Here is a 110,359-nt window from a genome sequence, read left to right as displayed (position 1 = left end):
TAGGCAGCACTAATAAGCCTAGCTCAAAATGAGTCAATATAGCTTGTGCGCTAATGGTATGCCGGACATATGCCTTGGCGCAAAAGCTTCAACTTCTGGAGTCGTCACCAAGGGCTTTCCATTTGCAGCAGGGCGGCTAACATCCAGAATGAAGGAGTTTTTATGCCAACGACGAGAGAAGCCTTGCGCGAATTAAATCTTGGCAGTTCCGTCGCCGAGTTCGACCAACAGCTAGAAATGTATTTCGTTGAAACTCAGCCGTTCTTAGACCTCATTGACGGTCGACGCGATATCATTGCGGGCGATAAAGGAACGGGAAAGACCGCGATATTTAAAATCCTGCACCGGCGGTACTCATCGATTCCGCAGCTGCGGAACACGATCGTAGTTCCTGCATTTAATCTATCGGGAAACCCTATATTTCAGCAACTCGCTGAAAGAGGTATTCTCGATGAACCAGAATACAACCGATTTTGGAAGGCGTATATTCTTTCAATCGTAGGAAATTGGCTTTTAAGGACAAATAAGTATAAACCCCGTTCAAAGCTTCATGCGCTAGACATATTACTTAGAGGTCTTGAACTGCGTAGTGACGCAGATGGTGTAAAAACAGTATTTGATAAGGTTGTTGCTCGCATCGGATATTTATTCGACTGGAAATCGATGGAGTTCGCCATTAATGTGACGGAAAGCGGTTATTCATTTACCCCTAAGGTCGAACTGGGGAAAAGTGATAATGTTTCTGTCAAAGTTCCGATTGAGCGGTGCCTATCCTTATTAGATGACTGCCTTCGAGAGGTCGGCAAGAAAGTATGGGTTGCACTTGATAGGCTTGATGAGTCCTTTGAGGGCTTTCCTGAAGCCGAGATACCCGCGCTGCGAGCTTTGCTAAGAACATACCTAGACTTAGAAGAATTCGAGAATATTACTGTAAAACTCTTTATCCGAAGAGACTTGTTCTCTAGGGTGGTTAAGGGCGGTTTTGTCAATCTTACGCATATAAATGCCAGGAAGATTGAGCTGAGGTGGGATGAGGACGATCTGAAAACCCTTCTCTGCCGCCGCATCAAACAAAATGAGACATTTTGCCGATTTGTCGGATGTCATCGAGATGACAATGATGGGATTTTTGCGAGGGTATTTCCAACTCAGGTAGACCAAGGCACCAGAAAGCCAGCGACCTGGGCCTGGATGATGAGTCGCATAAGCGATGGAAATGGGGTGAAGCCGCCACGTAACCTAATTGATCTCGTATCCTTTGCGAGGGAGGCGCAATTGCGTCGAGAGGATAGGTCGCCTCGCGAGATAGACGGAAACAATGAGATTATCGAAGCCGACTCGCTTCGTATGGCCTTAACGCAGTTAAGCGAAACAAGGGTGACAGACACGCTCCTCGCGGAAGCCAAGGGAGAAGTTCCTCTTATAGAAAAATTTAGGCGTAGTAAGGCTGAGCACAACCAAAGCTCTCTGGCACGGCTGCTCAGTGTCAAAAAAGATAGCGTGATCGATAAGATTCGACCACTTATACATCTAGGTCTTCTTGGCGAGGTGGGGTCGAATTATAAGGTACCGATCCTTTATCGATCTGGCCTGGAAATAACTCAGGGGAAAGCTGCTGGAGTCACGGCTGTTCAGGAAGCCGATAATGATGATGAGTAATCAACGGCGGTGCAGCTGAGTTATCGGTTGGGAGGGTATATAATAGCGGATGAGCTTCCTAAAATAGCGATACAAGAAGGCTATTGTTCCGCTAATAAGACTTACAAGTAGTAACTGAAACTCTGTCGCCAGTTGCTCCCACTTTGTGTTATTAATGCGCTTCGCGCCCAGCCAAGCCGCGCGCCCTAAGCCGCTTACGTTTAGGCGTGCGTAGTGATCATAATTCGACTCAAAGTCGCCGTATGCAACCAACCGTTCGGTTCCCGATGTGGTTAGCTGCTTACCGTCCACAAACACCGATCGTAAGCCGTCCGACAACGCCAGGAGCTGTAGCTTTCCTGCTGAGCGGTCAGCCAAAGACTCTCGCTCGATGCCGTGAATTTCCGTCCAGCCGTTGATCCTACTCACCGTCAGTGGCTTCGAAATTGGAATGCTAGCGGTAGCGGATTTTGCGTGGGTCGTGAGTGACACATACGCGCCTGCTAAAATAGCGTTAGTGGGAAGCTGGGGGGTTACGGCGTAGCGATTCATCGACCAGCTAATAGGTCGTCCAGCGTCAAACCCCATGCAGGCGCGCGAAGTTCCTTCTTTAACCCTCGGGCCCCTTTTGAACAAAACCTGATAATCACCTTGATCGGTATATACAAATAGCGTGCGACTAGATAATTTACCAACCCCATTTGCTATCGAGATTAATGGTCCGTTCACGAAAAACTCCGCAGTGGAAGTAAAATCCGCAGATAGCGTGCCATTGGAATTAAATGTATTTAGATTTAATCTATCGCCCTCTCCTTGGGCAAGTCGAAACGAAAAAAGGGGTCGATCGATAATTGAAAACTTTGTATTGCCCGGATGAACAAAATCTAATGTGGAAAAACCATTATCCATCCCGATTGCAAATCTAGAAATGCCGTTTATTCTCAGCGCGATTGCTTTCGAGCTAGATGGTTTATATCCGTCGAGCTTAAAGCAATTCGCGACTAGCGAAATGACTATATTTGCAGTTTCATTAGCTGTCTCTGCCGTCCATTCTGTGATTAAAGCTCCGCGGGGATGGTCGATATGCACGGCCTTTGCGCTCGCGCCATCAGCTAGCGCATGAAATTGTTCGTCCTCCGGCTTCATTCTCGACGCAACTTTAGAATTTGCGTCCCGCCCTGCGCCAAACAATCCCGCCGTCGGCGCCTGTGCCAATACGTCAAGCTGCGCCGGTAGCGGTCGATAAAAATAATCAACCGCAATGAAGGCGGTGCCTGACACTGCAAGCCCTATCAACAATGTCAGAAATGCTGATAGTGCCAAGCCGAAACCAAGGCTTGTCTGTGAAAATAGGCCCAAAACACGGCGTCTTACATCAAGAGCAAACAGTAAAAGTAGTCCGCAAAACAAAGCCCCGAAAATGTCGCAAAAAACATTAGTAACAAGGTAAGTAAAGCCCAAAACCCCATCAAGCGCAGCATATAAAAAGTCAAAACCGAGTAGTGAAAAGAAGAGTGTTGTAGAGAAACGAGAAAGAAAACCCCTCGTGTCCGTAGTAGTAATCGCAAAAACAACTGCTAATAAGGAACTCGCAACTGGTCCTATGTCAAGCGACTGGGATATCCATTGGGAAAAGGTGAGTGATGATGCCAGGCTGTTCTGAAAAGATGATGCGTAGATTGATGCGGCGTCGCTGGTGATGAGGGCCGTTGCATATGATTGGAGTGACGCTCCCGCGCCCACAACGATCGTGGTGGTGATGGCTATCGGCAGAAGCGTTAGAAATGTCGTGCGCCACGTGGGCCTAGGAACACTTTTTTTAAGCGCCTTGAGTGCGCGTCCGACCCTCATTGATACCCCCGTTTTGACACACCCTAAGCCTGCCAGTCTTTTCCGACAATTAGGTGAGGCATTGATGGGCGGATTTCGGGAGATCGGTGAAAGGCGATTCAACGCACTTTACTTCGGTAGAGTAGCGCCGAGTTGAAGCGATGAGCCGCTTGTCAGTCATCAATGGCCGGGAGCTTTAGAAGCGGCGCGAATTACACCAAAATCGGCGTCTTATTAAATGTTGGCGATATGTGTGCGGTTGCCCATATTCGGCAACAAAGGCGAGGTATTCGAAGAGCTTGCGCTAGATGTTGGCGCAGCCAGAACGATCGTTTGCGCCGTCTTCCTGGTGGGCTGCCGCAGTTAGTCCGGCAAGGCGGCTAAACGTGGTCGCGTGTAAATCCTGTGTAATCATGCAGGGAAAACACGGGGATTAGGGAACTGCGCGCCGCAAACCATCGCGCCCAGCGGAACTAATTATCGACTTAACAGTGCTTTAGGGCAATTGAGGGTAACGGCGGGAAATGGGCGTGACTTGACTGTAAATCTGCCCGTGCAAGCGTACGCTGGTTCGAATCCAGCCCTGTCCACCAACTTCAAGCTCACATCGCTACCGTGCCGCACCCGCTTCCCAAGCCCGGAACGCGTCGATGACGCCTTGCGGATTTTCCCATGGCACGAAATGGCCGGCGTCCACCTTCACCAGCGTCATCCCGGGCACAAGCGTGTCGAGGCCTTCGAGCTGGCTCGGCAGCAGCGCCTTGTCGCCGAGGCCCCAGATGACGAGCGTGTCCTGGGTAATCGGCGGGAAGGGCGCGTCGAGGAAAGCGGGGCGATCGGGCGTTTCGTCCATCGCGGGCACCTGGACGGCGCTGGCGCGGTACCAGTTCAGCATCGCGGTCAGCGCGCCGGGCTGTCCCCATTGATCGAGATAGACTGGTTTTTCGTCGGCTATCCGATCGAAATCGGTGTGCTTCATGAAACTGCCGTCGAAGAAGGCGGAGAGGCCGATCCGGTCGATATGCGCTTCCAGATCGGTGTTGCGGAACGCGGTGATATACTGGCTCGCCTCGCGCTGGGCCATGTCGTCGAACAGCGATTTCTGGAAGACGAAGGGGTGCGGCGCGTTGACGATGACGAGCCGTGCGATGCGGTCCGGATGTTGCAGCGCCGCCATCCACGCGATCGCGCCGCCCCAGTCATGCCCGACCAGCGTGAAGCGATCGATCCCGAAATGATCGGCGAGGGCGAGGAGGTCCGCCACGATCCGGTCCGGCGTGTAGTTCTCGACGCCCTCCGGTTTCGACGAGCGGGCGTAGCCGCGCTGGTCGGGGGCGATGACGAAATGATCGCGGGCGAGATCGGGAATGATGTGGCGCCACGTGCGGTGCGATTCGGGAAAGCCGTGGAGCAGGATGACGGGCGGGTTCTCGGGCGAGCCTTCAGCCACGACGTCGAGGGTGACACCGGTTGGCAGGTCGATATGGTGTTGTTGAAAGGTTTGCATTCGTCCTCTTCCTCGCCGTCACCCCGGACGCGTTCGGGTTCCACCGTTCCGCGTGCTTACCTGTCTGACACTTGTGCGGCACGGTGGGTGCCGGAACAAGTCCGGCATGACGATGAGGGTCAGGGATAGCTCACCGTCTTCGGCACTTCGGGGATCGGGATCCATTCCTTCTCGTCCCCCGGCACCTTCGGAAACTCGCCGGCCTTCCACGCGCGCTTCGCCTCATTGATGCGGTCGCGCGAGGAGCTGACGAAGTTCCACCAGACGTGACGCGGGGTCGCAAAGGCATCGCCGCCGCACAGCATCACACGTCCGCCCGTCGTCGAGCGCAACGTTCCCACCACGCCCGGCTTCAGCACGTAAAGCACCTGCGGCTCGAGCCGCACGCCTTCCAGCCACGCCTCGCCCATCGCGAGGTAGAGCGCACGCTCGTCGGCCGAAGCATCGATCGGCACCGTCGCGCCGGCGTCGAGCGCGATGTCGGCGTAGATCGTGCCGGCATAGGTAGTCGTCGGCGCGGTCTTGCCCCACATCGAGCCCATGATGACCCGCGCCGTCACGCCGTCGCCCGAAACGATGGGGAGTTCGGTCGCCGCGACATGCTCGAACGCCGGATCGATCTCTTCTTGCGCTTCCGGCAAGGCGAGCCAGGTCTGGATGCCCGAGAGGACCGGCCCGTGCGCGCGCTCGTCGCCGGGCGACCGCTCGGAATGGACGATGCCGTGGCCGGCGGTCATCAGATTCACCGCGCCGGGCTCGATCCGCTGCTGCGTGCCGAGCGAGTCGCGGTGGTCGATTGCGCCGTCGAAGAGATAGGTCACGGTCGCGAGGTTGATGTGCGGATGCGGGCGGACGTCGATGCCGCCGCCGATCGCCAGCTCGGCCGGCCCCATCTGGTCGAAGAACAGGAATGGGCCGACCATCGTGCGCGCCTTTGCGGGCAGCGTGCGGTGGACCTTGAACCCGCCGAGATCGTGAGTGACGGGGGTCAGCGTCACGTCGAAGAGATCAGTCTGCACGCGCGGGCTCCGTTGCGGCGAGCATCGCCGCCAAGTCCTGCGGATAGAGGGTTTCGGGCCAGTCGGCGAGGTCGGCGGGGGAAAACCAGTGATGACGATCGAGCACCCGTTGCTCCAGCGCGGTCAGCGCGCCCGCGCTCACCTCGCAGGTATCGATATCGACGCGGAAATAGCGTTCGTCGGCGGTCACATCGACGCCCTCGAAGGTGCGGAAGTCGACGGTGCGCTGCGCGACCTCGGCGCCGCAATCGATATCGAGCCCGACCTCTTCCCACAGTTCGCGCCGGGCCGCCGCTTCATAGCTTTCGCCCGGATCGACCGCGCCGCCCGGCGTGCACCAGATCGGCGCACGGTCGTCCGGCGTGAAGCGGAACATCAGGACATGGCCGTCGCGATTGACCAGAAGGATGCGCGCAGCGGGTCGCTTCGCCCTCATGCGGCGTCGAGTTCGGGATAGTGCCGGAAGATGCCGTCGGTGTTGAACGCGATCCGGCGGTCGCTCGCGAGGTACGCGGCGATTCCGGGGATCGCCGCGACCCGGTCGTGCAGCGCGGCGAGCCGGGGGTATTCGGGCGAAAGCGCGGCCATCCGCTTGGGAAACATGTAGCGCAGGCCGGCGACGAGCTGGAACAGCGAGAGATCGACATAGGACCAGTCCTTGCCGATCCAGTCGCCTGCCAGCGCGCCTTCGAAATGATCTAGGAATTTGGGGATGCGCTGGTCGCGAAAGGCGTCCGCCGCGCGCTTCGCCTCGGACTTCTGGTCGTCATAATAGGCTGAGGCATCGACGGGGTGGTGCACCGCGTGCACCTCCGCCACGACATCCGCGATCGTCAGTTGCAGGGCATTCAGCGTGTAGCGGTCGCTGCCACCAGCAAGGACCGGATGCCGGTCGGCGAGGTAGAGCAGGATGTTCGCGACCTGCGACACCGCGTGGTCGCCATCGACGAGATAGGGCGGGGCATAGACGGAAGCGCGCTTTGCCATGTCCGCCATCATCGCCTTCACGCCGTCATCGTCGCGCGCGCAATCGACATAGGCGATCCCGCCCGCCTCCAGCGCGAGGCGGACGAACTCGCCGCGCCCCTGAAGGCTTGGCCAGTACCAGAGTTTGCAGGGCATCAGTCCTCTCCCGGTGCGCGCGCGCGGATTGCGAGCGCGTGGATCCGGGTGGACAACAGATCGGCAAGCGCCTGGTTCACCAGCCGCTGTCGCGCGACTCTGTTCAGCCCGTCGAACGCCGCGCTTTCGATCGCGACGGAGAAGTGCGTCTCGCCGGTGCCGTCGTCGCCCATATGCCCGGCATGCTGGTGACTATCATTGGTCACGATCAGCGCGGAGGGGCTCAGCGCGTCGCGAAGGCGGGCGTCGATCAGCGTGGCTAGGGGTGTGGAAGCATCGGTCATCGACCCTATATAAGCCGTTTTTGCGGCGGGAAGGGCAGCGAATTGGCGCGCGGCGCTGAAAAGAAGGACAGGCCGAACGCCCGGTTCCACGGTCGTGTCGAAGGCACGGGGCGGATTTGCGATTCGCCCGATTGCCGCGAGCCGGGCGAGTTTCGCGCGCCGCCGCTGGAAGGGGCGGGTGGCGGCGACCGGCCTCCGCAGTTCCGCTGGTTCTGCCTCGATCATGTCCGCGCCTTCAACGCGCGCTATAATTTCTTCGACGGGATGACCGCGGACGAGATCCACGACGCGCAGCGCCCGATGGCTGGGTGGGAACGCGAGACGCGGGCTTTTGCGCATGCGGGCGGCGATGCCGGGCCGCGCTGGGCCGATTTCAGCGATCCGCTCGATGCCATCGGCGCGCGCTACCGCCGCGAGGTGGCGCCCGAGCGCACCGACGGCAAGCCGCTGTCGGGGCAGGACCGCGCCAGCCTGAAGGTTCTGGGCCTCGCGGCGGACGCCGACCGGACGGCGCTGCGCAAGCGTTATTCGGAGCTGGTGCGAAAACTCCATCCCGATCGCAACGGCGGCGACCGCAGCCAGGAGGGGCAGCTGCAGAAGGTCATCGCGGCGTATCAGCAGTTGCGTCAGGCGCCTGCTTTCGCCTGAGGAGCCTAACCGCGCGTGAGGCGGGCGCGCAGTTCGTCCATGCCGACGGCGGCGACCGCCTTGCCGCGATCCTCCGCTGTCAGGATGCGCGCGATGTGATCGAGCACCTGACAGGACAGGTCGAAGGTCTGGAGCAGCTTGTGATGGCGCTGCACGACGATCGGATCGTCGGTCATCACGTCGCCCATATCCTCCAGCGAGCGGCGGACGAGCGCGATTTCCTCGGCCAGGTGCCGTTCGAGATCGGGGATAGCGGCGACGGCGCCCGGAACGGGTTCGGGATGCGGTGCGACCAGTGGTGCGGTGCCGGTGCGGATCGTCGCCTGGATCGCATCGACGCGGGTCTGGCCGAACAGCGGGCCGCTCGCGGCGCGCTTGCCGGATACCCATTCGGCGACCGTGATCGTGCCCGCGAAATGAATGCCGGCGCGGGGGCCGGCCTGCCAGACGAGGCGTGCATCGACGTCCACCTCCATCCGGTGGAGTTTTAGCGTCGATCCGATCGCGGGGAAGGCCGGCCCTTCGATCATCGCACCGGTTTCGGACAGGTTGCGGATGCGCACCGGCGCGCTGGCGTCATCGGCCTCGATGCTGGCGGAGAGGAAAAGATTGGTGCGCGGCGCGCGCGCCTGCAGCGCCGCAGGGGGCGGCGGGCTGACGGCCTCTTCGATGGAGCGATCGTGGATCAACGCACACACCCGGTGATTCTGTTCTATCCAACGGACATACAGGCGCCAGGTTTAGAAATTATCTAATCTCGATCAGGTGCGCCGAGCGGGAAAAACGCTCGATAGGGGCGTGCTTCCTCGACCGCACGCGCCACGGACGGGCGGGCGAGCACCCGCGCCCGGTAGTCGCGCAGAACGCCGTGTTCCGCCGAAATCGGCCGCACCCAGTCGGCGTAGAACAGCGCCGGCGCCCCCGCGCAGTCGGCTAGGCCAAAGGTATCGCCCGCCGCCCATGCCCGCCCTGCCAGACGCGAATCGAGCCAGGCGTAAATGCCGTCGAGCATGACGCCGGCGTCGGCAACGCCGCTGGGGTCCTTCGCATCCCCGACGCGCATCGCGTCGCTGACATGCTTCATCATCGGGGTCATCACGTAATTGTCGAAAATGCGGTCGAGCATCCGCACCTCGATCGCCGCTGCCGGGTCCGCCGGGATGAGTCGGGCGGGGCCGGGATATGTGCCATCGAGATATTCGATGATGACGCTCGTCTCCAGGATCGTCTGCCCCTCATCGACGAGCACCGGCATCTTGCGCAGCGGCCAGAGCGTCGCCCATTCGGAGCCGTTATCGGGATGATCCGGATCGAGCGGGCGATAGTCGAACGGCGTGCCGTTTTCGTAGAGCGCGATCAGCGCCTTCCAGCAATAGGACGAAAAGGGATGGGCGAAGAGCTGGATCGTCATGCGGCTGCGTCCTCGCGCTGCATCAGCTGCTGACGCGCATCCTCGCGCGCGGAGGAGACGGTCGGCGCGAAGGAGCCGACGCGGCCGGTCCGGTCCTCGCTCGGGCCGGCGGGCGCCAGCACGACCCTCCCGAGCGAGAGGAAGACGGCGCCCGTGGCCTTACGCATCGCGCGCTTCCGCCATGCGCGTGGCCAGCGCCGCCAGCTGGTCGGCGCAGATGCCCCAGCCTTCCGCGAAGCCCATCTCGGCGTGCGCCTTCGTGTCGGCTTCGCTCCAGTGCCGCGCGCTCGCACGGTAGGCCGTGCGGCCGTCGCCCGTATCCGCGATCTCGATCCGCCCGACAATCGCGACCGGCTGCGGCACCTGCGGCGCCCAGTTCTCGCCAAGCGCGTTGGTGAAGACGAGGCGCGTCTCGGGAACGACCTCCAGAAGCATGCCGTCGCCGCCGTGCTCCTCGCCCCCCGGCCCGCGCATCGCGATCGCGAACCGTCCGCCGGATTTCCATTCGAGCGCGACCGGCTCCGCCTTCCATGGCTCCGGGCACCACCATTCGGGCAAGTGCTCGGTCATGACACGCCAGACGACCGCGCGGGGTGCGTCGATCGTGCGCTCGACGACCAGCTCGTCAGCGAACGCGCTCATGCCGGAACCTGCTCGCCGCGTCGCGCGGCCTCGATCCTGGCGATGTCGATCTTCTTCATCGTCATCATCGCGTCCATCGCACGCTTGGCGGCGGCCTTGTCGGTGTCGGTCGTCGCCGCGAGCAGGGCGCGCGGGGTGATCTGCCAGGAAAAGCCCCAGCGATCCTTGCACCAGCCGCACATGCTCTCCGCGCCGCCGCCACCGACAATCGCGTTCCAGTAGCGGTCGGTCTCGTCCTGATCCTCGGTCATCACCATGAAGCTGACCGCTTCGTTGGGCTTGAAGTGCGGGCCGCCGTTCAGCCCGACGAAGGCGCGGCCGAGGACGGTGAATTCCACCGTCAGCTCGTCCCCCGTCTTGGCGGACGGATTGTCGTTCGGGGAAGTATGACGCGGGCCGACATGACTGTCGGGAAAGGTCGCCGCATAGAATTCAGCGGCCTCGCGCGCCTTGCCGTCGAACCACAGGCACGTCACGAATTTGTCCGTCATCGTCTCTCTCCTCAATTGCCGGGGCCGACGACGCCGAACATGACGCCGTGGGGATCGCTCGCCACGATGATCCGGTCGCCGCCGGGGACTTCCATCGGGCCCGCATGGACTGTGCCGCCCTTCGCCTTCACGGTTTCGGCGGCCTTTTCGATGTCGGGCGCGCGAAAGTAGAATCGCCAGCCGGTCGGCTCTCCGGCCCCGGCCTTCATCGTCGCGCCGATCTGCTCGCCGGCGGCTTCGACGAAGACGTAATCGCCCATGTCGCCCGGCATCGTCATCTTGTCGGGATAGGACCAGCCGAACACATCGGCGTAGAAGGCGTTCGCCGCCGCGTGATCGGTGGTGGCGAGTTCGTTCCAGTTGCACTTGCCCATGCCCATCCGCTCCCAGGCGGTGCTGCTCTCCTCGCTCGCGCCGCGCATGACGTAGAAGGGGATGCCCTGCGGATCGGCGACCAGCGCCATCCGGCCGACGTTCGGGATGTCGAAGGCGGGCATCCGCACGCTCCCCCCGGCCGCGGTTATCTTCGCAACGGTCGTATCGACATCATTGACGCCGATGTAGAACAGCCAGGTCGGTTTTGCGCCGCCCGCCGTCATTTCGGGCGAAAGGCGCATCACCCCGCCGACCTGCCCGCCGCCGCTCGTGTCGATCATGCGGTAGTCCATCTCGCCCGAAGGCCGCGGCTCGACCGTCCAGCCGATCACTGCGTCGTAAAAGGTCTTGGACGCATCGGGATCTTCGGTCAGCAGTTCGTACCAGATCGGTGTGCCGTGTGGATTTGGCATCATATCTCTCCTGCAGCTGGCGAGGACTCAGGCGTCGACCACGCCCTGGAAACCGCCGAAGATCAGGCGCTTGCCGTCGAAGGGCATCGGATCGTCCGGCGACATGCGAGGGTCTTCCATCACCTTCTTCATCCCGGCGTCGCGGGTCGCCTTGTCGGGCCATTCGATCCAGGAGAAGACGACGGTCTCGCCTCGGTCGCCTGCACCGAGCGGCGGAAATCGGTGAGCTTGCCATCGGGCACGTCGTCGCCCCAGCCCTCGACCACGCGGATCGCACCATGTTCCTTGAAGATCGGCGCGGCCTTCGCGGCGAATTCGGTATAGGCTTCCTTGCTGGTGCCCGCGGTGACGGGAGCCAGAAATCCGTCGATGTAGATCATCGTCTCTCTCCTCTCTTTTTGATCGGTCAGGCGGCGGCGGGTTCGGCGAAGGTCGCCATGTGATCCGCCATCGCCTTGCGGTGCGCCGGGCGATCCTCGCCGCGTGCGACATAGGCGGCAAGCGCCGGGAACCCGCCAAGCACGGGTGTACCGCGCAGCCCGCCGAGCACCGACACCATCATCAGGTCCCCTACCGTAAAGACCTCGCCATCGAGCCAAGTCCTGTCGCCGAGCGAGGCCTCGAGATCGGCGAGCCGTCCCTCCAGGTCTTCCACCACCTTGTCGTGACGCGCGCGTGACCATTCGCGGTCGGCCTCGAAAATGTCGTTGATTGGCAGCGCCATGACGAAGGGCTCGACCGAGTTGAGCGCGCAGGTGAGCCACTGGATCGCGCGGATGCGCGCGCCGGGGTCGGTCGGGATCAGCTTGCCGGCCCGCTCCGCGATATGAAGCACGATCGCGCCCGATTCGAAGATATCGACCGCATCGTCGCGGTAGGTGGGGACCTGCCCGAAGGGCTGGCGGCGCTTGTAGTCCGGCGTCTTGGCGTCGCGGATCAGATCGACCTCGTAAGGCTGGCTGACCTCCTCGCACGCCCAGCGCGGGCGGATGTCGCGGACGAAGCCGCGGGCGAATTCGGGGACCCAGGCAAAGGTGGTGATGACGGGCAGGGACATCGGGAAATCCTTTCAACCGTTCGAATGGGCGCGATCAGTGGGGCCAGCCGGCAGGCGCCGCGCCGGTGAGGCCGGCAAGCCTTGCATCGAGCGAGCGCCGGAACGCGGGACGCGCCTCGCCGCGCGCGACATAGGCGGCGAGATTGGGAAATTCCTGCAGGATCGGGTTGGTGCCGAGCGGGCGCAGCACCGACACCATCATCAGGTCGCCCGCGCTGAAATCCCCGTCCAGCCAGTCGGCATCGCCAAGCCGGTTGGACAGTTCGCCCAAGCGCGTGCGCAGCCGCGCCTCGACCACCGGGAGCCGCGTCTCGGCCCACGGCTCGCGCGCTTCGATGATCTTGGCGACGACGTAATCCCAAACCGGCGGCTCGACGCTGTTCAACGCGGCGAGGAGCCAGGCTTCCGCCCGTGCCTTGGCATCGGCGCCACCGGGAAAAAGGCCAGAATGCTGCCGCGCGATGTAAAGAATGATCGCGCCGGATTCGAAGAGGACGAGGTCGCCTTTCTCGAAGGTCGGCACCTGTCCGAAGGGGCTCCGCGTTCGGTGCGCCGCCTCCTTTTGCTCGCCCCAGGATAGATAGCGGACGTCATAGGCCTGCCCGACTTCCTCGAGCGCCCAGCGGACGCGAACATCGCGGACCAGCCCGCGCGGGCCGTCGGGGGACCAGTCGTAGGAGGTGATCGTGGGGCGGGTCATCGTCTTGCTCCGGTCACGCGAAGGGATGGGGGGCCTGCGCTGCGATCATCAGCGCGGTCGCAGCAAAGGCCGCGATGCCGACCAGGAAAGGGCGCAGGCCGTTCATCTCAGGCCTCGACCGGCTTGTGGATGTCGTCGCCCATCGCGTTCGCGGCGGCCATGTCCATGTGGAGCGTGCCCCAGCCGTGACCGTCGAGGTCCTCGAAAGCACGGCTATACATGAAGCCCATATCCTCCGGATCGTGGAGCTCGCGGCCGCCCGCGGCGAGCGCAGCCTCGGTGATGGCGTCCACTTCCGCGCGGCTGTCCCGCGACAGCGAGATCAGCGGGCCGGTTTGCGTGCGCGCGTCGATGATCGTCTTGTCGGTGAAGGTCGAAAAGAACGCGCGGTCGAGCAGCATCACCACGATCGCGTCGGACCATTGCATCGACGACGCCTGTTCGTTCGAGAATTGCGGGTTCTTCTCGAATCCGAGCGCCTTGTAGAAGGCGGTCGCGTTTGCGACGTCGGCAACGGGCAGGTTCACGAAGATCATCTTGGTCATTGGAAACTCTCCCTTTCCGAATCGGTATTTGCATTGAATGCTCCGATCGGTTATTAAAAACAACCATGAAGTTAGAAAAAGTGACTGAGCGAGAAAAATCATCGACGAAGCGTTGGTATGACGATGCGTGCGGCACGGCGCTGGCGCTGGAGTTCGTGGGCGAGCGCTGGTCGCTGCTCATCATGCGTGAGCTGATGTTCGGCCCTCGTCGTTTCGGTGAGATCAAGGCGAACCTGCCGGGGGTGAGCGCCAATGTGCTCACCCAGCGACTGGAGGGGCTGGAGGCGAACGGGATCGTTACCCGTTATCGCCTGCCGTCGCCGGCGAACGTGCCGGTCTATGACCTCACCGATTGGGGGCGGGAGAGCGACTCGGTGATCCGCGATCTCGGGCGATGGGCGGCGCGGTCCCCACGGCACGATCCGATGCTGTTCATGTCGCCAGCCTCCGCGATGATGTCGCTGAAGACGCTGATCGATCATGATCGTGCCCGGACCGAGCGTGTCACGGTCGCGTTCCACTTTCCGGCCGACGCCTTCATCGCACGCGTCGCGGACGGCGACGTCACGATCACGCGTGGAGAGGCTGGCGATGCGGAGGCAACCTTTACGGGCGATACGATGGCAATGCGTCACACGGTCTACGGCAAGCACCCGCTGACACGAGATGGCGCTGGCGGGACGCTGGCGGTGACCGGCGACATGGCAGCGGCGCAGGGTTTCGTCGATCTGTTCGCGCTGCCGCCGAAGATCACGGTGGGTTGACCTGCTGACGATCCGTTCGCAGTGAGGCGGGTGGAAGTGCCATTCTGCGTTCTCGGGCGTTGAAGAACGGACTTCGACACGATGAGCCCGAACGGTATAGGCGCCGACATGACCGACATTCCGAACACCCAGCCCGACAGCCGCGAGACGACGATCCTCGACGCGCCCGATCAGATGAAGAGCGTCCGCGATCTGTTCGGGATCGATTCCGACATGCAGGTGCCCGCGTTCAGCGAGGCGGACGAGCGGGTGCCCGATCTCGATCCGGCCTATGTGTTCGACGCGGACACGACGCTCGCGATCTGCGCGGGCTTCGCGCATAACCGCCGCGTGATGGTGCAGGGCTATCACGGCACCGGCAAGTCGACCCATATCGAGCAGGTGGCGGCGCGGCTCAACTGGCCGTGCATCCGCATCAATCTCGACGCGCATATCAGCCGCATCGACCTCGTCGGGCGCGACGCGATCGTGCTGAAGGACGGCCAGCAGGTGACGGAGTTCCGCGAGGGGCTGTTGCCCTGGGCGCTTCAGACGCCGACCGCCTTGGTGTTCGACGAATATGATGCGGGGCGACCTGACGTGATGTTCGTGATCCAGCGGGTGCTGGAGACCGAGGGCAAGCTGACGCTGCTCGACCAGAACCGGGTGATCCGGCCAAACCCCTATTTCCGGCTGTTTGCGACCGCCAACACGGTTGGTCTCGGCGATACGAGCGGGCTGTATCACGGCACGCAGCAGATCAACCAGGGTCAGATGGACCGCTGGAATATCGTCGTCACGCTCAACTATCTGCCCGCCGCGGTCGAGGCGCAGATCGTGCTCGCCAAGTCCGGCGAGTATGACAAGCCGGAGGGCAAGAAGGCGGTCGACGACATGGTCCGCGTGGCCGACCTGACCCGCAAGGGCTTCATCAACGGCGATATCTCGACCGTGATGAGCCCGCGCACCGTCATCACCTGGGCGCAGAACACGCTGATCTTCGGCGATGCGGGCTTCGCGTTCCGGCTGTCGTTCCTCAACAAATGCGATGAGGCCGAACGGCCGCTGGTGGCGGAATATTACCAGCGCGTGTTCGGCAAGGATTTGCCCGAGAGCGTGGTCGGCAAGGCCTAGCGATAGTCTGGGCGAATGCTGATCGCACGGCAGTCGCTGCCGCGCGGTGCGAGCGGACTCGTGCGTGTCCATAGCGTCGCGCCGCCGACGCGATCGGTGAGGCGGTAGTTGGCTAGCAGAGCGCGTGCCGAAGGATCGCCGAGCACGAAGCGCCGGTAATCGAAACCGTTACGCGGCATCGCCGGTGACCGCGCGGGATCGTCGAACAGGATCGCGTCGGGCGGGTGGCACCACAGGTCTTGCGCGATCTCGCGGCGCGTGGTTGCGGCGATTGGCGATGACGGGTCGCGCGCGATGGCCGGCATCGTCCACAGCAGGAAACCGCGCATCGGCCAGATGAGCCGGCGGTCCTCGATCAGCGGAAATGCGTCCCAGCTGTGCGTGGAGATGAGCGCATAGGTCGCGCCCGGCGGCAGCGCCTCGATGCGCGCGGTGATCGGATCGATCCGCGACGGCTTGAAGGGGCCGACAAGCGCCGCCGTGAGGAGCGCGCCGCCAATCGCGGCGATGGCCAGCAGGCGGGGCGCAAGACGGCGCTCCCGCTCGAGCAGCAGCCAGCACGCCCATGCCACCCCGATCGTCACCGGCAGCGCATGATACGGGAAGCCTTTGCCCTGCATCGTATAAACCGCCGCGAACGCCATCGCCGCCACGCCTGCGCTCGCGGTGGCGGCGCTGCGCTGGCGGGCGAGGATCAGCGCCGCCGCGCCGACGATCCAGCACGGCAGATAGATTTGCTGTGTCCACACGCGTGCGAACGGCGGCTTGAACTCGCCGTAAGCGGACAGGACCAGGGGGAGCTGATGCGTGAAATAGGCTGGAGTGAGAATGGCGACCGCCAGCGCGTAAAGGACCAATATTGCCGCGACGGTCGCCGTCTCGGGACGAACGATCCGCCAGCCCTTGCCAAGACGAAGGGCGACCCAAGCCTCGATCGCGATCGGAACGACCAGAAAATGCGGCTTCAGCGCGAAGCCTGCCGCCGCCAATGCGGCGACGACGATGGCGATCCTGCGATCGACGAGACGGCCCTCGACGCGGCGCGCCGCAAGCAGCACATAGGGAAGGGCGCCGATCGCCATCAGATGATCGCGCTCGCCGAAATCGAAGAGCGGCAGCGTCAGCAGGATGAGCGTCGCGCCGGCGCTGCGCCACAACGCCTTGCCCGGTGACAGCGCGCCGACAAGCCCGATCGCGAGCATCGTCTGCGCCATGACCAATGCGACCGCGAGATGGCGCGCAGCGACATGCAGCCGGTCGGCGGCCCAGGTGACCGGCACCGCCTCCCAGAACCACAAGGGCGGGTTCGATTCGGTGATGTCGGTGTAGAAACGCGCGCCGCCTATCAGCTGCCGCGCGACCCAATATTGCCAGCTGACATCGTTGTTGAGCGACAGGTTCCAGCCAACCGCGCTCGCCGCCAGCCATAACAGAAGAAGCGCCGCAACCCGCATCGCGGGCAGGCTCGGAGGGGAGGAGCGCGACACCATTGGATCATGCTTAACGGCCAATGCTTGACCAGCCGTTGATCGACGGGGTTGATCGGAACGACCCATCGGTGTCAGACGCTTGGGCCTTATGGCGAACGAAACCCCACTCGATCGGTTCAAGGCGGTGCTCGGCGGCGCGACGCGGGCGATCGCGGACGAGCCGGAGGTCGAGCTCGCCTTTACCGCCGACGCGCCGGCGCAATCCGGCAAGCACATCAAGGTGCCGATGCCGGCGCGCGCGCTGCCCGCCGATCAGGTCGCCGAGGCGCGCGGTTTCGCGGACGGGTTCGCGCTGCGCCTTCGGCACCACGACGCGGCGATGCACGCCCGCGCCTTGCCGGCCGATGCCGTCGCGCGCGCGGTGTTCGATGCGGCGGAGACGGCGCGGGTGGAGGCGCTTGGCAGCCGCGGCTATCGGGGAATCGCGGACAACCTGGCGACCGCGCTCGATGTGCGGTTGCGCTCCGATCCGATCACGCGCGCCCGGACACGGGCGGAAGTGCCGCTTTCGACTGCGCTCGCGCTGCTGCTGCGCGAGCAACTGACCGGCCAGCCGACCCCCGAGATTGCCGAACCCGGGCTGGCACTCGTGCGCGACTGGATCGATTCGAAGACCGATCTGACGGCGATGGCGCTCGCGCTCGACGATCAGCGGGCGTTTCAGGCGCTCACCATGAAGATGCTGGCCGACCTCGAACTGGTCGAGGGCGATGCGGTGCCCGAGGATAGCGACGAAGGCGGCGATGAGGCCGAGGGCGAAGACCAGTCCGAGCAGGACGAGGGCGAGGACGAGGAGCAGGGCGGCGAAGGCGAAGCGCAGGTGGAGGCGCGGGGCACGCCCAGCGAATCGGACGATGTCGAGGGCCAGTCGCAGGAGATGGGCGACGACCAGCTCGACGATATGGACGGCGAGCCGGGCGACGACGGCGAGGAGGGGATGCAGCCGGTCCGCCCCAACCGGCCGTTCGGCGATTTCTCGCCGCAGTTCGAATACAAGGCCTGGACCGCCCAATTCGACGAAGTGATCGCCGCGACCGAATTGTGCGATCTCGACGAATTGCAGCGGCTGCGCGCCTATCTCGACCAGCAACTCGTCCACCTGCAATCGGCGGTGTCGAAGCTCGCCAACCGGCTCCAGCGGCGGCTGATGGCGCAGCAGGCGCGGTCGTGGGATTTCGACCAGGAAGAGGGGATGCTCGACGCCGCGCGGCTGGCGCGGGTTGTCGTCAACCCGACCCATTCGCTCAGTTACAAGATCGAGCGCGAAACCGATTTTCGCGACACGGTGGTGACGCTGCTGATCGACAATTCCGGCTCGATGCGCGGGCGGCCCATCTCGATCGCGGCGATCAGCGCGGATATCCTCGCGCGGACGCTGGAGCGCTGCGGGGTGAAGACCGAGATATTGGGCTTCACGACGCGCGCGTGGAAGGGCGGACAAAGCCGGGAGACATGGCTCGCCGCCGGTCGCCCGCCGCAACCGGGGCGCCTCAACGACGTGCGCCACATCGTCTACAAGAAGGCGGACGAGCCATGGCGGCGCGCGCGCGCCAATCTCGGGCTGATGATGCGCGAGGGGCTGCTCAAGGAAAATATCGATGGCGAGGCGCTGCTATGGGCGCACGGCCGGCTGATCGCCCGACCCGAGGAGCGGCGCATCCTGATGGTCATATCGGATGGTGCGCCGGTCGACGATTCGACGCTGTCGGTGAATTCGGGTAGCTATCTGGAGCGGCATCTGCGGCAGGTGATCCAGTGGATCGAGACGCGCTCGCCCGTCGAGCTCGTCGCGATCGGCATCGGCCATGACGTGACCCGCTATTACGCGCGGGCCGTGACGATCATGGATGCCGAGCAGCTGGGCGGGACGATCATCGAGCAGCTGGCGGCGCTGTTCGACAGCGAATGACCGGGCCGGGCGTCGCACCGCCCGGCGGCGGCTTTGTCGGCCCGGTCAAGCGATCGATCACCATTGCCGGGCACCAGACGTCAATCAGTCTCGAGCCGTTATTCTGGCAGGCACTGGAAGACGCGGCGGAAGCCGCGGTGTTGCCGCTCTCGGCTCTCGTCGCGCAGATCGACGCGCTGCGCATTTCACAACCTGATCCGCCCAACCTCGCGAGCGCGATCCGCAGCTGGCTCTTCGCCTCCCTCCGCGACAAAAGTGCGAACTATTCTCAATAGCGTTGACAGTGCGAACGACTCTCAATAGCGGCATTCCCAGCAAAGGGGATTACCGTGACCAAGACCGTTTCATTTCTCGCGCTGTCGTGCGTCGGCTTCATCGCAACCGCACCGGCCTTCGCCGAGGATGGGCCGAAGACGCCCGCGGTCGATGCTGATCCGCAGACGCGCGACGACATCGTGGTCGAGGGGGAGCGCCAGCGCCGCGACTCGAACCCGAAATTCGTCGCGTCGATCGTCGATACGCCGCGCTCGATCATCGTGTTGCCGAGCGAGACGATCCAGCAGACCGGTTCCGCGACGCTCGTCGATGCGCTGCGCACCATTCCCGGCATCACCTTCGGCGCGGCGGAGGGTGGCAATCCGATCGGTGACCGGCCGTTCATCCGCGGGTTCGACAGCCAGGGATCGACCTATGTCGACGGCGTGCGCGATTTCGCCGCGCAAAGCCGCGAGGTCTTCGCGATCGACCAGATCCAGGTAATCCGCGGGTCGGATACGACGCTCGGCGGGCGCGGCAACGCCGGCGGCACGATCAACATCATCTCGAAGGTGCCCCAGCCCGAGGATTTCGTGGCCGTTGCCGGCAGCTACGGCACCGACGATTACAAGCGCATCACCGCCGACGTGAACCACCGGCTGACTGATACGATCGCGGTGCGGGTCGAGGGCGTGTGGCACGATCAGGACATCGCGGGGCGCGATGCGATCTGGCAGAAGCGCTGGGGCGTCGCGCCGTCGGTGACGATCGGGCTGGGCACGCCGACGCGGCTGACGGTCGGCTACTATCATCTCGAAAGCCAGGAACTACCCGACAGCGGCATCCCGTATCTCTACACGATCGGCAACGCGCCGCTCGGCACCAGCCTGTCGCAGCCGGCGATCGGCAACGTCACGACGATCGCGGGCACCACCGGCTATGTCGATCGCTCGACCTTCTACGGCGTGAAGAGCCGCGACTTCCGCGATACCTCGGTCGATCAGGCGACCGTGCGCGTCGAGCATGATTTCGGCGGCATTACGCTCCGCAACACGTCGCGCTTCACGCATAATGACCAGTCTTACATCTACACCCAGCCCGACGATCAGCAGGGCAATGTGTTCGGGACAAATGTGGCGAACCCGGCGACCGCGGGCGGCCTCGTCTGGCGGCGGGCGAACACCCGCTATGGCTATGCCGATTCAATCGTCAACCAGACCGATCTGTTCGGAGAGTTCGCGACGGGCGCGATCAAGCACAGTTTTGCGGCGGGCGCGGAGCTGGCCTGGGAGAAGGCGCGGCGGGGCACGTTCGTGACGCGCGGCTTCACCAATGCGGCGGGCAACGAGCTGCTGTCGACCGGATCGACGATCAGCCCACGCTGCACGCCGCCGGCGATCGCGCGCTATTACTGCACCAGTCTCTTCACGCCCGACGCGAACGATCCGTGGGTCAATTACGCGAACGACACATCGACGACCCCCGCGGCGATCTCGCGCAATCTCACCGTCGCCGAGACGCAGAACGACGCGAATACCGTCGGTGTCTATGGCTTCGATTCGATTACCCTCGCCGAGCCGCTGATCCTCAATATCGGCGCGCGTTATGACAGATTTCATTCGCGCGTCCGCCCGGGTCAGCCGATCGCGGCGACCTCGCAAATCCAGTATGAGCGGACCGACGAGTTGTTCAACTGGCAGGCCGGCCTCGTCTTCAAGCCCACGCACGACACTAGCGTCTACGCCAGCTACGCGACCGCCGCGACGCCACCCAACAGTCTGCTCGGGGAAGGGCAGGAGGGCAACGCGCTGCCGACGACGGGCGGCGCGGCGAACGCCGCGCTGGCGGATTCGCTGAAGCCCGAGAAGACGAAATCCTACGAAGTCGGCGCCAAGGCTGCGCTGATGGGCGGGCGGCTGAACCTTGGTGTCGCGGTCTTCCAGACCGACACGCAGAACGCCCGCGTCACCGGTCCGGACAATGTTCCGCAATTTATCGGCAAGCGCCGTATCCGCGGGGTGGAACTGACCGCGACGGGGACGATCCTGCCGGGCTGGACGATCTTCGGCGGTTACACCCATCTCGATCCGGTCATCACCGATGGTGGCTTCACCGCGCTGACTGCCGCAGCGGTAGGGACGCAGCCGGCGAAGACGGTGCAGGTCGTGTCGGTCAATACCGGGCGGCAGGCGCCACAGACCGCGCGCGACAGCGTGTCGATCTGGACCAACGCGACGCTGTTCGATCGCCTCCAGATCGGCGGCGGCGCCTTTTATGTCAGCCGGGTCTATGGCGGCTATTCGGACAATCGCGCGGCGACGCAAAACGCGGCCGGCGTCGTGACCGTCACGCCTGCGACGAAGCTGATCGAGCGCTCGATCCCCGGATACTGGCGCTTCGACGCGCGCGCCGGGTTCGACATCACGAAGCGGGTCAATCTCAGCGTCAACGTCCAGAACCTGACCGACAAGACCTATTTCAGCCAAGCCTATACCGCGCATTATGCGACGATCGCGCCGGGGCGTTCGGCATTTGCCACGCTGGCGGTGCGCTACTAGCGATAGGTCGGTGACGCTCGCCTCGCTCTCGACCGACGACATCGCCGTGCGGCTCTCGGACATGTCCGGGGGCCGTGTCGCGCTGGTGCGCGAGGCGGCGGAGGCCGGCGTTGCCGAGGCGCAGGCGGTTTATGGCCAGATGCTGCTGGACGGCCTGGAGATCGCGAAGGACGACCGCGCCGCGCTCGGCTGGTTCACGAAGGCGGCGGCGCAGCACCACCTCATGGCGCTGAACATGGTCGGGCGTTGCTACGATCTCGGCTGGGGCACCGCGATCGACAAGCGCCGGGCGGCGGAATGCTACCGGATCGCCGCCGAGCGTGGGCTCGACTGGGCGATGTATAATTATGCGACGCTGCTCGCGCTCGGCGAGGGCGTGGCGGAGGACAAGGCCGCGGCACTCGACTGGCTGGAAAAGGCGGCGGCGCTGGGCAACGCTAAGGCGATCAACTTCGCAGGCAGTTTTGCGGAAGATGGCTGGGTGCATCCGCGTGACATGGCGAAGGCGGCCGCCTGCTATGCCCGCGCGGCCGAGGGCGGCGATTTTCGCGGCGCGTTCAATCACGCGCGGATGCTGGCGGCCGCCGGCGAGATCGATGCCGCGGTCGGCTGGCTGCGCAAGGCCGGCGAATGGGGCAATGCGGCGTTCGTCGCCAAGGCGGCGACATGGCTTGCGGCGAGCGACGTCGCTGCGTTCCGGACCGACGGACTTGCGGCACTCAGGGACGGGGCGACGTGCTGATCGCGATCCCCGATGTGCTGACCGCCACCGAGGTGGCGACGGTTCGCGGCATCATCGACGCGGGCGAGTGGGTCGACGGCAACGTCACCTCCGGACCGCAATCGGCGCTCGCCAAACGAAACGAGCAGCTCGCCGAGGATAGCGCAGCGGCGCGCGAAGCGGGCGGCGCGGTGCTGGACGCGCTGGGGCGCAGCCCCTTGTTCGTCGCCGCCGCTCTGCCGCTGAAGGTCTTTCCGCCGCTATTCAATCGCTACGCCGGTGGGCAGGATTTCGGATCGCACGTCGATAATGCGGTGCGGATGAAGCGCGGCACAGACTTCCGTATCCGCTCCGATTTGTCGGCAACGCTCTTCCTCGAAGACCCCGACGCCTATGATGGTGGCGAGCTGGTGATCGAGGGGCAGTTCGGCGAGCAGAAAGTCAAGCTGCCGGCGGGGCATATGGTGCTCTATCCCGCGTCCAGCCTTCACCGCGTCACGCCGGTGACCCGCGGCACGCGCGTCGCCAGTTTCTTCTGGATCCAGTCGATGGTCCGCGACGATGCCGCGCGGCGAATCTTGTTCGACCTCGACCAGGGCGTGCAGGCGGTCGCCGCCGACAAGGGGCACGGCGACGCGGCGGTCATTCGCCTGACGGGGGTCTATCACAATCTGCTGCGGCGCTGGGCCGACGCATGAGGAACATCGACGAATGACGAAGATCGGCGCGCGCAAGGCCTGGTTCCAGGTCCACAAATGGATCGGGCTGATCCTCGCGGTTCTCATCATCCCGATCTCGCTGACCGGGGCGGCGCTCGTCTGGCACGACGCGCTCGACAAGACGCTGAACGCCGGGCGTTTCGCGACGAGCGGGGCCGTACGGCTCGCGCCCGCTGCATATTTGTCCGCGGCGAGGGCGCGTGTGCCGGGGGCGGTGGCGCAACTGACGCTTGGGACGGGGGACGAACCGGTCGCGGTGTCGTTTGCAGGGGACGGCAAGCCGCAGGCGGGTCCGCCTGCGCGCACCACGGTCTATCTCGATCCGCCGACGGCGCACGTGCTCGACGTCGCGAACAGCAATGCGGGGATTGTTCGGGTGATGCACAGGCTGCACGGCAGCCTGATGGTGCCGGGCGTCGGGCGGCAGATCGTCGGGTGGATCGGGGTCGCGATGCTGATTTCGTCCTTTTCCGGGCTGTGGCTGTGGTGGCCGACGATCGGCAGCTGGGTGCGCGGGCTGCGCTGGCGCCGACACCGCAATCTCGACACGAATTTACATCACCTGTTCGGCTTCTGGATCGCGCTGCCGCTGTTCGTCCTGTCGCTGACCGGCGCGTGGATTTCCTTCCCCGCCTTTTTCGGCGCGCTGTCCGTACAGGCGCCGCAGCGCGGCGGCGGTCCCGACCGGGCGGCGATGATGCGCGCGAAGCCGCTCGCAACGCCGGCGCTCGGCGTCGATCAGGTCGTGGCGAAGGCGAGCGCAATGGCGGGCGGTCGCGCGCAGGCGATCACCTGGCCGACGACGCTGAAGCCCGACTGGACGGTGTCGTTCGGGCAGCGCAGTGTGACCGTGGCGGACGATACCGGCATCGCCGCAGAGGTGCCGCGTCGCGAGCAGGCCGGCATCGCGCGGCTGATGCGCCGGATTCACGACGGCACCGGGATGGGGCCGATATGGCAGGTCATCATCTTCCTTGGCGGGCTGCTGCCGGCGATCCTGGCGGTGACGGGGATCATCATGTGGTGGCGCGCGCGCAGCTGGAAGGGCGACCTCAAGCGCCGGCAACAGGCCCGCGCGGCGGCCTGACCGCGGCTCAAACCCGCCTGAATAGTCTGCGCAAAAGGCCCCGCGACGGCTCCTCGAGGCGCTGACCGGTCGACTGGAGCAGATAGCGCGCGAGCAGCAGGGCCTGGTTGTGGGTCAGCGCGAAATGGTCGCGCGCGATTCGGTCGTTCTCGAGGCCGGCCTGCGACGCTGCGCTCTCGATGCATAGGTCGATGCCACGCGGAAGGTCGTTATGCGTCCAGCCGACGACCGCGCGTCGTTCTCCATGACTGACGGTGCGATCGGGGTGCGGCGGTCGGGGAAATCGGCTCATCGCCGGATTATTGCCGGATGTAGCGGAAATACCAGACCTCGTGGCCCTGCCGCCGCGCCTTGCGTTCGTAGCGGGTTTCCGGCCAGTCGTCGGGGCGGGTGAGGAAATCGGACGGGGTGCGCGCCTGCCATGCGAAGTCGCGGCGCTGGTTCATCACCATCATCGCCCATCGGCAATAGGTGGGATCGTCGGTGCCCAGCCGGAACTCGCATCCCGGCTTCAGCTTCGCCGCGATCAGATCGAGCGGGCCGTGATTGACCATCCGGCGCTTGGCATGGCGCGCCTTGCGCCAGGGATCGGGGTGGAGGAGGTAGACCCGCGACAGGCTCGCATCGGGCAGCCGCTCGATCACGGTCAGCGCGTCGCCCATGTGCAGGCGGACATTCTCGAGCTCGCCGTCCCGGATATGGCCGAGCGCGCCGACGACGCCGTTCAGGAACGGCTCGCAGCCGATGAAGCCATGCGAGGGGCGCATCGCCGCCTGCCCGACCAGATGCTCGCCCGCGCCGAAGCCGATTTCGAGCTCCAGCGAGCGGTCGTCGCCGAACAGCCCATGTGAATCGACCGGACCGTCGTCCGGCACCGACACCACCGGCAACAGGTCCTCGACCAGCGCGGCTTGCCCCTGACGCAGCTTGTGGCCCTGGCGACGGCCGTAGAGGCGGCGGATGGTGATCGGATCGTTCATCGCGCGCGCCTTAACCGGCGGCGGCGCTCATGCAAAAGCGAAAAGGCGGTCGCGCGGAGCCAAACCGGCGGGCGCTCGTTTGCGAGGCGTGACGAACAAACGGGATCAGGACGCGACAGAGCCGGAAGGCGAGGGACAGGCCGAAACCGCGGTCGAGGCCAAGGAGCTCCACCGCGCCGTCCGCGCCGAGGGCGAGGCGGAGCTGGACCGCCCGGCAGCGTCGCTCTTCTGGTCCGCCTTTGCCGGCGGACTCGCGATCACCGCCACGCTGCTGGCGCAGGGTGCGATCCACGGCGCTCTTCCGGATGCGCCGTGGCGCGATGTCGTCGTCGCGCTTGGCTATCCGATCGGCTTCGTCATCGTGATCCTCGGGCGGATGCAGTTGTTCACCGAAAGCACGGTCACCGCGATGCTGCCGCTGGTCACCAAGCCGTCGTTATGGGCGCTGCGCCGGACGCTGCGGCTGTGGGGAATCGTCATCGGGGCAAACCTGCTCGGCACCTTTGTGGCGGCAGCGGCGATCGCCTCCGGCTTCCTTGGCGCCGATCCGGGCCTGCGCGACGCGATGACCGCAGTGTCGATGAAGGTCGTCGAGCTGCCGCCGGCCATGGTGTTCGTCAACGCGATCCCCGCCGGCATGCTGATCGCGGTGGTCGCATGGGTGCTGCCGAGCGCACGCGAGCAGTCGGTGCTGGTCATCTTCGTCATCGGCTTCGTCGTGGCGGCCGGGCACTTCAGTCATTCGATCGTCGGTTCGGTCGAGGCGTTCCTGCTGCTGCTGTCGGGCGTAGCAGGCGCGGGGCCGACGCTGCTCGGCTTTCTGCTGCCAGCGCTGCTCGGCAACCTCATCGGCGGCGCGGGCCTCTTCGCGCTGCTGGCGCACGCGCAGGTCAAGGGCGAGATGGCGGAGACGAAGGCGGCTGAATAGCTATTTGGGCGCGTCGATATGAATCTGCGTTTTACCCTCCGAATCAAGGTTTGTGCGGCTGACGGGTGTGGTGCTGTTGATCTCGTCCATGACCTGTTTTGGGGACGGCAGGCGATCGAAACTCTGATAGGTCGCCATCGCCCCGTCGACGCTTCCAAAGGTCACCGTATAGCCGCCTGAACCGTTCATGCCGGGAATCTCGATACCCTTTGCGACATAGGCAACGCGCCCCGCGTCACCGAACGCAATCGTGTAGCCATCGCTGCCCGCCGCGCGGTACATGCCATATTCGAGTGTCGGAGTGCCGTCACGGCACAACTCCCGCGGCGCCTCCGGTTTGGCGTCGGTCGCTGGCTTCACCATCAATCCGGACAGCAGCCCGCCCATCAACCCCATGTTGATGTTCCGCTTCATCATCTTCGCCTTGCCGAACCGGAGCGTGTCGGCGCAGGCGGCGATCGGTCTGGCGGCAGGCGGTGGCACGCCCGTTTCGGCAGGCCAGCGGATCGCGTCGATCACGCCGTTCAACCGCTGCCGCAGGGCGGGAATATCGACGTCGCGCGCGCTGTAGCGGACGGCGACGAGCCATTCGCCAACGGGCACGACAGCAAGCGCGGTCGTCGGGTAATCCTTGCTGCCCGTGCGATATGCCTGTTTGAGTCCCGCAGATACGGCGCTGCCTGGCCGCGCGAAAGCGGTCGGATTCTGATCGGCAGGTGTCGCGCCGTGCCAGTCCGTGCGCAGGGCGATCTGCGCTTCGGAACGGTCGAACCAGATGGCGGCGTTGGCGAGGGCCGGGTGAAACAGAAAGATCGTGACGACAGTCGCGCGATCGGGCGTTTCGAAGTTCAGCGACACGTCGCGCTCGTCGGCGGTGCTGTCCCGGATGCTGGTTCGGGGCAGGCCGGCAAGTCTCGCAGGAAACGTGACGCCGGTTGCCGCATGCCCCCACCCCTTGTCCGCAGGCACGGGAAGATCGCGCTGCTGCGCGGTTGCGGGAACCGCGCACAGCGCAGCGACGACCGCCATGACACGATACAAGAAAGCCTCCCCGGTTAATTACCGGAGAGGCTATCCGAAATCGTCAGTCGTTCAAGCCGTTACGCGGCGACCGCGTCCTTGAGCTTGTCGGCCAGATCGGTCTTTTCCCAGGTGAACAGCGCGCCCTCGGCGTCGCGGCCGAAATGGCCGTAGGCGGCGGTCTTGGAATAGATCGGCGCGTTGAGCTTCAGGTGCTCGCGGATGCCCTTGGGCGTCAGGCGAACGAGCTGCGGCAGCACTGCTTCCAGCTTCGCCTCGTCCACCGTGCCGGTGCCGTGGGTATCGACATAGACGGACAGCGGCTCTGCAATGCCGATCGCGTAGCTGAGCTGGATGGTGCAGCGCCGGGCGAGGCCGGCGGCAACGACGTTCTTCGCCAGATAACGCGCGACATAGGCGGCCGAGCGATCGACCTTGGTCGGATCCTTGCCCGAGAAGGCGCCGCCGCCGTGCGGCGCGGCACCGCCATAAGTGTCGACGATGATCTTGCGACCGGTCAGCCCGGCGTCGCCGTCCGGCCCACCGATCTCGAACGCGCCGGTCGGGTTGATGTAGATCGCGGTCTCGTCGGTGACGAAGCCCTCGGGCAGCGTCGCGCGCAGCACGCCTTCGACATAACCGCGCAGTTCGGCATATTTCGCGGGGTCGGCATTCTCGCCCTTTTCGCAATAGCCCTTGGCGTGCTGGGTCGAGACGACGAGTGCGGTCGCGGCGACGGGCAGCTCGTTCTCGTAGCGCAGCGTGACCTGGCTCTTCGCGTCAGGCTCCAAGAACGGCGCCTTGCCCGAATGGCGATCGGCCGCCATCGTCTCGAGAATCTTGTGGCTGTAATAGAGCGTCGCCGGCATCAGCCCCGGCGTCTCGTCGGTCGCATAGCCGAACATGATGCCCTGATCGCCCGCGCCCTCGTCCTTGTTGCCGCTCTCGTCCACGCCCATCGCGATTTCCGCGGACTGGCCGTGCAGGTTGTTCGAAAAGTCGAAGGTTTCCCAGTGGAATCCCGACTGCTCATAGCCGATCCGCTTCACGGTATCGCGTACGGTCCGCTCGATCTCCGCCTCGACGCCCGGCGCCCACTGGCCGTTCTCGTAGACGCCGCGCCCACGGATTTCGCCGGCGAGCACGACCTTGTTGGTGGTCGTCATCGTCTCGCACGCGACGCGCGCTTCGGGGTCCTTCGACAGGAACAGATCGACGATCGAGTCGCTGATCTGGTCCGCGACCTTGTCGGGATGGCCCTCGGAAACCGATTCAGACGTGAAGAGGAAGGACTTGCGCATGGGATTCCTTGACGTTTTCTAAAGCAGATTGTCTGGGTCCGTGCGGCGCCATGCGCCACATATAAAGACTTCCTTATGTCTTTTAACGATGCCGTCGCCGCAGTGCAATGCCTCCGAGCATCAGTGCCAGCCCGACGAGTGCCGCCATCCAGTTGCCGATCCGCGCAAAGAGCGTCGGCGGCAGGGGGGCCGGGAAGGGCACCTCGATCGCGCCGGCGGTCTGGTGCGGGATTTGCGCGATGAGCCGTCCGTCGGCGGCGATGACGGCGGAGATGCCGGTCGGGGTCGATCGCACGATCGGCAGACCCTCCTCGATCGCGCGCATCCGTGCCTGCGCAAGATGCTGCGGCGGCCCCCATTTGCCGAACCAGGCGTCGTTCGACGGGTTGAAGATCAGGCGCGGGCGGTGCGCGGCATCGACGACCTTACCGGAGAAGATGATCTCGTAGCAGATCTGCACCCCGATCGCGCCGAACCCGCGCAAAGCAAGCGTCTGCGGCCCGGGGCCGGGGAGGAAATCGATATCGCCGGGGACGAGGCGGGACAGACCAAGCGGCTTGAGCAGCCACGGCATCGGCAGATATTCGCCATAGGGGACGAGGTGCGCCTTGTCGTAGCGGCCGATGATGCGTGCGCGGGAATCGATCGCGAAGACCGCGTTGGTCGCGCCGCTCACGTCCTCGGCCTTGTCGAAGCGCAGCGTGCTGCCGCCGACGAGTGCGACGTCGTTCGGCCCGAGCAGCCGCGCGATCTGCCAGCGGGTGTAGAGCGGGCTTGTCCCCATATACGCGTAGGCGGGGTAGCCGCTTTCGATCATGTCGCGTACGACGCCTTCGGGCCACAGCAGCAGCCGCGGCGCGGGGCCGGGCCGACCCGACAGCACGGACAGCTTGGCCATGAGCAGCGCTGCGTCGTCCTGCCCGCGTTCGTCCTGCGCGACGTTGGGCTGGACGATGCGCAATCGGGGCGCGGCGCGATCGACGGGGCGCGGGACGTGCACGTCGATGCTGGCGACGACCGCGATGACCGCCACGATCGTCAGTTCCAGCGCAAACCGCCAGTTCCACCGCGCGTAGAGCGCAAGAACGCCGGCGGCGACGATCGTCATCCCGGAGAGCGCATAGGTTCCGATGAAGGCGGCGATGCGCGCGACGTTGATGACGGGCAGCCAGATCACCCCCAGCGGGTCCCACGCATAGCCGGTGAACACGACGCTGCGCAGCCATTCGGTCAGCACCCACGCGGCGGCGAAGATCAGCACATAGCCGCCGTCGCGCGTGTCCCGTCGCCCGAACCGCCAGGCGAGCCCCGCCGCCATCGCCGGATACACCGCCAGATACAGCGCCAGCGCAAGCGGTGCGGCATAGCCGAGCGCCGGCGGCATCTTGTCCTGAAAATCAAAGGCGTGCTGGAACCAGTTGTCGTTGATCGTGAAGTGCCCGACCCCGAACGCCCAGCCGCGCCACAGCGCCGACCGGAGCGTCGGTGCTTCGTGGACGATCACCATCCACGCGGCGAAACAGGCGAGGGTCAGCGGCCAGAGACCGAGCGGCGCGAACCCGCACGCTGCCGCGGCGCCAAGCAACAGACACAGGATCAACGGATGATTGCGCACGAACCGCACGACGGAAATACCCCTCACGTCAGGCCGGACGGGTTCCGGCATCCACGGTGCCGCGCAGGCCGCACACATGGCTCTTGCCCCGACGCGGACGTTGGAACAAGCCGTGTCGAAAGGCAGGCCCGACGATGATGGTGGCGCTTTGCCTGTGCGGGTGTATCATGCCGCCATGACACTACGCCCCTTCCATCTCGCCTTTCCGGTCCACGATCTTGCCGCCGCGCGCGCCTTCTATGGCGGAACGCTCGGCTGCCCCGAAGGTCGGTCGAGCGACCGTTGGATCGATTTCGATCTCTTCGGGCACCAGATCGTCGCGCATCTCGATCCTGCGGCCCGGCCGGTCGGCCTGACGAATCCCGTGGATGGGCATGACGTGCCGGTCCCGCATTTCGGCGTGGTGCTAGCGATGGAGGATTGGCAGGCGCTGAGCGCGCGGCTGGGTGAGGCGGGCGTCACGTTCGGAATCGCGCCGCACGTCCGCTTCAAGGGGCAGGCCGGGGAGCAGGCGACGATGTTCTTTCGTGATCCGAGCGGCAACGCGCTGGAGTTCAAGGCGTTTGCCCAGGATTCGATGATCTTTGCGACCGAACACGCGGTGGAGGCGTAAGCGATGACTGTCCCGATCGAGGTCGATCTGCCGCACAAGCTGGGCCGCGACGAAGCAAAGCGCCGGATCGGCGGCGGCTTCGGCCGGCTCGCCGAGTTCGTGCCCGGCGGCGCGATTACCGAGCATCGATGGGACGGCGATGTGCTCGAGTTCGTCGTGGAGGGGATGGGCCAGCGCGTCGCGGCGCGGCTCGATGTAGCCGACACCGTCGTTCACGCCAGGTTCGAGCTGCCCGCGTTCATGGCGTTGTTCGCGGACAAGATCCGCGCCAAGCTGCAGCGCGAAGGACCCAAGTTGCTGGAGTAGGTGATGCGCGCGCTTCTGACGGCACTGGCGGTTTCTGCGATCGCGACGGGCGTGTCGGCGCAACAGGCGGTCGTGCCGCCGCCAGCTTCGGACCCAGAGACGCGGCTCCACACCGATTGGGCATGGCTCGGGCGTTATCGCGACGACGATGCGGCGCCGATCGCGTCGCATGTAAAGCCGCGCGTCGTCTTCATCGGCGATTCGATCACCGAAGGCTGGCGCGACAAGATGCCGGCCTTTTTCGGCCCCGCGCCGCTCGCCGAGGCTGCGATCGGTAGGGCGCTCGCCAAGCGCTGAGGCTCAGCGCCGGTTGCGGTTCTTCGTCATCGGATCGGGCTTTGGCGGCGGGCGCCAGCCTTTGGGCTGGGAGACACGCTGCTGGCTGGTGCCGAGCCCCATCGCGCCAGGCGTCTGGCGCGCCAGCTCCGCACCAGCTGCCGCATCCGCTGCCTGCGCGTCACCGCCCGCGCGCAGCACCGCGATCCTGTCACGCAGCCGCCGCGCTTGTTCGAAATCGAGCGCGGCCGCCGCTGCCTCCATCTGCTCCCGCAGATCGGTGATGGAGGCTTGGCCGCTCACCGCGCCCCGCTGACTCGCCAGATGCGGTTGCCGACGTCGTCGGCGACGAGAAGGCCACCCCTGGCATCGGTGATGACGCCCACCGGTCGGCCCTGCGCCTTGCCGTCCTTGTCGAGAAAGCCGGTCAGGACATCGACGGGCTTCGCGCCCTTGGCCGGAAAGCCGATCTCACCAAAGGGGACATAGACCACCTTGTAGCCCGACACCGGCACGCGGTTCCACGACCCATGCTCGCCGATGAACGCGCCATTGGTGAAGCGGGCGCCGAGCTTCGCGCCATCCGCAAATGCCAGGCCGAGCGCGGCGACATGGGGGCCGAGCGCGTAATCCGGGCGCTTCGAATATTGCTGGAGTTCGGGCTTGGCCGGCTCAACGCGAGTATCGGGATAGCCGCCCCAATAATACCAGGGCCAGCCGAAATTGTCGCCGAGCTCGACCCCGGTCAGGTAATCCGGGACGATGTCCGATCCGAGCATGTCGCGTTCGTTGACGACGGTGAACAGCTGTTTCGAATGCGGTTCCAGCGCCATGCCCTGCGGGTTGCGCAGGCCGGTTGCGTAGATGCGGAAATACTTGTCCTCGGGCCAGACCTGCAGGATCGCTGCGCGGTTCTTTTCCGCATCGATGCCGTTGTCAGCGATGTTCGATGACGAGCCGACCGAGAGGTAGAGCGTCTTGCCGTCCTCCGCAGGAATCAGCCCGCGCGCCCAGTGATTGCCGCCGCCGGGATAGCGCACGACGACCTGCGGCTTGGCTGTGATCTTCGTATCGCCCGTCTTGTAGGCCACACGCACGAGGCTGTCGGTGTTGGCGACATAGAGCCAGTCGCCCATGAGCGCCATGCCAAGCGGCGAGTTGAGGCCGCTCATGAACACGCTGCGTTGTTCTGCCACGCCGTCGCCATTGGCATCGCGCAGCAGCGTGATGCGGTTGGCGGACGGCACGCCCGCGCCGGCCTTGCCCATCAGCCAGCCCATCACATAGTCGGCGATTCCGTGCGCCTCGCGCGGCGGGGAGTTGCTCTCCGCGACCAGCACGTCGCCATTGGGCAATTGATAGAGCCAGCGCGGGTGATCGAGGTTCGCCGCAAAGGCCGCGACCTGCAGGCCGGGCGCCGCGACGGGCTTCGCGTTGCCCTGCCAGCCGACGACCGACGCGACCTTCACCGTCGGGATGACCTGGCGGCGCGGGTCGGTGATCGACGGACGCTGGCCGGTCACGTTGGCGAACGGAACCTTTGCCTTGTCGGGCCAGCCCAGCCAGACGATCCCGAGAATCGCGATGACGACGATAAGGGCGATAACGAGGAGAAGGTGCTTGCGCATGATGTCCCGTGGATAAGGGGCTGATGGGAGAACTGCTGACCGTCCGTGCGGTTGCCAGGTTCGGCTATTCCTCCGCCATCGCGGCGCGGACGGGTGGATGGAGGCGCAACCGGTGGACGCGGCGCTCGTCGGCATCGGTGATCTCGAACCGCCAGCCGCTGGGGTGGTCGACGCACTCGCCCGCTTCGGGGACGCGGCCGGCAAGGACCGCCGCAAGCCCGCCGATCGTGTCGATATCGCTGTCCGCCTCGGCCAGGCGCGGATCGACGACTTCGCCCAGATCCTCGAGCTCGGCGCGGGCATCGGCATCCCACCCGCCGCCGTCGAGCGGTACGAGCAGCGCCTCGGGCGCATCGTCATGCTCGTCCTCGATCTCGCCGACGATCTCCTCGATCAGGTCCTCGATCGTGACGAGACCTTCGGTGCCCATATACTCGTCCAGCACGACGGCGAGATGCACGCGCTTCTGCCGCATGTCGGCGAGCAGATCGAGCGCACCGCGCGACATGGGGACGTAGAGCGGCTCGCGGATCAGCCCTGCGATCGTCTCGGGGTGCTCGGCCCCGGTAGCAAGGATCGCGAACACGTCCTTGATGTGGACCATGCCGACAATCGTGTCGAGCTTCTCGCGGTAGACGGGGAGGCGGCTGTGGCCGGCCTCGGCAAATTGCCGGACGAGCGCGTCGAAGGACATGCCTTCTTCGACCGCGATGATGTCGGCGCGCGGCACGCCGACATCGCCCGCGTCGCGTTCGCCGAAATGGAGGAGGTTGCGGACCATCTGGCGCTCGAGCGGGGTGAGATCGCCCTTGGCGTCGGGGGCCGGATCGCCCTCGTGCCGGTCGATCGCCTCTTCCAGCTGGTCGCGCAGCGTGTCTTCGCCGGATTCGCCGAAGATGAGCGATTTCAGGCCGCTCCAGATGCTGCTTTCGTGGGAGTCGCCGCCGTGTGCGGCGCTACTTCGGTCTTCGGCCATGGCCGTGGGTCAGTCCTCTCGTATCAGATAGGGGTCGTCGAGCCCAAGACTGCCGAGCGCATCGCGTTCGATCGCCTCCATCGCCTCGGCCTCTACATCCTCCAGATGGTCATAGCCTAGCAGATGCAAGGTGCCGTGGACCAGCAGGTGCGTGGCGTGTGCCTCGACTGATATCGCGCGCTCCGCCGCTTCCGCTACGCAGACGCCGTGCGCCAGGACGATATCGCCCAGCAGCACTTCGCCGTCGTCGCTGTTCTGCGTGACGGTTTCGATGAGGTCGGGTTGCACCATCGGGAAGGAGAGCACGTTGGTCGGCTTGTCCTTGCCGCGATACTGACGGTTGAGCGTGTGAACCTCCTCGTCCGAGGTCAACCGCACCGAAATCTCGATCGCCGCGTCTGACGCCAGCAGATCGCCGTGCGGCGTCCGCGTGATCGCCGCCCGCGCCGCGCGCTCCGCCAGCGCGTCCCAATCGACCGTCTCGGGCCAGGGAGGTTCGGCAAGGAGCGCGATCTCAAGCATCGACGCCCTCATACGCCTCGACGATGCGCCCGACGATCGGGTGGCGGACCACGTCGCCCGCACCGAACCGGCACAGCGAGATGCCGTCGATCCCTTCCAGTCGCGTGGTTGCGTCGGCGAGCCCGGAGGCACGGACGCCGCCCGGCAGATCGGTCTGGTTCGGGTCGCCGCAGATCACCATGCGGCTGTTCTCGCCGAAGCGGGTCAGGAACATCTTCATCTGCGCCGGCGTGGTGTTCTGCGCCTCGTCGAGGATGATGAACGCGTCGGCCAGCGTGCGCCCGCGCATGAAGGCGATGGGCGCGATCTCGATTTCCCCACTCGCGATGCGGCGTTCGACCTGCTCGGCGGGGAGGCAATCGTTCAGCGCGTCGTAGAGCGGGCGGAGATAGGGATCGACCTTTTCCTTCATGTCGCCGGGCAGGAAGCCTAGCTTTTCCCCCGCTTCCACCGCGGGGCGCGACAGGATCAGCCGCTGGACGCTGCCGGTGATGAGCTGCGACACCGCCTGCGCGACCGCGATATAGGTCTTGCCGGTGCCCGCGGGCCCGAGCGCGAAGATCATCTCGTGGCTGGTCAGCTCGCGCATATAATGCGCCTGTGCCGGCGTGCGCGGGACAATCGTCTTCTTGCGGGTGCGGATCATAACCGTCGGCGCGCGGTCGCCCGCATCGGCGCGGATGATGCCGTCGAGCGCTGGCTCCGCCGCCATCGCGATCGAGGCGTCGACCAGCCCGGTGTCGATCTCCTCGCCGCGCTGGATACGCTTGTAGAGATCGTTCAGCACATCGCGCGCCATCGCCACCTGCTCGGCCGTGCCTTCCAGCCCGATGCGGTTGCCGCGGGCAGTGATATACACCCCCAGCCGGTTCTCCAGCGCCACCAGGTTGCGATCATACTGGCCGAAGAGCACGCTCAAAAGCTGCGGCTTGTCGAAGAGAAGCTCGACCCGGCTGCGGTCGCCGGTCTGGGCGGGAACGGGCTTGCGGCTCATGCGGCTCCTTTGCGCTGCGTGAAAAAGAGAGGTGCATTCGCGTCCCGGCGGGCGCGCGCCGAACGGCGGCTAGAACAGGCGCGCGAGTCGGATGGACGCGGTGGCATCGTGGGCAAGTCTGACAGGTGCGGGGGGCCTCGGACAGCCGGTTTCTGGCAGCGATGCGTTTTTGCGCGGGGCGTTGCCGATGGGCCGCATGGGCGTTCTTCTTCGTAATCCTCCCCCTGGCGGGGCAGGATTATCTGGCGAACGATCGCAGGCCGCCCGTTTTATAATTCACGCAGCAATCCGACCCGGCATCCGTCCCGTCAGCGAATTCGGGCCCGCTTCCACCAACTCCACCGTCACCAGATCGCCGATCGCGTGGTTGCCGATCAGGTGCACCGACTGCAACCAGGGCGATTTGCCGAGCATTTGGCCGGGCAGCTTGCCCTTGCGTTCGATCAGCACGTCGCAGGTTCGCCCGACGGCGGCGGCGTTGAATGCGGCCTGATCGCGGTTGAGTGCGGCCTGGAGCCGCTGGAGGCGGTCGTCCATCACGTCCGGCGCGATCTGATCAGCCATGTCGGCGGCGGGGGTGCCGGGGCGGGGGCTGTATTTGAAGCTGAACGCCTGCGCATAGCCGACTGCACCCACCAGCCGCAGCGTGTCGGCGAACTCGGCTTCAGTCTCGCCGGGGAAGCCGACGATGAAATCGCCCGACAGCGCGATGTCGGAGCGCGCGGCGCGGACGCGGTCGATGACGCGGAGGTAGCTGTCGGTCGTGTGGCTGCGGTTCATCGCCTTTAGCACGCGGTCGCTGCCTGATTGGACCGGGAGGTGGAGGAACGGCATCAGGCTCTCGACGTCGCGGTGCGCGTCGATCAGGCCCTGGCGCATGTCGTTGGGGTGGCTTGTCGTGTAGCGGATGCGCGCGAGGCCGGGGATGCGATCGAGCGTGCGGATGAGGTGATCGAGCCCGCGGCCGTCTTCGTCCTCCCAGGCGTTGACGTTCTGGCCGAGCAGCGTGATCTCACGCGCGCCGGCATCGACCAGCGCCTTTGCCTCGTCGACGATCGCAGCGAAGGATCGGCTGACCTCGGCACCGCGGGTGTAGGGGACGACGCAATAGGTGCAGAATTTGTCGCAGCCTTCCTGCACGGTCAGGAAGGCGGTCGGGCCGACGCGGCGGCGGGCGGGGAGGTGGCCGAATTTTGAATCGACCGGCATGTCGGTGTCGAGCCCGGCTTCCCCCGCCGCGGCCTTCGCGACGAGGGCGGGCAGGTTGTGATAGGCCTGCGGACCGACGACGACATCGACCTTCGCGCGGCGCACGATCTCGGCGCCCTCGGCCTGCGCGACGCAGCCGGCGACGGCGATCATCGGCGCCACCGCACCGCGCTTTGCGGCGTCCTTTCGCAGGCGGCCGATGTCGGAATAGACCTTCTCGGTGGCGCGTTCGCGGATGTGGCAGGTGTTGAGGACGACGAGGTCGGCATGGGCGGGGTCGGCGGCGGGGACGAGGCCGTCGGCAGCCATCAGCTCGGCCATGCGCTCGCCGTCATAGACGTTCATCTGGCAGCCGAACGACTTGACGGCGAAGGTTTTCGGGGCGGTCATGCGGTGCCCGTAGCAAATCCTCCCCGTGCCGGGGAGGAACTAAATCACTTCGATCCGGCGCCGCGCCTCGGCGGCGATGGCCTTGCGGCCGTCATAGGCTGCGGGATCGAAGGGGTCGCAGAAGGTCAGGTGGACGGTGAAGTGGCCGGGGCGGCGCAGCACACGGGTCGCGTGCTCCTTGCCGTGCTCGTCGCCGACCCACGCCAGTTCGGCGGTCGCGTCGCCGTAATCGATCCGGACCGGCTGGACGAGGACGCCCGCGGGCGGCGGATCGAGGACCGCGAGCAACGACGCCTTGAACGGCAGGATCGTCGTGCCGTCGCTCGTCGTGCCCTCCGGAAACAACGTCACCGCCCACGCCTCGGCGAGCGCTCCGCGCAGGAGCGCGATCTGGTCCGCGATCCCAAGCCTGTCCTCGCGGCGCACGAAGATGGTGCGGTTGAGGGTAGACAGCCAGCCGACTAGCGGGACATCGCGCAGGTCCGCCTTCGCCACGAACGCGGTGCCGGTAGCGCCGGCGAGGATCGGGATATCCATCCAGCTGAGGTGATTGGCGATGAAGACGACGTTTCGCTTCAGCGGACGACCAATGACCTGCTTCCGTGCACCGACGATCCATCCAAGGCCGCCAAGATAGAGTCGTGGCCATGGCGAGGGCAGGCGGAACAGCCGCCACAGCAGATGAAGGGGAACCGCACCGGCCAGCGTCACGATGATCGCGGCCAGGCGCAGCCAGAAGCGGAACGCGGCCAGCCTCAATCCTTGCGGCTGAGCGACACGCCGTAAAGCTCCATCCTGTGATCGACCAGGCGGAAGCCCAGCTTCTCGGCGATCGCCTTTTGCAGCTGCTCGAGCTCGGGATCGACGAACTCGATGACCTTGCCGGTCTCGACATCGATCAGATGGTCGTGATGTGCCTCGGGCGCCGGTTCATAGCGGGCGCGGCCGTCGCCGAAATCATGGCGGTCGAGGATGCCTGCCTCCTCGAACAACCGCACGGTGCGATAGACCGTGGCGATCGAGATGCCCGGGTCGATCGCCGATGCGCGGGCATAGACCTTTTCCACATCGGGATGGTCTTCCGCTTCGGAAAGCACGCGGGCGATCACCCGCCGCTGCTCGGTGATCCGCAGGCCCTTCTGGTTGCACAGGGCTTCGAGGTCGATCTTTCGCGCCATATCGGATGACGATGTAATGTCTCGAACCGCGCCAGTCGAGCGGGCTTAGGCGAGATTCAGCGTATAGCTGTGCGCGTCGAACACCTCGCCGGTGTTGCCGCGGTAATAAGCGCGGCGCTCGCCCCGCTTGGCGAAGCCGGCCGCAGTATAAAGCGCGACTGCCGGATTGCCGGCGCGAACCTCCAGATGCGCGGTCTTCAGCCCGCGTCCGCGCGCATCCGCCAGAAATCCGTTCAGCAGCGCGCGGGCGACGCCGCGGCGGCGGAATTGCGGCGTGACGGCCAGCAGCAGCAGCTCGACCTCGTCGAGCACCGTCCGGGTCAGCGCGAAGCCCGCAGCGGCGCCATCGACCCGCGCGATGGTCAGCGCGACGCCCGGCATCGACAGGATGCCGAGGCACTGCGCGCGCGTCCACGCCTCGCCATAACGCGGATCGAACGCTTGGATCATCAGCGCATCGACGATGCCGATATCGGACGGCTTTCCAGACTCCAGCTCGACGAAGCGCAGCCGCGTACTCATGCGCGCACCGGCGGAATCTTGGCGTCGGGCGCGCGGCCGTAGATAGGACGCGGGGGCAGGGCGGTGTAGTCTGGCGAGAGCAGTTGTGCGAATGCCGCATCGGGAAGCATCTCGGTGCCCACACCCTCGCCGAGCCGCCGGACGCCGTTGCCGAAGGCAGGGCGATTGCCGAGCGCGGCTATGGCCGCATCGGGCGTCAACGATACGAGCGCGTCGGTTTCGGCGAACGGGGATCGGCGATAGCCCTGCATGAAGACCTCACCGTGCCCGCCCTCCAGCACGACCGCAAGCATGTCCGTATCGGCCGCATCGAAGGCGGCGGCGGCAATGAGCGCGGTCGAGCTGTATCCGCATACCTTCGCGCTCCAGCCAAGCCCGAGTCCGAGCGCGGCGGCGAGCCCGACGCGGATGCCGGTGAAGCTGCCCGGCCCTACATCGACGAGAATGTGCGGCGCGCGTCCGCCGCCCGGCAGCGTCGCGATCATCGGCACCAGCCGCTCGGCATGACCGCGCCCGACCGTCTCGTGCACGCGCGCCACGACGCCTCCGTCCTCGATCAGCGCGACCGAGCAGGCGGCAGTGGCGGTATCGATGACGAGGGTCAGGCTCATTGCGTCATCCCGGCGCGCGCGGGCATCTCGTAATCAAAGGGAGATGCCAGCCTTCGCCGGGCCGATCCGATTAAGCAATCGTGTTGAACGTTTCGAACGCCGGCCGCGGGCTGCGCGCGAAGATCGTCGCGGGATCGCCGTGGCCGAGTGTTGCGATGAAGTTCGTCGTCACGTTCGGCGTATCGGCGAAAAAGGCGGCGTCCACCATTGTCGCGTCGAAGCCCGACATCGGCCCGGTATCGAGCCCGAGCGCGCGCGCCGCCATGATGAAATACGCGCCCTGCAGCGAGGAGTTACGCATCGCCGATTCGCGGCGGAGCGCTTCGTTGCCGTCGAACCAGCTCTTCGCGTCGGCATGGGGGAAGAGTTCGGGCAGATGCTCGTGGAAATCGATGTCCATGCCGATGACGACCGAAACCGGCGCCTTCAGCACCTTGGGCGCGTTCTGTGCGGAGCAGGCCGCGGCAAGCTTTGCTTTCGCGGCATCCGACACGCACCAGACGAGTCGCGCCGGAAGCTGGTTGGCCGATGTCGGCCCCATCTTCATCAGGTCCCAGATCGCGCGCAACTCGGCCTCGCTCACCGGTTCGTCGGTATAGCCGTTATAGGTCCGCGCGTTGCGGAACAGCGTGTCGAGACCGGCGTCGTCAAGCGGCGTGCCCATGTGGTTGCGATCCTGTTTTATGTTTGGGAAACGGCGGTCAGACCGCGCGGACTTCGGTGACTTCGGGCACGTAATATTTGAGCAGCTGCTCGATGCCGTTCTTCAGCGTTGCGGTCGAGGACGGGCAGCCCGAGCACGCACCCTGCATCCGCAGATAGACCTTGCCCTTGTCGAAGCCGCGATAGACGATATCGCCGCCGTCGTTGGCGACCGCCGGGCGAACGCGCGTATCGATCAGCTCGCGGATCTGCGCGACGATGTCTGCGTCGGCGGGATCGTCCGCGATCGCCGCTTCGTCGGCGGCAACCGCGAAGTCCGCCGCGCCCGGCATGAACAGCGGCATCTGCGCGGTGAAATGGTCCATCAGGATTGCGAGCACGTCCGGCTTCAGGTCACGCCATTCGACCCCCGGCGCAGCAGTGACCGACACGAAATCATAGCCGAAGAACACGCCCGTCACGTCGCCAAGCCCGAACAGCGCGTTCGCCAGCGGCGAAGCCTCGGCCTCTTCGGGATCGGCGAAATCGCGCGTGCCCGCCGCCATCACCGTCTGGCCGGGGAGAAACTTCAGGGTCGCCGGGTTGGGCGTGGGTTCGGTCTCGATCAGCATGGCGGGCATGTGGCCCTCGCGGGCGCGGGGATCAAGCCGGGATTGGGGGAACGATGGGTTTCCCGGGAGCGCGTCGCCCCTGCCTCCGCGGGGATTACCGTCCTTTGTGTCCTGCCCGCTTACACGTCGAGTTGTTTCAGCGCCGCATTCCACCGGCCGATGTTGGTCCGCGCTTCCTGCACGAAGGCGGAGCGCTTCACGAAGCCGAGGAACAGGTCGGCGAACCATTTGCCGGGGTTCTTCAGCGGGCGCTCGAACTGGACGAGCAGGACGACGCGGGTGCCGTCGGTGTCGTTCCAGACTTCGTGATCATAGGTGTCGTCGAAGACCAGCGTCTCGCCTTCCGCCCACCGGACATAGCGATCGGCCACCCGCATCCGGACATCGCCATCGCGCGGGACGATCAGGCCGAGGTGACAGGTGATGAGCCCCTTCGTCACGCCGCGATGCGCCGGGATGTGGGTGCCGGGCGCGAGGATCGAGAAGAAGGCGCTGTTGAGTCCCGGGATGCGCGCCACGATCGCGGCGGTCTTCGGGCAGCGTGCGAGATTGTCGTCGATCGGATAGCCATAGCCCCACAGGAAGAAGGACCGCCACTTGCCGACCTCGGCGATCGACCGGTGATCGGGGGAGATGGTCGCAAGGCTGGGCGCCGCCTCGCCGCGCAGAGCGACGGCGCGCGCTTCGTCCAGGATCGTGCGCCAATCGTCGCGCAGCAGCTTCGTCCAGGCAAAGTCGCGCATGTCGAGCACCGGATCGTTGGCGACCAGCGAGGAGGATGCGATCAGCCGATCGAAGGCGCCGCGCAGATGCTTGCCGAAGCGGATGATGAGCGGGCGCCCGCTCTCGGCGCGCAGCGTGCCGGCGGTTTCGGTGGCAGCGCTCGACTGGCCGGATTTTTGCCACAAATCAGCGGGGTGGGCGCAATTGGCTGCTTTGGTCTGAACGTTCACGAGTCGCAACACCGTCTTGTCGGGCCGCGCGCAGGTTCTTCGCGGGCGGCGGGAGTAACTGGCCGTCGCGCCTGATCGCGCGGACGTCACCGGATACGCCGCCCATGGGTCCAAAACATGGCAATGCCGGGGAAGTGATCGGGCAGCGCCTCATTCTGCGGGGAGTTTCGCTGCCGCGCGTGAGCGTCTACATTGCCGCCATGCATCCCCGATTGCGCGCAGTGTCGCCGCTTGCCCTTCTCCTCGCCATCGCGTCGCCGATCGCCGCCCAGCAAATGGCATCGCCCGTTGCGCAACCGGCGGAACCGGCGGCCGGTGCGGTGGACATGTCGCGGGTCGATACGTCGCCGTGGCTGTTCAAGGGATCGGATATCCCGCCCGATCCGCAGTGGCATTTCGGACGGCTGCCCAATGGCTTGCGCTATGCCGTGCGCAGGAACGGCGTGCCGCCCGGCCAGGTCGCGGTGCGGGTGCGGATCGACGCCGGTTCGCTCTACGAAGACGATGCGCAGCAAGGCTACGCCCACCTGATCGAGCATCTGTCGTTCCGCGGATCGAAATATGTGCCCGATGGCGAAGCGAAGCGGGTGTGGCAGCGCTTCGGCGCGACCTTCGGATCGGATTCGAACGCGTCGACCACCCCGACACAGACCGTCTACAAGCTCGACCTGCCGAGCGCGACGGATGCGAAGCTGGACGAAAGCCTGAAGATTTTTTCGGGCATGATGGCGTCGCCGACGATCACCCAGGCCAACCTCGATTCGGAACGCCCCGCGGTGATGGCCGAGCAGCGCGAGATGCCCGGTGCACAGGTCCGCTGGTCGGACAAGATGCGCGAGACGTTCTTTGCCGGGCAGCCGCTGGCCGATCGCTCGCCGATCGGAACGATCAACACGTTGCAGGCGGCGACGCCTGCGGCTGTCGCGGCATTTCATGATCGCTGGTATCGCCCCGAACGCGCGGTCGTCGTCGTTTCGGGTGATCTCGATCCAGCCGTGCTGGCGCAGCTGGTCGTCAAGAATTTTGGCGGCTGGCAGGGCAAGGGCCCGAACCCGGCCGATCCCGATTTCGGCAAGCCTGACCCGAAGGCGCCGGAAACCGCGGCGATCGCGGAGCCGTCGCTGCCCAATATCGTCGCGACCGCGGTGTTGCGCCCGTGGACTTTCCGGGACGACACGATCATCTTCAACCAGAAGCGGCTCGTCGATCTGCTCGCGGTGCGGCTGATCAACCGCCGACTGGAGACGCGCGCGCGCGCCGGGGGCAGCTTCCTCCAGGCGTCGGTCAGCCTTGACGACGTATCGCGCTCCGCGAACGGCACTTTCACAAACATCGTGCCGATCGGCGACGACTGGGCGGCGGCGCTCAAGGACGTGCGCGCGGTGATCGAGGACGCGGGCAAGAACGCCGCGACGGTGACCGAGGTCCAGCGCGAGCTTGCCGAGTTCGACGCGGCGATGAAGAACCAGGTGGAAACCGCCCGGGTCGAGATGGGCGCGAACCAGGCCGACGACATGGTCTCCGCGCTCGACATCCGCGAGACCGTGGCGGGGCCGCAGACCTCCTACGATATCCTGCGCGATGCCGAGAAGAAGGGGATGTTCACGCCCGCCGCGCTGCTCGAATCGACGCAGCGTGTGTTCAAGGGGGATGCGACGCGGGCGGTCGTCAACACCAAGGTCGCCGATGCGACCGCGCCGGCAAAGCTCGCCGATGCGCTGAAGGCCGATGTGTCGAAGCTGGCGGGCGCGCGCGCCAAGCAGGCGGCGGTCAGCTTTTCGAAGCTGCCGAAGCTGGGCACGCCCGGCAAGGTTACCGCACGCGAGCCGATCGCCGATCTCGGTATGGAGAAGGTGACGTTCGCCAACGGCGTGCGGATGCTGGTTTTTCCGAGCACCGCCGAGACCGGCCGCGTCTATCTGCGGGTGCGATTCGGTCGCGGCTACAATGCCTTGCCGAACGATCGTGCGACGCCGGCCTGGGCGGGTGATCTCGCGCTCGCCGCGGGCGGGATCGGCAAGCTCAACCAGGGCGATCTCGACGCCTTGACCAACGGCCGGCAGATGGGGCTCGATTTCGGGATCGACGACGATGCGTTCACGATCGGCGCGGTCAGCACGCCCGCCGATTATGGCGACAATCTGAAGCTGATGGCGGCGAAACTCGCCTTCCCGTCCTGGGACCCGGCGCCTGTCATGCGCGCGCGCGCCGTCATGCTTTCGGGCTATGCCGGGTTCGAGGCGTCGCCCGATGCGGTGCTCTCACGCGACATGGAGCGCCTGCTGCGCGACGGCGATCCGCGCTGGGGCGTGCCCGAGCAGACCGATGTCGAGAAGCTGACGCCCGCCGCATTCAAGGCGTTCTGGGCGCCGATTCTCGCGTCCGGCCCGATCGAGGTCGATGTCTTCGGTGATACGACGGCCGACGCTGCGATCAAGGCGGTGGCGGCGACGTTCGGTGCGCTGAAGGCACGGGCGGCGGATGCGGCACTGGCGCCCCCCGTGCGCTTTCCCGCGCATGTCGCCAGCCCGGTGATGCGCACGCACAGCGGCGCCGACACGCAGGCCGCCGCGGTGATCGCGTGGCCGACCGGCGGTGGGTCGGGAGATTCAGCGGAACAGCGGCGGCTCGACGTGCTGGCGGCGATCTTCTCCGACCGGCTGTTCGACCGGCTCCGCTCGGTCGCGGGCGCCAGCTACAGCCCCAGCGTTGCGAGCCAGTGGCCCGACGGGCTGGCGAGCGGGGGGCGGCTGATCGCCGTGGGGCAGGTCGCGCCCGACAAGGTGGCGCTCTTCTTCCAGCTCTCCCGCCAGATCGCGGCGGAACTGGTCGCGAAGCCGGTCGATGCCGACGAGTTTCAGAGGACGCTGCAGCCGATGATCCAGTATCTCATCCGCGCATCGTCGGGGAACCAATTCTGGTTGCGTCAGGTGTCGGGCGGCGCATTCGACCAGAACCGGATCGAAAATACCCGCAAGCTCGCGCAGGATCTGAAGGGGATAACCCCCGCCGAAATCCAGGCGACCGCGGCGAAATATCTGCGGCCGGAAAAGGACTGGACGATGGCGGTGGTGCCGAAGTAACGCTAAATCCTCCCCTGCAAGGGGAGGTGGCGGCGCGCAGCGCTGACGGAGGGGTATCAGCCTATCGATAGAGGGATACCCCTCCACCACGCGCTTTGCGCGCGGTCCCCCTCCCCTTTCAGGGGAGGATTCTCAAATCACACCTTATACAGCGCGTCCAGCCTTTCGCCGTAGACCTGTTTCAGGACGTGGCGTCTGATCTTGAGGCTGGGTGTAAGCTGCTCGTTCTCGATCGTGAACGGCTCGTCCGCCAGGATGAAGCGGCGCACACGTTCGGTGACGGACAGGTCTTTATTGACCCGTTCCACTGCCGCGGCGAGCGCGGTGCGGTAGCTGCTGTTTTCGGCAAGGCGGGCGAAGTTGCACGCGTCGCCATTCTTCGCGCACCATTCCTGCGTCCATTCGGGGTCCGGCACGATCACCGCGACCATGTGCGGCTTTCGGTCGCCCGCGATCATCGCCTGGACGATCTCGGGCTGGAGGGTCAGCATCCCTTCGACCTTCTGCGGCGCGACATTGTCGCCCTTGTCGTTGATGATGAGGTCTTTCTTGCGATCGGTGATCCTGATGCGGCCCTTCGCGTCGATCTCGCCGATATCCCCGGTGTGGAGCCATCCGTTCTTCAGGACCCGCGCTGTTTCCGCGTCGTTGCGCCAATAGCCGTGCATGACGAGTTCGCCGCGCACCAGGATCTCGCCGTCGTCGGCGATCCGCACCTCGGTGTTGGCAAGCGGCGGGCCCACCGTATCCATCTTCAGCCCGACGCTCGGCCGGTTGCAGGAGATGACGGGCGCCGCCTCGGTCTGGCCATAGCCCTGCAGGAAGGTGACGCCGAGCGACTGGAAGAACACGCCGACCTCGGGCGTCAGCGGCGCGCCGCCCGAGACCATCGCCTTGATCCGTCCGCCGAACTTCTTGCCGATCTTCTTCTTGAACAGCGCATCGACGACGAGCGCGCCGGGCCGGTCGAGCAGGCGGAGCCGGTCCTCATAGCGTTTCGTCCCGACATCGAGCGCGAGGCCGAGCAGCCGCTCACCGAGCCCGCCCTGCTTCTCGATCGTCTTGGTGATGCGGGTGCGCAGCACCTCGAACAGGCGCGGCACGACGACCATGATCGTCGGGCGCACTTCCTCGATATTGCTCGCCAGCTTGTCGAGCCCCTCGGCATAGTAGATCTGCCCGCCGAGTCCGATCGGGAAATGTTGCCCGCCGGTATGTTCATAGGCGTGGGAGAGGGGAAGGAACGAGAGAAAGACCTCGTCGTCCCAGCCGAAATCCTCCGAGATCACGGTGCAGCAGCCGTTGACGTTGTGGAGGATCGCACCGTGATGCTGCATCACCCCGCGCGGGGCGCCGCCGGTGCCGCTGGTGTAGATGATGCAGGCCAGGTCCTCGCGCTTGAACGTCGCCTCGGCCGCAACCGGCTCCGGATCGGCGAAGTGGCGCGCGATCAGCGTCTTGTAGTCGTGGACGTCGATGTTCGACTGGCCGAGCCGTACGGGGTCGATGCCGATGACCATCTGCGCATGGAGGGATTTTAGCACCGCGGGCATCAGCACGTTGGCGAGTTTCTGTGTCGAGACGATGACCGCGCGCGCGCCCGAATTTTCGATGATGTGCGCGTGGTCGCGCTCGGTATTGGTGACGTAGGTCGGCACCGTCACACAGCCCGCGGCCATGATCGCGAGATCGGCGATGCACCATTCGGGGCGGTTTTCGCTGACCAGCATCACCCTGTCGCCGCGTTCCAGACCGATCGCCTTCAAAGCGGTGGCGAGGCTGGCGACCTGGCGCGCGGCCTCCGCCCAACTCATCGACTGCCATTTGCCGCCGCGCTTGGCCCACAGGAACGGCACGTCCCCCTTCGCCTTTGCGCGCGTGAAGAACATCGTCACGAGATTGGGGAAATGTTCGAGCCTGCGTGTCATTCTCTCTCCCGGCGCGCTTCTTTCGGCGCTTGCCATGATTATACCCTATCGGCCTCTATTCGGGTGGCCGGCCGGGTTGCGCATCGAAGCGGCGAATCTTCGTGACGCTGCCGTCCTCGCCGATCGCGACGCCTTCGCTGCGCGGATCGGCCGCGCCGACCCAGCGGCCGCCCACCCACTCGACCGCATTGGCCTTCAGGCCGAGCGGCGCAACCTTGATGCGCTCGCCAAGCGCGCGGAGCGCCGGGACCATTGCCGCGCGCTCCGTCCCTTCCTCCGCGACCGCATCGAGACCGGGGGCATAGATGAGGCCGAGCGCGATTGCGTCCTGTGCGCTCAAATCCCAGTCGAGCACTCCGATGAGCGCCTTGGCGATCTGCGCGATGATCGTCGGGCCGCCGGCGGCACCGATCGCGAGCCGCACCTTGCCATCAGCGTCGTAGACGATCGTCGGCGCCATCGAGCTGCGCGGCCGCTTGCCGCCCTCCACCCGGTTCGCGACGAGATAACCGTCCTTGTCCGGGACGATGTCGAAATCGGTGAGCTGGTTGTTGAGTACCGTCCCGTCGACTTCGAGCCCCGATCCGAACACGCCCTCGACCGTCGTCGTCACCTCGACGACATTGCCCTGGCGATCGGCGACGGCAAGGTCGGTAGTGCCGGCGGTTTCGCTTGCCGGCACGGGCATGCGTGGCGGGGCGCCTGGCGGGGTTCCCGCGGTAACGCTCGCCATGGTGCGATCGGGCGAGATCAGCGCCGAGCGTGCGGCGAGATAGGCGGGGTCGAGCAACCCGGCCACCGGCACACGCACGAAATCGGGATCGCCGATATAGAGGTTGCGATCGGCGAAGGAGAGGCGCGAGGCCTCCGCGAAGAGATGCCACGCGACGGGCGAATCCTTGCCCAGCCGCTTCATGTCGAAGCGTTCGAGTTCCTTCAGGATCATCAACACGGTCAGGCCACCCGACGAAGGCGGCCCCATGCCGCAGACGCGGTAACTGCGATAGGGCACGCACACCGGATCGCGCGGCTTCGCGTCATAGGCGGCGAGATCGCCGGTGGTCATCTTCGACGGGTTGCGCGCCGCGGTGTTGACCCGCGTGACGAGTTTCTGCGCCTGCGGGCCGACATAGAAGGTGTCCGGCCCCAGCTTCGCGATCCTATCCAGAAGCGCCGCCTGCGCCGGGTTGCGCACCGTCGCGCCGGCGGTCAGCGGCTGCCCGTCCGGGCCGGAAAAGATCGCGCGCAGTTCGGGGGTGATATGTCCGCCATAGCTCGCAAGCCCGTTCACGAAGCGTGGCGAGAGTTGCCAGCCATCCCGCGCGAGCCGGATCGCTGGCTGGAAGAGCGCCGCCCAGGGAAGCTTGCCCGACTGGCGATGCGCCATCGCCATGCCACGCAGCGCGCCCGGAACGCCGACGCTGCGCCCGCCGGGGACCGCGTCTTCATGGCTGAGCGGCTTGCCGTCGGCGGTGTAGAACCAGCGCGGCCCTGCGGCGGCGGGTGCCGCCTCGCGCGCGTCGATCGTGCTGATGCCCCCGCCGGCCTGATGCACGACCCAGAAGCTGCCGCCGCCGATCCCCGAGCTTTGCGGCTCGACGACGTTCAGGGCCAGCTGCGTCGCGATCGCGGCATCGGTGGCGCTGCCGCCCGCCTTCAGGATTTCGACGCCAGCCGCCGCGGCGCGCGGATCGGCGGCGCTGACCATGCCGGGGGCTTGCGCTCGTGCATCGATGGTTGTCGCCGTGCGAGGGGGAGGCGACCCGGTAGTCGTGCACGCAGCCGTGAGGAGGAGGGCGAGGAGGGGAAGGTGGCGCTTCATCGGGGCGCAACGGTAGCGGCGCGCGCCGTGTGCGCAACCCGTCGCGTCACGTCTCCGGCGTGCCCACGGCTTCCGCTATCGAACCGAAGCCATCGCGCGCCAGGCAGGCAGCGAGATCGCGGGTCATCTTGCGGACCAGCCCCGGCCCGCTGAAGACCAGAGCCGTGTAAAGCTGGACAAGGCTCGCGCCGGCGCGGATGCGGGCGTACGCCTCCGCGCCGCTGTCGATCCCGCCCACCGCGACGAGCGGCAGCGCACCGCCGGTGGCGGTGCGGAAGTCGGTCAGGCGCTTTGCTGCGAGGCTGCGGAGCGGCGCGCCGGACAGGCCACCGGTTTCCGTCCGATTCGCGGATTGCAGGACCGGCCGCGAGATCGTCGTGTTGCCGACGATCAGCGCGTCGATTCGCGCGTCGATCGCGGCGCGCGCGATGTCGTCGATCTGCGTCGGCTCCAGATCAGGCGCGACCTTCAGGAACAGCGGCGTCGCACCGGTCGCGTCGCGCGTGGCGCCGAGCAGTTCGGCAAGCGCGGCGCCGTGCTGGAGATCGCGCAGGCCCGGCGTGTTGGGCGAACTGACGTTGATCGTCACATAGTCAGCGAGCGGCGCCGCCGCGGATACGCCGGCAACATAGTCCGCGACCCGGTCCACCGCGTCCTTGTTTGCGCCGACGTTCACGCCAAGCACGCCAGTCCGCGTCGCTTCACGGATTCGCGGCAGCGCGCCGGGCAGGCCGCCATTGTTGAACCCCATCCGGTTGATGACTGCGCCATCTTCGGGAAGCCTGAACAGCCGCGGGTGCGGATTGCCGGGCTGCGGGCGGGGGGTGAGCGTGCCGACCTCCACGCTGCCGAAGCCAAGCGCGAGGAAGCCCGCAATGGCGCGCGCATCCTTGTCGACGCCAGCCGCCAGCCCGATCGGAGTCGCGAAGTCGATCCCCGCGACTCGAGTCGCGAGCGATGGTTCGGGCGGTTCCTTATGGGCGAGCGGCGTTCCCACCCTTCCCCACGCTCCCAGCAGCGCGACGGTCAGGTGATGCGCGCGTTCGGCATCCATCTTGAAGAGAATCGAACGAACGCGGGTAAAATCCATAACCATCGGGCGGTTCGCACCAATTCGGCACAGGCGCAATCGGGCTTCGTCAGAATCTTACAAAATCCGTGGCGCTGTCGAATCTGTCCAATATTTTCAGGGGCATTCGTCGTTTAACAGACATGCGACCCGAAGGACTCCTCAAGGGGTTCTTACCTAAAGGCCCGGCTGCTTCGCGGTCGGGCCTTCTTTTATATGCAGCAATAGTGGAGTAAGCTTATCCTCGACAAGATGTTCGGGGGACAAGATGGGCGGAGTTGCACTCGACTATCGCGTGCCGGCGGAGGACCTCCAGCCCTTCGTTACCCTGTTCTACCACTTTCGGGCAGATGTGCCTGTCTTTGACGATATCGAACGCGCTGATCATGCGCAGCTGCGGTTTCGCCTGAGCCGGGGTGACGGCGACTATCGGTTTCCCGATGGCAGCAGCCAACCAGCGACGGCCGTCCACATTCTGGGCCCGACGACCGGCGCGATTCGCACCCGCGCGGCGGGGCCGGTGGAAGTCGTGGGACTCGGCCTGCAGCCGGCAGGCTGGGCCGCGATGCTCGGGATCGACGCCTCGACCATGCACAACCGGGTCGTCGACGGCGCGCTGCTGTTCGGCGATGGCGCGCTGGAGGCTCTGGTCGCGATGCGCAATGCGCCGGGCGACGATGCCAAGATGGCGTTCCTGGAAGGGGTCGTTCGCCGCATGGTCGCCGATCGCGGCGCGCGCGAGGCCGGGTTCGCGCAGGCGATCGATGCCTGGCTGACGAGCGATACCTCGCCCGATATCGACGACCTCGTCGCGCTTACCCGGCTTTCGCGGCGCCAGATCGAGCGGCGGTGCAAGGCGCTCTATGGCGCGCCGCCCAAGGTGCTGGCGCGGAAATACCGGGCGCTCCGCGCGGCTGTCGCGCTGGCGAGCGGGCATTCGTCCGCCGATATCCTGATCGGCGAGGGGTTCTACGACCAGTCGCATCTGATCCGCGAGTTGAAGCAGTTCACCGGGCTGACCCCGCGCCAGATCCGGACGGAGCCCGGCGTGCTCGCCCGGCTGACGATCGACCAGCGCCACGCGCTTTCCGGAATGGTGTCGCCGCTCATCAGCGAAACCTGAGCGAACGCCGCAAGGGCGGTTGACGTAGCGGCGTCGCGCGACCACATGGCAATCGGATCGAAACCGTCCGATTTGAGAGTGGTTCGCAACAGTGCGCTTATCCAGCCTTGCCGACTATGCCGTCGTGATGATGACCGCGGCCGCGCGGCATTGCGGCGCGAGCGGCAGGTTGAACGCGACGCTGCTCGCCGGGCAGACGGGCGTGCCGCTGCCGACCGCGCAGAAGCTGGTGAGCCGGCTTTCGGCGGCCGGATTGCTGGAGAGCGCGCGCGGCACTGGAGGCGGCTTTCGCCTCGCGCGGCCGCCCGCTGCGATCAGTCTCGCGGATATCGTCGAGGCGGTGGAGGGACCGATCGCGATGACGGCCTGTGTCGAGGAAGGACGCCATGACTGCGCCATCGAGGAGAATTGCCGCGTGAAGCCGCACTGGAATGTCGTGAACGGCGCCGTCCGCGGCGCTCTGGCGGGTGTGTCGCTCGCCAGTTTGAGTGCAGAGGTGCGCGCGTAATGGCGACGAAGAACGCAGAAGCCCATGCCGCGGTCGCCAAGACCTATGAATGGGGTTTCTCCTCCGACATCGAGCAGGAATTCGCGCCCAAGGGGTTGAGCGAGGATACCGTCCGCTACATCAGCGCCAAGAAGGGCGAGCCCGAATGGATGCTCGACTGGCGGCTGAAGGCGTATCGCCTGTGGCTCACGATGACGCCGCCGGACTGGGCGAAGCTCGCCATTCCGCCGATCGATTATCAGGACGCCTATTACTACGCGGAGCCGAAGGCGAAGCCGAAGTTGGGGTCGCTGGACGAGGTCGATCCCGAGATTTTGCGTGTCTACGAAAAGCTTGGCATTCCGATCGAGGAGCAGAAGCTGCTCGCGGGCGTCGAGGGCGGCACGCCGCCGCGCCGTGTCGCGGTGGACGCGGTGTTCGATTCGGTTTCGGTCGCGACGACCTTCCGCAAGGAACTGGAGGCGGCGGGGGTCATCTTCCGTTCGATCAGCGAGGCGATCAGGGAATATCCCGATCTCGTCCGCAAATGGCTCGGCAAGGTCGTGCCGCAGCGCGACAACTACTTCGCGACGCTGAACAGCGCGGTCTTCAGCGACGGGACCTTCGTCTACATCCCCGAAGGCGTTCGTTGCCCGATGGAGTTGTCGACCTACTTCCGCATCAATGCCGAAAATACCGGGCAGTTCGAGCGCACGCTGATCGTCGCCGACAAGGGCGCTTACGTCAGCTACCTCGAAGGCTGCACCGCGCCGATGCGCGACGAGAATCAGCTGCACGCCGCGGTGGTGGAACTGGTCGCGCTGGACGATGCCGAGATCAAATATTCGACCGTCCAGAACTGGTATCCCGGCGACGAGAACGGCGTCGGCGGCATCTATAATTTCGTCACCAAGCGCGCGCTGTGCCAGGGGCGGAACAGCAAGGTGTCGTGGACGCAGGTCGAGACTGGCTCCGCGATCACGTGGAAATATCCGAGCTGTGTGCTGGCGGGAGATGGATCGGTCGGCGAGTTCTACTCGGTCGCGGTGACGAACAACCGCCAGCAGGCCGATACCGGCACCAAGATGATCCATCTCGGCAAGAACACGAAATCGACGATCGTGTCGAAGGGGATCTCGGCAGGGCGCAGCGACAACACCTATCGCGGGCTGGTGCGCGTGGCGCCGACCGCGGAGGGCGTGCGCAATTTCACCCAGTGCGACAGCTTGCTGCTCGGCGACCAGTGCGGCGCACATACCGTGCCGTATATCGAGGTGCGCAACCCGTCCGCGCAGATCGAGCATGAAGCGACGACCTCGAAGATCAGCGAAGACCAGATGTTCTACGCGATGTCGCGCGGGCTGGATTCGGAGGCGGCGGTGGCGCTGATCGTCAATGGCTTCGCGCGAGAGGTGTTGCAGCAGCTGCCGATGGAGTTTGCGGTCGAGGCGCAGAAGCTGCTCGGGATTTCGCTTGAAGGGAGTGTCGGTTGAGTGCCAGCCCTCGCCTTTCGACCACCGCCGACATTGCAGCAATGCTGGAGCGGTTTTTCGGGCGAGCGCCCGGGCTGGCTCCTTACGAGTGGGATGATTTCGAAAACCACACTTTCGCTGATGCTCGCCTGGAGAACTGGCGGCAGCGCATTTTGCGTGAGGTTGGTCCGCACGTGGCGCCGACGATTTCGTCGGAAGATGCAGCCATCGCAAATGATCGAGCTACGCAGATCATCGTGGCGCTCAAGAAAGATGAAGATGCTCAAGATTGAAAACCTCCACGCCGAGATCGACGGCAAGCCGATCCTCAAGGGCCTCTCGCTCACCGTGAACGCGGGGGAGGTGCACGCGATCATGGGGCCCAACGGGGCGGGGAAGTCGACGCTTGGGTATGTGCTCGGTGGGCGGCCTGGGTATGAGGTGACGGAGGGTTCCGTTCTCTTCCACCCCGGCGAAGGCCGGGGCCCAGGATCGGACGGCTCGCAACTGGACCCCGGCCTTCGCCGGGGTGGTGATGAGGTGGGAAGCGAGTGGATCGACCTCCTCGCGCTCGAACCGCATGAGCGCGCGGCGGCGGGGGTTTTCCTCGGCTTCCAGTATCCTGTCGAAATTCCCGGCGTCTCCAACGTCCAGTTCCTGCGCGAGGCGCTCAACGCGCAGCGCGTCTCGCGGGATGAGAAGCCGCTGTCCGGCGGCGAGTTCCTGAAGCTCGCGCGCGAGGAAGCGCGCAAGCTCGACATGGATGCCGAGATGCTCAAGCGCCCGGTCAATGTCGGCTTCTCCGGCGGCGAGAAGAAGCGCAACGAGATGGTCCAGATGGGCGTCATCGACCCCCGCTTCGCGATCCTCGACGAGACCGACAGCGGGCTGGACATCGATGCGCTCCGTGTCGTCGGCGACGGCATCAACCGGATCATGCGCGCGCCCGACAAGGCAGTGCTGCTGATCACGCATTACCAGCGGCTGCTCGATTATGTGAAGCCGGATTTCGTCCATGTGCTCGACGGTGGACGGATCACGCGGACGGGCGGGGCGGAACTGGCGCACCGGTTGGAGCGTGAAGGCTATGCAGAGGTGGCGGCGTGAAGGCGTTGGTTCACGCGGAGGCGCGGAGACGCGGAGAAGACGCGGCGCAGCCGCAGAAGAGGCTTTGGGTCTTCGTGCGCACATTGCTGCGCCTTTGGCGCGGAGAAGCGCGGTCACTCCGCGTCTCCGCGCCTCCGCGTGAATACCTCTTCAGGCGAACCGCGGCATGACAGCTGCGCTCACCCTCCCATCCACCCGCGAGGAGGCGTGGCGATGGTCTGATCCGGAGGCGATCGCGGCCGCAGTCGCGCTGCCGCATAGCGAGGCGCGGCCCGACCCAGCCTGTTGGTGGATCGATCGCCCCGGCGCGCGGATCGTGTTTCGCGATGGCGTTCTCGATCGCGACGCGAGCGATCTGCACCGTGTGACGATTCGCGCCATCGACGGTGGCGACCATCCGCTCGGCAAGCAGGCCGGCGGTGCGGGCTGGGCGCTCGACCTCGCCAAGGATGCGGCGGCCGACCCGGTGCAGATCGTCCATGTCGCGAGCGGCGGGGCGAACCATCTACCCTGCGAGATCGTGCTGGCGGAGGACGCAGCGGCGGAGATCGTCGAAACCTATCTGGGCATCGGCTGGACGAACCGCTTCGCGCGCCTTCGGCTGGGTCGCGGTGCGCGGCTGATGCGATCGGTGCGGATGCTCCAGGCCGGCGGTTTCGTGAGCCTGCGCGAGGAAGCGGACGTCGGCGAGGCGGCGAGCCTGGTCGCGGTGTTCCTCGGCGCGGGGCAGGCGGGCAGCCGGATCGACGCGGCGGTTACGACAAGCGGCGAGGGCGCCTTTGCAGAATTCGGCGGCGCGCTGCTGACCGCGGGCGATCAGCGGCAGGAATGCGCGGTGCGCATCCGCCACGCAGCGCCGAACGGCCAGTCGCACCAGCTCTGGCGCGCGGTCGCGGCCGATACGAGCACCGTGAGCCTCGCCGCCGCGGTCGAGGTCGCGCGGCATGCGCAGAAGACCGATGGCGAGCAATCTTTGCGGGGTCTTCTGCTGAAACGCACGGCGACGGTGAACCTGAAGCCGGAGCTCGAGATCTTTGCCGACGACGTGAAGTGCGCGCACGGCGCGACGGTCGGGGAGCTCGATGCCCGCGCGCTTTTCTACATGGCGAGCCGCGGCATTCCGGACAGTCGGGCGAAGGCGCTGCTGACCCACGCGTTCGTGGCGGATTCGCTGGCGCGGATCGGCGACGAGGCGGTGCGCGCGGCGTTCGAGGCGGATGCCGATTCGTGGCTGGAGAAGGCGCTGTGAGTGAAGGCGTGGTTTCTCCCCTCCCTGGAAGGGAGGGGCCGGGGGTGGGTCGGTTCGAGGCCGGGCGTTCCCTCGCCGACAACCCACCCCAAACCCCTCCTTTCGAGGGAGGGGAGGCTCTCGACACCCTCGCCGACTTCCCCGCAATTCCCGCGGGCTGGGCCTATCTCGATACCGCGGCGACCGCGCAGAAGCCGCAGATCGTCGTCGATGCAATCACGCGCGCTTACGGCGAGACCTACGCTACCGTTCACCGCGGTGTATATCAGCGCTCGGCCGAGATGACGCTGGCCTATGAGGCGGCGCGGCGGCGGGTGGCTGAGTTCATCGGCGCCGGATCACCCGACGAGATCGTCTTCGTGCGCGGTGCGACCGAGGGGATCAATCTCGTCGCGCAGAGCTGGGCCGCGACTCACCTCGAGGCCGGCGACCGCATCCTGCTTTCGACGCTGGAGCATCATTCGAACATCGTGCCGTGGCAGATGGTCGCGGAGCGGATCGGCGCCGCGATCGATGTCGCGCCGTTGACCGATGACGGCCGGATCGACTTCAACGCGATCGAAGCGATGCTGACGCCGCGGCACAAGCTCGTCGCGTTCGCGCATGTCTCGAACGTGCTGGGTTCGGTGCTCGATGCGCGCCGTGCGGCGGCGCTGGCGCACGGCGTGGGGGCGAAGCTGCTGCTCGACGGCTGTCAGGCGGTGCCGCGGATCGCGGTGGACGTGGCGGAACTCGATTGTGATTTCTACGTGTTTTCGGGGCACAAGCTCTATGGCCCGACCGGTATCGGCGTGCTCTGGGCGCGGCCCGAATTGCTGGAGGCGATGCCGCCCTGGCAAGGTGGCGGATCGATGATCGACCGCGTCACGTTCGAGAAAACGACCTATGCGCCGCCGCCAGGGCGGTTCGAGGCGGGGACGCCCCATATCGTCGGTGCGCTCGGGCTGCACACGGCGATCGACTATGTCGCGGGACTTGGGCTTGACCGCATCCATGCGCACGAAACCGCGCTGGTCCGCCAGGCGCGCGATGCGCTGTCGCAGATCAATTCAGTGCGGCTGTTCGGCCCGGACGATGCGGCGGGGATCGTGAGTTTTGCGGTCAAGGGGGTGCATCCCCATGACGTCGCGACCATATTGGACGAGGAACGGGTCGCGATCCGCGCCGGCCACCACTGCGCGCAGCCGCTGATGGCGGCGCTCGGCGTGGAGGCGACCGCGCGGGCGAGCTTCGGCGTCTATAACGGCTCGCAGGACATTGATGCGCTGGTGCGCGGCGTGGCGCGCGTGACGCGGATTTTTGGGTAGGGATTTTCGGATGAGTGAGGCGATCCGGGTGGAAGAAGTCGATGTGGTGGACCAGCCGCCGCGCGCCCGCGTGGACGATGCGGCGGAGACGGCGGGCGAAACATTCGCGCGGAAGCGCGACTATCTCGAAGGGTTCCTGAAGCAGAAGCCAGCCAGCGACGCGCCCGGCGCGCCCGGCGGCGACCTGTACGAGGCGGTAATCGCAGCGCTGAAGGACATCTTCGATCCCGAAATCCCGGTGAACATCTATGACCTCGGGCTGATCTACGGCGTGGATGTGACCGATGACGGGCACGCGACCATCACCATGACGCTGACGACACCGCACTGTCCGGTGGCGGAATCGATGCCGGGCGAGGTCGAGATGCGCGTCGCCGCGGTGCCGGGGATCGCCTTTGCGGACGTCAATCTCGTCTGGGACCCGCCCTGGGATCCGGCGAAGATGTCCGACGAGGCGCGGCTGGAACTCGGAATGCTGTGATGGCCACCAACATCACTCCGTTTGTGCTGAGCGAAGTCGAAGCACGTCATCGTTCTCCCCCGCAGGTCCTTCGACTTCGCTCAGGACGAACGGAAGTTTCGATATGACCACGACCCGCGAGCGACCAAAGGCGCTGATCCTCACCCCCGCCGCCGAGGCGCGGATTGCGGCGCTGATGGCGCGGGCGCCGGAAGGGGCGATCGGGGTCAAGCTCTCGACGCCGCGGCGGGGCTGTTCGGGGCTCGCCTATTCGGTCGACTACGTGAGCGACGCCGCCGCATTCGACGAACGCATCGACACGCCGGGCGGCACGCTGTTCGTCGACGGCGGATCGATCCTCTACCTCATCGGATCGACGATGGACTGGGTGGAGGACGATTTTACCGCCGGCTTCGTCTTCGCCAACCCCAATGCGAAGGGCGCGTGCGGCTGCGGGGAGAGCTTTACGGTGTAGCCGTGGCCGGGGCAGCGACCCTTCCTGAACGTTCCAGCGTGCCCCAACCCTGACCCTTGCCGCCGACCGCGGCCCCGATCGCCTTCAGCACCACCCAATACATGAGCTGGCGATAGACGAAGCGCTGCGCGACGAGCAGATGCGCAGGGTAGCGCTTCTCGCGCGGTTCCAGCCGGTAGGCGATCCAGCCGCAGATGACGTCGATTGCGGTAAAGGCGATCCAGTAGACGCCCATCTGGATCACGTCGGTCTGCGTCTGCGCCCAGCCATGCTGCGCGATCCGCACCGCGGTGCCGATGATCGAGAGCGCAAGCGCGAGATCGATGACCGGCGAGATCGCGGCGAAGACGATCTGGAACACCCACGCCTGCGGCAGGCCGACATAGGCGAGACCGGCAGGTTTGCGCGTGCTGAGGATCGCGCGGTGCTTCCACAGGCATTGCAGCGTCCCGAACGCCCAGCGGAAGCGCTGCTTGGCGAGCGCGCGGAAGGTTTCGGGCGATTCGGTCCACGCGACCGCATCGATATCGTAGCGTACCTCCCAACCGGCGCGCTGGATCGCGATTGTCAGATCCTGGTCCTCGGCGAGCGTCGATTCCGGATAGCCGCCGACGCTGTCGAGCGCCGCACGCCGCCACGCGCCGACAGCCCCGGGCACGACGGTGACCGCGTCGAACCGGGCGAGCGCGCGGCGTTCGAGGTTCTGCGCGGTGACATATTCCACGGCCTGCCAGCGGGTGAGCAGATTGACGCGGTTGCCCACCTTGGCGTTGCCAGCGACCGCGCCGAGCGTCTCGTCCTCGAACCAGCGAACAAGCTTCGCGATCGTGCCCGCCTCGAACTGGGTATCCGCGTCGAGCGCGACGATGATGTCGCCTTTCGCATGAATGAGTGCGCGGTTGAGCGCTGAGGCCTTGCCGCCGTTTTCGAGAGTCAGCAGCTTCACCCGCGGATCGTCGCCGAACGCGTCCGCGATGATCGCGCTGGTACCGTCCTTCGATCCGTCGTCGGCGACGATCACCTCGATATTCGCGTCGGTGCTGGCGAGAACGCGAGTCACCGAGGCGGCGATGACCCGGGCTTCGTTGTAGGCGGGGATGATGACGGACACGAGCCGCTCGGGCGCGAGCGGCGGGGGGACAAGGCCACGCTCCGCCCGGGCGTTGCGCAGGGCGAGCGCAGCCATCAGGACGGCGCGCGCGATGCCAAGCGATATCGCGACGAAGAACAGCCATTTCAGCAGCCACACGATCCCCGCGAGGATCGCGAAGACACCGACATCGGCGCGCACCGCGGCCAGATCGGCGCCCGAGACCGGCGGCATGACCTGCGAAGGCGTGAGGCCCGCGAGCGTGGCGACCGGCACGAAATGATAACCGCGCGCGCGCAGGCCATCGATGATCCGCGGCAGCGCGGCGACCGTCTGCGATCGATCGCCGCCGCCGTCGTGAAGGAGGATGATGTTGCCCGACCGGTTATCGACATCGGCACCGGGCTGGCCGGCAAGCACCTGCGCGATCGCCCGGTTGACGATCGCATCGACGCCGGGCCGCTTCCAGTCGTCGGGATCGACGTGCAGGCCCACCACCGTATAGCCGTGTTCCTGCGCGATCAGGGCCGGGTTGAGCTCGTCCGGCGTCGTCGGCTCGGCATCGCCGAAATAGGGGGCGCGGAAGAGCCGCGTCGAGCGGCCGGTATACGCCTCGATCAGCCGCTGTGTCGCGTTCAGCTCCAGCCCGACCGACGTCGGCGAGCTCTCCGCCATGTTGGGATGAGTGTAGCTGTGGTTGCCGATCGCGCTGCCCTGGTCGACGATGCGGCGCAGGATGAGCGGGTGGGCAAGCCCGTTCTCGCCGACGATGAAGAAGGTCGCGGGCACCTGCTTCGCCTTCAGGATGTCGAGGATTTTCGGAGTCCAGTCGGCGTCCGGCCCGTCGTCGAAGGTCAGCGCGATCTGCCGGTCGCGTGCGCCGGTCTTCTCGACGATGTAGGGCGTGGGAAGGGCAGTGAAGCGCTGGTCGCGGATGAGCCCGCGCGCGTCGAACGTCACCTGGCGTGCACCATCCGTGGGCGTGGCGGCGATGCGCAGGATCTCGCCATTGCCCTCGACATCGACATTGCCGATCGGGCTGACCCGCGTGAGGTCCGGTCGCGCGCCGGTCCGCCAGCTCGCGAGATCGTCCCATACGCCCGGATCCTCGCTGCCGAGCCGCCACAGCGCAACGCCCGACAGGCCGAGAGCGCGGGTTGCGGCCAGCTCGTTCCAGGCGGAGGCGGCATCGAGCATCCACACGTCGTGGGCGCCGTCATCGTCCGAATAGGCGAAGTGGCTGTTGCCGCTCGTCGGGTCGAAGGTGATCGGGGTGCCGCTGTCATGGGCGGCAAGCCACGCTTCTTCAGCTGTCAGCGCATCGACCTGCCCGCCATGCCAGTCATAGCCGTAGCTGCCGAACGCAACGATCAGCTTGTCGCGCCCGATCGTGCGGATGGCGCTGCGCAGTTGCGCGACGAACCATGGCTGCGACGCGATCGGTCCTGCGGTGCCGCCCTGCCAATGCTCGTCATAGGCCATGAGGAACAGCTTGTCGGTCGCAGCGGCGAACAGCGGCAGGTTCCAGTCGGGGTCGCCCGCCGGCACGGTTGCGGTGACGAGCAGATGCTGGCGGTTGAACGCCAGGTTCGCCTGTCGCAGGAACGACGCATAGGCCGGGAGCGAAGCGCGCGGCATGTCCTCGAAATCGAAAACCGCACCGGCAGCTTTCAGGCGGGTGAGTTCGGCGCCCAGATCGGCGATCAGTTTCTGCCGTGCCGCCGGGCTGGCGAGCATCTGCGCGGCGCCCGCCCCGTCCCATTTGCCGTTCGCCATGTTCTGCACCATCGGCAGCACCGCGGGATGGCGGATCGATCCCGCGAGGATTCGTTCGAAGGCGACGTCCGGCGTATGGATCAGGCCGTGGTTCGGCCCCTCGATCGTCATCGTCGAGGGCACGACCCAGTCGAGCTGACCCATGTGCGCAGAAAGCGACGCACGGCTCGCATCGTCCCATGGCACGTAGAAGCCGACCGTCAGAGCAGCGCCGGGCTTGACCTTGGGATGCGCGGGCAGCCAGCCGATGGCGCGCAGGCCACCACGCAGCCGGTGGCCGATCGCCGCGACCTGCGCCTTGAGCGGCAGCGGCTGACGCGCCTCGTAGCGTATCGGTAGCGGCTCGCCCGCGGGTACCGCGATGATCGTCGTCGCGAACACCCCGCTCGCCACCACGATCGCAGCGATCAGCAGCAGCACGCCGCGCAGCGACCAGCGCTTGCGGGCGCCGGTGGGGTCGAAGAAGATCGGTTTTGTCACGCCGCGCCCCTTAAGCAGTCCCGTTTATGACGACGGTGACGCGCTTATGACGGAGTTGTCAGGCGGGGCAGGCACGTGTCAAGCCGCGTGTCGCTCGCGCCGCTCCGCCACGCGTCCGCGGATGAGATCGGCGGCTTTTTCCGCGATCATGATGGTCGGCGCATTGGTGTTCGATCCGACGAGCGTGGGCATCACCGAGGCATCGACCACGCGCAACCCCTCCAGTCCGCGCACCTTGAGGTCACCACCGACGACCGCCATCGCGTCGCCGTCCAGCCCCATCTTGCAGGTGCCGACGGGATGGTAGATCGTCTCCGCGGTCGCGCGCACCCAGGCGTCGATTTCGGCGTCGGTGCGGATGTCCTTGCCGGGGGCGAGTTCGTCGCCGCGATACGGATCGAGTGCCGCCTGCGCCGCCACGTCGCGGCCGATCTTCACGCAGTCGCGCATGACCCGGCGATCGACCTCGCTCGCGAGGTAATTGGCGAAGATGAGCGGATCGGCGAACGGGTCGGCGCTGGCGATGCCGATCCGCCCACGGCTTTCGGGACGTAGCTGGCACAGATGGAAGGAGAAGCCGTCCTCGGTCGCCTTGACCTTGCCGTGATCGCGCATGATCGCGAGCACCGCGTGGATCTGCACGTCGGGACGCGACAGCCCTTCGCGCGAGCAGAGGAAGGCACCCGATTCCAGGAAATTCTGACGTCCCGGCCCAGCGCCCTTGAACAGATATTGCAGGCCAACGCCAAGCTGCTTCAGCCCCTTCGTCACGCTGTAGACGCTCGCCAGCCCCTGGCTGCGCCAGTTCATGATGATGTCAAGGTGATCCTGCAGATTCTCGCCGACGCCGGGCAGGTCGTGGAGGGGGCGCACGCCCGCGGCCTTCAGCCGCGCCGGATCGCCGATGCCCGATAGCTGGAGGATTTGCGGGCTCTGCACCGCGCCCGCGCACAGCAGCACCTCGCCCGAGGTCTCGACGCGCTCGCGGGTCTTGCCGGTAACGTAATCGACCGCGACCGCGCGACCGCGATCGAGCACAATCCCGGTCGTGCGGGCGCCGATGATGACGGTCAGGTTCGGCCGGTTCGCCGCCATCGCCAGATACGCCGCCGCGGTCGACCAGCGTTTCCCGTCCGCGATGGTCAGGTCATAGCGGCCGAACCCTTCCTGCGCCGCGCCGTTGAAATCTTCCGTGACAGGGTAGCCGGCCTCCTTCCCCGCCTGGATCACCGCATCGTTGAACGGGCTGTCGCTTTCACCCGCCGAGACGGTGAGGGGACCATCGCTGCCGTGCAGATCGCCGCCGCGGTGATGCCCCTCCAGCCGGCGGAAATAGGGGAGGACATCGTCCCAGGCCCAGCCGGTCAGCCCCATCTGGCGCCATTCGTCATAGTCCTGCGGGTGGCCGCGCATGTAGATCATGCCGTTGATCGCGGAGCTGCCGCCTAGCCCGCGCCCGCGCGGCCACCAAAGCCGTCGATTGTCGAGGTGCGGCTCTGCCTCGGTCCAGAAGCCCCAATTATGCTTGCCCTTCGCCTTGATGAGGTTGCCGACGCCCGCGGGCATCCGCACCAGCATCTCGGTATTCGCGCCGCCGGCCTCCAGCAGGCAGACGCTGGCCGCCGGGTCCTCGCTCAGCCGTGCCGCGAGGGCGCAGCCGGCCGAACCGCCGCCGATGATGACGTAATCGAATCCGGGCATCCTCATTCTCCGTATCGTTTGTCGTTATCGTGTTCGTTCTCGTTGTCGTGTTCGTTCTCGTTTCAGGGGACCAGCACAAGCTTGCCGACCACCGCGCTGTGTTCCATCGCGTCGAACGCCGCGCGCCAGTCGTCGAGCGCGACCTCGGCATGCACGTGCGGACGGATGCGACCATCCGCGGCCATCGCCCACACCGCGTCGAGATTCTCGCGGCCTCGCTCGGGAAAGCGTCGTCCATATTCGCCGGCGCGCACACCGATGACCGAAAAGCCCTTGATGAGCGGAATATTGGTGGGAACGGTCGCGATTCGCCCCGAGGTGAAGCCGATGACCAGCAGCCGGCCCCCGAACGCCATGGTCCGTGTCGTCTCGTCGAACACGTCGCCGCCGACCGGATCAAAGGCCACGTCCACTCCGCCATCGGTGAGCGCCTTTGCCTGTTCGCGGAAACCGGAGGCGGGCAGGGTCGCATCCGGGGCGTAGAGCGCACGCACGACCGCGAGTTTCTCTGGCGAGCGTGAGGTGGCGATGACTCTTGCACCCAGCGCCTTGGCGAGATCGACCGCGGCGAGTCCGACGCCGCCGGTCGCGCCGTGCACGAGCACCCACTCGCCCGGCTGCACGCTGGCGAGGCGAACGAGCGCGACATAGGCGGTGAGATAGGCGGCGCCCACGCTCGCCGCTTCCGCGAAGGACAGGTTCTCGGGGATCACCCGCACGCTCCCCGCATCGACCGCGACCAATTCCGCGAATCCACCGATCCGCGTTCCCGCGACCACGCGCGTGCCGCCTTGGAAGCCTTCGCCGGCGACGACTTCGCCCGCCACCTCCATGCCCGGCGTGAAGGGCAGGGGCGGCTTCAACTGATAGCCGCCGCGCGTCATCAGCAGGTCGGGATAATTGAGTGATGCGGCGCGAACGCGGATCAGGATCTGGCCCGGCGCTGGCGCGGGATCGGCCACGTCCGCGAGCGCGGTGCCCGAAAGATCGTCCGACAGAGCGTGGACGACCAGCGCCTTCATTTCGCCGGCGGCACGCAGAGGATCCGGATCAGCTGCTCCATCAGCGTTTCCATGTCGAGATGGGGCGCGTGGACCTTGCCGAGGCCGAGCGCGATCAGCGCATAGGCGCGCACGCCGGCTTCCTCGTTCGCGAAGCCGGCCTGTTCCAGGCAATCGGTGAGGAAGGCCATCAACAGGTCGTCATGGCGTTCGACAGCAGCCTGCGCGCGGGGGTCGCTTTCCGCCCAGGCGCGCATCGCGATCGACAGTCGGGACATCCCGCGCCGGCGCACCGTCTGGGCTAGCAGGCGGATGCGATCGACCGGATCGGCAGTGGCGCGCCGGATCGCGTCCACCATGTCTGTCACCTGATCCTGCGCGAAATACTGCGCAAGCGCGCCCTGATATCCGTCGAAATCGGCGAAGTGGTGATAGAAACTGCCAGTCGAGACGCGGAGCTCTTCGGCGAGCGGCCGCAGTTTCAGTGCCTTCAGCCCGCCCCGGCGCAGCAGCGACTGCCCCGCTTCCAGCCAGTCGCCGGGCGTCAGATCGGGTTGACGTGGAGCCGCAGCAGGCGGGTGGAGTGCGCTTGACATCGCTTCGACCATAACGAAGGTTATGCCGGAAGCGCGCGCCGGGCAAGGCGCGTAACAGGTCTGGAGAGCGCGATGGCCGAGGCGTACATCATCGATGCTTGCCGCACCCCGCGGGGCGTTGGCAAGCAGGGCAAGGGCGCGCTGGCCGACCGGCATCCGCAGCACTTGGCCGCGACGGTGTTGAAGGCGATCGCCGAGCGCAACCACCTCGATACCGGCGACGTCGATGACATCATCTGGTCCACATCCAGCCAACGCGGCCAGCAGGCTGGCGACCTCGGCCGGATGGCGGCGCTCGACGCCGGATATGACGTGAAGGCGAGCGGGACGACGCTCGATCGGTTCTGCGGCGGCGGGATTACCGCGGTGAACTTCGCCGCGGCACAGATCATGAGCGGCATGGAGGACCTCGTCATTGCAGGCGGCACCGAGATGATGTCGCTGACCGGTACGATGGCGGCGGAGGATCAGGCGGCGGGCAAGCCGCCCGCGCTGATAGGATCGGGCAACGAGCGGCTGAACGCGCGCCATCCGCAGTCGCATCAGGGCATTTGCGGCGACGCGATCGCGAGCATGGAAGGCATCGACCGCAAAGCGCTGGACGCGCTCGGGCTTGAAAGCCAGCGCCGCGCGGCGCGGGCGATGGCCGAGGGACGCTTCGATCGGTCGATCGTGCCGGTCGTCGCGGACGATGGCACCGTCCTGCTCGACCGCGACGAATACCCCCGGCCCGAGACGACCGCGGAAGGGCTCGCGGCGCTGAAACCTGCCTTCGCGGCGATGGCGGACTGGCCCTATGACGACAAGGGATCGACCTTCCGCAAGCAGATCAACGCCAGATACCCTGACCTCACGATCGAGCATTTCCACCATGCCGGCAATTCGTCGGGCGTGGTGGACGGCGCGGCGGCGGTGCTGTTGGCGTCGAAGGATTATGCCGAAGCGCATGGGTTGAAACCGCGGGCGCGGATCGTCGCGAACGCCAATGTCGGCGACGATCCGACACTGATGCTCAACGCGCCGGTGCCGGCCGCGAAGAAGGCGCTCGCCAAGGCCGGTCTCACCAAGGACGATATCGATCTGTGGGAGATCAACGAGGCGTTCGCGGTGGTGGCGGAGAAGTTCATTCGCGATCTCGATCTCGACCGCACCAAGGTGAACGTAAACGGCGGATCGATCGCGCTCGGCCACCCGATCGGCGCGACGGGCGCGATCCTGATCGGGACGATCCTGGACGAACTGGAGCGCTCGGGCGGACGCTATGGCCTCGTCACCATGTGCGCGGCCGGCGGGATGGCGCCGGCGATCATCATCGAGCGGGTGTGATGCTTCATCCCAGCGCCCATGCCGCCGCCACGCCCGACAAGCCCGCTTACATCATGGCGGAGAGCGGCGAGACGGTGACCTATGCCGAACTGGAGGCGCGGGCGAACCAGGGGGCGCGGTTGCTGCGCTCGCTCGGGCTGAAACGCGGCGACGGCATCGCGGTCTTCATGGACAATTCGCCGCGCTATTTCGAGGTCGTCTGGGCGGCCGAGCGCGTCGGCATCTATTGCACCTGCATATCGTCGAAGCTGGTCGCCGAGGAAATCGAATATATCGTCCGCGACGCAGCCGCGCAGATATTCATCGCGAGCATCGGCGTGGCGCGGTGCGCGGCGGAGCTCGTTGCGCCGCTGGGCGATCTGCGGCGGTTCATGTGCGACGGGACCATCCCGGGATATGACAGCTTCGAAGAGGCGCGTGCCGGGTTCGATACCCTGATGATCGACGCCCCGGAGACGGGGCAGATCATGCTCTATTCCTCTGGCACCACCGGCAAGCCGAAGGGCGTGAAGCACGCGCTGTCCGACGAGCCGTTCGGCACGACCCCGAGCGCGCTCGTGATGCTGGGCTCCGCACTCTACGGTTTCACGCCGGACATGATCTACCTGTCGCCTGCGCCGCTCTATCACGCCGCGCCCCTGCGCTGGACGATGGCGGTGCAGCAGCTGGGCGGCACCGTCGTGGTGATGGAGCACTTCGATCCCGAAAAGGCGCTGGCGTATATCGAGCGCTATCACGTGACCCATGCGCAATGGGTGCCGACGCATTTCGTCCGCATGCTGAAGCTGCCGGCGGAGGCGCGGACCCGCCATGATCTGTCGTCGCTGAAGGCGGTGTGGCACGCCGCCGCGCCGTGCCCGATCCCGGTCAAGGACGCGATGATCGAATGGTGGGGGCCGATCGTTCACGAATATTATGCCGGGACCGAGGGCAACGGGTTCTGCGCGATCTCGACGGCGGAATGGCTGACGCACAAGGGGTCGGTCGGGCGCAATCTCACCTCGGAAACGAAGATCTGTGACGACGCGGGCGAGCCGCTGCCGCCCGGCCAGGAAGGCGCGATCTATTTCGCTGGCAATGCGACGTTCGAATATCACAACGACCCCGCCAAGACCGCGGAGAGCCGCAACCGGCATGGCTGGACGACGATCGGCGACGTCGGGTGGATGGACGAGGACGGGTATGTCTATCTTACCGACCGCAAGAGCTTCATGATCATTTCGGGCGGCGTGAACATCTACCCGGCCGAGATCGAGAACCTGCTGGTCACCCATCCCAAGGTCGCCGACGTGGCGGTGATCGGCGCGCCGCATGACGAGATGGGGGAGGAAGTGATTGCGGTGGTCCAGCCGCGTGACATGGCGGAGGCGGGGGAGGCGCTGGCGGCGGAACTGACGGCGTTTGCGCGGGTGCATCTGAGCCACGTCAAGTCGCCGCGACGGATCGACTTTCGTGCAGAACTACCGCGGCACGATACGGGCAAGCTCTACAAGCGGCTGTTGCGCGATGAATACTGGGGAAAGTCCTGACGGAGCGGTCGGCGGACCTGCGAATCTTTCAATCGGCTGACGAGCGGGTTCAGCCTGCGCTCAACGCGAATCGGGCAATGCGTGGCTATCGTAGGGCCGGCTTGTGCGCCGGCAGGATACAGGATCCGGATCATGTTGAAGACGGTTGTGGCAACGCTGCTTGCGGCCTCGGCGCTGGTGCCGGCGATCGCGCACGCGCAGGAGAATGACGGCGACCGGCGCGGGCCGCGCGGCGACCGCGGTGGACGCCCCGAACGGGTGGAGCGCCCTCAGCAGCCGCGCGCAGACATGGGCGTGCGCCCGCAGCGGATGGAAGGTCGCCCCGACATCCAGCGCGGCAACTGGACCCGTCCGCAGCCCGTGCAGCAGCCGGCGCCCCAAGGACGGATCGAGGCTCAGCCGCAGGGACAGGAGCAGGCCCGTCAGCGCCGCGACGATGGCCAGCAGCGCCAGGGCAATTGGCAGTCGTGGCGCAGCGAGCGGCGCGACGATCGCCCGGCGTTCCAGAACGGCGACCGCCCCGATCAGCAGGACGCGCGCCGCGTCTGGCAGCAACGCCAGCAGCAACAGCGCCAGCAGGTGCAGCGCAGCTGGGATCGCAGCGATGCCGACTGGCGCGACAATGCCCGCGACCAGTATCGCCGCGACGACCGCCGCGACTGGAATCGCAACAGCGGCAACTGGACCGACAATCGCGGCTGGGATAATCGCGGCTGGCAGGGCAATTCGGGCTGGTCGGGCAATCGCGGCGGCAACTGGAATCGCGGCTGGCGGCAGGACAATCGCTATGACTGGAACCGCTACCGGACGAGCAATCGCGGCGCGTTCCACCTGCCGCGCTATTATGCGCCGCACGGCTGGGACTATGGCTATCGCCGCTTCTCGATCGGGTTCCGGCTGTCGCCTATCCTGTTCGCGCAGAGCTACTGGATCGACGATCCGTACGACTACCGCCTGCCGGAGGCATATGGCCCGTATCGCTGGGTGCGCTACTACAACGACGCGCTGCTCGTCGATCTGGATACCGGCGAGGTCGTCGACACGATCTACGACATCTTCTGGTAGGTGAACTTCACGCCCGGCGCGCCTATGAAGCGCGCCGGGCGCTTGCCTTGCGCCGCGCAGCCGGCAAGGATTGCAGGGATGGCGTTCTTCAAATCCCGTTCCAAGGCTCCGGCGAGCCCCGGCCAGCCCTCCGCGCTTCGTGCCAGGGTCGGTCGCGAGGTCGCGGCGCGGCTTAACGGCGACCCGCGGTTCGAGCGGCTGCAGGTGCCGGCGATGCAGGCTTATGCCGCGCGCAACTATCTCTCGGGCGACCAATGCGCAGCGCTGATCGCGATGATCGACGCCAACCGCCGGCCATCGACGCTGCTCACCGATCGCGGCAATTCCGCGTTCCGTACCTCCGAAAGCTGCGACATGGCGCGCTGGTCGCCCGAGGTGCAGCCGATCGACGAGGCGATCGCGGCGTCGCTCGGCATCGAACCCGATCAGGGTGAGACGATGCAGGGTCAGCGCTATGCGCCGGGCCAGCAATTCCGCGTGCATCATGACTACTTCCACGAAGGCGAAAGCTACTGGCCCAAGATGCGCGAGAGCGGCGGCCAGCGGACATGGACCGCGATGATCTACCTGAACGATGTCGAGGAGGGCGGGGCGACGTGGTTTCCCCAGGCGGGCATCCGCGTGGCGCCGGCGCGCGGGCTGCTGCTCGCGTGGAACAACATGGGCGCCGACGGCAGCCCCAACACCGCGACCCTGCACGAGGGCATGCCGGTGGTGGAGGGGGTGAAATACATCATCACCAAATGGTTCCGCGAGGGGAACTGGGTGAAGCGGTAGGGCAGGCGGCAAGCGTTGCGTGGCGTGTGATTCGGAAATCGATCAAGTAACTGTGTTTCCTTGCGGAAATCGCCACAGGTTGACACGGTTGACACCTAGGCGCGTGTGCGCGCGCACCCGCGCGTTGCATGAAGCCGGGGCTGTAGGACAGCGGGTATCGACGGTTTGAAAGAGCGGTACAGGTCATAATGCGAGGGGCACGGTGTAGGACAGGGGTCGCGTGCCCAAGTGCCGTCAAAGCGCTGGTTTGCGCGGCAGGACACCGCGTTAGGGCGACGGCACTGTCTTCGACCTTTCTACGGCAACTTTCGCCCCATAGCAGGACATTGCCGGCGACCTCAGCTCAAGCCAAAATTGGATGCTCGTTCAAGTGTTGAGCCACGGCTGGACCTAGGCCGCTTTCGAACTGGCATCCTTAGCCTCTTAATGATGACGCCAAGTCGCATCGATCCTTAAGGCTAGAGCAGACCGCGCTGTTAACCATTTCATCAAAAACTTAGCGGAGACGAGAGGCGCTTCCTCTGGATCGATGACACTGTTAGCGTCGCTATATGAACGAAAACGAAGCGATCGAAGCGTTTAGCAGCCTAGCATTCCCTTATGAGATGCGACGGTTTCAAGAGGTTGCGGAAAAGGGCTTGAAGATGGCCCATTACACTACCGCCGAGAACGCAGCATTGATCCTCAAGAACCGAGCGCTCTGGCTTCGGAACGCGCAATTGATGAACGACTTTTCCGAGGTGGCTTACGGCACAAGCTGCCTACAGCTTGCACTCGAAGGCGGACAGGGAGCAGGTTTGCAGCAGGCACTTGATGCCGCTCATCCAGGATTATGGAAGGCGATCGCTGATTTCCTCAATGAGATTGAATGGCAGACGAGGACGCAAACCTACCTCACCTCGTTGTCCGCTCATGACCCTGACGATTTCCTTGGTCGCTTATCTATGTGGCGGGCTTATGGCGGCCCAACATCGGGCGTCGCGCTAATATTTAATACTGAAGTGTTCGAACATGAGAGCGGTCAGCTGAACACATACTCTAGCCCGGTTGCATACGGCGACCAGTTCATTATGGCCGAACACCTTAATGCGATTGTCACGGGCATTGCTGCCAACGCCGACATTCTCAAGCGGGTGCCGTTCAACAATGCGAAGGCAATCATGAGCAACGCGCTTCAGTTCGCCACGCTATCGTTCAAGCATCCCGCCTTCGCGGAGGAGCAGGAATGGCGAGTAATCCATCGTCCGCTTACCGATGCGTCGGCTTACATTCCGACAAGCATCGAAACAGTCCGCGGCATCCCACAGATGATCTGCAAAGTGCCGCTATGCGATCAGCCTGGATTAGAAATGCCCTGGCTTAACCTCGACCAGCTGCTCAATCGCATAATCATTGGTCCATGCGTCTATCCCAATCAGGTTGCTTGGGCGTTCCAAGAGATTCTGCGTGGTCTTGGCATCGACCCAGCAGGTAAAATCTCGATCGCTGCAATTCCACTGCGACAGCAGGGCTGACCATCGAGTTTTTTGATTCCTTAGGTATTTCCGAGGGGGGATGTTAGTCATGCAAGCCCGCTAAACAAGCGACCGCACTCCACAGATCACTCCCGAACCGGCCTGTCCGCAAACCACCCAATTACTGATATTGAGCAGTGGCCGGTTGGCGGGTTTCGAAAAGGGCGGAATGAGTCCTCGCTTCAGGCCTTCGCGCTCGCCGGGCCGTCGTCCGATAGCCGTGCGCGGTGCGCTTGACGGGCTTCGCCGTTCGCAGCTTTCGGTTGAGCGGGGTTTGGGGGCGCGCCCGGTGGTGCGCGCGATAAGGCCTGGGTAAGGCCAGCAACCGAGTCGAGCGGTAAAGAGATCGCCGGCAATTCGGGTGCACTTACATGAACAGGATCGACCATCTCGACGGCCTGAGAGGGCTTGCCGCGCTCTGGGTGCTGATCGGGCATTGCATGATACTGACCGGATTTCATTTGCCGGTGCTCGGTCAGCCCGACCTGGGGGTGGACCTGTTCATCCTGCTTTCCGGGTTTCTCATGACATTCCAGTATGATCTTCGCAAAGGTCGCGAAGACTGGGGTGCGCCCGCGACCTGGATCGGCTTTTGGGTCAGGCGGTTCTTTCGGCTCTCTCCGCTCTATTTCTGCCTGCTGATCGTCGCGTTGATGGCGGGGACGCAGATGTATGCGGACCGGCTGCTGATCGACAATTTCCTCCACCACGCGCCGCAAAGTGCCGAGCGCTATACCGACGGCAGCGCGAAGAATATCGTGCTTCACCTGACCTACGCGTTCGGTCTTCTGCCGGACTATGCTTTTCGGACGCCGCTGCCGGACTGGTCGCTGGGGCTGGAGATGCAGTTCTATGCGGTGTTTCCCTTTGCGATCCTGCTGGTGCGCAAGACGGGATGGCTGCGCGCCGCGGTGGTCATCGCGATCATCGCGGCGGTCGTCGCCTATGCGGCGAAGGCGGGAGGGGTCGCATTTCCGATGCCGTCATTCCTGCCGCTCAAGATGCACCTGTTCCTGGCGGGGATGCTGATCGCGGCCGCGCTCGACGGGCAGCGGCTGGCGTATCTGGGCGTTGCGGTGCTGCTCGCCGCGATCCCGATCGGTGGGCAGAATGACGCGCTGCACCTGGTGGTGCGCGAAACGTTGCTGATCGGATTCTTCGCGCTGGTGCATGGGCGGACCCTTCCGGGGATCGAGCGCGTGTCGAGGACGCTTGGATCGCCGGTGTTTCACTGGCTGGGTGAGCTGTCGTTCGGCGCCTATCTCCTCCATCTGCTCGTGCTGCACCGGGTCGCGGCGTGGACCATCGCGACGTGGGACGTCGGCATGTCGAGCGCCGCGCGATTTGGCGTCACCCTGATGATCGTCGCGCCGGTCGTCTATGCGATCGCCTGCGCCACGTATTTTCTGATCGAGCGACCCGGGCAGAGCCTCGGGCGGAGCATTCTTGCGCATTTCGGAACCCGCAGGCTGGCGCGCCAGACGGCGGCCGAGGAAATCGCGGCGCCCTGAGCGGAAAATCTCTGGTAACGTTTACGCGTTACGACCGCGGCATGACCAAGGCCGACTTTTCCATCGTTGTCGATCCGCAGCAAAGCCTCGTGCGGATCACGCTGGCGGGCTTTTTCGAGGCGGACGAGATCGCCCGCTTCACCCAGGCGCGCAACACCGCGCACCGGCAATTGCTGTCGGCGCCCAACCAGCATGTGACGCTGGTCGATATCCGCGACATGCAGATCCAGGCGCAGGACAGCGTCGCGGCGTTCCAGCGCGTGCTTGCGGACCCGGCGAGCCAATCGCGGCGCATCGCCTTTGTCGTCGCGCGGTCGCTGGCGCGGCTGCAGGCGCAGCGCGCGGCGGCCGATCGCGGTGCGGCCTATTTCGCCGATGTGGCGGAGGCGGAGCGGTGGCTGCTCGACGAAAGCGCTGCCGCCGCCTGACGGGACGCACGGCGCCACGGTTCAGGCCGCCTTGCGCCGCTCCGCCATTTCCGCGTTGAGCATTTCGGCCAGCAGGAACGCGAGCTCGAGGCTCTGGCTGGCGTTGAGGCGCGGGTCGCAGTGGGTGTGGTAGCGATCGGCGAGGCTCTGCTCGGTCACGTCGATCGCGCCGCCGGTGCATTCGGTGACGTTCTGCCCGGTCATCTCGGCATGGATGCCGCCGGCGTGCGTGCCCTCTGCGCGGTGGACGGCGAAGAAGCCGCGGACTTCGCCGAGGATTCGGTCGAAGGGTCGCGTCTTGTAGCCGTTGGCGGCCTTGATGACGTTGCCGTGCATCGGATCGCACGACCACACCACCGGGTGCCCCTCGCGTTTCACCGCCCGGACGAGCCTGGGTAGCGCCGCCTCGATCTTGTCGTAGCCGTAGCGGGTGATGAGCGTCATCCGGCCGGGCGTGCGCGCCGGGTTGAGCGTATCGAGCATCCGCAGGAGCGCGTCCGGCTCTAGGCTGGGTCCGCACTTCATGCCGATCGGGTTGCCGATGCCGCGGAGATATTCGACGTGCGCGCTGCCTTCGAACCGGGTGCGATCGCCGATCCACAGGAAGTGCGCCGAGGTGTCGTACCAGTCGCCGGTCAGCGAATCCTCGCGCGTCATCGCCTGCTCGAAGGGGAGCAGCAGCGCCTCGTGGCTGGTGTAGAAGGCGGTCTGGGCGAGTTGCGGAACGGTTTCGGGATCGATCCCGCAGGCGGCCATGAACTCCAGCGCCTCGCCGATCTTCTCCGCCATCTCGCTGTATTTCTTCGCCCACGGGCTGCGGCCCATGAAGTCGTGGGTCCAGCGGTGGACCTGGTGGAGGTTGGCGTAGCCGCCTTGCGCGAAGGCGCGCAGCAGGTTGAGCGTCGCCGCGCTCTGTGAGTAGGCGCGGATCATGCGGGCCGGATTGGGGATGCGGCTTTCCGGCGTGAAGGCGATGTCGTTGACGTTGTCGCCGCGGTAGCTGGGCAGCTCGACGCCGTCGATGATTTCGGTGTCGGTCGAGCGCGGCTTGGCGAACTGGCCCGCCATGCGGCCGAGCTTCACCACCGGCAGCTTCGAGGCATAAGTGAGGACCACCGACATCTGAAGGATGACGCGGAAGGTGTCGCGGATGTTGTTCGCGCTGTGCTCCGCAAAGCTTTCGGCGCAGTCGCCGCCCTGGAGGAGGAACGCCTTGCCTTCCGCGACCTTCGCCAGATCGGCGGTGAGATTGCGCGCTTCGCCGGCGAAGACGAGCGGCGGGAAGGTGCCGAGCGTGTCGGTCGCCGCCTTCAGCGCGGCGGCATCGGGATAGTGCGGAAGCTGGCGGGCCTCGGCCTTCGTCCAGCTATCGGGGGCCCATTTTGCGGCCATTTCGGTCGAGTCCATCTGAAGCGCGAAAGATATTTCCATGCGCGAAGCGTGCCGTTCGCGCAACGAAGGAAAGGTATCAGAGGATACCGGGATAGGCGCCGCCGTCGAGCAGCAGGCTCTGCCCGGTGATGTAGCCGGCGTGCACGGAGCAGAGGAAGGCGCAGGCGGCGCCGAACTCGTCGGGTTCGCCGAAGCGTTTGGCGGGGATGCGATCGCGGCTGGCGGCGGCGGCGGTGTCGGGATCGATGCCGGCCTTTTGCGCGGCGAAGGCGTGGACGCCGGCGAGGCGGCGGGTGGCGAAGAGGCCGGGCAGGAGGAAGTTGATCGTGACGTTCGCATGCGCGACCTGCCGCGCGACCCCGGCGAGGAAGCCGGTGAGGCCGACGCGCGCGCCGCTGGAGAGGTCGAGGCCGGGGGTGGGGGACTTCACGCTGGCCGACGTGATGCAGACGATGCGGCCGAATTTGCGCTCGACCATGCCGCCGATGACGCGCTGCACGAGGGTGATCGGGGTGACCATGTTGGCGTCGAGCCCGGCATGGATCGCGGCGGAATCGAGCTGGCGGAAGTCCTTGAGCGGCGGGCCGCCATTGTTGTTGACGAGGATGTCGATCGCGGGCGCGGCGGCGATGAGCGCGTCCTGCACAGCGGGATCGGCAACGTCTCCGGCGATCGCGATCACCGTCGCATTCGTTTCCCGCCGGATCGCGGCTGCGGTTTCGTCGAGCGGCGCTTGCTCGCGGCCGTTGATGATGACGGTGCAGCCGGCGCGGGCAAGCTCGGTCGCGCAGGCGCGTCCCAGCCCGTGGCTCGATGCGCAGACGAGCGCGGTGCGCCCGCGAAGTCCCAGGTCCATGTGCCGCCTCCTTAATGGTTCGAGGCCGCGCCTAGCGCAATGTCAGGCGGAGCGCACGAGCATTGCCTGTTCGGCGAGCAGGCGGCGGACGTGGGCGGCGGGCATGGGATCGCCCCAATGACGGCCCTGCCCGCGGGCGCAACCCAGCGCGCGAAGCTGCTCCATCGCGGCGAGCGAGCCGATCCCTTCGGCGGTGACGGTGATGTTCAGGCTCTCGCCAAGCTGGACGATCGCGCGGACGAGGGCTGCGCTGTCGCGGTCCGAATCGGGGGCGGCGACGAAGCTGTGATCGATCTTGATCCGGTCGAACGGGAGCGCGCGCAGATGGGTGAGGCTGGAATAGCCGGTGCCGAAATCGTCGAGCGCGACGCCGACCCCGTAAGAGCGCAGGCTCTCGACGAGCGAACGGCTGAGCGCGAGCGTGTCGATGAGCGCGGATTCGGTGATCTCGATCTCCAGCCGGCCGGGCGCGAAGCCGGTTTCGGTGAGGAGCTTCACGATCTTTTGCGCGAGCCACGGGTCCTTCAGTTGCGCAGCGGAGATGTTGACCGAGAGCGTCAGCGCGGCATCCCAGTCGCGCGCGGCGATGAAGGCCTGGCGCATGACCTCCAGCGTGATCGCCGCGGTCAGGCCCCGGCGATCGGCGGCGGGCAGGAAGCGCGAGGCCGACAGCAGGCCGTGATCGGGATGCGCCCATCGGGCCAGCACCTCGAACCCGCGCAGCGTGCCGGTCGCGAGATCGATCTGGCGATCGAAATGGGGGACGATCTCGCCGCGCTCGACCGCGCCGGTGAGCGCGGTGTCGAGGCCGGTGTCGGTGCCGCTGCCGGCGGTCATGCTCGCGTCGAACCATGCCTGCCGGTTGCGCCCCGCGGCGTCGGCGGCGGCGAGCGCGCGCGCTGCGGCGTTCAGCAGCGTATCGATGCCGCCTGGCACCTCGTCCGACCGCGCAAGGCCGATGGTGGTGGTTGCGGCGAGGGTGATTCCCGCAATCTCGGCCGGTCGCGCGACGGCCGCGACGAAGCGCTCGACGGCGCTGTCGATCGTCTGGGGCAGATGCGGATCGAAGAGGAAGCACGCCGCGTAGCGATCGCCATCGAAGCGCGCGATCAGCGCGCCGCGCGGGCAGGCGCTCTCCAGCAACCGCGCGACGTGGACGAGCAGCGCGTCGCCGACATCGGTGCCGTGGCGATCGTTCACGTCCTTCAGCGCATCGATGTCGCACAGGATCGCGGCGACCGCCTTGTCGCGGCGCGCGGCGAGGCGGAGCAGGTCGCCACCCTGTTCGGCGAGATGGCGGCGGGTGGAAAGGCCGGTGAGCAAATCCTGGTTCGCAAGCACGCGGGCGCGATCGGCGGTATGGTTATAGGCGGACAGGTCGCGCTGGCGCCGCCAGCCCATCAGGATGAGCGCGACGTTGAGGATGAGCGCGGAGAGCAGCACCGTATTGCGCACGTCCGGACCGCCGAGCAGCCGGTTGACGGTGCCGCCGAGGGCTGTGCCGCCAAGCGCCACGAACAGCAGGATCGCGATGCCGGTGATCGCAACGACCGCGATCTCGCGGGCACGGAACGCAACCTCGCCGAACTCGGTTTCCTTCGCCATGCCACCCCCAGCGCTATCGCTGCCCGGCATTTCGCACGGGCGCATGAAGGAGGCGTAAACGGCGGCAGACTTGCCTTTGGGGGCGGGCGCGGCTAAGGGCCGTCCTGTTCCGATCATCGGACGCGACTGTATCAAGCACCCTCGGCACCGGCCGGGCGTGTACGCTGGCCGGCGAGGTTTCGCCCGCCGGCGCTTTTGCGTTTGGCGGTTCGGGCACGGATTTTGGAGTGTTGCGCGCATGTTTGAAAGCCTGAGCGACCGGCTTGGTGGCGTCTTCGACCGCTTGCGCGGACGCGGGGCGCTGACCGAGGCCGATGTGCGCGCGGCGATGCGCGAGGTGCGGGTCGCGCTGCTCGAGGCGGACGTGGCCCTGCCGGTGGCGCGCCAGTTCGTCGACGGCATCACCGAAAAAGCGGTCGGCCAGCAGGTGCTGCGGTCGGTCACGCCGGGGCAGCAGGTCGTCAAGATCGTCCATGACGGGCTCGTCGAGATGCTGGGCGCCGAATCGTCCGAGCTGGAGCTGGGCGTCGCGCCGCCGGCAATCGTGATGATGGTCGGGCTGCAGGGCTCGGGCAAGACGACGACGACCGCGAAGATCGCGAAGCGGCTGGCGGCCGGGCAGGTCTCCGTTGGTGGCGGCGGGCGCGAGCGCAAGAAGGTGCTGATGGCGTCGCTCGACGTCAATCGGCCGAACGCGCAGGAGCAGCTGGCGACGCTGGGCACGCAGGTCGAGGTCGCGACGCTGCCGATCGTCGCGGGGCAGCAGCCGGTCGATATCGCGCGTCGCGCGCTCCAGGCGGCGAAGCTGCAGGGCTTCGACGTGCTGATGCTCGATACCGCCGGGCGGCTGCACGTCGATCAGGCGCTGATGGACGAGATGAAGGCGGTCGCCGATGTGGCGCGGCCGCAGGAAATCCTGCTCGTCGTCGATTCGCTGACCGGGCAGGACGCGGTCAACGTCGCGCAGAATTTCTCCGAACAGGTGCCGTTGACCGGCGTCGTGCTGACCCGGATGGACGGCGATGCGCGCGGCGGCGCGGCGCTGTCGATGCGCGCCGTCACTGGCAAGCCGATCAAGTTCGCGGGCACCGGCGAGAAGATGGATGCGCTCGAGGCGTTCCATCCGGAGCGGGTCGCGGGCCGCATCCTCGGCATGGGCGACGTGGTGTCGCTGGTCGAGCGGGCGGCGGAGTCGATCCAGGCAGAAGATGCCGAGCGGATGGCCGCGCGGATGGCGAAGGGCCAGTTCGACCTGAACGACCTGCGCAATCAGCTCGCGCAGATGCGCCGCATGGGCGGGCTGGGTGCGCTGGCGGGGATGATTCCCGGCATGAAGAAGGCGCAGGCGGCGATGGCGTCGGGCGCGGTCGACGAGAAAATCCTCGTGCGGATGGACGCGATGATCGGATCGATGACGGTCAAGGAACGCGCCAGGCCGGAGCTCATCAACGCCAAGCGCAAGATCAGGATCGCCAAGGGCTCCGGCACGACCGTGCAGGACGTCAACAAGCTGATGAAGATGCATCAGGAAATGGCCACCGCGATGAAGCGCATCAAGAAGATGGGCGGCATCAAGGGGATGATGGCGATGCTCGGCAAGGGCGGTCTTGGGGGCGGCATGGGCGGTCTGGGCAATGCGCTGGGCGGACCGGAGCTTGGCGGGATGCTCGACAAGGCCGGCGGTGGGTTACCGGGATTGCCGGGACCGGGCCAGGGGCTTCCGCCGGGGTTCGGCGGGTTCGGAAAAAAGTAGGTTCGTCACCCCAGCGAAGGCTGGGGTCCATGTCTCTTCATCATGAGAGGCACGCGTTGTTCAACCAGAGATAGACCCCAGCCTTCGCTGGGGTGACGATTGAGAAGAAGGAAGAAAACACCAATGGCACTCAGCATTCGCCTGTCGCGCGGCGGCTCGAAGAAGCGTCCCTATTACCGCATCGTCGTCGCCGACGCGCGGAGCCCGCGGGACGGCAAGTTCCTGGAGAAGATCGGCAACTACAACCCGCTGCTCGCCAAGGACGACGAGAAGCGGGTGCAGATCGACGCCGATCGGGCGAAGCACTGGCTCGGCGTCGGCGCGCAGCCGACCGATCGCGTCGCACGCTTCCTCGACGTTGCCGGCGTGAAGGAGCGGCCTGCGCGCAACAACCCGAAAAAGGCCGAGCCGGGCGAGAAGGCGAAGGAGCGTGCGGAAGAGCGCGCCGAGAAGCAGAAGGCCGCTGAAGAAGCCGCCGCCGAGGCCGCTGCCAAGCCCGCTTCGGTCGAAGAGGCGCCCGCCGCCGACAGCAACGAGGAGGCCGAGGCCGTCATCGCCGGCGAGGTCGAGGCCGCGACCGAAGAGCCGACCGCCGAGGGCGAGAAGGTCGCCGAGGCTACCTCCGAGCAGTAAGCATCGAATGTCGGGCGTCGCGCGTTTCCCTTGGCCGAACGGTTGAACAGGAGATGCGCGATGCCCGATCTCGACCCCGATCCACGAACGGCGCCCGATGACCATGAAGACGCCACCCCCACCGAAAATGAAGGCGTCTCCAGCGAAGAGCCGGCCGAAGGCGCCGACGACGAACCCGGACCCGGATCGCCCGCAGGCTGAAACCGGCGAGCGGATGGTGACGCTGGCCGTCGTCATCGGCGCGCATGGCGTCGGCGGCGAGTGCCGGCTGAAGGTCTTTGCTGACGATCTTGCGGCGTATCGCAGCTTCAACGGCGGCGCGCTCAACGCGACGTCGATCCGCGGCGGCGCGAACGGCACGATCGCGCGCTTTGGCGAGGTGCCCGATCGCACCGCCGCCGAGGCTCTGCGCGGCACCGAACTGCGCGTGCCACGCAGCATGCTGCCGCCGCTCGCAGACGGGGAATATTATCACTTCGATCTGATCGGGCTCCCGGCGAAATCGAGGGATGGGACGGTGCTGGGCACTGTGGTCGATGTGGAGAATTTCGGTGCCGGCGACGTGATCGAGATCGAACGCGCGCCGGTGGATGGCCGCGCGGGCAAGCGCTTCATGGTGCCGATGCGTCTTGATGCGGTGCCGCACTGGGATGATGAGGCGCTGACAGTGGATTCGGCTTACGTCGAATAGTCTTCAGTTAAACTGACAGTCCGATAGGCCGCTTTTATGTGCTCCCGCGAAGGCGGGAGCCCAGTCTGGATCCCCGCCTTCGCGGGGATACATTGGTTTCAATCTACTGTTACGCGCGCTAACGCCGCAGCGGCTTTCGTTTCGTCAAGTCGTTGCGGATCGTCGTCGCGGCGACGCCGGCCTGGCCCATCGCGTTGCTGATCTGGTCGAGCCCCTTCACGACATCGCCCGCCGCATACAGACCTGGCACGCTGGTGCGCTGGTGTGCATCGACCTCCAGGCAGCCGTCCTCGGTCGCGCGGGCGCCGGCGGCGACGGCGAGGTCGGAGCGGATGTCGGAGCCGAGTGCGGGGTAGATGCTGTCGAAGGCCATCCGCCCGGCGGCGGTGTCGACCGCGAGGCGCGTCCCCTCGATCGCCCAGCCACCGCATGGGCCATCGACATGCGCGATACCGGCATCGTCGAGCGCGCGGCGGCAGTCTTCGTCGAGATCGTGCGCGGCGCCGGGGGCGATGACCGTCACGTCGGCGGTGTAGCCGCGCAGGAACAGCGCCTCCTGCATGCCGTGATCGCCGGTGCCGACGACGCCGACGCGCTTGTCGGTGACTTCATAGCCGTCGCAGATCGGACAGTAGCGGAGAAGACCGCGGGTGAGCGCGGCGTCATGGAGCGCATCGTCCATATCCGGGCGGTGGTTCACGACCCCCGTTGCGAGCAGCACCGCGCGCGCCGGCATCACGCGGTCGCCGACGCGGACCTCGAAATTCTCCCCATTCGACGTGATCGCATCGACCCGCGCCTCCTCCCGCACCGCGCCGTAGAGCTCAGCCTGGGCGAGCATCCGCTGGAGCAGGTCCTTGCCTGCTATTCCAGCGGGGTAGCCCGCATGGTTGTGCGACCGTGGGATGAGCGCGGCGCGGCTCGATCCGCAATCGAACAGCCGGATCGAAAGATGAAAACGGGCGAGGTAGATCGCGGCGGTCAGGCCCGCGGGGCCGGCGCCGATGATGATGCAGTCGTCCATTGCATTACATCCTTGGTAGCGCGTATATACATGTCGTAATAACGGAGGCGGTCATGGGTGTCGAATATCGTGCCAAGGTGTTCAAGTCGGGCAATTCGTTGGCGATCCGATTGCCCAAAGCCTTCGGTTTTGCAGACGGCGAGGATGTGAAGATCGTGGCGCACGCCGACGGTTCGTGCAGCTTCTGGCGCGAGAGCGATTCAGCGGCGGTGCTGATGACCCTGTATGGCAGCATGTCGCCGGGATACATGGCCGAGGGGCGCGGCGATATCGAGCAGGAGGAACGGGACTGGCGTCCGGGGACCGGCTCGGCGGCGGCAGCGTGACCTATCTTCTGGATACGAACGCCTGTCTCGATTTTCTGCTTGGTCGCAGTGCATCGCTTGCCGGAAGGATCGAACGACAGTTCGGCCGCCTGGCGGTATCGATCATTTCCGCGGCCGAGCTTCGCGTCGGCAACAAGACTTCGGAAGATCCGGAAAGGGATGCGCGCCGCGTGGAGCAATTCCTGGCCTCGGTCATAGTCCCGTCTTTCGACGAGGCGGCTGCTTCGGCCTATGGAAGGCTTGCCAAGCAGGCGGGTGTCCGGCGCGGCAGTTTCGATCGGCTGATCGCCGCCCATGCGCTTGCGATCGACGCGACTCTCGTAACGAATAACGAGCGCGACTTTGCCGACATATCGGGGCTGAAGATCGAGAACTGGACCCGATGACCTTCGCCGCCACGGTTCTTACCCTCTACCCGGACATGTTTCCCGGGCCGCTGGGTCATTCGATCGCCGGGCGGGCGCTGGCGGAGGGGCGGTGGTCGCTTGAGGCGATCAACATCCGCGATTTCGCGACCGACAGGCATCGGACGGTGGATGATACCCCGGCGGGCGGCGGCGCGGGGATGGTGCTGCGGGCCGATGTCGTCGCAAGCGCGCTCGACAGCTTGGGCGGGACGGCGCCGGTGCTGGCGATGACACCGCGTGGGCGGCCGCTTTCGCAGGCGCGGGTGCGCGAACTGGCGGCGGGTCCGGGGGCGACCATTTTGTGCGGTCGTTTCGAGGGATTCGATGAGCGACTGTTCGAGGCGCGCTCGATCGAAGAGGTGTCGATCGGCGACTATGTCCTCTCGGGTGGGGAGATGGGGGCGCTGGTGCTGCTCGACGCTTGCGTTCGGCTGCTTCCCGGCGTAATGGGCGCGGCTTCCAGCGGAGACGAGGAAAGCTTCGAAAGCGGCCTCCTCGAATATCCGCATTATACCCGACCGCAGATGTGGGAAGGGCGCACGATCCCCGAAGTGCTGCGATCGGGGGATCATGCGAGGATCGCGGCCTGGCGTAAAGCGCAGGCCGAGACCGATACACGGCTAAGGCGGCCGGATCTTTGGGAGCGCCATATCGGCGCTCGGGTCCAGTCGCCCTCTGGTGCGCAGCGACGAACGAAGGACGAATGAGATGAATCTCATCCAGACACTCGAAGCCGAGAACATCGCCAAGTTTCTCGACGCGAAGAAGATCCCCGAATTCCGCCCCGGCGACACGCTGAAGGTCGGCGTGAAGGTCGTCGAAGGCGAGCGCACCCGCGTCCAGAACTACGAAGGCGTGTGCATCGCGCGCTCGAACAAGGGCATGGGTTCGAACTTTACCGTGCGCAAGATGAGCTTCGGCGAGGGCGTCGAGCGCGTCTTCCCGCTCTACTCGCCGAACATCGACAGCATCGAAGTCGTCCGCAAGGGTGCGGTGCGTCGTGCCAAGCTCTATTATCTGCGTGGCCGCACCGGCAAGTCGGCGCGCATCGCCGAGCGCCGCGACACGCGTCCGGCCAAGGGCACCGTCGCCGCCGCCGAGTAATCGGAGCGAAATGCATGGAAGAAATCGGGGTGCGGGAGCGAGGCTTCCGCGCCTCTTTTCTTGTCGGTAGCGACGAACTGTGTGCTCGACCCGTTGGTGCTGAGCTTGTCGAAGCACTGCCTTTTCGCGACGACCGAGGGACGATCTGGTGCGGCTGTCCGTAAGGTCGTCGCTCAAGACAGCACTTCGACAGGCTCAGTGCGAACGGGTTGGGTGGGTTTTGCATTTCATAAAGCAATCCACGTCCAATTACGCGATGTGATATTGTAACCTTGATCTGCGCGGCGTATATGCGGCGCATGACGACGACTCGCTACGCCTGGTTTCCGGGTCTGGATCGCCTGGCGATCGGACTGTCGGGGCTATGCGTCGTGCATTGCCTGGCGAGCGCGGTGCTGCTGGCGATGCTGTCAACGGTCGGCGGGCTGCTCGCCGATCCGATCTTTCACGAGGTGGGGCTGACGATCGCGATCGGGCTCGGCGCGGTCGCGCTGGGCCGCGGGGTGATGGCGCATGGCTATATCATGCCGGTCGCAATGGGGTCGCTCGGGCTCGGCATCATGGCTGGGGCGATCACGCTGCCGCATGATGCCGGCCATGCCGAGACGATCTGGACGGTCATCGGCGTCGGTCTGCTGGCGATGGGGCATGATCTCAATCGGCGCGCCATTGCCTGAACCGCTTGCGAGGCGTTCGCAGCGACCTTAGGTTCAGTTCATGCCGGGACATCATCATCACGAGCCGCAGGGCGACGACCTCACCGTAGCGGCGCAGGGGCGGCTCGAGCAATCGGGCGAGCAGTGGACCGCGATGCGCGCGAGCGTTTTCGAGGCGCTGGCCGGGTTCGACAAGCCTGCGTCCGCCTATGACATTGCCGAGGCGGTGTCGAAGCGCGAGGGGCGGCGGGTCGCGGCGAACAGCGTCTACCGGATCCTCGACCTGTTCGTTGGCGCGAACCTCGCGCGGCGGGTTGAGAGCGCCAACGCCTATATCGCCAACGCGCATCCGGATTGCCTGCACGACTGCATCTTCCTGGTGTGCGACAGTTGCGGACAGACGACGCATATCGACGACGACCGGCTGACCCGCGGGGTGCGCGAGGCGGCGCTGGCGCACGGCTTCACGCCGGTGCGGCCGGTGATCGAGGTGCGCGGGAAATGCGCCGACTGCGCGACGAACTAGGGCGAAGCCGGTAGGCCTGTCCGTTCGTGCTGAGCGAAGTCGAAGCACATATTCACGCCCTTCGACTACGCTCAGGGCAAGCGGGATGGGCGGCTCAAAGCAGCTTTCCCATCCTGACCAGCGGGACCACGACGCCCTCGACAGGAGCTGCCGCAGTGCGTTCGATCACGACATAGCCTGCCGCGCGGTAAAGCGGCTCTCCGGCGAGCGTCGCCATCATTTCCGCACGCTCGAATCCCGCAGCGAAGGCGGCCGATTCGCATGCACGCAGGATCACCGCGCCGACTCCGCGGCGAGTGAAATCGGGATGGGTGAACATCGTGCGGATGCGGGCGGCGTCTTGGGCTGGATCGAGGAGCGTTGCGTCGCGCAGCTCGGCGGAGTGATCGCCGCCATAGAGCGTCGCGCGCCGGCTCCACCCGCCGCATCCGGCGATGACGCCGCCCAGTTCGGCGACGAAATAGGTGCCGTCCTCGATCAGCTGCGTGTCGAGCCCCATCACCTGCCGACTCGCGGCGATCTGGGTTTCGCCCAGAAAGTCGCGTTGCAGCGTGTCGATCGCGCGGCGCATCAGCTCCCGGATCTCGGGAATATCGGCGGTCGTCGCGATGCGGATGGCGGGGCGGGACATGGATCACGCGGATCACCGCGCCTGCGGCCCCGCGTCAACCCTTTCGCGCGCAATCGACACCCCGTTTGGGTTGGTCTAAACGGATAGAATGTCCGAACTTCCCGCGACCCCGTTGCTTGATACGGTCCTTTCGCCCGCCGACCTTCGCAACCTGAAGCCAGAGCAGCTCCGCCAGCTCGCCGACGAATTGCGCGCGGAGACGATTTCCGCGGTCGGGACGACCGGCGGGCATCTCGGATCGGGATTGGGCGTCGTCGAGCTGACGACAGCCATCCACTACGTCTTCAACACCCCCGACGACCGGCTGGTGTGGGACGTCGGGCATCAATGCTATCCGCACAAGATTCTGACCGGGCGGCGCGACCGTATCCGCACGATTCGTCAGGGCGGGGGGCTGTCGGGCTTCACCAAGCGAGCCGAGAGCGAGTACGATCCGTTCGGCGCGGCGCACAGCTCGACCTCGATCTCCGCGTCGCTCGGCTTTGCGGTCGCCAACAAGCTGGCGGGGACGCCGGGCAAGGCGATCGCGGTGATCGGCGACGGCGCAATGTCCGCGGGCATGGCCTATGAGGCGATGAACAACGCCGAGCAGGCGGGCAACCGGCTGGTCGTGATCCTCAACGACAATGACATGTCGATCGCGCCGCCGGTCGGCGGGCTGTCGGCCTATCTCTCGCGGATCGTATCGAGTCGCGAATTTCTGGGTCTTCGCGAGCTGATGAAGAAGTTCGCGCGCCGCCTGCCGCGGCCGTTTCACCAGGCGGCGCGAAAGACCGACGAATTCGCGCGCGGCATGACGATGGGCGGCACGCTCTTCGAAGAGCTGGGCTTCTATTATGTCGGGCCGATCGACGGGCATAATCTCGACCATCTGATTCCCGTGCTCGAAAATGTGCGCGATGCCGAGGAAGGCCCGATCCTGGTCCATGTCGTGACCAAGAAAGGCAAGGGCTATGCCCCGGCCGAGGCGGCGGCGGACAAGTATCACGGCGTCCAGAAATTCGACGTGATCACCGGCACGCAGGCGAAGGCGCCGCCGGGGCCGCCGCAATATCAGAACGTCTTCGGCGAGGCGCTGGCGAAGGAAGCGCAGAGCGACCCGCGCATCTGCGCCATCACCGCGGCGATGCCGTCCGGCACCGGGCTCGACAGGTTCGCGAAGGCGCATCCCGACCGGTTCTTCGACGTAGGGATTGCCGAACAGCATGCGGTGACCTTTGCGGCGGGGCTGGCGGCGCAGGGGATGCGGCCGTTCTGCGCGATCTATTCGACCTTCCTCCAGCGCGCCTATGACCAGGTCGTCCATGACGTCTGCATCCAGAACCTGCCGGTGCGCTTCGCGATCGACCGTGCCGGGCTCGTCGGGGCGGACGGCGCGACACATGCGGGGTCGTTCGACGTGACCTATCTGGCGACGCTGCCCAACATGGTGGTGATGGCGCCCGCCGACGAGGCCGAACTCGTCCACATGACGCATACCGCGGTGCTGCACGACAGCGGGCCGATCGCGGTGCGCTATCCGCGCGGCAACGGCACCGGGGTCGCGCTGCCCGAGGCGCCCGAGCGGCTGGCGATCGGCAAGGGCCGGATGGTGCGCGAGGGCAAGACGGTGGCGATCCTGTCCCTCGGCACGCGGCTGGGCGAGGCGCTGAAGGCGGCGGAGACGCTGGAGGCCAAGGGGCTGTCGACGAGCGTGGCCGATCTGCGCTTCGCCAAGCCGCTGGACGAGGCGCTGATCCGCAAGCTGCTGACCACGCACGAGGTCGCGGTGACGATCGAGGAGAATGCGGTCGGCGGCCTCGGCGCGCATGTGCTGACGATGGCGAGCGACGGCGGGCTGACCGATGCGGGGCTGAAGATCCGCACGCTTCGTTTGCCCGACCGGTTCCAGGACCAGGACAAGCCCGAGCTGCAATACGCCGAGGCAGGGCTCGACGCGGACGCGATCGTCGATACCGTGCTGACCGCGCTGCGGCATAATTCCGGCGGGATCGCCGAGGCGCGGGCTTAGATTCAATGTCCGGCACGGCCAAGGTTATTGCGATCACTGTGCTGGCGGTGTTTGCGCTGGCGATGTTCAACCTGTCGATCTGGCGGCGGATGCAACGGGCGCTGGCTGCGGCGCGAGGAGGGGCGGGGCGTGAGGATCGACCCGATGTCATGGGCAACCAGGTCTTGGTGCACCGTAAGGACAGTGCTCCCGCGCAGGCGGGAGCCCAGAGCCGCGAGCGTCGTGGTCGGTAACTCTGGGCTCCCGCCTGCGCGGGAGCACGGTAGCCGCTGGATCAAATTTCTACCGCATCATTGACCCACCCAGATAATGGGCTTCGGCGGCGTCGGTCGCGTTGACGGCGAGGATCGCGCGCGCGTCGCCCGGTGCCATGCTGCGGCCGTGCGCGGCGCCTGACGCGGCGATCACGCGTTCGAGCAGTTCCTGCCCTTCCGGCCACCAGCCGATCCCGCTCGCGGCATTGAGATGGCCCTGCGGCCCCGCATCGACGAAGTGGCTCCCCCAATCGACCGCAAGGCTGTGCGCACGATCGATATCGATCCACGGATCGTCGTTCGATGCGATCAGGATCGAGGGGAAGGGGAGCGGGGTGCGCGGCGCGGGCGCGAAGCCGCGAAGCTCGTCGCGCGCGTCGGTGCGATCGACATCGGCGGGCGCGACCAGCAACGCACCGGCGACCGGCCAGCCATAGGGCTGCGGGCTCAACTGCGCCCACCATGCCACGGAAAGGCAGCCGAGGCTGTGCGCAACGAGGATGATCGGCGCCCGGGTCGAGCGCACCGCCTGGTCGATCTTCGTCACCCAGGCGTTGCGGTGCGGCATCGTCCACATGCCGAGATCGACGCGCGTGGTATCGACCCGCGATTCCTCCCACAGCGACTGCCAGTGCGACGGCCCGGAGCCGTTCAGCCCGGGGATGGTGAGGACGGTCGCATGGCCGTGGAAATCGGCTTGATAGGACGCCATGATCGCTCTCCGTTCAGGATGAAGCGAGGCCGCGCCAGACGCTCTAGGGGGCACGTGCGCCGCGGCCTCGCCCCGACACAAATGCCATTCCTACTATTCCGATGGGCAATAGGTTTGGCGACCAGGGGAGTGCGGGTTGCTACGATCCGAAAGTGCCGCGATATGACGAGGGGTTCAAACTCATTCAGAACGAGGATCGAGATCGCCCGTGGAGAGCCGCCGACAAGAAGCGCCGCGCAGTCGCGTAGCTGAAGCTACGCGCAAGCAAGCGACGACGCTCGGCGGCTCTCCACGGGCGACCCCCTACGGAAGCGGGCCGATTTTGGCGCACAGCGGCGTCGCGGCGTCGGTCACGATGCATTGGCATCGCTCCCTCCTTGCTCCTACCTGTGTGCCAAAATCGGCTCCGTCTCGACCTCGTTCTGAATGAGTTTGAACCCTAAGATGGCCAAGCAGCGCGCAGACCAGATGCTCGTCGATCGGGGGCTCGCCGAGTCGCGCACGCGGGCGCAGGCGCTCATCATGGCAGGGCTGGTTTTCGCGGGCGAGCGCAAGGTCGAGAAGCCGGGGCAGGCGCTCGCCGAAGACGCGATTCTTGACGTGCGCGGGCGCGACCACCCCTGGGTTTCGCGCGGGGGAATCAAGCTGGCGCACGGGCTCGATCAATTCGGATGGGATGTAGCGGGGGCGGTCGCGATCGATGTGGGGTCCTCGACAGGCGGGTTCACCGATGTGCTGCTGACGCGCGGCGCGGCGAAGGTATTTGCGGTCGATAGCGGCACGAACCAGCTCGCATGGAAGCTGCGGCAGGATCCGCGCGTCGTCGTCCACGAACAGACGAGCGCGCGGGTTCTCACACCGGCGCACATTCCCGAGCCGATCGACCTTGTCGTGTGCGATGCGAGTTTCATCGGGCTGGCCAAGGTGCTCGCCGTGCCGCTCGACTTCGTGAAGCCCGGCGGGCGGCTGCTCGCGCTCATCAAGCCGCAGTTCGAGGCGGGGCGCGACGAGGTCGGCAAGGGCGGTGTCGTCCGGGATGCTGCAATCCACGCACGTGTCTGCGACGAGGTTGCGGCGTGGCTCGTCGGCGAGGGCTGGACGGTCGAGGGCGTCACGCAGAGCCCGATCACCGGGCCGGAGGGAAATATCGAATTCCTGATCGGCGCCGGGAAAGCCTGATCCGCCGCGGGACACCAGGCTGTTCCGGGCTGTTTACCCGCGTGGCGGTTCCGGGCAGAAGCGCGCCTGAACATCGAGAGGGGACAGGCGTGGGTGGATTGGCGTCGAAGGACCAGTTGCGGATGTCGTTCCTGCGCTGGGCGCTTGTTGCGGTCCCGGCGATCGTCCTGCTCGGCTTCCTGTCGGGCACCAGCGTGGCGAATGGCGCGGACAGCGCATGGTATCGCGCGCTCCAGAAGCCGGCGCTGACCCCGCCGGGATGGCTGTTCCCGGTGGCCTGGACCATCCTCTACATCTTGATGGGACTCGCGCTCGCCGTGATCCTGCATGCGCGCGGGGCGCGGGGCCGGGGTGGAGCGCTGGCGCTGTTTGTCGTGCAGTTCGTGCTCAATCTCATCTGGACGCCGGTGTTCTTCGGCCAGCACAAGGTCTCGCTCGCGCTCTGGATCATCGTGGCGATGCTGGTCGCGGCCACCGCGACGACGATCGCGTTCGGGCGGATCAGGCGTGTGGCGGCGTGGTTGATGGTGCCGTATCTGGTGTGGATCAGCTTTGCCGGTGTGCTCAACTGGCGGATCGATCAGTTCAATCCTGACGCGCAGCATCTTGTGCCGGGGGCAGCGAAACTCCAGATCAGCCTTTGAGCAGAGTTGAAAGGCCCCTCATGCAGACCGAGAACCGCATCTTAGACGATTTCGCCAAGTTCCTGAACGGCGCGGCGGGCACCGTCGCCGGCATGGGGCGCGAAGCCGAATCGGGGATGCGCCAGCGTATGCGCGAATGGATCGGCGGGATGGATTTCGTCAGCCGCGAGGAGTTCGACGCGGTGAAGGCGATGGCGGTCGCGGCGCGCGACGAGAACGACGCGCTGAAGGCGCGGCTCGATGCGATGGAGGCCAGGGCCGCGAAGCCGGGCAAGGCCGCGGGCGGGTCCGCGGCCTGACTTTTTCCACAGATTCCTGCACCGATTATCCACATGCCCCGCGGGTCTTCCTCGCGGGGCTTTGCACGCGCGGCGCTTTCCGTGCGATAAGGCGATGATGCTCGACGAAGCCGATTACGACCGGGAGGCCTCAGCGCCGATCGACATGCTCGAAACCTATTATGCGGCGCATGGCTGGACGCATGAGCGGCACGACGACGAGATCGTCGCGACCGTGAAGGGCAGCTGGACCGAATATGAGCTGCGCGCGCTGTGGCGCGAGGACGACAGCGTCCTGCAGTTCCTCGCCTTTCCCGACGTGAAGGTGACGGAAGAGCGCCGCCCGGCGATGTACGAGGCGATCGGGCTGGTCAACGAACAGCTCTGGGTCGGGCATTTCGAGCTGTGGTCGTCGAGCGGCATCCTGCTTTATCGTCACGCCGCGCTGGTCGATGGCGAGGAGCAGGGAACGATGTCGCTCGCCGCGGCCGAACTGCTCGTCGAATCGGCGATCGACGAATGCGAACGCTTCTACCCCGTGTTCCAGTTCGTCCTGTGGGGGGGCAAGACCCCGCGCGAGGCGCTGGACGCCGCGATGGTCGAGACGCAGGGCGAGGCTTGAGCGTTATTCCACCGGCGGGTGCCCGCATCCTGCTGGTCGGGGCGGGCAATATGGGCGGCGCGATGCTGCGCGGCTGGCTGAAGGCGGGAACGCGGCCGGATCGGATTACGGTGGTCAGCCCGAGCCTGCGCGCGATGCCGGACGGGGTGCGCGTCGTTGCGGAGTTGCCCACCGACAGTGCCGACGAGTTCGATGTGGTCGCGCTGGCGCTGAAGCCGCAACAGCTCGGTGCGCTGCGCACCCCTGCGTTTGCAGCACTGGCGCCCCGGCTGCTGCTGTCGGTGCTGGCCGGGGTGGAGATCGCGACGCTGGTGCCGATGTGCGCCGCGCAGTCTGTCGTGCGCGCGATGCCCAATCTGCCGATCGCGATCGGGAGAGGCGTGATCGCGCTTCACGGTGGAGAGGGCGACGCGGAAGGGCGAGCGCTCGCCGAAGCACTCGTGACGCCGCTCGGCCATGTCGAATGGATCGGTGACGAGGCGCTGTTCGACGTCGTGACCGCGCTTGCCGGGAGCGGGCCGGGCTTTCTGTTCCGCTTCGTCGACGCGCTCGGCGCGGCGGGCGCCGCGCTCGGCATCCCCGCGGATCAGGCCGCACGACTGGCGCTGGCGATGGTCGCGGGAAGCGCGGCGATGGCCGAGGCGGCCGACGCGTCGCCGGCGGTGCTGGCCGACCGGGTGGCGAGCAAGGGCGGATCGACGCGCGAGGGGCTGAACGTGCTCGATCGCGATGGCGCGCTGGTGCGGCTGCTGACGGAGACGCTGGAGGCGGCGACGCGGCGCAACCGTGAGATGGCAGAGGCTGCTCGGCGGGGTTGATCGAGCAGCCTGAGGCGATCCACCAGCTCCGTTCGGCCTGAGCGAAGTCGAAGGCCACGTGTTGCGCGGCGTGCTTCGACTTCGCTCAGCACCAACGGGCAGGGTTAGACCAACACCTTTTCCGGACGCTCGACGCGCTCCAGATCGGTATCGCGGTCGATCTCCATCATCGGTTTGATGTGGCCATCGCGGATATCGTACACCCAGCCGTGGAGCGCCAAGTCCTGTCCGCGGGCGAAGGCGCCCTGGACGGTTTCGGTGCGCGCGAGGCGGACGAGCTGGTCGCTGACGTTCACCTCGACCAGCCGGTTGACCTTCGCCTCCTCGGTCGGCTGCGCGTCGATCTCATCGCGGTGATCGGCAAGCACGCCGCGTGCGACGTCGAGCCACTTGTCCACCGGCCCGGTCACGCCGCCGGTCAGCGTCGCCTTGATCCCGCCGCAGCTGTGATGGCCGCACAGGATGATGTGGCGCACCTGCAGCACATCGACCGCATATTGCAGCACCGACAGCAGGTTCAGGTCGTCCTCATGCACCAGATTGGCGACGTTCCTGTGGAGGAACATGCCGCCCGGCGGTGTCATCGTCATCTGTTCGGGCGTGACCCGGCTGTCGGAACAGCCGATCCACAGGAAATCGGGCTTCTGCCCGGCGATCTGACGCGAGAAGAACTCGGGGTCCTCGTCGGTCAGCTCGACCGCCCACGCCTTGTTGGCGAGGAGCAACTGCTTGTATTCCTTCATGCGAAGCGGACCTCTCTGGTCGGGGCGTGGACCATCGCGGCGGTGCGGCCGGCGAGATCGCCGCGCAGCGTGACGGTGATGCCGCGATATTCGGCGCCCTTGATGAACGCGTTGATGATGTCGACGTTATCGAGATCGACATAGCTGGTCGATGACAGGTCGATCAGCAAATTGACGTTGTCCGGCACCCGGCCGAGCTCACGACGCAGCTCGTATTTATGGATGAAATACAGGTTGCGCCGGGCACGGATCAGGCAGTCGCCGCCGTCGCAGGCATAGGTGATTGCGGTGCGGAAATTGCGCGCCACGACGAAGATGAACCCGACGACGAGCCCGATGACGATGCCTTCGAGAAGATCGGTGAACAGGATCGCGACGACCGTCACCACGAAGGGCACGAACTGCGTCCAGCCCTGCTTAAGCCGGTCGGCGAAGAGCTTCGGCTTGGTCAGCTTGTAGCCCGTCGCGATGAGGACGGCTGCGAGCGCGGACAGCGGGATCAGGTTCAGCGCGACCGGGATCAGCGCGACGCTCAGCAGCAGCCAGCACGCGTGCATCATCGCCGACAGCTTGCTCTCGGCGCCCGAATCGACGTTCGCGGAGGAGCGGACGATCACCGACGTGACCGGGATGCCGCCGATCAGGCCCGAGGCGATGTTGCCGCCGCCTTGCGCGAACAGCTCCCAGTTCTTGGGCGTGGTGCGCCGGCGCGGATCGATCTGGTCGACCGCATTGACGCTGAGCAGCGATTCGAGGCTGGCGACGATCGCGAGGGTGATCGCCACCGTCCATACGGTCTTGTTGCCGATCTGCGAGAAATCGGGGGTGGAGAAGAAGCTCAGGAAGCTGCCGAAATCGCTGGCAACGGGCACCTGCACCAGATGCGACGCTTGCAATTGCAGCGACGGCGCGACGATGCCAAGCAGCCCGTTGCCGACGATACCGATGAACACGACGACGAGCGGACCCGGCAGGAAGCGCAGCGGGCCGGTCTTGGGCTTGGCCGCGTCCCACCAGAACAGGAAGACGAGGCTGACGACCGAAATCAGGATCGCGCCCCACAGCACCGACTGGTTGAGCGCATACCAGATGGCGGACAGCGTGTTGCGGCCGTCCTGGGCGAAGAATTCGAAGCTGCCTTCGTAATCGCCATCGAAGCCGATGGCGTGGGGGATTTGCTTCAGGATAAGGATCAGGCCGATCGCGGCGAGCATGCCGGTGATGACCGAGGATGGCACGAATTCCGAGAGCACGCCCGAGCGGGTGAGGCCGAAGAGCAGCTGAAATACGCCCGAGAGCACGACCGCGAGCAGGAACGCCTCGAAGCTGGGCAGGCTCTGGATGCCGGCCAGCACGATGACGGTGAGGCCGGCGGCGGGGCCGGCGACCGAGAGCGAGGACTTGGACAGCAGGCCGACGACGATGCCACCGACGATGCCGGCGATCAGGCCGGACAGGGGCGGGGCGCCCGAGGCGACCGCGATGCCGAGGCACAGCGGCAGCGCGACGAGCGCGACGACGATGGAGGCGGGCAGGTCTGCTCGCCATGTTTTGAAACTGGGGATCAAGCTAGGCACGTCGGCTCCTCTTGGGGGTCGGCGGTCTCAAAAAAGTGGCCGCGGAGAGGGGAGGTCCCCGCGGCCGGGGGGAATGCATGTCAACGAGATGACGCCAACATGACAGGAAGTTCATAGTCGAAGTCGCGATCCGTTCGCAACTGCAAAATGTGATAAAGTGACATCCGATTGCGTTTGGCAGCGGCGTGCCTATGTCGTGCCGGCAATGGCTCGCTATTCACGTTCGAACGACTGGGGCTTTCCCCGCTGGCGCGGCTACGGCTCCGGCCGCGAGACGACGCAGGTGCGGATCTGCGACCGGCACGGCTGCGAGGAGCCGGGCGATTGCCCCGCACCGAAATCGCCCAACAGCCCGGAACGCTGGTATTTCTGCGCGACCCATGCCGGCGAATACAATCGCGGCTGGAATTATTTCGAGGGGCTGAGCGCGGAAGATGCCGCCGCGCGCGAGGCGCAGGAGACGCGCGATACGTCGGGCTATGCCGAGGCGAAGCATTATGGCTGGGGCGGCAGCGGCGACGGCAGCCGGTCGCGCGACGAAATGCGCGCGCTCGATGTGCTGGAGCTGGAAAGCGATGCCGATTTCGACGCGGTGAAGCTGGCCTGGCGGCGGCTGGCCAAGGCGAATCACCCCGATGTCCGTCCCGGCGACGCCGACGCCGCGGTGCGTTTCCAGGCGATCCAGGCGGCCTATGAGGTGCTGCGCGCGGCCGAGGACCGGCGGACATGGCGGCCAAGCTGATCCGCGCGGAGTGGCAGGGCGCGATCCTCGTGTGCGGCAAATGTTCGAAGAAGCTTGGCGGCGGTTACGGTCGCAAGGGCAAGACCTCGCTCGCAAAGGCGCTGCGCAAGGCGCTCGCGCTCGGCAAGGGGCGCAAGGCGCGGCTCGGCGTGGTGGAGACGCGGTGCCTCGGCATCTGTCCCAAACATGCGGTGACGATGATCGACACGCGTGAGCCCGGGCGATGGCATGTTGTGCCAGCCAACGCGAATGTCGAGGCGCTGGCGCGTGGGCTGCGCTGACGCAAGATAACGAGGTTTGGCCAATCACGTCACCCCGGACTTGATCCGGGGTCCCGCTAGTAGCTGGACGGTTAAGAAGAAGCGGGACCCCGGCTCAAGGCCGGGGTGACGGTTCGAGTGAGACTGAGAGGCTAGTTCGCGATCGTCACCGTCGCCGGGTGGTGCCGGTCAAGATGACGCTTGATCGTCTTCAGATTGCGGGTGTTCGATCGGTAGAAGAAGTCCGCCGCATCGCCGATCACCGGGATCAGCCCGAGCAGCGCGTCGAACCCGACCCGCCCGCCCATGCGGGCGAGCTGGAACTTCGTCATCCCGATGTTGCGGGCTTCCCAAACGATCCACGCGCCGAGCGCCGCCGCTGCGATATCGCCGACCACGGGCACGAGGCCGAGGATCGCGTCGAGCCCGACCCGGCGGTTGAGACCGGGGACGGTGAACATCCCCTCCAGCAGCTGCTCCATCGCCTCGATGCGTTTGCGCACCGATTGCGGATCGCGACCGAGAGGGAGGGCGTCGAACATCGAGGCGTCGATGCGGGTGGCGCGGTTCGTCATCACGCTCAGTTGGTGTCGCGGCGCAGCCGGTTCAACGGGTGCCAGGCGCGCTGGTTCGTCTGCCAGTCGCGCAGCCGTGTCGCGACGAGCGACCAGCGGAACGGCCGCGCGATGGGGATGAACGCCGAATCGTCCGCCAGCGCGACATCCGCCGCCGCGATCGCCTGCGCCCGCGCCGCGAGGGTATCGGCAAGACGCGCCGCGTTGATCTTGGCCGCGGCGTCCTCGGCGCAGGGCTGGCACGCATTGACCAGATACCAGCGCGCGCTGTCATAGGGCGCGACCGCATCGACGAGCGTAAGCTCGGCGGGCGCGGCCGGCCCGACGCGCTGCGGCGCCAGACCGAGGCCGATCAGCATCGGCGCGATCTGCCCCCAGATGGCGGTCGCGCCGGGACCATAGGGCAGCGCGATGCGGATGGTGGCGGGCGCGCTCTGCTGCGCCTGCCAGTCGGTGATCGTCTTGATCGCGGCCGCACGGCGCTGATCGACCGGGGTCAGCGCCCAAAGCGGCTGGGCCGGCGGGGCGGCCGAATCGAGTTGCGCTGGCAGGACCTGCATCGTCGCGCCCCACTCCGCCGCGAGATTTGCGGTGATGGTGTCGCGGTCGATGAGCGCGGCGATGGCGGCGCGGTTCGCCTTGCTGGCGAAGAGGCCGCTGCGGTTGGTCACGCGAAAGCCGAAGAGCCCCGCGGCGGGATCGACCTTGATATTGACCGGGGCGACCTCTGCGATCCTGAGCAGCGGCCAGTCGAGGAAGGTGCCGCCGCTTACCAAGTCGGACTTGCGCGCCGCGAAGCGCAGGATCGCGCGCGACGCCTTTTCGGCGACAAGCCAGACGTTGCGTTCCGGCCCGTCATCCGCCTGATCGGGATCGCGATCGGGGTCGGCGGCGGGCTCCAGCACACGGATGCGGCCGTCGTTGCGGGTCAGGCGAAACGGGCCGCTACCCCCCGGCGGGCGGGTGCGGAACAGCGCCATTTCGGGCTGGGCGAAGAGGTTGAGCAGATCGGGCCGCGGGCGGGCGAGGCGGATCTCGATGACCTCGGGGGTCATCTCGACGATCGAATCGATCGCGGTCAGGAAAGGTTTGAGCGGATTGCGCGAATTGCGCGCGAGCTGCCGCTTCAGGATCGCGACCACGTCCTCGGCAGTGACCGGCCTACCATCCTGCCAGCGCGCGGCGCGCAGGCGGAAGATGTAGCTCATGCCGTCGTCCATCACGATCCAGCGCTGCGCCACCCCCGGCTCGATCTGCCCAGCCGCATCGAAGCGGACGAGGCCCTGCGCGATCGAATCGACCAGCAGGCGGTCATTGGGGGACCGGGCGCCGACGCTTGAATCACCGAGTGTCGGTGCCTCGCCGATCCCGCTGACAACCACCGGACCCACATCCGCCCGGCGTCCGCAGCTGGCGAGCGACAGAGTCAGAGCAAGCGCGACGACGGCGTAGCGGGCTGGGGCGATCGGCATCGCGTTCACCCTTGCCACGCGGGTGCGGCGCGCGCCAACCCCGGCGAGGCAGGTGCAGGGTCGTCGCGTCAACGAACGGGCGATACCCCTCCGCCAGCGCTGCGCGCTGCCACCTCCCTTTGCGGGGAGGACTTGGGGGCTGTGGTGCGGACGGCGGGACTCGAACCCGCACGCCTATTGGGCAGAAGATTTTAAGTCTCCAGCGTCTACCATTCCGCCACGTCCGCGCCGGGCGAGGGCGTAGGGCGGCTTGCGCGTGCGAGCAAGCGGGAGTGGCGCGGACGGCACGCGCTGGGTAAGACCGCCCCTTGCCGGAGACGACCCGATGCGCCGCCTGATCCGATCGATTATCCTTGCCTTCACGATCCTGACCGCCGGAGCGGCCTCCGCCAAGCCGCGTCCGCCGCTGGTGCTGGCGGCGGCAAGCATGCAGGAATCGCTAAACGATGCGGCAGATGCCTGGGCGAAAACCGGCCATCCGCGCCCGACGCTGTCGTTCGCCGCATCTTCGGCACTCGCACGGCAGATCATGGCGGGCGGCGCGGCCGATCTGTTCGTGTCCGCGGACGAGGACTGGATGAACGCGGTGGCGGCGAAGGGCCGGATCGTGCCGGGGACGCGCGCGACGCTGGCGCGCAACCGGCTCGTCATCGTCAGCGCCGCGGGTCGCAAGGTTCGCGTGCCCGCGAGCGGCGTCGCGCTCGGTCGTGCGTTGTCGGCCGGGCCGCTCGCGATGGCCGATCCCGCGTCGGTGCCGGCCGGCAAATATGGGGAGGCGGCGCTGCGCAGGCTCGGCGCGTGGCCGATCGTCGCCCCCCATGTCGTTCGCGCAGAGAATGTCCGCGCCGCGCTGGCGCTGGTCGAGCGGGGCGCGGCGCCGTTCGGTGTCGTATACGCGACCGATGCGCTGGCGTCGCCCAAGGTCCGCGTGGCGGGCATCTTCCCGACCCGGTCGCATGCGCCGATCGTATACCCCGTCGCGCGGCTGAAGGCCGGGACGAGCGCGGATGCCGAAGGGTTCCGCCGGTTCCTGCTGTCGCATGCCGGCCAGGCGATCCTGAAACGCCGCGGGTTCCAGTCGCGATGATCCGATTGCCGGGATGTTGACGGGGGAAGAATGGCAGATCGTGCGGCTGTCGCTGCTGGTCGGCGGGGTCGCCTGCGCGGGCACGCTGCCGGTCGCGGTCGCGCTTGGCTGGGTGCTTGCGCGGTGGCGGTTTCCGGGGAAGGTGCTGCTCGACGCGGTCGTCCATCTGCCGCTGGTGCTGCCGCCGGTCGTGACCGGGTGGATGCTGCTGCTGGCGTTTGCGCCGGCAGGTCCGATCGGCGCGCCGCTGGAGCGCTGGTTCGGGGTGAGCGTGCTCTTCCGCTGGACGGGCGCCGCGATCGCCGCCGGCGTCATGGCGTTGCCGCTGATGGTGCGCGCGGTGCGGCTCGCGATCGAGGGCGTCGATCGCCGGCTGGAACAGGCCGCGCAGACGCTCGGCGCGGGACGGTGGCGCGTCTTCGCCACCATTACCTTGCCGCTCGCGATGCCGGGGCTGCTCGCCGGCACCGTTCTTGGTTTCGCTCGCGCGATCGGCGAGTTCGGCGCGACGATCACCTTCGTGTCGAACGTGCCGGGCCAGACCGAGACGCTTCCGCTCGCCATCTATTCCGCGCTGCAACGACCCGACGGCGATGCGATGGTCTGGCGCCTGGCGGCGATTTCGGTCGCGCTGTCGATCGTGGCGCTCGTCGCGTCCGAATGGCTGGCGCGGCGGAGCGGGCGGGGCATGCATGTCCTTTGATATCGACGTGACGGTGCGCCGCGGCGAAGCGTTGGTGGGCGCAACTTTTGCGACTGAGGCGCGTGCGACCGTGCTGTTCGGGCCGTCCGGAGTCGGCAAGACAAGTGTACTTGCGATGGTCGCGGGGTTGCTGCGCCCGGATCGGGGACATGTGCGTGTTGGCGGGCAGGCGCTCTTCGATAGCGAGCGCGGAATCGATCTGTCGCCACAGCATCGGCACGCCGGTGTGGTGTTTCAGGACCCGCGGCTATTCCCGCACAAGCGGGTGCGCGCCAATCTGCTCTACGGTGCGCGGAATGAAACGCGGCTTGGGGAGGTCGCGGCGACGCTCGACATCGCGCATCTGCTCGATCGCTGGCCGCGGACACTGTCGGGCGGCGAGGCGCGGCGGGTCGCGATCGGCCGTGCGCTGCTCGCCGACCCGCACTTCCTCCTGCTCGACGAGCCGCTGGCCTCGCTCGATCGCACGCGGCGCGAGGAGGCGATGCGGCTGATCGAGCGGGTGCGCGATGAGACGCGGCTGCCGATGCTGATCGTCACCCATGATCCGGAGGAGGCCGAGCGGTTGGGCGGGGCGATCGTGCGGATGTAGGAAGAAGGGTGTTCGGGGAAGGCGCGAAAGCGTGAAGAAGATTGGTTCACGCGGAGGCGCGGAGGACGCGGAGGGGCTTTGTTCGAGGTGCTTCGGCGTACGCGTTCCAGAGTTTAAGTCGTCGTGCGTCTTCCGGAATCCACCGCGCCGCAAACTCTCGAGCCTTTTTCGTTGGGCCAGGTGGAACCCGGAACACGTCCGGGGCGAGAGCTGACCCGATCCTCTCCGCTTCTAATCCTCCGCGTCTCCGCGCCTCCGCGTGAACAACCTTTTTCTTCTTCTTCGTGGCTTTGCGTCTTCCCTGAACCCCTGTCTTCGACCCACTAAGCCAGCGCCGCATCCGCGCCCATCAGCTTTGGAAAGAAGCCTTCATGCGCTGAGCGGAGCGCCTCGAGCGTGACCACATCATCGCGGTCGGGACGTTCGAAGATCAGGCGCTTGCCGCCGGTTCGGCCGAGCGGTTCGGCTTCCACGCCCGCCGCGTGAGCATGCGCCAGAAAATCGACCAGCGCGGAATCGAGCACCGTGACGATGTAGACGCCCTGGTCCTCGGCGAAGAAGCTGTGCGCACAGTCGAAGGGCTGCTTCTTGTCGATCATCGCGCCGATGCCGCCGGCAAGTGCCATTTCCGCCAGCGTCACCGCGATGCCGCCGTCCGACACGTCGTGGACAGCCGAAAGTTGCCCGTCGAGGATCGCAGTGCGGATGAGATCGCCGACCTTGCGCTCCATCGCCAGATCGACACGCGGCGGCGGGCCGTCCTCGCGGCCGTGGCATTCGCGCAGCCAGAGCGACTGGCCGAGATCGCCGCGGCGCGTGCCGACCGCGAGGATGACGTCGCCCGAACCCTTGAACGCGATCGTCGCGCTCTTCGACCAGTCCTTGAGGAGGCCGACGCCGCCGATTGCAGGCGTGGGGAGGATGGCGCTGCCACCCCCGGTAGCCTTGCTCTCGTTGTAGAGGCTGACATTGCCGCTGACGATCGGGAAGTCGAGCGCACGGCAGGCGTCGCTCATGCCTTCCAGGCAGCCGACGATCTGCCCCATGATCTCGGGCCGCTGCGGGTTGGCGAAGTTGAGGCAGTTGGTGACCGCGAGCGGGGTCGCGCCGACCGCGGTCAGGTTGCGCCAAGCCTCGGCGACGGCCTGCTTGCCGCCCTCGACCGGGTCGGCAAAGCAGTAACGCGGCGTGCAGTCGGTGGTCATCGCCAGCGCCTTCTGCGTCCCGTGGACGCGGACGACCGCCGCGTCGCCGCCGGGGCGCTGGACGGTGTCGGCGCCGACCTGGGTGTCATACTGCTCCCAGATCCAGCGGCGGCTCGCGATGTCGGGCGATGCCATCAGCTTGAGCAGATCGGCGGCGATGTCATGGGTTTCGGGCACGTCGACCAGCGCCTTGGCGGGCGGGGTCGGGACGTGCGGGCGATCGTAGAGCGGGGCGTCGTCGGCGAGCGGGCCGAGCGGGATGTCGCAGACAGTCTCGCCATTCCACGTCAGCACCATCCGCCCGGTTTCGGTGACTTGGCCGATGACCGCGAAATCGAGTTCCCATTTGCGGAAGATGGCTTCCGCAAAGTCCTCGCGGCCCGGTTTCAGCACCATGAGCATCCGCTCCTGGCTCTCCGACAGCATCATCTCATAGGGCGTCATGCCCGTCTCGCGCTGCGGCACCGCGTTCATGTCGAGTTCGATCCCGACACCACCCTTTGACGCCATCTCGACCGAGGACGAGGTGAGGCCGGCGGCACCCATGTCCTGGATCGCGACGATCGCGTCGGAGGCCATGAGCTCGAGACACGCCTCGATCAGCAGCTTTTCGGTGAAGGGATCGCCAACCTGCACCGTGGGGCGCTTCGCGTCCGCATCCTCGCCGAAATCGGCGCTGGCCATCGTCGCGCCGTGGATGCCGTCGCGCCCCGTCTTGGAGCCGACATAGACGATCGGATTGCCGACGCCCGACGCCGCCGAATAGAAGATCTTGTCGGTGTCGGCGACGCCCACGGTCATCGCGTTGACCAGGATGTTGCCGTCATAGGCCGGGTGGAAGTTCACCTCGCCGCCCACCGTCGGCACGCCGACGCAATTGCCGTAACCGCCGATGCCGTGGACCACGCCTGCGATCAGGTGGCGCATCTTCGGATGATCGGGTGATCCGAAGCGGAGCGCGTTGAGGTTCGCGATCGGACGCGCGCCCATCGTGAAAACGTCGCGCAGGATGCCGCCCACGCCGGTCGCTGCACCCTGATAGGGCTCGATATAGGACGGATGGTTGTGGCTCTCCATCTTGAAGATCGCCGCCTGACCGTCCCCGATATCGATGACGCCCGCATTCTCGCCGGGGCCGCAGATTACCCACGGCGCCTCGGTCGGCAGCTTCTTCAAATGGATGCGGCTCGATTTGTAGCTGCAATGCTCGGACCACATGACCGAGAAGATGCCGAGCTCGACCAGGTTCGGCTCGCGCCCCAGCGCGTGGAGGACGCGGTCATATTCTTCCGGGGACAAGCCATGCTCGGCGACGATTTCGGGCGTGATCGCGGTCATGCGCGTGGCCGATAGCGGATGCCTCGCCGCGAGTCAGCTACCGCGTTGCGATCACCGCTGCTTCAGCCGCCCTCGCAGACGGCGCAGCAAGCCGCCCTTGCTCATTCCCTCGATCATGTCGCCCGGCCCCTCGGGATCGAGCACCTCGTTGTCGGCGAGCCATATCTCGACCTCGTTGAGGTCGGGAACTTCATAGGGTTTAAGCGTCTTGCCCCGTCCGCGCAGCGCCTCGATCGCGGCGATCATCGACGCGCCGTTCGCGAGCCGACGGGCAATTTCGGCCGGCTCGAAGTCCAGATGTTCCGCCAGCAGCCCCTCGCGGATCGCCGCGATGGGAGTCGCCAACGCCGGATCGCCGCCCGCATCGATCACCATGTCGCATTCGGTGTCGAGCCGCAGCGAGCGATTGTTGAAATTGGAGGAGCCGACCCGGATGAACCGGTCGTCGACGATCAGCACCTTGGCATGGACGTAGATCGATTCTCCGCCCGCGGTGAAGGGGTGATACATGCGCAGTCGGTCATGGCCATCGCGCTGCTTCAGGCTCTGGAACAGCCGCGCGCGCGCGGTGTCCATCGCGATCGGCTCGAGCCAGCCTTGCGCGGTGACCGGATTAATGACGACGATCTCGGGGCCGTCCGCCTCGTCCAGCCGCTTCGCGATCGCTTCGGCGACCTTGCGGGACGCGAAATACTGGCTTTCGGCATAGATGCGCGTCTTCGCCGCCGCGATGAGGTCGCAATATAGCTCCTCGATCTGGTGGACGGTTTCCTGCCCGGGATGCTCTGGCTGGGTGCGCGCGATTCCGACATCGACATCGCGCCAGTCCGCATCGAGGCTCGCCGGCCAGCAATCCTTCGTTTCGGGGGGCGGCGCGATCGTGCCGCCGCCCGCGATGGCCCAGCGTTCCCGGCAGATATTGCCGAGCAGCTGCGCCACAGGGCCTTGCAGCGCGGTCGTCGCATCGTGCCACGGCTTGTAGGGCTTGCCGCGGGGCGAAGTGCGGTGCGGCTGGTCGTCCTCGTGCGCGCGGGTGTCCCAGCGCTCGTCGGTCATGTCGATCCCACCGCAAAAGGCGAGGCAATCGTCGATCACCACGACCTTCTGGTGCTGCGAGGCGGCGACCGGGTGGTGACCGTCCAGCTTCAGGTGGATGCGCGGATGAGTGAAGCGCCATTTGGTCAGCGTCCACAGCGTCTTGCCGCGAAACAGCGTCTTGATCGCACCCTTGTCCCAGCGAAGGATGTAGACCTGCAAGGTCGGCGTGCGATCGACGAGCCAGGTGATGAATTCGCCGACCGTCGTAGGCACCCCCGGATGGTCGTCGTCCCAGGCGAGCCGGATGCGCGCGTCGAAATCCCAGCCGACGAGCAGGATCTGATGTTTCGCGCTCAGCATCGCCTCGCGGGCCGCGCGGAAATAGGCGTCCGCGTCGATGACGACGCTCGCCCGGTCGGCGCGGGCGATGCCGGTGCAGTTGCGGGGCGGATCGAGAAGGCGCAGGCCCGGCGCGGTGGAGATCGACATCGGCGCCCGTCTTAAACGTCGAGGGCGACCGGTCCAGCGTTCCTTTCGCGCGTCGCCCCGGTCCACCAGGCGAGCGCGGTCATCACCGCATAGGCGAAGAGCGCGAGCAGCGGCTGGGAGGCGGGAACCGGATCAATGATGGTCGCGGGTTGCGGGGTCAGCCAGTTGATCGCCTGAAAAAGCAGCATGACGCCCGCAAGCACCCAGAACGACACGCGTCCCGCCACGCCCTTCGCCTGCGTTTCGCTGTAGAACCAGGTCAGCGCGATCGCGGTGATCGCAAGCTCCAGCGGCATTTCGACCTGCGGCAGATTCCACAGGCCGAGGCCGTAGCGATAGCCGCTGCCGAAGATCGTGAGGTCGGGCGAATGGACGATGAGGTCGAGTAGCCAGTGCGACGCCACGACCACACCGCCGATCGTCGCCGCCATCCACGTGCCGCCGCGCCCGCGCCAGACGCCGGCGAAGATGAGAGCGAACGCCGCCGTCCCGACAAGGCTGTGGGTGAAGCGCATGTCGTAAAGGTCCATCGCGTTCATCGTCGTGATGCCGGGGACCATCCGCATGTGCTCGATGCCGAGCAGGACGAAGGTGAAGAAGGCGAGATCGACAAGTTGCGCCGCGACGAACAACGGCCCGAGCCGGGGCGAGCGCCGATCGGTGGCGAGCAGCAATGCGGGGGCGTAGTGGCCGATGAACATGGGTGCGCGGTCCTCCCGCGCACCGTCATGCCAGCGTCGCGCGTCCGCGACTAGGCGATGCGTTCGAGCAGGCCTTCGAACATGCGCCGGCCGTCGGTGCCGCCATGCGCATCCTCGATCCGGCGTTCGGGGTGCGGCATCATGCCGAGCACGTTGCCAGCTTCGTTCAGCACGCCGGCGATGTTGCGCGCGCTGCCGTTGACCGCGTCGGCGTAGCGGAACGCGATGCGGCCTTCGCCTTCCAAGCGGTCGAGGGTCGCTTCGTCGGCGAAATAATTGCCGTCGTGATGCGCGACCGGAATCGTGATCCGCTCGTCCGCGTCATAGCGGCTGGTGAACAGGCTCTGCGCGTTCTCGACCGTCAGCGCGGCATCCCGGCACACGAAGTTCAGCCCGGCATTGCGCATCAGCGCGCCGGGGAGCAGCCCCGCCTCGGTCAGCACCTGAAAGCCGTTGCAGATGCCGAGCACCGGGACGCCCTTGCCCGCCGCCCCGACGACCGCCGCCATGATCGGCGACCGCGCCGCCATCGCGCCGGAGCGGAGGTAATCGCCATAGGAGAAGCCGCCGGGCAGCGCGACGAAGCCGATACCGTCGGGCAAGGCCGTTTCGCCGTGCCACACCATCGCCGGTTTCACGCCGGTCACCGCTTCCAGCGCCGTCGCGATATCGCGGTCGCAATTGGAGCCGGGGAAGACGATGACGGCGGTCTTCATGCCCGTTCTATCCGGTAATTCTCGATGACCGTGTTGGCGAGGAGCCTGCGGCACATCGCGTCGATATCGGCGTCGCTGGTGGCGTCGGCCACGTCGAGTTCGATGAGCTTGCCTACCCGCGCCTCGGCCACGCCGGTGAAGCCGAGCCCTGCGAGGGCGTGTTCGATCGCCTTGCCCTGCGGATCGAGCACGCCGGGCTTCAATGTCACGAAGATCTTGAGTTTCATCGCGGCAGGGCACCTGTGCTGGCGCGCCCCGGTGGAGCGCGCAGGGATTCGGGCGCCCCTATGCCGTGGGGCGCGCGGCGGGGCAAGTTCACGCTTCCTTTACGCCCCTTGTGCGATGCTCCCTTTCGCAGCGACGTGTCGGCTGCGTCTTTGCGGAGAGGGGGCGGGCGATGGCTGGCCTTGCAATGGTGATGTTCATCGCGCTGTTCGCCTTCGGCGACCAGTATTTCGGCTGGGACGATCCCGGCGGCCACATTCAGCTCGCGCTGTTCGCGACCTTCGTGTTCGGGATCGTCTGCGGCTACCGCGCGAAGGGCTAGCGTCCGCGGCGCTTGCGGTGGCTGTCGAGATCGAGGACCTCGGTTTCGCCGCCTTCGGGCATCAGGCCGAGCCGTCGTGCGACCTCCTGATAGGCTTCCACCTCGCCGCCGAGATCGCGGCGGAAGCGGTCCTTGTCCATCTTCTCGTTGGTTTCCATGTCCCACAGCCGGCAGCCATCGGGGCTGATCTCGTCCGCCAGGATGATTCGGCCGTAGTCATTGTCCCAGATGCGCCCGAACTCGAGCTTGAAATCCACAAGCCGGATGCCGACGCCGGCAAAGAGCCCGCACAGGAAATCGTTCACCCGGATCGCGAGATCGGCGATGTCGTGCATCTCCTCCTGGCTCGCCCATCCGAACGCCGCGATGTGCTCGTCGGTGACCATCGGGTCGCCCAGCGCATCGTCCTTGTAGTAATATTCGATGATCGTCCGGGGCAGCTTCGTCCCCTCCTCGATCCCAAGCCGCTTCGACAGCGAGCCGGCGGCGACGTTGCGCACCACGACCTCGATCGGAACGATCTCGACCTGGCGGATCAGCTGCTCGCGCATGTTCAGGCGGCGGATGAAGTGGGTCGGCACGCCGATATGATCGAGCAGCGTGAAGACATGCTCGGAAATGCGGTTGTTGAGGACGCCCTTGCCGTTGATCGTGCCCTTCTTCTGGGCGTTGAACGCGGTCGCATCATCCTTGAAATACTGGATGAGCGTGCCGGGCTCCGGGCCCTCGTAAAGGATCTTGGCCTTGCCCTCATAGATCTGTCGGCGGCGCGCCATCGGCATGTCCTAGCGTAGAAATGAGCAACCCCGGCGCACGGGTCACGCGGCCGGGGCGGTTAGGGCCGCGGCTATAACGAAGGGGGGCGGGGGGTGCAATCAGGTGACGGCGAGCCGCTCGGCGAAGGCGGGATCGGTATAGCTCTGGTCGGTCAGAACCTGGCCCAGGATTTCGCCCGCGCGCCAGACATCCTCGTGACTGAGATAGAGCGGGGTGAGGCCGAGGCGCAGGATATCGGGATCGCGGAAATCGCCGATGACGCCGCGGGCGATCAGCGCCTGGCAGATGGCGTAGGCGTTGGGGTGGCGAAAGCTGATGTGGCTGCCGCGCGCGGTTGGATCGCGCGGGGAGACACATTCCAGGCCGAGGACATCGCCCGCTTGCGCGAGGATGTCGAAAAGGGTGGCGCTCTTCGCGGCGACCATTTGTTGATCGACGTCCGCCCAAAGATCGACGCCGGCCTCGAGCGCGCGCATCGCGAGGATCGGGGGCGTGCCGACGAGCCAGCGCTGCATGCCGCTCGCGGCTTTATAGCCATCGGTAAAGGCGAAGGGCGCGGCGTGGCCCATCCATCCCGACAAAGGGTTGGCGAGCCGGTCCTGCAGGTCGCGGCGGACATAGAGGAAGGCGGGCGCGCCGGGGCCGCCGTTCAGATATTTGTAGGTGCACCCGACGGCGAGGTCGGCGCCCGCGCCCGAAAGATCGACCGGGACCGCGCCGACGCTGTGGCTGAGGTCCCAGAGGACCAGCGCGCCGGCGTCGTGGATCGTGCGGGTCCACTGCGCCATCTCGAACCGCTCGGCCGTCTTGTAGTGGACATGGGTGAGGACGACGACGGCGGTCTGCGCGTCGATCGCGGCCGCGAGGTAGCTGCGATCGACCGCGTGCAGCCGCGCGCCGGGCACCGCCGCCGCTGCGCCTTCGGCGATGTGGAGATCGGTCGGGAAATTGCCCTTCTCGCTGACGATCGTCGTGCGCGCCGGGTCGTGCCGCAGCGCGGCGACGAGCAGCTTGTAGAGATTGGCCGAGGTGGAGTCGGCAACGATGATCTCGTCCGCGGCGGCGCCGATGAGCGGCGCGATCTTGGCGCCGATCCGCGCCGGCGCGTCGATCCACCCCTCGTTCCAGCTGCGGATCAGCCGTTCGCCCCATTGCCGGTCGACGACATGGTCGATCGCGGCGCGGGTCGTGCGCGGCAGCGGGCCGAGCGAATTGCCGTCGAGATAGATCAGCCCCTCGGGCAACGCGAAACGCTCCCGCATCGGCGCGAGCGGATCGGCCGCGTCGCGCGCACGGGCCTCGTCCAGAGTCATTTGCGCAAGGCCGCGACGATGAGCCGCTTCGCCTCCGCCCAGGCGGGGGTTTCGGGCGCGATCAGCTCGACGTGCCCCGTGTTCGGGACGGTGTGGAGGGTGACCGGGTCGCCCGCGGCCTTCGCCTTCGTCACATAGCCGGTCGCCAGGCGGAAGGGGATGATGCGGTCCTCCTCGCCGTTCACCAGATCCTGCGTGACGCCGATCGGCAGCAGGCGGGGAACCGAGGTGTCGGCATAAGGATCGGCGCGGTCGCCGTTCCTTGGCCCGACGAGCCGCGCGACGACCTCGGTGCCGCAGCCATTATCGGGGCTTGCCGCGGTCGCTTCGAGATCGGGCAGGCCGCCGAGGCTGACGACGTGCGCGATCTTCAGCGGATGCACCGTGCGCAGCGGGCTTTTCGTCGGAAGTTTCGCGCGCGCCGCCAGCCAAAGCGCGAGATGCCCGCCCGCGGAATGGCCGACCGCGACGACGTGGCCGGTTTCGAGGTGATATTTCGCTGCGTTCTCCGCCAGCAGATCGGCGGCGCGCGCGGTATCTGCGAAGGTGCCGGGATAGCCGCCGCCGGGGCGATCCACGCCGCGGTAATCGATGTTCCACACAGCGATACCGCTCTTGCGCAGGTCGTCCGCGATCCAGTTCATCAGGCTGCGATCGGCGATTTCGGTGGTCCAGCAGCCGCCATGCACCATCAGCACGACGGGGTGCGGCCCCTTGCCGGCGGGCAGCCAGAGATCGACCTTCTGAAAGGGATCGTCGCCGTAGGAAATGGTCGCATCCGCGGCGGGTCGCGCCCGGTTGGTGAGATCGGGCCAGGTCAGCGGCTTGAAATCGGTTGCTGTGGAGGCAGTGATCGGCATTGCGGCGGCAACCAGAAGCAGGGCGAGACGGAACATCCCGCCCTGCTAGCGCAGGTCCACCGCCGATGCCATCGCAGACCTCAGCCGCAGCGAACGCCTGGGCGGGCGGGGCGGCGGGTTGGCTCGCGCTTCCACGGGGCATCGAATTGCTGGCGGTTGAGCGACGCGAACGCGGTCGCGACGTTGCGGATCAGCTTATCGACACCGGCGCTGAAGGCGGCATGGTGGTCGGCCCATTCGCGGGTCTGGAAATCGTCCTGCATGGTCGGAACTCCTTCGCTGCTTGGTGTCCATCGATATGCAAGGTCGCGCGCGGCCTCGCCAACAAATCGTTGCACGGAGGTCATAAGCGGTGTTTATCGACAAGCCATGCGCGTGCTGCCCCCGCTTTCCGCCGTAAGGGTCTTCGATGCGGCGGCGCGTCACGAGAATTTCACGGTCGCGGCCGGCGAATTGGGGATGACCCAGGCGGCGGTCAGCTATCAGATCAAGCTGCTCGAGGAACGGCTGGGCACGCAGTTGTTCCGGCGCGAGCGGCGGCGGGTGATCCTGACCGAAGCCGGGAGGCGGGTCGCGCCGCAGGTGGCCGCGGCGTTCGACACCCTCGATGCGGCGTTTGCGGGGCTGCGCAGCGAGGACGAGGCGCTGCTGACGGTTTCGACCTCGAACACCTTTGCGAACACCTGGCTCGCGTGGCGGGTCGGCGCGTTCCAGATGGCGCATCCCGAAATGGCGGTGCGGATGCTGACCAGCGACGAGGTCGCCGATTTCGCGAGCTCCGATGTCGATTGCGCGATCCGGTCGGGGCTGGGCGACTGGCCGGGGCTTGCCGCCGACCTGCTGATCCCGATCGACTTCACGCCGATGTGCAGCCCCGATTTCCTGGCGCGGCATGGGGGGGCGATCGCGGCGGCGGACCTCATGACCCTGCCGCTCATCAGCCCGCATGATCCGTGGTGGGCGCACTGGCTGCGGGAGGCGGGTGTCGATGCGACCGAGGGGAAGACACGGCCCGGAGTCCGGCTCGATTCGCAGGCGCACGAGGGGCATGCGGCGATGGCGGGCCAGGGGATCGCGATGCTCACCCCGTTCTTCTGGCGAGGCGATATTTCGGAGGGCCGCCTCGTCCAGCCCTTCGCGCAGGTTTCGACACGCGGCTACGGCTATTGGTTCGTCTGTCCGGAGCATCGGCGGCGCGTGCCGAAGGTGCGGCAGTTCCGCGAGTGGCTGATCGGCGAGATCGCGCTGGACCGGGCGATCCCGTAGCGCGGGGCGGCAAGCGCTGCTAGGTCGTGGCGCTCTATGGCCACCACCGACCTTCCCGACATTCCCGAAAACCCAGCCGTCGGCATCCTCGATGCGCCGTTCGACAGCGCGCTGAGCGAGCGGTATCTGGTCTATGCGCTGTCGACGATCACCGCGCGGTCGCTCCCCGATGTGCGCGACGGGCTGAAGCCGGTGCACCGGCGCCTGCTCTGGGCGATGCGGCTGCTTCGGCTCGATCCCGCCTCGGGCTACAAGAAGTGCGCGCGCGTCGTCGGCGACGTGATCGGCAAATACCACCCGCATGGCGACCAGTCGGTCTATGACGCGATGGTCCGGCTCGCGCAGGATTTCGCGCTGCGCTATCCGCTCGTCGACGGGCAGGGCAATTTCGGCAATATCGACGGCGATAACGCCGCGGCCTACCGCTACACCGAGGCGCGGCTGACCCAGGTCGCGATCGACCTGATGGACGGGCTGGACGAGGACGCGGTCGAATATCGCCCGACCTATAATGGCGAGGATCACGAGCCCGAGCTGTTTCCGGGGATGTTCCCGAACCTGCTGGCCAACGGCGCGAGCGGGATCGCGGTGGGCATGGCGACGAGCATCCCGCCGCACAACGCCGCCGAGCTGTTCGCGGCGGCGATCGCGCTGATCGACAACCCTGCCGCCGATCCGCTCAATCATGTGAAGGGTCCGGACTTTCCCACCGGCGGGCTCGTGGTCGACAGCGAGGCCACGATCCGCGAGGCCTATGCGACCGGGCGCGGCGGCTTTCGCGTGCGTGCGCGCTGGCAGATCGAGCGCGAGAAGGGCGGCGGCTGGCAGATCGTCGTCGGCGAAATTCCCTACGGCGTCCAGAAGGGCAAGCTGATCGAGCAGATCGCCGAGCTCATCAACGCCAAGCGGCTGCCGATCCTTGCCGACGTGCGCGACGAGAGCGATGCCGAGGTGCGGCTGGTGCTGGAGCCACGCAGCCGCACCGTCGATCCGCAGGTGCTGATGGACGGGCTGTTCCGGCTCTCCGATCTCGAAAGCCGCTTCTCGCTGAACCTCAACGTCCTCGATGCGCGCCGCACGCCGCGCGTCATGTCGCTGCACGAGGCGCTGTCGGCCTGGGTCGAGCATCAGTTCGTCGTGCTGCGCCGGCGCTCGCAGCATCGGCTCGACAAGATCGCCGACAGGCTGGAGCTCGTCGGCGGCTATATCGTCGCCTTTCTAAACCTCGACCGCGTGATCGAGATCATCCGCACCGAGGACGAGCCGAAGGCGGTGATGATCGCCGAGTTTCAGCTGACCGACCGCCAGGCCGAGGCGATCCTCAACATGCGGCTGCGATCCTTGCGCAAGCTGGAGGAGATGGAGCTGCGCCGCGAGCGCGAGATGCTAGAGAAGGAGCAGGAGGGGCTGACGCTGCTGCTGTCGTCGGAGGCGCGCCAGCGGACGCGGCTGAAGCGCGATCTCGGCAAGCTGCGCGACCGCTACGGCCCGCAGACCCCGCTCGGCAAGCGGCGCACCACGATCGAGGAAGCTGCGCCCGCGCGCGATATCCCGCTGGAAGCGATGATCGAGCGCGAGCCGATCACCGTCATCCTCTCCCAGCGCGGCTGGATCCGCGCGCTGAAGGGGCATGCCGAGCTGGCTTCGGCGGAAACCGCGAAGTTCAAGGAGGGCGACGGCCCGGCCTTCGCCTTCCACGCGCAAACCACCGACAAGCTGCTGCTCGCGGCGGAGAACGGCCGCTTCTACACGCTGGGCGCGGACAAGCTGCCCGGCGGGCGCGGCTTCGGCGAGCCGGTGCGCGCGATGATCGACCTCGACGGCAGCGTCGGGATCGTCGCGTTTCTCCCCGCGCGCGCGGCCGAGAAGCTGCTGGTGGCGGCGACCGATGGCCGCGGCTTCCTGGTGCCGGCGGCGGATGTTGTCGCGGAAACGCGCAAGGGGAAGACGATCGTCACCCCGCGGGCGGGGGCGCGGCTGCTGGTCGTCCGCCCGGTTGCGCCCGGGGCGGATTACGTCGCGGCGATCGGCGAGAATCGCAAGCTCGTCGTCTTTCCGATGAACGAGCTCGCCGAAATGACGCGCGGGCAAGGCGTGCAGCTGCAGCGGTATCGCGACGGCGGGCTGGCGGACGCGACTACCTTCGTCTTCGCGCAAGGGTTGAGCTGGGCGATGGGAGGCGAGAGCGGACGGACGCGAACCGAGTCGGACATGAACCCCTGGCGTGCCGCGCGGGGTGCGGCGGGGCGGATGCCGCCCAACGGCT

115 protein-coding genes, 1 tRNA gene and 1 pseudogene (1 of these 117 only partly in view) are annotated in these 110,359 nt (G+C 66.2%); 55 read left to right on the top strand and 62 right to left on the bottom strand.

From position 1 onward, the window contains the following. Positions 1-162: 162 nt before the first annotated feature. Entirely contained in the window at positions 163-1,659 is a 1,497-nt protein-coding gene (locus tag BOS5A_RS11660; RefSeq protein ID WP_151955265.1) for a P-loop ATPase, Sll1717 family, read from the top strand. On the opposite strand, the gene BOS5A_RS11655 is transcribed toward BOS5A_RS11660, so the two are convergent. The 6 genes from BOS5A_RS11655 to BOS5A_RS11630 form a co-directional block, all read right to left on the bottom strand. Beyond that, positions 1,660-3,489 carry a hypothetical protein gene (locus BOS5A_RS11655; protein WP_151955264.1) on the bottom strand — a complete coding sequence of 610 codons (1,830 nt, stop codon included), beginning with the start codon at positions 3,487-3,489 and terminating at the stop codon, positions 1,660-1,662. Positions 3,490-4,078: 589 nt separating this feature from the next. After that, a complete protein-coding gene (locus BOS5A_RS11650; protein WP_151955263.1) occupies positions 4,079-4,975 on the bottom strand; it encodes an alpha/beta fold hydrolase in 897 nt (298 codons plus the stop codon). Positions 4,976-5,094: 119 nt separating this feature from the next. Further along, a complete protein-coding gene (locus BOS5A_RS11645; RefSeq protein WP_151955262.1) occupies positions 5,095-5,994 on the bottom strand; it encodes a pirin family protein in 900 nt (299 codons plus the stop codon). After that, positions 5,984-6,430, bottom strand: coding sequence for an NUDIX hydrolase (locus BOS5A_RS11640; protein WP_151955261.1), 447 nt, complete (start codon positions 6,428-6,430; stop codon positions 5,984-5,986). Before BOS5A_RS11640 ends, BOS5A_RS11645 begins: the two co-directional genes overlap by 11 nt. Beyond that, positions 6,427-7,116, bottom strand: a complete 690-nt coding sequence (locus BOS5A_RS11635; RefSeq protein ID WP_151955260.1) for a glutathione S-transferase — start codon at positions 7,114-7,116, stop codon at positions 6,427-6,429. Before BOS5A_RS11635 ends, BOS5A_RS11640 begins: the two co-directional genes overlap by 4 nt. Beyond that, the gene (locus tag BOS5A_RS11630) at positions 7,116-7,400 is read right to left on the bottom strand and encodes a BolA family protein (protein ID WP_151955259.1); all 285 of its coding nucleotides are present in this window, start codon (positions 7,398-7,400) and stop codon (positions 7,116-7,118) included. The genes BOS5A_RS11635 and BOS5A_RS11630 overlap by 1 nt, the downstream gene beginning before the upstream one ends. A 42-nt stretch (positions 7,401-7,442) precedes the next feature. Here BOS5A_RS11630 and BOS5A_RS11625 point away from each other — a divergent pair, with 42 nt between their 5' ends. Then, a complete protein-coding gene (locus BOS5A_RS11625) occupies positions 7,443-8,048 on the top strand; it encodes a J domain-containing protein (RefSeq protein WP_151955258.1) in 606 nt (201 codons plus the stop codon). A gap of 5 nt (positions 8,049-8,053) precedes the next feature. Here BOS5A_RS11625 and BOS5A_RS11620 read toward each other — a convergent pair whose 3' ends face one another. The 10 genes and pseudogenes from BOS5A_RS11620 to BOS5A_RS11575 form a co-directional block, all read right to left on the bottom strand. Beyond that, the gene (locus BOS5A_RS11620) at positions 8,054-8,737 is read right to left on the bottom strand and encodes a PilZ domain-containing protein (protein ID WP_199857352.1); all 684 of its coding nucleotides are present in this window, start codon (positions 8,735-8,737) and stop codon (positions 8,054-8,056) included. Between the two features lie 62 nt (positions 8,738-8,799). Beyond that, the gene (locus BOS5A_RS11615; protein ID WP_151955256.1) at positions 8,800-9,459 is read right to left on the bottom strand and encodes a glutathione S-transferase family protein; all 660 of its coding nucleotides are present in this window, start codon (positions 9,457-9,459) and stop codon (positions 8,800-8,802) included. Continuing rightward, positions 9,456-9,626: a hypothetical protein gene (locus tag BOS5A_RS11610; RefSeq protein ID WP_199857351.1), complete on the bottom strand. Its 171-nt coding sequence runs from the start codon at positions 9,624-9,626 to the stop codon at positions 9,456-9,458. Before BOS5A_RS11610 ends, BOS5A_RS11615 begins: the two co-directional genes overlap by 4 nt. Beyond that, complete coding sequence (locus BOS5A_RS11605) at positions 9,619-10,101, bottom strand: SRPBCC domain-containing protein (RefSeq protein WP_151955255.1); 483 nt, start codon at positions 10,099-10,101, stop codon at positions 9,619-9,621. The genes BOS5A_RS11610 and BOS5A_RS11605 overlap by 8 nt, the downstream gene beginning before the upstream one ends. Then, entirely contained in the window at positions 10,098-10,592 is a 495-nt protein-coding gene (locus BOS5A_RS11600; protein ID WP_151955254.1) for a VOC family protein, read from the bottom strand. The genes BOS5A_RS11605 and BOS5A_RS11600 overlap by 4 nt, the downstream gene beginning before the upstream one ends. Before the next feature lie 11 nt (positions 10,593-10,603). Beyond that, entirely contained in the window at positions 10,604-11,380 is a 777-nt protein-coding gene (locus BOS5A_RS11595) for a VOC family protein (protein ID WP_151955253.1), read from the bottom strand. 27 nt (positions 11,381-11,407) lie between these two features. After that, positions 11,408-11,760 (bottom strand): annotated as a pseudogene (locus tag BOS5A_RS11590) (DUF1428 domain-containing protein). A 26-nt stretch (positions 11,761-11,786) separates the two neighbouring features. After that, on the bottom strand, positions 11,787-12,437 hold the full coding sequence (locus BOS5A_RS11585) for a glutathione S-transferase family protein (protein WP_151955252.1): 651 nt from the start codon (positions 12,435-12,437) through the stop codon (positions 11,787-11,789). A 34-nt stretch (positions 12,438-12,471) separates the two neighbouring features. Further along, the gene (locus BOS5A_RS11580; RefSeq protein WP_151955251.1) at positions 12,472-13,137 is read right to left on the bottom strand and encodes a glutathione S-transferase family protein; all 666 of its coding nucleotides are present in this window, start codon (positions 13,135-13,137) and stop codon (positions 12,472-12,474) included. Between the two features lie 107 nt (positions 13,138-13,244). After that, positions 13,245-13,682: a VOC family protein gene (locus BOS5A_RS11575; protein ID WP_151955250.1), complete on the bottom strand. Its 438-nt coding sequence runs from the start codon at positions 13,680-13,682 to the stop codon at positions 13,245-13,247. An 80-nt stretch (positions 13,683-13,762) separates the two neighbouring features. Here BOS5A_RS11575 and BOS5A_RS11570 point away from each other — a divergent pair, with 80 nt between their 5' ends. Both BOS5A_RS11570 and cobS read left to right on the top strand, forming a co-directional pair. Then, positions 13,763-14,446, top strand: a complete 684-nt coding sequence (locus BOS5A_RS11570) for a winged helix-turn-helix transcriptional regulator (protein ID WP_234419316.1) — start codon at positions 13,763-13,765, stop codon at positions 14,444-14,446. Between the two features lie 108 nt (positions 14,447-14,554). Continuing rightward, the gene (cobS, locus tag BOS5A_RS11565) at positions 14,555-15,559 is read left to right on the top strand and encodes a cobaltochelatase subunit CobS (protein WP_151955248.1); all 1,005 of its coding nucleotides are present in this window, start codon (positions 14,555-14,557) and stop codon (positions 15,557-15,559) included. Here cobS and BOS5A_RS11560 read toward each other — a convergent pair. Further along, positions 15,556-17,013: a hypothetical protein gene (locus tag BOS5A_RS11560; RefSeq protein WP_151955247.1), complete on the bottom strand. Its 1,458-nt coding sequence runs from the start codon at positions 17,011-17,013 to the stop codon at positions 15,556-15,558. The genes cobS and BOS5A_RS11560 overlap by 4 nt on opposite strands. Positions 17,014-17,137: 124 nt before the next feature. On the opposite strand from BOS5A_RS11560, the gene cobT reads away from it, so the two are divergent. From cobT to BOS5A_RS11530, 6 genes are all read left to right on the top strand, one after another. Further along, positions 17,138-18,958 carry a cobaltochelatase subunit CobT gene (cobT, locus tag BOS5A_RS11555; RefSeq protein ID WP_151955246.1) on the top strand — a complete coding sequence of 607 codons (1,821 nt, stop codon included), beginning with the start codon at positions 17,138-17,140 and terminating at the stop codon, positions 18,956-18,958. Then, positions 18,955-19,233 (top strand): ribbon-helix-helix domain-containing protein, encoded by a 279-nt coding sequence (locus BOS5A_RS11550; RefSeq protein WP_151955245.1) that lies wholly within the window; start codon positions 18,955-18,957, stop codon positions 19,231-19,233. The genes cobT and BOS5A_RS11550 overlap by 4 nt, the downstream gene beginning before the upstream one ends. 54 nt (positions 19,234-19,287) lie before the next feature. Next, positions 19,288-21,771 (top strand): TonB-dependent receptor, encoded by a 2,484-nt coding sequence (locus BOS5A_RS11545; protein ID WP_234419315.1) that lies wholly within the window; start codon positions 19,288-19,290, stop codon positions 21,769-21,771. A 61-nt stretch (positions 21,772-21,832) separates the two neighbouring features. Then, positions 21,833-22,513: a tetratricopeptide repeat protein gene (locus BOS5A_RS11540; protein ID WP_234419417.1), complete on the top strand. Its 681-nt coding sequence runs from the start codon at positions 21,833-21,835 to the stop codon at positions 22,511-22,513. Next, positions 22,507-23,190, top strand: a complete 684-nt coding sequence (locus BOS5A_RS11535) for a Fe2+-dependent dioxygenase (protein ID WP_151955243.1) — start codon at positions 22,507-22,509, stop codon at positions 23,188-23,190. Before BOS5A_RS11540 ends, BOS5A_RS11535 begins: the two co-directional genes overlap by 7 nt. A 13-nt stretch (positions 23,191-23,203) precedes the next feature. Next, the gene (locus tag BOS5A_RS11530) at positions 23,204-24,298 is read left to right on the top strand and encodes a PepSY-associated TM helix domain-containing protein (RefSeq protein ID WP_151955242.1); all 1,095 of its coding nucleotides are present in this window, start codon (positions 23,204-23,206) and stop codon (positions 24,296-24,298) included. Between the two features lie 7 nt (positions 24,299-24,305). Here the strand turns inward: BOS5A_RS11530 and BOS5A_RS11525 are convergent, their stop codons facing one another. Both BOS5A_RS11525 and trmB read right to left on the bottom strand, forming a co-directional pair. After that, entirely contained in the window at positions 24,306-24,590 is a 285-nt protein-coding gene (locus tag BOS5A_RS11525) for a hypothetical protein (protein WP_151955241.1), read from the bottom strand. A gap of 7 nt (positions 24,591-24,597) precedes the next feature. Continuing rightward, entirely contained in the window at positions 24,598-25,278 is a 681-nt protein-coding gene (gene trmB / locus BOS5A_RS11520) for a tRNA (guanine(46)-N(7))-methyltransferase TrmB (RefSeq protein WP_151955240.1), read from the bottom strand. Between the two features lie 88 nt (positions 25,279-25,366). Here trmB and BOS5A_RS11515 point away from each other — a divergent pair, with 88 nt between their 5' ends. Beyond that, positions 25,367-26,206, top strand: a complete 840-nt coding sequence (locus tag BOS5A_RS11515; RefSeq protein WP_234419314.1) for a formate/nitrite transporter family protein — start codon at positions 25,367-25,369, stop codon at positions 26,204-26,206. On the opposite strand, the gene BOS5A_RS11510 is transcribed toward BOS5A_RS11515, so the two are convergent. The 3 genes from BOS5A_RS11510 to lnt all read right to left on the bottom strand — a co-directional run bounded on the left by BOS5A_RS11510 (position 26,207) and on the right by lnt (position 30,193). Beyond that, complete coding sequence (locus BOS5A_RS11510) at positions 26,207-27,235, bottom strand: hypothetical protein (RefSeq protein ID WP_151955238.1); 1,029 nt, start codon at positions 27,233-27,235, stop codon at positions 26,207-26,209. A 71-nt stretch (positions 27,236-27,306) separates the two neighbouring features. After that, complete coding sequence (gene metK / locus BOS5A_RS11505; RefSeq protein WP_151955237.1) at positions 27,307-28,527, bottom strand: methionine adenosyltransferase; 1,221 nt, start codon at positions 28,525-28,527, stop codon at positions 27,307-27,309. A gap of 82 nt (positions 28,528-28,609) precedes the next feature. After that, on the bottom strand, positions 28,610-30,193 hold the full coding sequence (gene lnt / locus BOS5A_RS11500; protein WP_151955236.1) for an apolipoprotein N-acyltransferase: 1,584 nt from the start codon (positions 30,191-30,193) through the stop codon (positions 28,610-28,612). 124 nt (positions 30,194-30,317) lie between these two features. Here lnt and BOS5A_RS11495 point away from each other — a divergent pair, with 124 nt between their 5' ends. The 3 genes from BOS5A_RS11495 to BOS5A_RS11485 are packed head-to-tail and all read left to right on the top strand — an operon-like array spanning position 30,318 to position 31,358. Next, positions 30,318-30,755 (top strand): VOC family protein, encoded by a 438-nt coding sequence (locus BOS5A_RS11495; protein WP_151955235.1) that lies wholly within the window; start codon positions 30,318-30,320, stop codon positions 30,753-30,755. Between the two features lie 3 nt (positions 30,756-30,758). Then, complete coding sequence (locus tag BOS5A_RS11490; protein ID WP_151955234.1) at positions 30,759-31,061, top strand: polyhydroxyalkanoic acid system family protein; 303 nt, start codon at positions 30,759-30,761, stop codon at positions 31,059-31,061. Between the two features lie 3 nt (positions 31,062-31,064). Continuing rightward, on the top strand, positions 31,065-31,358 hold the full coding sequence (locus tag BOS5A_RS11485; RefSeq protein WP_151955233.1) for a hypothetical protein: 294 nt from the start codon (positions 31,065-31,067) through the stop codon (positions 31,356-31,358). Positions 31,359-31,361: 3 nt separating this feature from the next. On the opposite strand, the gene BOS5A_RS11480 is transcribed toward BOS5A_RS11485, so the two are convergent. The 13 genes from BOS5A_RS11480 to BOS5A_RS11420 all read right to left on the bottom strand — a co-directional run bounded on the left by BOS5A_RS11480 (position 31,362) and on the right by BOS5A_RS11420 (position 41,549). After that, positions 31,362-31,640, bottom strand: coding sequence for a UvrB/UvrC motif-containing protein (locus tag BOS5A_RS11480; RefSeq protein WP_151955232.1), 279 nt, complete (start codon positions 31,638-31,640; stop codon positions 31,362-31,364). Further along, the gene (locus BOS5A_RS11475; protein WP_151955231.1) at positions 31,637-32,965 is read right to left on the bottom strand and encodes a PQQ-dependent sugar dehydrogenase; all 1,329 of its coding nucleotides are present in this window, start codon (positions 32,963-32,965) and stop codon (positions 31,637-31,639) included. The genes BOS5A_RS11480 and BOS5A_RS11475 overlap by 4 nt, the downstream gene beginning before the upstream one ends. Before the next feature lie 64 nt (positions 32,966-33,029). Continuing rightward, positions 33,030-33,941 (bottom strand): hemolysin family protein, encoded by a 912-nt coding sequence (locus BOS5A_RS11470; RefSeq protein ID WP_151955230.1) that lies wholly within the window; start codon positions 33,939-33,941, stop codon positions 33,030-33,032. Positions 33,942-33,950: 9 nt separating this feature from the next. Continuing rightward, entirely contained in the window at positions 33,951-34,463 is a 513-nt protein-coding gene (gene ybeY, locus BOS5A_RS11465; protein ID WP_151955229.1) for an rRNA maturation RNase YbeY, read from the bottom strand. Further along, entirely contained in the window at positions 34,456-35,457 is a 1,002-nt protein-coding gene (locus BOS5A_RS11460) for a PhoH family protein (protein ID WP_151955228.1), read from the bottom strand. Before BOS5A_RS11460 ends, ybeY begins: the two co-directional genes overlap by 8 nt. A 276-nt stretch (positions 35,458-35,733) precedes the next feature. Continuing rightward, a complete protein-coding gene (gene miaB / locus BOS5A_RS11455) occupies positions 35,734-37,056 on the bottom strand; it encodes a tRNA (N6-isopentenyl adenosine(37)-C2)-methylthiotransferase MiaB (protein WP_151955227.1) in 1,323 nt (440 codons plus the stop codon). A 39-nt stretch (positions 37,057-37,095) separates the two neighbouring features. Continuing rightward, the gene (locus tag BOS5A_RS11450) at positions 37,096-37,815 is read right to left on the bottom strand and encodes a lysophospholipid acyltransferase family protein (RefSeq protein WP_234419312.1); all 720 of its coding nucleotides are present in this window, start codon (positions 37,813-37,815) and stop codon (positions 37,096-37,098) included. After that, on the bottom strand, positions 37,812-38,234 hold the full coding sequence (locus tag BOS5A_RS11445) for a Fur family transcriptional regulator (protein ID WP_151955226.1): 423 nt from the start codon (positions 38,232-38,234) through the stop codon (positions 37,812-37,814). Before BOS5A_RS11445 ends, BOS5A_RS11450 begins: the two co-directional genes overlap by 4 nt. 45 nt (positions 38,235-38,279) lie before the next feature. Further along, entirely contained in the window at positions 38,280-38,756 is a 477-nt protein-coding gene (locus BOS5A_RS11440) for a GNAT family N-acetyltransferase (RefSeq protein ID WP_151955225.1), read from the bottom strand. Continuing rightward, complete coding sequence (gene tsaB / locus BOS5A_RS11435; RefSeq protein WP_151955224.1) at positions 38,753-39,367, bottom strand: tRNA (adenosine(37)-N6)-threonylcarbamoyltransferase complex dimerization subunit type 1 TsaB; 615 nt, start codon at positions 39,365-39,367, stop codon at positions 38,753-38,755. Before tsaB ends, BOS5A_RS11440 begins: the two co-directional genes overlap by 4 nt. Positions 39,368-39,437: 70 nt before the next feature. Continuing rightward, entirely contained in the window at positions 39,438-40,031 is a 594-nt protein-coding gene (locus BOS5A_RS11430; protein WP_151955223.1) for a malonic semialdehyde reductase, read from the bottom strand. Between the two features lie 37 nt (positions 40,032-40,068). Further along, positions 40,069-40,641 carry a NifU family protein gene (locus tag BOS5A_RS11425; protein ID WP_151955975.1) on the bottom strand — a complete coding sequence of 191 codons (573 nt, stop codon included), beginning with the start codon at positions 40,639-40,641 and terminating at the stop codon, positions 40,069-40,071. 119 nt (positions 40,642-40,760) lie between these two features. Continuing rightward, positions 40,761-41,549 (bottom strand): aspartyl/asparaginyl beta-hydroxylase domain-containing protein, encoded by a 789-nt coding sequence (locus BOS5A_RS11420; protein ID WP_151955222.1) that lies wholly within the window; start codon positions 41,547-41,549, stop codon positions 40,761-40,763. A 245-nt stretch (positions 41,550-41,794) separates the two neighbouring features. Between BOS5A_RS11420 and BOS5A_RS11415 the strand changes: the two genes are divergently transcribed. Beyond that, entirely contained in the window at positions 41,795-44,677 is a 2,883-nt protein-coding gene (locus tag BOS5A_RS11415; RefSeq protein ID WP_151955974.1) for a M16 family metallopeptidase, read from the top strand. Between the two features lie 137 nt (positions 44,678-44,814). On the opposite strand, the gene BOS5A_RS11410 is transcribed toward BOS5A_RS11415, so the two are convergent. From BOS5A_RS11410 to BOS5A_RS11400, 3 genes are read right to left on the bottom strand one after another with little or no spacing between them, the layout of a single operon-like run. Then, positions 44,815-46,605, bottom strand: coding sequence for an AMP-dependent synthetase/ligase (locus BOS5A_RS11410; protein ID WP_151955221.1), 1,791 nt, complete (start codon positions 46,603-46,605; stop codon positions 44,815-44,817). A gap of 55 nt (positions 46,606-46,660) precedes the next feature. After that, complete coding sequence (gene ggt, locus BOS5A_RS11405; RefSeq protein WP_442800515.1) at positions 46,661-48,427, bottom strand: gamma-glutamyltransferase; 1,767 nt, start codon at positions 48,425-48,427, stop codon at positions 46,661-46,663. A gap of 46 nt (positions 48,428-48,473) precedes the next feature. Next, the gene (locus tag BOS5A_RS11400) at positions 48,474-49,517 is read right to left on the bottom strand and encodes a quinone-dependent dihydroorotate dehydrogenase (RefSeq protein ID WP_151955219.1); all 1,044 of its coding nucleotides are present in this window, start codon (positions 49,515-49,517) and stop codon (positions 48,474-48,476) included. A gap of 247 nt (positions 49,518-49,764) precedes the next feature. Between BOS5A_RS11400 and BOS5A_RS11395 the strand changes: the two genes are divergently transcribed. From BOS5A_RS11395 to BOS5A_RS11355, 9 genes are all read left to right on the top strand, one after another. Then, complete coding sequence (locus BOS5A_RS11395) at positions 49,765-50,619, top strand: AraC family transcriptional regulator (RefSeq protein ID WP_151955218.1); 855 nt, start codon at positions 49,765-49,767, stop codon at positions 50,617-50,619. Positions 50,620-50,710: 91 nt separating this feature from the next. Further along, entirely contained in the window at positions 50,711-51,127 is a 417-nt protein-coding gene (locus BOS5A_RS11390) for an SUF system Fe-S cluster assembly regulator (RefSeq protein WP_151955217.1), read from the top strand. Continuing rightward, entirely contained in the window at positions 51,127-52,599 is a 1,473-nt protein-coding gene (gene sufB, locus BOS5A_RS11385) for a Fe-S cluster assembly protein SufB (protein WP_151955216.1), read from the top strand. The genes BOS5A_RS11390 and sufB overlap by 1 nt, the downstream gene beginning before the upstream one ends. Further along, a complete protein-coding gene (locus tag BOS5A_RS11380; RefSeq protein ID WP_151955215.1) occupies positions 52,596-52,871 on the top strand; it encodes a hypothetical protein in 276 nt (91 codons plus the stop codon). The genes sufB and BOS5A_RS11380 overlap by 4 nt, the downstream gene beginning before the upstream one ends. Continuing rightward, complete coding sequence (gene sufC, locus BOS5A_RS11375) at positions 52,858-53,685, top strand: Fe-S cluster assembly ATPase SufC (protein ID WP_151955214.1); 828 nt, start codon at positions 52,858-52,860, stop codon at positions 53,683-53,685. Before BOS5A_RS11380 ends, sufC begins: the two co-directional genes overlap by 14 nt. A 166-nt stretch (positions 53,686-53,851) precedes the next feature. Next, a complete protein-coding gene (locus BOS5A_RS11370) occupies positions 53,852-54,934 on the top strand; it encodes a SufD family Fe-S cluster assembly protein (protein ID WP_151955213.1) in 1,083 nt (360 codons plus the stop codon). 146 nt (positions 54,935-55,080) lie between these two features. Beyond that, positions 55,081-56,241 carry a cysteine desulfurase gene (locus tag BOS5A_RS11365; RefSeq protein WP_234419411.1) on the top strand — a complete coding sequence of 387 codons (1,161 nt, stop codon included), beginning with the start codon at positions 55,081-55,083 and terminating at the stop codon, positions 56,239-56,241. 10 nt (positions 56,242-56,251) lie between these two features. Continuing rightward, positions 56,252-56,722, top strand: coding sequence for an SUF system Fe-S cluster assembly protein (locus BOS5A_RS11360; protein WP_151955211.1), 471 nt, complete (start codon positions 56,252-56,254; stop codon positions 56,720-56,722). A gap of 103 nt (positions 56,723-56,825) precedes the next feature. After that, on the top strand, positions 56,826-57,176 hold the full coding sequence (locus tag BOS5A_RS11355; protein WP_151955210.1) for a HesB/IscA family protein: 351 nt from the start codon (positions 56,826-56,828) through the stop codon (positions 57,174-57,176). On the opposite strand, the gene BOS5A_RS11350 is transcribed toward BOS5A_RS11355, so the two are convergent. The 4 genes from BOS5A_RS11350 to BOS5A_RS11335 all read right to left on the bottom strand — a co-directional run bounded on the left by BOS5A_RS11350 (position 57,166) and on the right by BOS5A_RS11335 (position 63,820). Beyond that, entirely contained in the window at positions 57,166-60,522 is a 3,357-nt protein-coding gene (locus tag BOS5A_RS11350) for a glycosyltransferase (protein ID WP_151955209.1), read from the bottom strand. The genes BOS5A_RS11355 and BOS5A_RS11350 overlap by 11 nt on opposite strands. 78 nt (positions 60,523-60,600) lie before the next feature. Beyond that, positions 60,601-62,223, bottom strand: coding sequence for a choline dehydrogenase (locus BOS5A_RS11345; RefSeq protein ID WP_151955208.1), 1,623 nt, complete (start codon positions 62,221-62,223; stop codon positions 60,601-60,603). A 62-nt stretch (positions 62,224-62,285) separates the two neighbouring features. Next, a complete protein-coding gene (locus tag BOS5A_RS11340) occupies positions 62,286-63,245 on the bottom strand; it encodes an NADPH:quinone oxidoreductase family protein (RefSeq protein ID WP_151955207.1) in 960 nt (319 codons plus the stop codon). Then, entirely contained in the window at positions 63,242-63,820 is a 579-nt protein-coding gene (locus BOS5A_RS11335) for a TetR/AcrR family transcriptional regulator (protein ID WP_151955206.1), read from the bottom strand. Before BOS5A_RS11335 ends, BOS5A_RS11340 begins: the two co-directional genes overlap by 4 nt. Before the next feature lie 72 nt (positions 63,821-63,892). Here BOS5A_RS11335 and BOS5A_RS11330 point away from each other — a divergent pair, with 72 nt between their 5' ends. The 7 genes from BOS5A_RS11330 to BOS5A_RS11300 all read left to right on the top strand — a co-directional run bounded on the left by BOS5A_RS11330 (position 63,893) and on the right by BOS5A_RS11300 (position 71,970). Beyond that, complete coding sequence (locus BOS5A_RS11330; RefSeq protein WP_151955205.1) at positions 63,893-65,146, top strand: acetyl-CoA C-acetyltransferase; 1,254 nt, start codon at positions 63,893-63,895, stop codon at positions 65,144-65,146. Then, complete coding sequence (locus BOS5A_RS11325) at positions 65,146-66,675, top strand: acyl-CoA synthetase (protein ID WP_151955204.1); 1,530 nt, start codon at positions 65,146-65,148, stop codon at positions 66,673-66,675. The genes BOS5A_RS11330 and BOS5A_RS11325 overlap by 1 nt, the downstream gene beginning before the upstream one ends. Positions 66,676-66,807: 132 nt before the next feature. Then, positions 66,808-67,740, top strand: a complete 933-nt coding sequence (locus tag BOS5A_RS11320) for an RcnB family protein (RefSeq protein WP_151955203.1) — start codon at positions 66,808-66,810, stop codon at positions 67,738-67,740. Positions 67,741-67,818: 78 nt separating this feature from the next. Continuing rightward, positions 67,819-68,517, top strand: a complete 699-nt coding sequence (locus BOS5A_RS11315) for a prolyl hydroxylase family protein (protein ID WP_151955202.1) — start codon at positions 67,819-67,821, stop codon at positions 68,515-68,517. 551 nt (positions 68,518-69,068) lie between these two features. After that, positions 69,069-70,031 carry a DUF2971 domain-containing protein gene (locus tag BOS5A_RS11310; protein WP_151955201.1) on the top strand — a complete coding sequence of 321 codons (963 nt, stop codon included), beginning with the start codon at positions 69,069-69,071 and terminating at the stop codon, positions 70,029-70,031. A 371-nt stretch (positions 70,032-70,402) separates the two neighbouring features. After that, on the top strand, positions 70,403-71,542 hold the full coding sequence (locus BOS5A_RS11305) for an acyltransferase family protein (RefSeq protein ID WP_151955200.1): 1,140 nt from the start codon (positions 70,403-70,405) through the stop codon (positions 71,540-71,542). A 41-nt stretch (positions 71,543-71,583) separates the two neighbouring features. Further along, positions 71,584-71,970 (top strand): hypothetical protein, encoded by a 387-nt coding sequence (locus tag BOS5A_RS11300; RefSeq protein WP_151955199.1) that lies wholly within the window; start codon positions 71,584-71,586, stop codon positions 71,968-71,970. A 21-nt stretch (positions 71,971-71,991) separates the two neighbouring features. Here BOS5A_RS11300 and BOS5A_RS11295 read toward each other — a convergent pair whose 3' ends face one another. The 3 genes from BOS5A_RS11295 to BOS5A_RS11285 form a co-directional block, all read right to left on the bottom strand. Next, a complete protein-coding gene (locus tag BOS5A_RS11295) occupies positions 71,992-73,362 on the bottom strand; it encodes a class II 3-deoxy-7-phosphoheptulonate synthase (protein ID WP_151955973.1) in 1,371 nt (456 codons plus the stop codon). 76 nt (positions 73,363-73,438) lie between these two features. Further along, positions 73,439-74,218 carry an SDR family oxidoreductase gene (locus BOS5A_RS11290; protein WP_151955198.1) on the bottom strand — a complete coding sequence of 260 codons (780 nt, stop codon included), beginning with the start codon at positions 74,216-74,218 and terminating at the stop codon, positions 73,439-73,441. A 42-nt stretch (positions 74,219-74,260) separates the two neighbouring features. After that, positions 74,261-75,823 carry a putative bifunctional diguanylate cyclase/phosphodiesterase gene (locus BOS5A_RS11285; RefSeq protein ID WP_151955197.1) on the bottom strand — a complete coding sequence of 521 codons (1,563 nt, stop codon included), beginning with the start codon at positions 75,821-75,823 and terminating at the stop codon, positions 74,261-74,263. Between the two features lie 238 nt (positions 75,824-76,061). Here BOS5A_RS11285 and ffh point away from each other — a divergent pair, with 238 nt between their 5' ends. The 3 genes from ffh (at position 76,062) to rimM (ending at position 78,900) form a co-directional block, all read left to right on the top strand. Beyond that, a complete protein-coding gene (gene ffh / locus BOS5A_RS11280) occupies positions 76,062-77,576 on the top strand; it encodes a signal recognition particle protein (RefSeq protein ID WP_151955196.1) in 1,515 nt (504 codons plus the stop codon). 123 nt (positions 77,577-77,699) lie between these two features. After that, entirely contained in the window at positions 77,700-78,209 is a 510-nt protein-coding gene (gene rpsP, locus BOS5A_RS11275) for a 30S ribosomal protein S16 (protein WP_151955195.1), read from the top strand. A gap of 214 nt (positions 78,210-78,423) precedes the next feature. Then, positions 78,424-78,900: a ribosome maturation factor RimM gene (gene rimM, locus BOS5A_RS11270; protein ID WP_151955194.1), complete on the top strand. Its 477-nt coding sequence runs from the start codon at positions 78,424-78,426 to the stop codon at positions 78,898-78,900. A gap of 118 nt (positions 78,901-79,018) precedes the next feature. On the opposite strand, the gene BOS5A_RS11265 is transcribed toward rimM, so the two are convergent. Further along, on the bottom strand, positions 79,019-79,924 hold the full coding sequence (locus BOS5A_RS11265) for an NAD(P)/FAD-dependent oxidoreductase (RefSeq protein WP_151955193.1): 906 nt from the start codon (positions 79,922-79,924) through the stop codon (positions 79,019-79,021). Between the two features lie 53 nt (positions 79,925-79,977). Between BOS5A_RS11265 and BOS5A_RS11260 the strand changes: the two genes are divergently transcribed. From BOS5A_RS11260 to BOS5A_RS11235, 6 genes are all read left to right on the top strand, one after another. Beyond that, positions 79,978-80,250, top strand: coding sequence for an antitoxin (locus tag BOS5A_RS11260; RefSeq protein ID WP_151955192.1), 273 nt, complete (start codon positions 79,978-79,980; stop codon positions 80,248-80,250). After that, positions 80,247-80,636, top strand: coding sequence for a type II toxin-antitoxin system VapC family toxin (locus BOS5A_RS11255; RefSeq protein ID WP_151955191.1), 390 nt, complete (start codon positions 80,247-80,249; stop codon positions 80,634-80,636). The genes BOS5A_RS11260 and BOS5A_RS11255 overlap by 4 nt, the downstream gene beginning before the upstream one ends. After that, positions 80,633-81,364, top strand: a complete 732-nt coding sequence (gene trmD, locus BOS5A_RS11250; protein ID WP_151955190.1) for a tRNA (guanosine(37)-N1)-methyltransferase TrmD — start codon at positions 80,633-80,635, stop codon at positions 81,362-81,364. Before BOS5A_RS11255 ends, trmD begins: the two co-directional genes overlap by 4 nt. A 1-nt stretch (position 81,365) precedes the next feature. Then, positions 81,366-81,761: a 50S ribosomal protein L19 gene (gene rplS / locus BOS5A_RS11245; protein WP_151955189.1), complete on the top strand. Its 396-nt coding sequence runs from the start codon at positions 81,366-81,368 to the stop codon at positions 81,759-81,761. Between the two features lie 299 nt (positions 81,762-82,060). Continuing rightward, complete coding sequence (locus tag BOS5A_RS11240; protein WP_151955188.1) at positions 82,061-82,438, top strand: MerC domain-containing protein; 378 nt, start codon at positions 82,061-82,063, stop codon at positions 82,436-82,438. 40 nt (positions 82,439-82,478) lie between these two features. After that, on the top strand, positions 82,479-82,943 hold the full coding sequence (locus BOS5A_RS11235; RefSeq protein WP_151955187.1) for a Fur family transcriptional regulator: 465 nt from the start codon (positions 82,479-82,481) through the stop codon (positions 82,941-82,943). Positions 82,944-83,037: 94 nt separating this feature from the next. Here the strand turns inward: BOS5A_RS11235 and BOS5A_RS11230 are convergent, their stop codons facing one another. After that, the gene (locus BOS5A_RS11230) at positions 83,038-83,574 is read right to left on the bottom strand and encodes a GNAT family N-acetyltransferase (RefSeq protein ID WP_151955186.1); all 537 of its coding nucleotides are present in this window, start codon (positions 83,572-83,574) and stop codon (positions 83,038-83,040) included. Positions 83,575-83,662: 88 nt separating this feature from the next. Here BOS5A_RS11230 and dxs point away from each other — a divergent pair, with 88 nt between their 5' ends. Beyond that, positions 83,663-85,585: a 1-deoxy-D-xylulose-5-phosphate synthase gene (dxs, locus tag BOS5A_RS11225; protein WP_151955185.1), complete on the top strand. Its 1,923-nt coding sequence runs from the start codon at positions 83,663-83,665 to the stop codon at positions 85,583-85,585. Positions 85,586-85,590: 5 nt separating this feature from the next. Then, positions 85,591-85,818: a hypothetical protein gene (locus tag BOS5A_RS11220; protein ID WP_151955184.1), complete on the top strand. Its 228-nt coding sequence runs from the start codon at positions 85,591-85,593 to the stop codon at positions 85,816-85,818. 49 nt (positions 85,819-85,867) lie between these two features. Here BOS5A_RS11220 and BOS5A_RS11215 read toward each other — a convergent pair whose 3' ends face one another. Next, positions 85,868-86,551 (bottom strand): RBBP9/YdeN family alpha/beta hydrolase, encoded by a 684-nt coding sequence (locus BOS5A_RS11215; RefSeq protein WP_151955183.1) that lies wholly within the window; start codon positions 86,549-86,551, stop codon positions 85,868-85,870. Positions 86,552-86,995: 444 nt separating this feature from the next. Here BOS5A_RS11215 and BOS5A_RS11210 point away from each other — a divergent pair, with 444 nt between their 5' ends. From BOS5A_RS11210 to BOS5A_RS11190, 5 genes are all read left to right on the top strand, one after another. Next, on the top strand, positions 86,996-87,730 hold the full coding sequence (locus tag BOS5A_RS11210; RefSeq protein WP_199857420.1) for a TlyA family RNA methyltransferase: 735 nt from the start codon (positions 86,996-86,998) through the stop codon (positions 87,728-87,730). An 89-nt stretch (positions 87,731-87,819) separates the two neighbouring features. Then, positions 87,820-88,374, top strand: a complete 555-nt coding sequence (locus BOS5A_RS11205; RefSeq protein ID WP_234419310.1) for a TspO/MBR family protein — start codon at positions 87,820-87,822, stop codon at positions 88,372-88,374. 20 nt (positions 88,375-88,394) lie between these two features. Then, positions 88,395-88,673: an accessory factor UbiK family protein gene (locus BOS5A_RS11200; RefSeq protein WP_151955182.1), complete on the top strand. Its 279-nt coding sequence runs from the start codon at positions 88,395-88,397 to the stop codon at positions 88,671-88,673. Positions 88,674-88,767: 94 nt separating this feature from the next. Beyond that, positions 88,768-89,274 (top strand): YbjN domain-containing protein, encoded by a 507-nt coding sequence (locus BOS5A_RS11195; RefSeq protein WP_199857350.1) that lies wholly within the window; start codon positions 88,768-88,770, stop codon positions 89,272-89,274. Continuing rightward, on the top strand, positions 89,271-90,092 hold the full coding sequence (locus BOS5A_RS11190) for a pyrroline-5-carboxylate reductase family protein (protein WP_267903848.1): 822 nt from the start codon (positions 89,271-89,273) through the stop codon (positions 90,090-90,092). The genes BOS5A_RS11195 and BOS5A_RS11190 overlap by 4 nt, the downstream gene beginning before the upstream one ends. A 104-nt stretch (positions 90,093-90,196) precedes the next feature. Here the strand turns inward: BOS5A_RS11190 and BOS5A_RS11185 are convergent, their stop codons facing one another. Next, a complete protein-coding gene (locus BOS5A_RS11185) occupies positions 90,197-90,835 on the bottom strand; it encodes a carbonic anhydrase (RefSeq protein ID WP_151955179.1) in 639 nt (212 codons plus the stop codon). Next, positions 90,832-92,412, bottom strand: a complete 1,581-nt coding sequence (locus BOS5A_RS11180) for a SulP family inorganic anion transporter (protein WP_151955178.1) — start codon at positions 92,410-92,412, stop codon at positions 90,832-90,834. The genes BOS5A_RS11185 and BOS5A_RS11180 overlap by 4 nt, the downstream gene beginning before the upstream one ends. A 205-nt stretch (positions 92,413-92,617) precedes the next feature. Here BOS5A_RS11180 and BOS5A_RS11175 point away from each other — a divergent pair, with 205 nt between their 5' ends. Both BOS5A_RS11175 and BOS5A_RS11170 read left to right on the top strand, forming a co-directional pair. After that, positions 92,618-93,154 (top strand): J domain-containing protein, encoded by a 537-nt coding sequence (locus tag BOS5A_RS11175; RefSeq protein ID WP_151955177.1) that lies wholly within the window; start codon positions 92,618-92,620, stop codon positions 93,152-93,154. Next, entirely contained in the window at positions 93,139-93,435 is a 297-nt protein-coding gene (locus tag BOS5A_RS11170) for a (2Fe-2S) ferredoxin domain-containing protein (RefSeq protein ID WP_151955176.1), read from the top strand. Before BOS5A_RS11175 ends, BOS5A_RS11170 begins: the two co-directional genes overlap by 16 nt. A gap of 131 nt (positions 93,436-93,566) precedes the next feature. Here BOS5A_RS11170 and BOS5A_RS11165 read toward each other — a convergent pair whose 3' ends face one another. The 3 genes from BOS5A_RS11165 to BOS5A_RS11155 all read right to left on the bottom strand — a co-directional run bounded on the left by BOS5A_RS11165 (position 93,567) and on the right by BOS5A_RS11155 (position 95,688). Beyond that, entirely contained in the window at positions 93,567-93,989 is a 423-nt protein-coding gene (locus BOS5A_RS11165; protein ID WP_151955175.1) for a DUF4112 domain-containing protein, read from the bottom strand. A gap of 5 nt (positions 93,990-93,994) precedes the next feature. Beyond that, positions 93,995-95,533, bottom strand: a complete 1,539-nt coding sequence (locus BOS5A_RS11160; protein ID WP_325058542.1) for an ABC transporter substrate-binding protein — start codon at positions 95,531-95,533, stop codon at positions 93,995-93,997. 70 nt (positions 95,534-95,603) lie between these two features. Then, positions 95,604-95,688: transfer RNA gene (locus BOS5A_RS11155), tRNA-Leu, on the bottom strand. 98 nt (positions 95,689-95,786) lie between these two features. Between BOS5A_RS11155 and modA the strand changes: the two genes are divergently transcribed. Genes modA through BOS5A_RS11140 form a run of 3 tightly spaced genes read left to right on the top strand, consistent with a single transcriptional unit; the run spans position 95,787 to position 97,843 of the window. Further along, positions 95,787-96,548 (top strand): molybdate ABC transporter substrate-binding protein, encoded by a 762-nt coding sequence (gene modA / locus BOS5A_RS11150; RefSeq protein ID WP_151955174.1) that lies wholly within the window; start codon positions 95,787-95,789, stop codon positions 96,546-96,548. Between the two features lie 13 nt (positions 96,549-96,561). Then, a complete protein-coding gene (gene modB, locus BOS5A_RS11145; RefSeq protein ID WP_151955173.1) occupies positions 96,562-97,251 on the top strand; it encodes a molybdate ABC transporter permease subunit in 690 nt (229 codons plus the stop codon). Next, positions 97,241-97,843, top strand: a complete 603-nt coding sequence (locus tag BOS5A_RS11140; protein ID WP_151955172.1) for an ATP-binding cassette domain-containing protein — start codon at positions 97,241-97,243, stop codon at positions 97,841-97,843. The genes modB and BOS5A_RS11140 overlap by 11 nt, the downstream gene beginning before the upstream one ends. 323 nt (positions 97,844-98,166) lie before the next feature. Here the strand turns inward: BOS5A_RS11140 and purL are convergent, their stop codons facing one another. Genes purL through purS form a run of 5 tightly spaced genes read right to left on the bottom strand, consistent with a single transcriptional unit; the run spans position 98,167 to position 103,557 of the window. After that, positions 98,167-100,386 carry a phosphoribosylformylglycinamidine synthase subunit PurL gene (gene purL, locus BOS5A_RS11135; protein WP_151955171.1) on the bottom strand — a complete coding sequence of 740 codons (2,220 nt, stop codon included), beginning with the start codon at positions 100,384-100,386 and terminating at the stop codon, positions 98,167-98,169. 51 nt (positions 100,387-100,437) lie between these two features. After that, a complete protein-coding gene (locus tag BOS5A_RS11130; protein WP_151955170.1) occupies positions 100,438-101,913 on the bottom strand; it encodes a phospholipase D-like domain-containing protein in 1,476 nt (491 codons plus the stop codon). An 11-nt stretch (positions 101,914-101,924) separates the two neighbouring features. Beyond that, on the bottom strand, positions 101,925-102,614 hold the full coding sequence (locus tag BOS5A_RS11125; protein WP_151955169.1) for a hypothetical protein: 690 nt from the start codon (positions 102,612-102,614) through the stop codon (positions 101,925-101,927). A 50-nt stretch (positions 102,615-102,664) separates the two neighbouring features. Next, positions 102,665-103,330, bottom strand: a complete 666-nt coding sequence (gene purQ / locus BOS5A_RS11120; protein ID WP_151955168.1) for a phosphoribosylformylglycinamidine synthase subunit PurQ — start codon at positions 103,328-103,330, stop codon at positions 102,665-102,667. After that, on the bottom strand, positions 103,327-103,557 hold the full coding sequence (purS, locus tag BOS5A_RS11115; protein WP_151955167.1) for a phosphoribosylformylglycinamidine synthase subunit PurS: 231 nt from the start codon (positions 103,555-103,557) through the stop codon (positions 103,327-103,329). The genes purQ and purS overlap by 4 nt, the downstream gene beginning before the upstream one ends. A 170-nt stretch (positions 103,558-103,727) precedes the next feature. Here purS and BOS5A_RS11110 point away from each other — a divergent pair, with 170 nt between their 5' ends. Continuing rightward, on the top strand, positions 103,728-103,877 hold the full coding sequence (locus BOS5A_RS11110) for a hypothetical protein (RefSeq protein WP_199857349.1): 150 nt from the start codon (positions 103,728-103,730) through the stop codon (positions 103,875-103,877). Here the strand turns inward: BOS5A_RS11110 and purC are convergent. From purC to BOS5A_RS11090, 4 genes are all read right to left on the bottom strand, one after another. Next, entirely contained in the window at positions 103,874-104,653 is a 780-nt protein-coding gene (gene purC, locus BOS5A_RS11105) for a phosphoribosylaminoimidazolesuccinocarboxamide synthase (protein ID WP_151955166.1), read from the bottom strand. The genes BOS5A_RS11110 and purC overlap by 4 nt on opposite strands. 99 nt (positions 104,654-104,752) lie before the next feature. Then, the gene (kynU, locus tag BOS5A_RS11100) at positions 104,753-105,967 is read right to left on the bottom strand and encodes a kynureninase (protein WP_151955165.1); all 1,215 of its coding nucleotides are present in this window, start codon (positions 105,965-105,967) and stop codon (positions 104,753-104,755) included. Next, a complete protein-coding gene (locus BOS5A_RS11095) occupies positions 105,964-106,863 on the bottom strand; it encodes an alpha/beta hydrolase (protein ID WP_199857348.1) in 900 nt (299 codons plus the stop codon). Before BOS5A_RS11095 ends, kynU begins: the two co-directional genes overlap by 4 nt. Positions 106,864-106,907: 44 nt before the next feature. Further along, positions 106,908-107,090: a hypothetical protein gene (locus BOS5A_RS11090; RefSeq protein ID WP_151955164.1), complete on the bottom strand. Its 183-nt coding sequence runs from the start codon at positions 107,088-107,090 to the stop codon at positions 106,908-106,910. Positions 107,091-107,196: 106 nt separating this feature from the next. Here BOS5A_RS11090 and gcvA point away from each other — a divergent pair, with 106 nt between their 5' ends. Together gcvA and parC are read left to right on the top strand one after the other, a co-directional pair. After that, positions 107,197-108,093, top strand: coding sequence for a transcriptional regulator GcvA (gene gcvA, locus BOS5A_RS11085; protein WP_151955163.1), 897 nt, complete (start codon positions 107,197-107,199; stop codon positions 108,091-108,093). Positions 108,094-108,129: 36 nt separating this feature from the next. After that, positions 108,130-110,359, top strand: the 5' portion of a protein-coding gene (parC, locus tag BOS5A_RS11080) for a DNA topoisomerase IV subunit A (protein WP_151955162.1). It continues 23 nt past the right edge of the window; the window shows 2,230 of its 2,253 coding nt (coding positions 1-2,230); its start codon is at positions 108,130-108,132; its stop codon lies off the right edge, out of view.

The sequence above is a fragment of the Sphingomonas sp. EC-HK361 genome (genome assembly GCF_902498785.1).
In the GTDB taxonomy this organism is placed as follows: domain Bacteria; phylum Pseudomonadota; class Alphaproteobacteria; order Sphingomonadales; family Sphingomonadaceae; genus Sphingomonas.
Note: the sequence above shows the minus strand (reverse complement) of the source record. Positions and strands in the feature narration are given on the sequence as shown.

Excerpts from the sequence above, each read along its gene's own strand:
- BOS5A_RS11660 (WP_151955265.1), top strand. The coding sequence starts at position 163 with ATGCCAACGACGAGAGAAGCCTTGCGCGAATTAAATCTTGGCAGTTCC.
- BOS5A_RS11655 (WP_151955264.1), bottom strand. The coding sequence starts at position 3,489 with ATGAGGGTCGGACGCGCACTCAAGGCGCTTAAAAAAAGTGTTCCTAGG.
- BOS5A_RS11650 (WP_151955263.1), bottom strand. The coding sequence starts at position 4,975 with ATGCAAACCTTTCAACAACACCATATCGACCTGCCAACCGGTGTCACC.
- BOS5A_RS11640 (WP_151955261.1), bottom strand. The coding sequence starts at position 6,430 with ATGAGGGCGAAGCGACCCGCTGCGCGCATCCTTCTGGTCAATCGCGAC.
- BOS5A_RS11635 (WP_151955260.1), bottom strand. The coding sequence starts at position 7,116 with ATGCCCTGCAAACTCTGGTACTGGCCAAGCCTTCAGGGGCGCGGCGAG.
- BOS5A_RS11630 (WP_151955259.1), bottom strand. The coding sequence starts at position 7,400 with ATGACCGATGCTTCCACACCCCTAGCCACGCTGATCGACGCCCGCCTT.
- BOS5A_RS11615 (WP_151955256.1), bottom strand. The coding sequence starts at position 9,459 with ATGACGATCCAGCTCTTCGCCCATCCCTTTTCGTCCTATTGCTGGAAG.
- BOS5A_RS11610 (WP_199857351.1), bottom strand. The coding sequence starts at position 9,626 with ATGCGTAAGGCCACGGGCGCCGTCTTCCTCTCGCTCGGGAGGGTCGTG.
- BOS5A_RS11605 (WP_151955255.1), bottom strand. The coding sequence starts at position 10,101 with ATGAGCGCGTTCGCTGACGAGCTGGTCGTCGAGCGCACGATCGACGCA.
- BOS5A_RS11600 (WP_151955254.1), bottom strand. The coding sequence starts at position 10,592 with ATGACGGACAAATTCGTGACGTGCCTGTGGTTCGACGGCAAGGCGCGC.
- BOS5A_RS11595 (WP_151955253.1), bottom strand. The coding sequence starts at position 11,380 with ATGCCAAATCCACACGGCACACCGATCTGGTACGAACTGCTGACCGAA.
- BOS5A_RS11585 (WP_151955252.1), bottom strand. The coding sequence starts at position 12,437 with ATGTCCCTGCCCGTCATCACCACCTTTGCCTGGGTCCCCGAATTCGCC.
- BOS5A_RS11580 (WP_151955251.1), bottom strand. The coding sequence starts at position 13,137 with ATGACCCGCCCCACGATCACCTCCTACGACTGGTCCCCCGACGGCCCG.
- BOS5A_RS11575 (WP_151955250.1), bottom strand. The coding sequence starts at position 13,682 with ATGACCAAGATGATCTTCGTGAACCTGCCCGTTGCCGACGTCGCAAAC.
- cobS (WP_151955248.1), top strand. The coding sequence starts at position 14,555 with ATGACCGACATTCCGAACACCCAGCCCGACAGCCGCGAGACGACGATC.
- BOS5A_RS11560 (WP_151955247.1), bottom strand. The coding sequence starts at position 17,013 with ATGCGGGTTGCGGCGCTTCTTCTGTTATGGCTGGCGGCGAGCGCGGTT.
- cobT (WP_151955246.1), top strand. The coding sequence starts at position 17,138 with ATGGCGAACGAAACCCCACTCGATCGGTTCAAGGCGGTGCTCGGCGGC.
- BOS5A_RS11550 (WP_151955245.1), top strand. The coding sequence starts at position 18,955 with ATGACCGGGCCGGGCGTCGCACCGCCCGGCGGCGGCTTTGTCGGCCCG.
- BOS5A_RS11540 (WP_234419417.1), top strand. The coding sequence starts at position 21,833 with ATGTCCGGGGGCCGTGTCGCGCTGGTGCGCGAGGCGGCGGAGGCCGGC.
- BOS5A_RS11530 (WP_151955242.1), top strand. The coding sequence starts at position 23,204 with ATGACGAAGATCGGCGCGCGCAAGGCCTGGTTCCAGGTCCACAAATGG.
- BOS5A_RS11525 (WP_151955241.1), bottom strand. The coding sequence starts at position 24,590 with ATGAGCCGATTTCCCCGACCGCCGCACCCCGATCGCACCGTCAGTCAT.
- trmB (WP_151955240.1), bottom strand. The coding sequence starts at position 25,278 with ATGAACGATCCGATCACCATCCGCCGCCTCTACGGCCGTCGCCAGGGC.
- BOS5A_RS11510 (WP_151955238.1), bottom strand. The coding sequence starts at position 27,235 with ATGGCGGTCGTCGCTGCGCTGTGCGCGGTTCCCGCAACCGCGCAGCAG.
- metK (WP_151955237.1), bottom strand. The coding sequence starts at position 28,527 with ATGCGCAAGTCCTTCCTCTTCACGTCTGAATCGGTTTCCGAGGGCCAT.
- lnt (WP_151955236.1), bottom strand. The coding sequence starts at position 30,193 with ATGCCGGAACCCGTCCGGCCTGACGTGAGGGGTATTTCCGTCGTGCGG.
- BOS5A_RS11495 (WP_151955235.1), top strand. The coding sequence starts at position 30,318 with ATGACACTACGCCCCTTCCATCTCGCCTTTCCGGTCCACGATCTTGCC.
- BOS5A_RS11490 (WP_151955234.1), top strand. The coding sequence starts at position 30,759 with ATGACTGTCCCGATCGAGGTCGATCTGCCGCACAAGCTGGGCCGCGAC.
- BOS5A_RS11485 (WP_151955233.1), top strand. The coding sequence starts at position 31,065 with ATGCGCGCGCTTCTGACGGCACTGGCGGTTTCTGCGATCGCGACGGGC.
- BOS5A_RS11475 (WP_151955231.1), bottom strand. The coding sequence starts at position 32,965 with ATGCGCAAGCACCTTCTCCTCGTTATCGCCCTTATCGTCGTCATCGCG.
- BOS5A_RS11470 (WP_151955230.1), bottom strand. The coding sequence starts at position 33,941 with ATGGCCGAAGACCGAAGTAGCGCCGCACACGGCGGCGACTCCCACGAA.
- ybeY (WP_151955229.1), bottom strand. The coding sequence starts at position 34,463 with ATGCTTGAGATCGCGCTCCTTGCCGAACCTCCCTGGCCCGAGACGGTC.
- BOS5A_RS11460 (WP_151955228.1), bottom strand. The coding sequence starts at position 35,457 with ATGAGCCGCAAGCCCGTTCCCGCCCAGACCGGCGACCGCAGCCGGGTC.
- miaB (WP_151955227.1), bottom strand. The coding sequence starts at position 37,056 with ATGACCGCCCCGAAAACCTTCGCCGTCAAGTCGTTCGGCTGCCAGATG.
- BOS5A_RS11445 (WP_151955226.1), bottom strand. The coding sequence starts at position 38,234 with ATGGCGCGAAAGATCGACCTCGAAGCCCTGTGCAACCAGAAGGGCCTG.
- BOS5A_RS11440 (WP_151955225.1), bottom strand. The coding sequence starts at position 38,756 with ATGAGTACGCGGCTGCGCTTCGTCGAGCTGGAGTCTGGAAAGCCGTCC.
- tsaB (WP_151955224.1), bottom strand. The coding sequence starts at position 39,367 with ATGAGCCTGACCCTCGTCATCGATACCGCCACTGCCGCCTGCTCGGTC.
- BOS5A_RS11430 (WP_151955223.1), bottom strand. The coding sequence starts at position 40,031 with ATGGGCACGCCGCTTGACGACGCCGGTCTCGACACGCTGTTCCGCAAC.
- BOS5A_RS11425 (WP_151955975.1), bottom strand. The coding sequence starts at position 40,641 with ATGCTGATCGAGACCGAACCCACGCCCAACCCGGCGACCCTGAAGTTT.
- BOS5A_RS11415 (WP_151955974.1), top strand. The coding sequence starts at position 41,795 with ATGCATCCCCGATTGCGCGCAGTGTCGCCGCTTGCCCTTCTCCTCGCC.
- BOS5A_RS11410 (WP_151955221.1), bottom strand. The coding sequence starts at position 46,605 with ATGACACGCAGGCTCGAACATTTCCCCAATCTCGTGACGATGTTCTTC.
- ggt (WP_442800515.1), bottom strand. The coding sequence starts at position 48,427 with ATGAAGCGCCACCTTCCCCTCCTCGCCCTCCTCCTCACGGCTGCGTGC.
- BOS5A_RS11400 (WP_151955219.1), bottom strand. The coding sequence starts at position 49,517 with ATGGATTTTACCCGCGTTCGTTCGATTCTCTTCAAGATGGATGCCGAA.
- BOS5A_RS11395 (WP_151955218.1), top strand. The coding sequence starts at position 49,765 with ATGGGCGGAGTTGCACTCGACTATCGCGTGCCGGCGGAGGACCTCCAG.
- sufB (WP_151955216.1), top strand. The coding sequence starts at position 51,127 with ATGGCGACGAAGAACGCAGAAGCCCATGCCGCGGTCGCCAAGACCTAT.
- sufC (WP_151955214.1), top strand. The coding sequence starts at position 52,858 with ATGCTCAAGATTGAAAACCTCCACGCCGAGATCGACGGCAAGCCGATC.
- BOS5A_RS11370 (WP_151955213.1), top strand. The coding sequence starts at position 53,852 with ATGACAGCTGCGCTCACCCTCCCATCCACCCGCGAGGAGGCGTGGCGA.
- BOS5A_RS11360 (WP_151955211.1), top strand. The coding sequence starts at position 56,252 with ATGAGTGAGGCGATCCGGGTGGAAGAAGTCGATGTGGTGGACCAGCCG.
- BOS5A_RS11355 (WP_151955210.1), top strand. The coding sequence starts at position 56,826 with ATGACCACGACCCGCGAGCGACCAAAGGCGCTGATCCTCACCCCCGCC.
- BOS5A_RS11345 (WP_151955208.1), bottom strand. The coding sequence starts at position 62,223 with ATGCCCGGATTCGATTACGTCATCATCGGCGGCGGTTCGGCCGGCTGC.
- BOS5A_RS11340 (WP_151955207.1), bottom strand. The coding sequence starts at position 63,245 with ATGAAGGCGCTGGTCGTCCACGCTCTGTCGGACGATCTTTCGGGCACC.
- BOS5A_RS11335 (WP_151955206.1), bottom strand. The coding sequence starts at position 63,820 with ATGTCAAGCGCACTCCACCCGCCTGCTGCGGCTCCACGTCAACCCGAT.
- BOS5A_RS11330 (WP_151955205.1), top strand. The coding sequence starts at position 63,893 with ATGGCCGAGGCGTACATCATCGATGCTTGCCGCACCCCGCGGGGCGTT.
- BOS5A_RS11325 (WP_151955204.1), top strand. The coding sequence starts at position 65,146 with ATGCTTCATCCCAGCGCCCATGCCGCCGCCACGCCCGACAAGCCCGCT.
- BOS5A_RS11320 (WP_151955203.1), top strand. The coding sequence starts at position 66,808 with ATGTTGAAGACGGTTGTGGCAACGCTGCTTGCGGCCTCGGCGCTGGTG.
- BOS5A_RS11315 (WP_151955202.1), top strand. The coding sequence starts at position 67,819 with ATGGCGTTCTTCAAATCCCGTTCCAAGGCTCCGGCGAGCCCCGGCCAG.
- BOS5A_RS11310 (WP_151955201.1), top strand. The coding sequence starts at position 69,069 with ATGAACGAAAACGAAGCGATCGAAGCGTTTAGCAGCCTAGCATTCCCT.
- BOS5A_RS11305 (WP_151955200.1), top strand. The coding sequence starts at position 70,403 with ATGAACAGGATCGACCATCTCGACGGCCTGAGAGGGCTTGCCGCGCTC.
- BOS5A_RS11300 (WP_151955199.1), top strand. The coding sequence starts at position 71,584 with ATGACCAAGGCCGACTTTTCCATCGTTGTCGATCCGCAGCAAAGCCTC.
- BOS5A_RS11295 (WP_151955973.1), bottom strand. The coding sequence starts at position 73,362 with ATGGCCGCAAAATGGGCCCCCGATAGCTGGACGAAGGCCGAGGCCCGC.
- BOS5A_RS11290 (WP_151955198.1), bottom strand. The coding sequence starts at position 74,218 with ATGGACCTGGGACTTCGCGGGCGCACCGCGCTCGTCTGCGCATCGAGC.
- BOS5A_RS11285 (WP_151955197.1), bottom strand. The coding sequence starts at position 75,823 with ATGGCGAAGGAAACCGAGTTCGGCGAGGTTGCGTTCCGTGCCCGCGAG.
- ffh (WP_151955196.1), top strand. The coding sequence starts at position 76,062 with ATGTTTGAAAGCCTGAGCGACCGGCTTGGTGGCGTCTTCGACCGCTTG.
- rpsP (WP_151955195.1), top strand. The coding sequence starts at position 77,700 with ATGGCACTCAGCATTCGCCTGTCGCGCGGCGGCTCGAAGAAGCGTCCC.
- rimM (WP_151955194.1), top strand. The coding sequence starts at position 78,424 with ATGGTGACGCTGGCCGTCGTCATCGGCGCGCATGGCGTCGGCGGCGAG.
- BOS5A_RS11265 (WP_151955193.1), bottom strand. The coding sequence starts at position 79,924 with ATGGACGACTGCATCATCATCGGCGCCGGCCCCGCGGGCCTGACCGCC.
- BOS5A_RS11260 (WP_151955192.1), top strand. The coding sequence starts at position 79,978 with ATGGGTGTCGAATATCGTGCCAAGGTGTTCAAGTCGGGCAATTCGTTG.
- trmD (WP_151955190.1), top strand. The coding sequence starts at position 80,633 with ATGACCTTCGCCGCCACGGTTCTTACCCTCTACCCGGACATGTTTCCC.
- rplS (WP_151955189.1), top strand. The coding sequence starts at position 81,366 with ATGAATCTCATCCAGACACTCGAAGCCGAGAACATCGCCAAGTTTCTC.
- BOS5A_RS11240 (WP_151955188.1), top strand. The coding sequence starts at position 82,061 with ATGACGACGACTCGCTACGCCTGGTTTCCGGGTCTGGATCGCCTGGCG.
- BOS5A_RS11235 (WP_151955187.1), top strand. The coding sequence starts at position 82,479 with ATGCCGGGACATCATCATCACGAGCCGCAGGGCGACGACCTCACCGTA.
- BOS5A_RS11230 (WP_151955186.1), bottom strand. The coding sequence starts at position 83,574 with ATGTCCCGCCCCGCCATCCGCATCGCGACGACCGCCGATATTCCCGAG.
- dxs (WP_151955185.1), top strand. The coding sequence starts at position 83,663 with ATGTCCGAACTTCCCGCGACCCCGTTGCTTGATACGGTCCTTTCGCCC.
- BOS5A_RS11220 (WP_151955184.1), top strand. The coding sequence starts at position 85,591 with ATGTCCGGCACGGCCAAGGTTATTGCGATCACTGTGCTGGCGGTGTTT.
- BOS5A_RS11215 (WP_151955183.1), bottom strand. The coding sequence starts at position 86,551 with ATGGCGTCCTATCAAGCCGATTTCCACGGCCATGCGACCGTCCTCACC.
- BOS5A_RS11210 (WP_199857420.1), top strand. The coding sequence starts at position 86,996 with ATGGCCAAGCAGCGCGCAGACCAGATGCTCGTCGATCGGGGGCTCGCC.
- BOS5A_RS11200 (WP_151955182.1), top strand. The coding sequence starts at position 88,395 with ATGCAGACCGAGAACCGCATCTTAGACGATTTCGCCAAGTTCCTGAAC.
- BOS5A_RS11195 (WP_199857350.1), top strand. The coding sequence starts at position 88,768 with ATGATGCTCGACGAAGCCGATTACGACCGGGAGGCCTCAGCGCCGATC.
- BOS5A_RS11185 (WP_151955179.1), bottom strand. The coding sequence starts at position 90,835 with ATGAAGGAATACAAGCAGTTGCTCCTCGCCAACAAGGCGTGGGCGGTC.
- BOS5A_RS11175 (WP_151955177.1), top strand. The coding sequence starts at position 92,618 with ATGGCTCGCTATTCACGTTCGAACGACTGGGGCTTTCCCCGCTGGCGC.
- BOS5A_RS11170 (WP_151955176.1), top strand. The coding sequence starts at position 93,139 with ATGGCGGCCAAGCTGATCCGCGCGGAGTGGCAGGGCGCGATCCTCGTG.
- BOS5A_RS11165 (WP_151955175.1), bottom strand. The coding sequence starts at position 93,989 with ATGACGAACCGCGCCACCCGCATCGACGCCTCGATGTTCGACGCCCTC.
- modA (WP_151955174.1), top strand. The coding sequence starts at position 95,787 with ATGCGCCGCCTGATCCGATCGATTATCCTTGCCTTCACGATCCTGACC.
- modB (WP_151955173.1), top strand. The coding sequence starts at position 96,562 with ATGTTGACGGGGGAAGAATGGCAGATCGTGCGGCTGTCGCTGCTGGTC.
- BOS5A_RS11140 (WP_151955172.1), top strand. The coding sequence starts at position 97,241 with ATGTCCTTTGATATCGACGTGACGGTGCGCCGCGGCGAAGCGTTGGTG.
- purL (WP_151955171.1), bottom strand. The coding sequence starts at position 100,386 with ATGACCGCGATCACGCCCGAAATCGTCGCCGAGCATGGCTTGTCCCCG.
- BOS5A_RS11130 (WP_151955170.1), bottom strand. The coding sequence starts at position 101,913 with ATGTCGATCTCCACCGCGCCGGGCCTGCGCCTTCTCGATCCGCCCCGC.
- BOS5A_RS11125 (WP_151955169.1), bottom strand. The coding sequence starts at position 102,614 with ATGTTCATCGGCCACTACGCCCCCGCATTGCTGCTCGCCACCGATCGG.
- purQ (WP_151955168.1), bottom strand. The coding sequence starts at position 103,330 with ATGAAGACCGCCGTCATCGTCTTCCCCGGCTCCAATTGCGACCGCGAT.
- purS (WP_151955167.1), bottom strand. The coding sequence starts at position 103,557 with ATGAAACTCAAGATCTTCGTGACATTGAAGCCCGGCGTGCTCGATCCG.
- BOS5A_RS11110 (WP_199857349.1), top strand. The coding sequence starts at position 103,728 with ATGGCTGGCCTTGCAATGGTGATGTTCATCGCGCTGTTCGCCTTCGGC.
- purC (WP_151955166.1), bottom strand. The coding sequence starts at position 104,653 with ATGGCGCGCCGCCGACAGATCTATGAGGGCAAGGCCAAGATCCTTTAC.
- kynU (WP_151955165.1), bottom strand. The coding sequence starts at position 105,967 with ATGACTCTGGACGAGGCCCGTGCGCGCGACGCGGCCGATCCGCTCGCG.
- BOS5A_RS11095 (WP_199857348.1), bottom strand. The coding sequence starts at position 106,863 with ATGTTCCGTCTCGCCCTGCTTCTGGTTGCCGCCGCAATGCCGATCACT.
- BOS5A_RS11090 (WP_151955164.1), bottom strand. The coding sequence starts at position 107,090 with ATGCAGGACGATTTCCAGACCCGCGAATGGGCCGACCACCATGCCGCC.
- gcvA (WP_151955163.1), top strand. The coding sequence starts at position 107,197 with ATGCGCGTGCTGCCCCCGCTTTCCGCCGTAAGGGTCTTCGATGCGGCG.